The sequence below is a fragment of the Aeromonas sp. Y318-3 genome, assembly GCF_027706185.1.
Classification (GTDB): domain Bacteria; phylum Pseudomonadota; class Gammaproteobacteria; order Enterobacterales; family Aeromonadaceae; genus Aeromonas; species Aeromonas veronii.
In genome coordinates, this window is sequence record NZ_JAPDCN010000005.1 from 171,136 (window position 1) to 281,826 (window position 110,691).

At 60.5% G+C, this 110,691-nt stretch carries 123 protein-coding genes, 1 tRNA gene and 1 riboswitch (2 of these 125 cut by a window edge); of the genes, 76 read left to right on the forward strand and 48 right to left on the reverse strand.

The window, feature by feature from the left end:
* The 3 genes in view from dapF to lptM are tightly spaced (at most 49 nt apart) and all read right to left on the reverse strand, a layout consistent with a single transcriptional unit that may run on beyond the window.
* Positions 1-789: the 5' portion of a diaminopimelate epimerase gene (dapF, locus tag OKB77_RS08975; RefSeq protein WP_322874430.1), read on the reverse strand. The gene continues 42 nt to the left of window position 1, outside the view; 789 of the gene's 831 nt are visible here — the first part of the coding sequence; the start codon lies at positions 787-789; its stop codon lies off the left edge, out of view.
* A gap of 49 nt (positions 790-838) precedes the next feature.
* Positions 839-2,089 (reverse strand): diaminopimelate decarboxylase, encoded by a 1,251-nt coding sequence (gene lysA / locus OKB77_RS08980; protein ID WP_270817421.1) that lies wholly within the window; start codon positions 2,087-2,089, stop codon positions 839-841.
* A gap of 32 nt (positions 2,090-2,121) precedes the next feature.
* Entirely contained in the window at positions 2,122-2,298 is a 177-nt protein-coding gene (gene lptM, locus OKB77_RS08985; RefSeq protein ID WP_199415638.1) for an LPS translocon maturation chaperone LptM, read from the reverse strand.
* 73 nt (positions 2,299-2,371) lie between these two features.
* On the opposite strand from lptM, the gene cyaY reads away from it, so the two are divergent.
* Entirely contained in the window at positions 2,372-2,686 is a 315-nt protein-coding gene (cyaY, locus tag OKB77_RS08990) for an iron donor protein CyaY (protein ID WP_019444859.1), read from the forward strand.
* Positions 2,683-3,336 (forward strand): alpha/beta hydrolase, encoded by a 654-nt coding sequence (locus OKB77_RS08995; RefSeq protein ID WP_199415637.1) that lies wholly within the window; start codon positions 2,683-2,685, stop codon positions 3,334-3,336. Before cyaY ends, OKB77_RS08995 begins: the two co-directional genes overlap by 4 nt.
* 64 nt (positions 3,337-3,400) lie before the next feature.
* On the opposite strand, the gene OKB77_RS09000 is transcribed toward OKB77_RS08995, so the two are convergent.
* A complete protein-coding gene (locus OKB77_RS09000; RefSeq protein ID WP_199415636.1) occupies positions 3,401-5,920 on the reverse strand; it encodes a class I adenylate cyclase in 2,520 nt (839 codons plus the stop codon).
* 323 nt (positions 5,921-6,243) lie between these two features.
* Here OKB77_RS09000 and hemC point away from each other — a divergent pair, with 323 nt between their 5' ends.
* From hemC to OKB77_RS09020, 4 genes are read left to right on the forward strand one after another with little or no spacing between them, the layout of a single operon-like run.
* Complete coding sequence (gene hemC, locus OKB77_RS09005) at positions 6,244-7,173, forward strand: hydroxymethylbilane synthase (RefSeq protein ID WP_150390568.1); 930 nt, start codon at positions 6,244-6,246, stop codon at positions 7,171-7,173.
* Positions 7,170-7,904 (forward strand): uroporphyrinogen-III synthase, encoded by a 735-nt coding sequence (locus OKB77_RS09010; RefSeq protein WP_150389864.1) that lies wholly within the window; start codon positions 7,170-7,172, stop codon positions 7,902-7,904. The genes hemC and OKB77_RS09010 overlap by 4 nt, the downstream gene beginning before the upstream one ends.
* On the forward strand, positions 7,901-8,950 hold the full coding sequence (locus OKB77_RS09015; protein ID WP_150389866.1) for a uroporphyrinogen-III C-methyltransferase: 1,050 nt from the start codon (positions 7,901-7,903) through the stop codon (positions 8,948-8,950). Before OKB77_RS09010 ends, OKB77_RS09015 begins: the two co-directional genes overlap by 4 nt.
* 10 nt (positions 8,951-8,960) lie before the next feature.
* A complete protein-coding gene (locus tag OKB77_RS09020; RefSeq protein ID WP_199427815.1) occupies positions 8,961-10,124 on the forward strand; it encodes a heme biosynthesis HemY N-terminal domain-containing protein in 1,164 nt (387 codons plus the stop codon).
* Positions 10,125-10,194: 70 nt separating this feature from the next.
* Here the strand turns inward: OKB77_RS09020 and OKB77_RS09025 are convergent, their stop codons facing one another.
* A complete protein-coding gene (locus tag OKB77_RS09025; protein ID WP_005336384.1) occupies positions 10,195-10,446 on the reverse strand; it encodes a YkgJ family cysteine cluster protein in 252 nt (83 codons plus the stop codon).
* A gap of 131 nt (positions 10,447-10,577) precedes the next feature.
* A complete protein-coding gene (gene glpX / locus OKB77_RS09030; RefSeq protein ID WP_005336386.1) occupies positions 10,578-11,588 on the reverse strand; it encodes a class II fructose-bisphosphatase in 1,011 nt (336 codons plus the stop codon).
* A 221-nt stretch (positions 11,589-11,809) separates the two neighbouring features.
* Here glpX and OKB77_RS09035 point away from each other — a divergent pair, with 221 nt between their 5' ends.
* The 8 genes from OKB77_RS09035 (at position 11,810) to OKB77_RS09070 (ending at position 22,179) form a co-directional block, all read left to right on the forward strand.
* Positions 11,810-12,865: a porin gene (locus OKB77_RS09035; protein ID WP_019444867.1), complete on the forward strand. Its 1,056-nt coding sequence runs from the start codon at positions 11,810-11,812 to the stop codon at positions 12,863-12,865.
* A 120-nt stretch (positions 12,866-12,985) separates the two neighbouring features.
* Positions 12,986-13,906: an ABC transporter substrate-binding protein gene (locus tag OKB77_RS09040; protein ID WP_081253328.1), complete on the forward strand. Its 921-nt coding sequence runs from the start codon at positions 12,986-12,988 to the stop codon at positions 13,904-13,906.
* Between the two features lie 33 nt (positions 13,907-13,939).
* Entirely contained in the window at positions 13,940-14,818 is an 879-nt protein-coding gene (locus tag OKB77_RS09045; RefSeq protein WP_322874429.1) for a DMT family transporter, read from the forward strand.
* 435 nt (positions 14,819-15,253) lie between these two features.
* Positions 15,254-16,720 (forward strand): glutamate/gamma-aminobutyrate family transporter YjeM, encoded by a 1,467-nt coding sequence (gene yjeM, locus OKB77_RS09050; RefSeq protein WP_265776146.1) that lies wholly within the window; start codon positions 15,254-15,256, stop codon positions 16,718-16,720.
* A 261-nt stretch (positions 16,721-16,981) separates the two neighbouring features.
* Positions 16,982-17,893: a D-alanyl-D-alanine endopeptidase gene (gene pbpG, locus OKB77_RS09055; protein WP_005336410.1), complete on the forward strand. Its 912-nt coding sequence runs from the start codon at positions 16,982-16,984 to the stop codon at positions 17,891-17,893.
* Positions 17,894-18,116: 223 nt separating this feature from the next.
* Entirely contained in the window at positions 18,117-19,154 is a 1,038-nt protein-coding gene (locus OKB77_RS09060; protein ID WP_204480741.1) for an acyltransferase, read from the forward strand.
* Positions 19,155-19,449: 295 nt separating this feature from the next.
* Positions 19,450-21,492, forward strand: coding sequence for a TonB-dependent receptor (locus OKB77_RS09065; RefSeq protein ID WP_042053461.1), 2,043 nt, complete (start codon positions 19,450-19,452; stop codon positions 21,490-21,492).
* 21 nt (positions 21,493-21,513) lie between these two features.
* Positions 21,514-22,179: a PepSY-associated TM helix domain-containing protein gene (locus OKB77_RS09070; protein WP_323670580.1), complete on the forward strand. Its 666-nt coding sequence runs from the start codon at positions 21,514-21,516 to the stop codon at positions 22,177-22,179.
* Positions 22,180-22,566: 387 nt separating this feature from the next.
* On the opposite strand, the gene OKB77_RS09075 is transcribed toward OKB77_RS09070, so the two are convergent.
* From OKB77_RS09075 to OKB77_RS09145, 15 genes are all read right to left on the reverse strand, one after another.
* Positions 22,567-22,797 (reverse strand): hypothetical protein, encoded by a 231-nt coding sequence (locus OKB77_RS09075; RefSeq protein ID WP_270817427.1) that lies wholly within the window; start codon positions 22,795-22,797, stop codon positions 22,567-22,569.
* A 214-nt stretch (positions 22,798-23,011) separates the two neighbouring features.
* Positions 23,012-23,176: a hypothetical protein gene (locus OKB77_RS09080; protein WP_160171051.1), complete on the reverse strand. Its 165-nt coding sequence runs from the start codon at positions 23,174-23,176 to the stop codon at positions 23,012-23,014.
* 102 nt (positions 23,177-23,278) lie between these two features.
* Entirely contained in the window at positions 23,279-23,449 is a 171-nt protein-coding gene (locus tag OKB77_RS09085; protein ID WP_270817428.1) for a hypothetical protein, read from the reverse strand.
* A gap of 332 nt (positions 23,450-23,781) precedes the next feature.
* A complete protein-coding gene (locus OKB77_RS09090; protein WP_270817429.1) occupies positions 23,782-24,708 on the reverse strand; it encodes a hypothetical protein in 927 nt (308 codons plus the stop codon).
* Between the two features lie 939 nt (positions 24,709-25,647).
* Positions 25,648-27,612, reverse strand: a complete 1,965-nt coding sequence (locus tag OKB77_RS09095; protein WP_270817430.1) for a DNA primase family protein — start codon at positions 27,610-27,612, stop codon at positions 25,648-25,650.
* Positions 27,605-27,862: a hypothetical protein gene (locus tag OKB77_RS09100; protein ID WP_270817431.1), complete on the reverse strand. Its 258-nt coding sequence runs from the start codon at positions 27,860-27,862 to the stop codon at positions 27,605-27,607. The genes OKB77_RS09095 and OKB77_RS09100 overlap by 8 nt, the downstream gene beginning before the upstream one ends.
* Positions 27,859-28,023 (reverse strand): hypothetical protein, encoded by a 165-nt coding sequence (locus tag OKB77_RS09105; protein ID WP_201955369.1) that lies wholly within the window; start codon positions 28,021-28,023, stop codon positions 27,859-27,861. The genes OKB77_RS09100 and OKB77_RS09105 overlap by 4 nt, the downstream gene beginning before the upstream one ends.
* Positions 28,020-28,526: a hypothetical protein gene (locus OKB77_RS09110; RefSeq protein ID WP_270817432.1), complete on the reverse strand. Its 507-nt coding sequence runs from the start codon at positions 28,524-28,526 to the stop codon at positions 28,020-28,022. Before OKB77_RS09110 ends, OKB77_RS09105 begins: the two co-directional genes overlap by 4 nt.
* Before the next feature lie 3 nt (positions 28,527-28,529).
* Positions 28,530-28,982 carry a hypothetical protein gene (locus OKB77_RS09115; RefSeq protein ID WP_270817433.1) on the reverse strand — a complete coding sequence of 151 codons (453 nt, stop codon included), beginning with the start codon at positions 28,980-28,982 and terminating at the stop codon, positions 28,530-28,532.
* A gap of 9 nt (positions 28,983-28,991) precedes the next feature.
* Entirely contained in the window at positions 28,992-29,207 is a 216-nt protein-coding gene (locus OKB77_RS09120) for a helix-turn-helix transcriptional regulator (protein ID WP_270817434.1), read from the reverse strand.
* Positions 29,208-29,268: 61 nt separating this feature from the next.
* Complete coding sequence (locus OKB77_RS09125; RefSeq protein WP_270817435.1) at positions 29,269-29,685, reverse strand: Mor transcription activator family protein; 417 nt, start codon at positions 29,683-29,685, stop codon at positions 29,269-29,271.
* Positions 29,686-29,697: 12 nt separating this feature from the next.
* Positions 29,698-30,894, reverse strand: a complete 1,197-nt coding sequence (locus tag OKB77_RS09130; protein WP_270817436.1) for a tyrosine-type recombinase/integrase — start codon at positions 30,892-30,894, stop codon at positions 29,698-29,700.
* A 386-nt stretch (positions 30,895-31,280) separates the two neighbouring features.
* Entirely contained in the window at positions 31,281-32,333 is a 1,053-nt protein-coding gene (locus OKB77_RS09135; RefSeq protein ID WP_223924829.1) for a site-specific integrase, read from the reverse strand.
* Positions 32,333-32,875, reverse strand: a complete 543-nt coding sequence (locus OKB77_RS09140; protein WP_161646732.1) for a hypothetical protein — start codon at positions 32,873-32,875, stop codon at positions 32,333-32,335. Before OKB77_RS09140 ends, OKB77_RS09135 begins: the two co-directional genes overlap by 1 nt.
* Before the next feature lie 455 nt (positions 32,876-33,330).
* The gene (locus OKB77_RS09145; protein ID WP_270817437.1) at positions 33,331-34,014 is read right to left on the reverse strand and encodes a LexA family protein; all 684 of its coding nucleotides are present in this window, start codon (positions 34,012-34,014) and stop codon (positions 33,331-33,333) included.
* A 122-nt stretch (positions 34,015-34,136) separates the two neighbouring features.
* Between OKB77_RS09145 and OKB77_RS24070 the strand changes: the two genes are divergently transcribed.
* From OKB77_RS24070 to OKB77_RS09230, 17 genes are all read left to right on the forward strand, one after another.
* A complete protein-coding gene (locus tag OKB77_RS24070) occupies positions 34,137-34,433 on the forward strand; it encodes a Cro/CI family transcriptional regulator (RefSeq protein ID WP_443111793.1) in 297 nt (98 codons plus the stop codon).
* 5 nt (positions 34,434-34,438) lie between these two features.
* Complete coding sequence (locus OKB77_RS09155) at positions 34,439-34,723, forward strand: hypothetical protein (protein WP_103858628.1); 285 nt, start codon at positions 34,439-34,441, stop codon at positions 34,721-34,723.
* A gap of 28 nt (positions 34,724-34,751) precedes the next feature.
* Entirely contained in the window at positions 34,752-35,267 is a 516-nt protein-coding gene (locus OKB77_RS09160; protein ID WP_258040000.1) for a phage regulatory CII family protein, read from the forward strand.
* Between the two features lie 11 nt (positions 35,268-35,278).
* Positions 35,279-35,578 (forward strand): ogr/Delta-like zinc finger family protein, encoded by a 300-nt coding sequence (locus OKB77_RS09165; protein WP_223956158.1) that lies wholly within the window; start codon positions 35,279-35,281, stop codon positions 35,576-35,578.
* A 24-nt stretch (positions 35,579-35,602) separates the two neighbouring features.
* A complete protein-coding gene (locus tag OKB77_RS09170) occupies positions 35,603-36,061 on the forward strand; it encodes a hypothetical protein (RefSeq protein WP_103858626.1) in 459 nt (152 codons plus the stop codon).
* Between the two features lie 61 nt (positions 36,062-36,122).
* The gene (locus OKB77_RS09175) at positions 36,123-36,299 is read left to right on the forward strand and encodes a hypothetical protein (RefSeq protein WP_162852055.1); all 177 of its coding nucleotides are present in this window, start codon (positions 36,123-36,125) and stop codon (positions 36,297-36,299) included.
* Between the two features lie 2 nt (positions 36,300-36,301).
* On the forward strand, positions 36,302-36,475 hold the full coding sequence (locus OKB77_RS09180; protein ID WP_270817438.1) for a hypothetical protein: 174 nt from the start codon (positions 36,302-36,304) through the stop codon (positions 36,473-36,475).
* The gene (locus tag OKB77_RS09185; protein ID WP_103858625.1) at positions 36,472-36,669 is read left to right on the forward strand and encodes a hypothetical protein; all 198 of its coding nucleotides are present in this window, start codon (positions 36,472-36,474) and stop codon (positions 36,667-36,669) included. The genes OKB77_RS09180 and OKB77_RS09185 overlap by 4 nt, the downstream gene beginning before the upstream one ends.
* On the forward strand, positions 36,666-36,875 hold the full coding sequence (locus tag OKB77_RS09190) for a hypothetical protein (RefSeq protein ID WP_039040893.1): 210 nt from the start codon (positions 36,666-36,668) through the stop codon (positions 36,873-36,875). The genes OKB77_RS09185 and OKB77_RS09190 overlap by 4 nt, the downstream gene beginning before the upstream one ends.
* Positions 36,872-37,300 carry a hypothetical protein gene (locus OKB77_RS09195; protein ID WP_270817439.1) on the forward strand — a complete coding sequence of 143 codons (429 nt, stop codon included), beginning with the start codon at positions 36,872-36,874 and terminating at the stop codon, positions 37,298-37,300. Before OKB77_RS09190 ends, OKB77_RS09195 begins: the two co-directional genes overlap by 4 nt.
* A complete protein-coding gene (locus OKB77_RS09200) occupies positions 37,297-37,611 on the forward strand; it encodes a hypothetical protein (RefSeq protein WP_103858623.1) in 315 nt (104 codons plus the stop codon). Before OKB77_RS09195 ends, OKB77_RS09200 begins: the two co-directional genes overlap by 4 nt.
* On the forward strand, positions 37,608-37,865 hold the full coding sequence (locus OKB77_RS09205; protein WP_270817440.1) for a hypothetical protein: 258 nt from the start codon (positions 37,608-37,610) through the stop codon (positions 37,863-37,865). The genes OKB77_RS09200 and OKB77_RS09205 overlap by 4 nt, the downstream gene beginning before the upstream one ends.
* On the forward strand, positions 37,862-40,195 hold the full coding sequence (locus OKB77_RS09210) for a replication endonuclease (protein ID WP_443111794.1): 2,334 nt from the start codon (positions 37,862-37,864) through the stop codon (positions 40,193-40,195). Before OKB77_RS09205 ends, OKB77_RS09210 begins: the two co-directional genes overlap by 4 nt.
* The gene (locus tag OKB77_RS09215; RefSeq protein ID WP_223924819.1) at positions 40,192-40,683 is read left to right on the forward strand and encodes a hypothetical protein; all 492 of its coding nucleotides are present in this window, start codon (positions 40,192-40,194) and stop codon (positions 40,681-40,683) included. The genes OKB77_RS09210 and OKB77_RS09215 overlap by 4 nt, the downstream gene beginning before the upstream one ends.
* A 2-nt stretch (positions 40,684-40,685) precedes the next feature.
* Entirely contained in the window at positions 40,686-41,288 is a 603-nt protein-coding gene (locus tag OKB77_RS09220) for a 3'-5' exonuclease (protein WP_270817441.1), read from the forward strand.
* A 77-nt stretch (positions 41,289-41,365) separates the two neighbouring features.
* Entirely contained in the window at positions 41,366-41,503 is a 138-nt protein-coding gene (locus OKB77_RS09225; RefSeq protein ID WP_270817443.1) for a hypothetical protein, read from the forward strand.
* A gap of 123 nt (positions 41,504-41,626) precedes the next feature.
* Positions 41,627-41,959, forward strand: a complete 333-nt coding sequence (locus OKB77_RS09230) for a hypothetical protein (RefSeq protein ID WP_225159664.1) — start codon at positions 41,627-41,629, stop codon at positions 41,957-41,959.
* A gap of 484 nt (positions 41,960-42,443) precedes the next feature.
* Here the strand turns inward: OKB77_RS09230 and OKB77_RS09235 are convergent, their stop codons facing one another.
* Together OKB77_RS09235 and OKB77_RS09240 are read right to left on the reverse strand one after the other, a co-directional pair.
* Entirely contained in the window at positions 42,444-43,487 is a 1,044-nt protein-coding gene (locus OKB77_RS09235) for a phage portal protein (protein WP_182926959.1), read from the reverse strand.
* Complete coding sequence (locus OKB77_RS09240) at positions 43,484-45,250, reverse strand: terminase ATPase subunit family protein (protein ID WP_270817444.1); 1,767 nt, start codon at positions 45,248-45,250, stop codon at positions 43,484-43,486. Before OKB77_RS09240 ends, OKB77_RS09235 begins: the two co-directional genes overlap by 4 nt.
* A gap of 147 nt (positions 45,251-45,397) precedes the next feature.
* On the opposite strand from OKB77_RS09240, the gene OKB77_RS09245 reads away from it, so the two are divergent.
* The 28 genes from OKB77_RS09245 (at position 45,398) to OKB77_RS09380 (ending at position 65,202) form a co-directional block, all read left to right on the forward strand.
* Positions 45,398-46,219: a GPO family capsid scaffolding protein gene (locus tag OKB77_RS09245; RefSeq protein WP_270817445.1), complete on the forward strand. Its 822-nt coding sequence runs from the start codon at positions 45,398-45,400 to the stop codon at positions 46,217-46,219.
* A 12-nt stretch (positions 46,220-46,231) separates the two neighbouring features.
* Positions 46,232-47,251 (forward strand): phage major capsid protein, P2 family, encoded by a 1,020-nt coding sequence (locus OKB77_RS09250; RefSeq protein ID WP_270817446.1) that lies wholly within the window; start codon positions 46,232-46,234, stop codon positions 47,249-47,251.
* Positions 47,252-47,260: 9 nt separating this feature from the next.
* A complete protein-coding gene (gpM, locus tag OKB77_RS09255) occupies positions 47,261-48,034 on the forward strand; it encodes a phage terminase small subunit (RefSeq protein ID WP_270817447.1) in 774 nt (257 codons plus the stop codon).
* Positions 48,035-48,133: 99 nt separating this feature from the next.
* The gene (locus OKB77_RS09260; RefSeq protein WP_270817448.1) at positions 48,134-48,604 is read left to right on the forward strand and encodes a head completion/stabilization protein; all 471 of its coding nucleotides are present in this window, start codon (positions 48,134-48,136) and stop codon (positions 48,602-48,604) included.
* Positions 48,604-48,807 carry a tail protein X gene (locus tag OKB77_RS09265; protein WP_010672984.1) on the forward strand — a complete coding sequence of 68 codons (204 nt, stop codon included), beginning with the start codon at positions 48,604-48,606 and terminating at the stop codon, positions 48,805-48,807. The genes OKB77_RS09260 and OKB77_RS09265 overlap by 1 nt, the downstream gene beginning before the upstream one ends.
* A gap of 17 nt (positions 48,808-48,824) precedes the next feature.
* Positions 48,825-49,055, forward strand: coding sequence for a TraR/DksA C4-type zinc finger protein (locus OKB77_RS09270; protein WP_319861639.1), 231 nt, complete (start codon positions 48,825-48,827; stop codon positions 49,053-49,055).
* Positions 49,056-49,070: 15 nt separating this feature from the next.
* A complete protein-coding gene (locus OKB77_RS09275) occupies positions 49,071-49,433 on the forward strand; it encodes a putative holin (protein ID WP_010672982.1) in 363 nt (120 codons plus the stop codon).
* A gap of 1 nt (position 49,434) precedes the next feature.
* Positions 49,435-49,743, forward strand: a complete 309-nt coding sequence (locus OKB77_RS09280) for a phage holin family protein (protein ID WP_010672981.1) — start codon at positions 49,435-49,437, stop codon at positions 49,741-49,743.
* Entirely contained in the window at positions 49,740-50,564 is an 825-nt protein-coding gene (locus OKB77_RS09285; RefSeq protein WP_270817450.1) for an N-acetylmuramidase family protein, read from the forward strand. The genes OKB77_RS09280 and OKB77_RS09285 overlap by 4 nt, the downstream gene beginning before the upstream one ends.
* A gap of 144 nt (positions 50,565-50,708) precedes the next feature.
* Entirely contained in the window at positions 50,709-51,176 is a 468-nt protein-coding gene (lysB, locus tag OKB77_RS09290; protein ID WP_270817451.1) for an Rz-like lysis system protein LysB, read from the forward strand.
* Positions 51,070-51,297 carry an Rz1-like lysis system protein LysC gene (gene lysC, locus OKB77_RS09295; RefSeq protein ID WP_270817452.1) on the forward strand — a complete coding sequence of 76 codons (228 nt, stop codon included), beginning with the start codon at positions 51,070-51,072 and terminating at the stop codon, positions 51,295-51,297. The genes lysB and lysC overlap by 107 nt, the downstream gene beginning before the upstream one ends.
* Complete coding sequence (locus OKB77_RS09300; protein ID WP_103858609.1) at positions 51,272-51,751, forward strand: phage tail protein; 480 nt, start codon at positions 51,272-51,274, stop codon at positions 51,749-51,751. Before lysC ends, OKB77_RS09300 begins: the two co-directional genes overlap by 26 nt.
* Positions 51,724-52,182, forward strand: a complete 459-nt coding sequence (locus OKB77_RS09305; protein WP_270817453.1) for a phage virion morphogenesis protein — start codon at positions 51,724-51,726, stop codon at positions 52,180-52,182. Before OKB77_RS09300 ends, OKB77_RS09305 begins: the two co-directional genes overlap by 28 nt.
* Before the next feature lie 62 nt (positions 52,183-52,244).
* On the forward strand, positions 52,245-52,817 hold the full coding sequence (locus OKB77_RS09310) for a phage baseplate assembly protein V (RefSeq protein ID WP_270817454.1): 573 nt from the start codon (positions 52,245-52,247) through the stop codon (positions 52,815-52,817).
* 11 nt (positions 52,818-52,828) lie between these two features.
* Positions 52,829-53,173 (forward strand): GPW/gp25 family protein, encoded by a 345-nt coding sequence (locus OKB77_RS09315; protein ID WP_373870742.1) that lies wholly within the window; start codon positions 52,829-52,831, stop codon positions 53,171-53,173.
* Positions 53,170-54,012, forward strand: coding sequence for a baseplate assembly protein (locus tag OKB77_RS09320; RefSeq protein WP_128296155.1), 843 nt, complete (start codon positions 53,170-53,172; stop codon positions 54,010-54,012). The genes OKB77_RS09315 and OKB77_RS09320 overlap by 4 nt, the downstream gene beginning before the upstream one ends.
* Positions 54,005-55,009 (forward strand): phage tail protein I, encoded by a 1,005-nt coding sequence (locus tag OKB77_RS09325; RefSeq protein WP_270817455.1) that lies wholly within the window; start codon positions 54,005-54,007, stop codon positions 55,007-55,009. The genes OKB77_RS09320 and OKB77_RS09325 overlap by 8 nt, the downstream gene beginning before the upstream one ends.
* A complete protein-coding gene (locus tag OKB77_RS09330; protein ID WP_270817456.1) occupies positions 55,006-55,443 on the forward strand; it encodes a hypothetical protein in 438 nt (145 codons plus the stop codon). Before OKB77_RS09325 ends, OKB77_RS09330 begins: the two co-directional genes overlap by 4 nt.
* A gap of 9 nt (positions 55,444-55,452) precedes the next feature.
* Positions 55,453-56,346, forward strand: a complete 894-nt coding sequence (locus tag OKB77_RS09335) for a hypothetical protein (protein ID WP_266110074.1) — start codon at positions 55,453-55,455, stop codon at positions 56,344-56,346.
* 2 nt (positions 56,347-56,348) lie between these two features.
* Complete coding sequence (locus OKB77_RS09340; RefSeq protein ID WP_270817458.1) at positions 56,349-56,654, forward strand: hypothetical protein; 306 nt, start codon at positions 56,349-56,351, stop codon at positions 56,652-56,654.
* 10 nt (positions 56,655-56,664) lie between these two features.
* Positions 56,665-57,768 carry a hypothetical protein gene (locus OKB77_RS09345; protein ID WP_270817459.1) on the forward strand — a complete coding sequence of 368 codons (1,104 nt, stop codon included), beginning with the start codon at positions 56,665-56,667 and terminating at the stop codon, positions 57,766-57,768.
* 186 nt (positions 57,769-57,954) lie between these two features.
* Positions 57,955-59,130, forward strand: a complete 1,176-nt coding sequence (locus OKB77_RS09350) for a phage tail sheath protein (RefSeq protein WP_161646705.1) — start codon at positions 57,955-57,957, stop codon at positions 59,128-59,130.
* A 12-nt stretch (positions 59,131-59,142) separates the two neighbouring features.
* The gene (locus tag OKB77_RS09355; protein WP_270817463.1) at positions 59,143-59,658 is read left to right on the forward strand and encodes a phage major tail tube protein; all 516 of its coding nucleotides are present in this window, start codon (positions 59,143-59,145) and stop codon (positions 59,656-59,658) included.
* A gap of 63 nt (positions 59,659-59,721) precedes the next feature.
* Complete coding sequence (locus OKB77_RS09360) at positions 59,722-60,006, forward strand: phage tail assembly protein (protein ID WP_270817464.1); 285 nt, start codon at positions 59,722-59,724, stop codon at positions 60,004-60,006.
* Positions 60,007-60,014: 8 nt separating this feature from the next.
* Entirely contained in the window at positions 60,015-60,146 is a 132-nt protein-coding gene (locus tag OKB77_RS09365) for a GpE family phage tail protein (RefSeq protein WP_270817465.1), read from the forward strand.
* On the forward strand, positions 60,143-63,529 hold the full coding sequence (locus OKB77_RS09370) for a phage tail tape measure protein (RefSeq protein WP_270817466.1): 3,387 nt from the start codon (positions 60,143-60,145) through the stop codon (positions 63,527-63,529). The genes OKB77_RS09365 and OKB77_RS09370 overlap by 4 nt, the downstream gene beginning before the upstream one ends.
* Before the next feature lie 12 nt (positions 63,530-63,541).
* Positions 63,542-64,033: a phage tail protein gene (locus OKB77_RS09375; RefSeq protein WP_103858596.1), complete on the forward strand. Its 492-nt coding sequence runs from the start codon at positions 63,542-63,544 to the stop codon at positions 64,031-64,033.
* Positions 64,030-65,202, forward strand: coding sequence for a phage late control D family protein (locus OKB77_RS09380; RefSeq protein ID WP_161646703.1), 1,173 nt, complete (start codon positions 64,030-64,032; stop codon positions 65,200-65,202). The genes OKB77_RS09375 and OKB77_RS09380 overlap by 4 nt, the downstream gene beginning before the upstream one ends.
* A 145-nt stretch (positions 65,203-65,347) precedes the next feature.
* On the opposite strand, the gene OKB77_RS09385 is transcribed toward OKB77_RS09380, so the two are convergent.
* Positions 65,348-65,432 (reverse strand) — tRNA-Leu (locus tag OKB77_RS09385).
* Between the two features lie 143 nt (positions 65,433-65,575).
* Here OKB77_RS09385 and OKB77_RS09390 point away from each other — a divergent pair.
* Positions 65,576-66,109 (forward strand): RDD family protein, encoded by a 534-nt coding sequence (locus OKB77_RS09390; RefSeq protein WP_005336420.1) that lies wholly within the window; start codon positions 65,576-65,578, stop codon positions 66,107-66,109.
* A gap of 74 nt (positions 66,110-66,183) precedes the next feature.
* Here OKB77_RS09390 and lptG read toward each other — a convergent pair whose 3' ends face one another.
* On the reverse strand, positions 66,184-67,254 hold the full coding sequence (gene lptG / locus OKB77_RS09395) for an LPS export ABC transporter permease LptG (protein WP_139460873.1): 1,071 nt from the start codon (positions 67,252-67,254) through the stop codon (positions 66,184-66,186).
* 25 nt (positions 67,255-67,279) lie between these two features.
* The gene (lptF, locus tag OKB77_RS09400; protein WP_043821844.1) at positions 67,280-68,392 is read right to left on the reverse strand and encodes an LPS export ABC transporter permease LptF; all 1,113 of its coding nucleotides are present in this window, start codon (positions 68,390-68,392) and stop codon (positions 67,280-67,282) included.
* Between the two features lie 172 nt (positions 68,393-68,564).
* Here lptF and pepA point away from each other — a divergent pair, with 172 nt between their 5' ends.
* The 3 genes from pepA (at position 68,565) to OKB77_RS09415 (ending at position 73,620) form a co-directional block, all read left to right on the forward strand.
* On the forward strand, positions 68,565-70,073 hold the full coding sequence (gene pepA, locus OKB77_RS09405) for a leucyl aminopeptidase (RefSeq protein WP_005336423.1): 1,509 nt from the start codon (positions 68,565-68,567) through the stop codon (positions 70,071-70,073).
* 174 nt (positions 70,074-70,247) lie between these two features.
* Positions 70,248-70,703, forward strand: coding sequence for a DNA polymerase III subunit chi (locus OKB77_RS09410; RefSeq protein ID WP_040068777.1), 456 nt, complete (start codon positions 70,248-70,250; stop codon positions 70,701-70,703).
* A gap of 64 nt (positions 70,704-70,767) precedes the next feature.
* The gene (locus OKB77_RS09415; RefSeq protein ID WP_270817468.1) at positions 70,768-73,620 is read left to right on the forward strand and encodes a valine--tRNA ligase; all 2,853 of its coding nucleotides are present in this window, start codon (positions 70,768-70,770) and stop codon (positions 73,618-73,620) included.
* A gap of 67 nt (positions 73,621-73,687) precedes the next feature.
* On the opposite strand, the gene OKB77_RS09420 is transcribed toward OKB77_RS09415, so the two are convergent.
* Positions 73,688-74,674 carry a sodium:calcium antiporter gene (locus OKB77_RS09420; RefSeq protein WP_265776442.1) on the reverse strand — a complete coding sequence of 329 codons (987 nt, stop codon included), beginning with the start codon at positions 74,672-74,674 and terminating at the stop codon, positions 73,688-73,690.
* Between the two features lie 87 nt (positions 74,675-74,761).
* Positions 74,762-74,869, reverse strand: a riboswitch (yybP-ykoY riboswitch).
* A 172-nt stretch (positions 74,870-75,041) separates the two neighbouring features.
* Between OKB77_RS09420 and OKB77_RS09425 the strand changes: the two genes are divergently transcribed.
* The gene (locus tag OKB77_RS09425; protein WP_005336432.1) at positions 75,042-75,629 is read left to right on the forward strand and encodes a superinfection exclusion B family protein; all 588 of its coding nucleotides are present in this window, start codon (positions 75,042-75,044) and stop codon (positions 75,627-75,629) included.
* Between the two features lie 97 nt (positions 75,630-75,726).
* On the opposite strand, the gene OKB77_RS09430 is transcribed toward OKB77_RS09425, so the two are convergent.
* Together OKB77_RS09430 and OKB77_RS09435 are read right to left on the reverse strand one after the other, a co-directional pair.
* Positions 75,727-76,587 (reverse strand): AraC family transcriptional regulator, encoded by an 861-nt coding sequence (locus OKB77_RS09430; protein ID WP_270817503.1) that lies wholly within the window; start codon positions 76,585-76,587, stop codon positions 75,727-75,729.
* Positions 76,588-76,591: 4 nt separating this feature from the next.
* Complete coding sequence (locus tag OKB77_RS09435) at positions 76,592-77,089, reverse strand: GNAT family N-acetyltransferase (protein ID WP_270817470.1); 498 nt, start codon at positions 77,087-77,089, stop codon at positions 76,592-76,594.
* Positions 77,090-77,250: 161 nt separating this feature from the next.
* On the opposite strand from OKB77_RS09435, the gene OKB77_RS09440 reads away from it, so the two are divergent.
* Entirely contained in the window at positions 77,251-78,699 is a 1,449-nt protein-coding gene (locus tag OKB77_RS09440) for a catalase (protein WP_270817472.1), read from the forward strand.
* A gap of 310 nt (positions 78,700-79,009) precedes the next feature.
* Here the strand turns inward: OKB77_RS09440 and OKB77_RS09445 are convergent, their stop codons facing one another.
* A complete protein-coding gene (locus tag OKB77_RS09445; RefSeq protein ID WP_270817473.1) occupies positions 79,010-79,327 on the reverse strand; it encodes a YnjH family protein in 318 nt (105 codons plus the stop codon).
* Positions 79,328-79,550: 223 nt separating this feature from the next.
* Between OKB77_RS09445 and OKB77_RS09450 the strand changes: the two genes are divergently transcribed.
* Together OKB77_RS09450 and OKB77_RS09455 are read left to right on the forward strand one after the other, a co-directional pair.
* Positions 79,551-80,783: a hypothetical protein gene (locus OKB77_RS09450; RefSeq protein ID WP_270817474.1), complete on the forward strand. Its 1,233-nt coding sequence runs from the start codon at positions 79,551-79,553 to the stop codon at positions 80,781-80,783.
* Between the two features lie 109 nt (positions 80,784-80,892).
* Positions 80,893-81,669 carry a substrate-binding periplasmic protein gene (locus OKB77_RS09455; RefSeq protein ID WP_270817475.1) on the forward strand — a complete coding sequence of 259 codons (777 nt, stop codon included), beginning with the start codon at positions 80,893-80,895 and terminating at the stop codon, positions 81,667-81,669.
* Between the two features lie 12 nt (positions 81,670-81,681).
* On the opposite strand, the gene OKB77_RS09460 is transcribed toward OKB77_RS09455, so the two are convergent.
* Positions 81,682-82,530 carry a helix-turn-helix transcriptional regulator gene (locus tag OKB77_RS09460; RefSeq protein ID WP_265776437.1) on the reverse strand — a complete coding sequence of 283 codons (849 nt, stop codon included), beginning with the start codon at positions 82,528-82,530 and terminating at the stop codon, positions 81,682-81,684.
* 146 nt (positions 82,531-82,676) lie between these two features.
* On the opposite strand from OKB77_RS09460, the gene tyrS reads away from it, so the two are divergent.
* From tyrS to OKB77_RS09475, 3 genes are all read left to right on the forward strand, one after another.
* Entirely contained in the window at positions 82,677-83,942 is a 1,266-nt protein-coding gene (gene tyrS / locus OKB77_RS09465; protein WP_265776436.1) for a tyrosine--tRNA ligase, read from the forward strand.
* Positions 83,943-84,110: 168 nt separating this feature from the next.
* Complete coding sequence (locus OKB77_RS09470) at positions 84,111-85,022, forward strand: lipase family alpha/beta hydrolase (protein WP_136501650.1); 912 nt, start codon at positions 84,111-84,113, stop codon at positions 85,020-85,022.
* Positions 85,019-85,768 carry a lipase secretion chaperone gene (locus OKB77_RS09475; protein WP_265776435.1) on the forward strand — a complete coding sequence of 250 codons (750 nt, stop codon included), beginning with the start codon at positions 85,019-85,021 and terminating at the stop codon, positions 85,766-85,768. Before OKB77_RS09470 ends, OKB77_RS09475 begins: the two co-directional genes overlap by 4 nt.
* A gap of 36 nt (positions 85,769-85,804) precedes the next feature.
* Here OKB77_RS09475 and OKB77_RS09480 read toward each other — a convergent pair whose 3' ends face one another.
* The 4 genes from OKB77_RS09480 to sgrR all read right to left on the reverse strand — a co-directional run bounded on the left by OKB77_RS09480 (position 85,805) and on the right by sgrR (position 91,237).
* Positions 85,805-86,506 (reverse strand): hypothetical protein, encoded by a 702-nt coding sequence (locus tag OKB77_RS09480; protein ID WP_150390572.1) that lies wholly within the window; start codon positions 86,504-86,506, stop codon positions 85,805-85,807.
* A 44-nt stretch (positions 86,507-86,550) separates the two neighbouring features.
* Positions 86,551-86,946, reverse strand: a complete 396-nt coding sequence (locus OKB77_RS09485; protein WP_005336457.1) for an acyl-CoA thioesterase — start codon at positions 86,944-86,946, stop codon at positions 86,551-86,553.
* 264 nt (positions 86,947-87,210) lie between these two features.
* A complete protein-coding gene (gene katG, locus OKB77_RS09490; protein WP_150389885.1) occupies positions 87,211-89,388 on the reverse strand; it encodes a catalase/peroxidase HPI in 2,178 nt (725 codons plus the stop codon).
* A 145-nt stretch (positions 89,389-89,533) separates the two neighbouring features.
* Positions 89,534-91,237, reverse strand: coding sequence for an HTH-type transcriptional regulator SgrR (gene sgrR / locus OKB77_RS09495; protein ID WP_190973189.1), 1,704 nt, complete (start codon positions 91,235-91,237; stop codon positions 89,534-89,536).
* Positions 91,238-91,337: 100 nt separating this feature from the next.
* On the opposite strand from sgrR, the gene OKB77_RS09500 reads away from it, so the two are divergent.
* From OKB77_RS09500 to OKB77_RS09510, 3 genes are all read left to right on the forward strand, one after another.
* On the forward strand, positions 91,338-91,514 hold the full coding sequence (locus OKB77_RS09500; protein WP_005336463.1) for a hypothetical protein: 177 nt from the start codon (positions 91,338-91,340) through the stop codon (positions 91,512-91,514).
* Positions 91,515-91,664: 150 nt separating this feature from the next.
* Positions 91,665-92,933, forward strand: a complete 1,269-nt coding sequence (locus tag OKB77_RS09505) for an O-acetylhomoserine aminocarboxypropyltransferase/cysteine synthase family protein (RefSeq protein ID WP_150389888.1) — start codon at positions 91,665-91,667, stop codon at positions 92,931-92,933.
* A gap of 106 nt (positions 92,934-93,039) precedes the next feature.
* Positions 93,040-93,666, forward strand: coding sequence for a glutathione S-transferase family protein (locus OKB77_RS09510; RefSeq protein ID WP_190973190.1), 627 nt, complete (start codon positions 93,040-93,042; stop codon positions 93,664-93,666).
* A 66-nt stretch (positions 93,667-93,732) separates the two neighbouring features.
* Here the strand turns inward: OKB77_RS09510 and OKB77_RS09515 are convergent, their stop codons facing one another.
* Together OKB77_RS09515 and OKB77_RS09520 are read right to left on the reverse strand one after the other, a co-directional pair.
* On the reverse strand, positions 93,733-94,632 hold the full coding sequence (locus OKB77_RS09515; RefSeq protein WP_136501654.1) for a DMT family transporter: 900 nt from the start codon (positions 94,630-94,632) through the stop codon (positions 93,733-93,735).
* A 131-nt stretch (positions 94,633-94,763) separates the two neighbouring features.
* The gene (locus OKB77_RS09520) at positions 94,764-95,204 is read right to left on the reverse strand and encodes a DUF2214 family protein (protein WP_265776434.1); all 441 of its coding nucleotides are present in this window, start codon (positions 95,202-95,204) and stop codon (positions 94,764-94,766) included.
* A gap of 83 nt (positions 95,205-95,287) precedes the next feature.
* Here OKB77_RS09520 and OKB77_RS09525 point away from each other — a divergent pair, with 83 nt between their 5' ends.
* On the forward strand, positions 95,288-96,922 hold the full coding sequence (locus OKB77_RS09525) for a sensor domain-containing diguanylate cyclase (RefSeq protein WP_150389891.1): 1,635 nt from the start codon (positions 95,288-95,290) through the stop codon (positions 96,920-96,922).
* 115 nt (positions 96,923-97,037) lie between these two features.
* Here the strand turns inward: OKB77_RS09525 and OKB77_RS09530 are convergent, their stop codons facing one another.
* From OKB77_RS09530 to OKB77_RS09555, 6 genes are read right to left on the reverse strand one after another with little or no spacing between them, the layout of a single operon-like run.
* Entirely contained in the window at positions 97,038-97,691 is a 654-nt protein-coding gene (locus tag OKB77_RS09530; protein ID WP_265776433.1) for an HAD family hydrolase, read from the reverse strand.
* Between the two features lie 39 nt (positions 97,692-97,730).
* Entirely contained in the window at positions 97,731-98,738 is a 1,008-nt protein-coding gene (locus OKB77_RS09535) for an ABC transporter ATP-binding protein (protein ID WP_265776432.1), read from the reverse strand.
* 6 nt (positions 98,739-98,744) lie between these two features.
* Positions 98,745-99,521 (reverse strand): ABC transporter permease, encoded by a 777-nt coding sequence (locus OKB77_RS09540; protein ID WP_265776431.1) that lies wholly within the window; start codon positions 99,519-99,521, stop codon positions 98,745-98,747.
* Positions 99,514-100,413: an ABC transporter permease gene (locus tag OKB77_RS09545; RefSeq protein WP_265776430.1), complete on the reverse strand. Its 900-nt coding sequence runs from the start codon at positions 100,411-100,413 to the stop codon at positions 99,514-99,516. Before OKB77_RS09545 ends, OKB77_RS09540 begins: the two co-directional genes overlap by 8 nt.
* Positions 100,413-101,246 carry an alkaline phosphatase family protein gene (locus OKB77_RS09550; RefSeq protein ID WP_111901586.1) on the reverse strand — a complete coding sequence of 278 codons (834 nt, stop codon included), beginning with the start codon at positions 101,244-101,246 and terminating at the stop codon, positions 100,413-100,415. Before OKB77_RS09550 ends, OKB77_RS09545 begins: the two co-directional genes overlap by 1 nt.
* 9 nt (positions 101,247-101,255) lie before the next feature.
* Complete coding sequence (locus OKB77_RS09555; RefSeq protein WP_005355254.1) at positions 101,256-102,317, reverse strand: ABC transporter substrate-binding protein; 1,062 nt, start codon at positions 102,315-102,317, stop codon at positions 101,256-101,258.
* 249 nt (positions 102,318-102,566) lie between these two features.
* On the opposite strand from OKB77_RS09555, the gene OKB77_RS09560 reads away from it, so the two are divergent.
* The gene (locus OKB77_RS09560; RefSeq protein WP_139740583.1) at positions 102,567-103,331 is read left to right on the forward strand and encodes a UTRA domain-containing protein; all 765 of its coding nucleotides are present in this window, start codon (positions 102,567-102,569) and stop codon (positions 103,329-103,331) included.
* 49 nt (positions 103,332-103,380) lie between these two features.
* Here OKB77_RS09560 and OKB77_RS09565 read toward each other — a convergent pair whose 3' ends face one another.
* Positions 103,381-104,145, reverse strand: a complete 765-nt coding sequence (locus OKB77_RS09565) for a helix-turn-helix domain-containing protein (protein WP_005336490.1) — start codon at positions 104,143-104,145, stop codon at positions 103,381-103,383.
* 1,296 nt (positions 104,146-105,441) lie between these two features.
* Between OKB77_RS09565 and OKB77_RS09570 the strand changes: the two genes are divergently transcribed.
* On the forward strand, positions 105,442-106,068 hold the full coding sequence (locus OKB77_RS09570; protein ID WP_167573286.1) for a porin family protein: 627 nt from the start codon (positions 105,442-105,444) through the stop codon (positions 106,066-106,068).
* An 84-nt stretch (positions 106,069-106,152) separates the two neighbouring features.
* Here OKB77_RS09570 and OKB77_RS09575 read toward each other — a convergent pair whose 3' ends face one another.
* The 4 genes from OKB77_RS09575 to recD form a co-directional block, all read right to left on the reverse strand.
* On the reverse strand, positions 106,153-107,151 hold the full coding sequence (locus tag OKB77_RS09575) for a sensor domain-containing diguanylate cyclase (protein WP_058057085.1): 999 nt from the start codon (positions 107,149-107,151) through the stop codon (positions 106,153-106,155).
* A 386-nt stretch (positions 107,152-107,537) separates the two neighbouring features.
* Positions 107,538-108,164 (reverse strand): hypothetical protein, encoded by a 627-nt coding sequence (locus tag OKB77_RS09580; RefSeq protein ID WP_199416925.1) that lies wholly within the window; start codon positions 108,162-108,164, stop codon positions 107,538-107,540.
* Between the two features lie 393 nt (positions 108,165-108,557).
* Positions 108,558-109,337: a hypothetical protein gene (locus tag OKB77_RS09585; RefSeq protein WP_270817481.1), complete on the reverse strand. Its 780-nt coding sequence runs from the start codon at positions 109,335-109,337 to the stop codon at positions 108,558-108,560.
* A gap of 76 nt (positions 109,338-109,413) precedes the next feature.
* Positions 109,414-110,691: the 3' portion of an exodeoxyribonuclease V subunit alpha gene (recD, locus tag OKB77_RS09590; RefSeq protein WP_270817483.1), read on the reverse strand. It continues 786 nt past the right edge of the window; 1,278 of the gene's 2,064 nt are visible here — the last part of the coding sequence; its start codon lies off the right edge, out of view; it ends in the stop codon at positions 109,414-109,416.

The following is a 110,691-nucleotide window of genomic DNA, read 5'->3' on the forward strand; positions in this document are numbered from 1 at the left end:
TGTCATATAGACCGGCTGGCCCGGCCCCTTCCAGGCGATGGTCAGCTTGCCGCCCGGCAGACTGACGGTGACCCGCTCCTTGAGCTTGCCCTGACTGATGCCAATTACTGCCGCCGCACAGGCACCGGTGCCGCAGGCCAGGGTCTCGCCACAGCCCCGCTCGAACACCCGCAGCTTGATCTCGGTAGCATTGACCATCTCCATGAATCCAACGTTGACCCGCTCGGGAAAACGCTCGTGACGCTCCATGATGGGCCCCAGAGTAGCCACCGGCGCCTCGGCCACCGACGGCACCTCGATGACGCAGTGGGGGTTGCCCATGGAGACGGCACCGCACATCACGGTATGTTCCTGCGCCCGCAGCAGATAGGTCCTCTCTGCCTTCTGGGCCCGAAACGGGATCTTGCCCGGCTCGAACTGGGGCACTCCCATGTTGACCGTGACCTGATTCTCCCCCTCCAGCTGCAACACGATGCGACCGCGCGCCGTGCTGACCGCGATGCGATCGCGGTTGATCAACCCCTTGAGACGCACGAAACGGGCGAAACAGCGGGCGCCATTGCCGCACTGCTCCACCTCGCTGCCATCGGCATTGAAGATACGGTAATGAAAATCGAGCTCGGGGTCATAGGGGGGCTCCACCAGCAGCAGCTGGTCAAAACCGACCCCGAAGTGGCGATCCGCCAGCTTCTTGATGACGTCGTTGCTGAAAAAGATCTTCTGGGTGACACCGTCCACCACCATGAAGTCGTTTCCCAGCCCGTGCATCTTGGAAAAATCTATCAACATCGTGCGTTCCTGTTTTTGGGCGCGCGCTCAAGGCACTTTTAAAGGCAGCTTAAGGCAGCAAGTGCTCACCGCGCCAGAGATCGGTCAACTGCTCGCGCTCTCTGATGAGGAACGATTGCGTACCGTCCACCAGCACTTCGGCGGCACGGGGACGGGTGTTGTAGTTGGATGACATGGTAAAGCCGTAGGCACCGGCCGAGCGCACCGCCAGCAGCGAACCCTCGGCGATGACCAGGGTGCGCTCCTTGCCGAGGAAGTCCCCGGTCTCGCACACCGGACCCACCACGTCATAGAGCGCTGGGGTATGGCCGGCACGGCTATCCACTTCGATGATGTTCATCCAGGCGCCATAGAGCGAGGGGCGCAGCATGTCGTTCATGCCGGCATCGATCAGCGCAAAGTTGCGGGTTTCGCCCGGTTTCAGGTACTCGACCCGGGTCAGCAGCACGCCGGCATTGGCGACGATGGCGCGGCCCGGCTCGAACAGCAGGGTCAGATCCCGGCCCGCCAGCTTCTGCTTGAGCGCTTCGGCATACTCGGTCGGATGGGGTGGCTGCTCGGAACCATAGTTGACCCCAAGGCCGCCACCCACATCCAGATGATGGATATGAATGCCTTCCGCCGCCAGACCGTCGATCAGCCGCAGCAACTTGTCAGCCGCTTCCATAAAGGGATTCAATTCAGTGAGTTGCGAGCCGATATGGCAATCCACCCCGACGATCTCGATGTTCGCCATCGCGGCTGCCTTGCGATAGATGGCTGGCGCCAGCTCGATGGGAATGCCGAACTTGTTCTGCTTGAGGCCAGTGGAGATATAGGGGTGAGTACCGGCATCGATATCCGGATTGACCCGCACCGAAACGCGAGCCTTCTTGCCCATGCTGCCCGCCACCCGATTGAGGCGCTCCAGCTCTGCTTCCGACTCCAGATTGAAGCAGAGGATCTCTTTATCCAGCGCGAGGCGCATCTCCGCTTCGCTCTTGGCCACGCCGGAGAAGACTACTTTGCCCGGATCACCGCCCGCCGCCAGCACCCGCGACAATTCGCCACCGGAGACAATGTCAAACCCCGAACCCAGACGGGCCAGCAGGTTGAGCAACGCCAGATTGGAGTTGGCCTTCACCGCATAGCAGATCAGATGGGGAATATCGCCAGCGGCCTTGTCGAAGGCGTGCCAGTGGCGCTCGAGGGTCGCACGGGAGTAGACGTAAAGCGGGGTACCGTACTGCTCGGCAAGCTGTTGCAGCGAGGTTTGCTCGGCCTGAAGCTGGCCGTCGGCGTCGTAGTTAAAGTGATCCAAGGGGGCGGTTCCTTCCTAGAATGGGTGCGGCATTAGTGCGGCGCGGCCTCGGTGGCAGCCTCAGTGGTCGCAGGCGTTGCTGCTTGCGGTGTACTCTGGCTCTGTGGCTGCTCGGGGGGTGGCATATAGAGCGGCCCCTTCAGACCGCACGCGGCCAACCCGAGGGACAGAAGAGTAGCAAGCAGACACTTGGTGAACTGGGTGATCATAATGGTTCGCTGCGAAAAAATTTTTGGCCCTCTATAATCGCACTCACATTGTTAAAAGCAACAGGATAAACCGATGAAGGATCACGAGTATCACGCCCTGACCGACGCCTTTTTCCAATATGTGGAAGACACGCTCGACGAGGGGTATCCGGATATCGACTGCGAACGCAGCGGCGGCGTATTGACCCTCTCTTTCGAGAACAAGACCAAGGTCATCATCAACAAGCAGGAGCCACTGCACCAGATTTGGGTCGCCACCCGCGAGAACGGCTTCCACTTCGAACTGCAGGGTGACACCTGGATCGACAACCGCTTCGGCCACGAGCTCAAGGCGCTGCTGAGCCAATCCTGCACCGCTCAGGCGGGCGAAGAGGTGGTGTTCCCATGATCGACCTGCACCCGCAGGGCGCCCGTCACGCGGTGATCTGGTTGCATGGGCTGGGTGATTCCGGCGCCGGTCTCGCCCCGCTGGTGGACGCGCTGGAGCTGCCCGCCGAGCTACCGGTGCGTCACCTGCTGCCGGATGCCCCCGAGCGCCCCATCACCATCAACATGGGCTACAAGATGCGCGGCTGGTACGACATAAAGAACTTCGAGGATCCCGCCGAGCGGGCCGTGGAGTCCCATGTCCGTGAATCAGCCGACCAGATTGCCGCATTGCTCGACCAGCTGGTGGCCGACGGGTTTGCCCCCGAGCATATCGTGCTGGCAGGTTTCTCTCAGGGCGGGGTGATTGCCTCCTTCACCGCGCTGCGCTATCAGGCAACGCTGGCGGGCTTGCTCTGCATGTCCACCTATCTGGCCGCCCCCGACAAGCTGCTCGGCGAGATGAGCGAGGCTGCTCGCACCCTGCTCATCTGCTACATGCACGGCATCTACGACGATGTGGTGAGCCTGTCGCTCGGTTGGGATGCCAAGAACCGGCTTGAAGCTGCCGGACTCGCCCCCGAGTGGCACGAGTACCCGATGCGTCACGAGATCTGCCGCCCGCAGCTGGGCGACATTCGCAGCTGGCTGCTGGCTCGCCTCGGCGCCTGAGCAACCGCAATAGCAAACGGCCTGCATCTGCAGGCCGTTTTTTATGGCGATTCCAACTGACGGGTCAGCCCACTTCTCGAGCGGGCGGCACCTGTTCGCGCAGAGTGCCCTGACTGCGATAGGGGATCACATCCAGCTCGCCATTCACTTGTACTATCTCGTAGTACTGCGGCAGGTTGAAGTTGATGAACTGCCCATCATCGCTGAACCGCTCGTGATTGGAGGTGTAGAAGCGGTTCACCCCCGCCACCAGCTCATCCTTGTTGCCGGCAAAGTGCTGGTAGATCTCCACCCGGTTCGCCTCATCGAGGATATAGATGTTGGTACCCGCATCACGGGTATCGAAGAAGAACTGCACCAACCCTTCGCTGGCGTAGGCATCGACGATGCTCGGCAGATGCTGGCTGTGGGTCTTGTCGAGCCGCAGCGGCAGGTGATCCAGCTTGTTGTGGGAGATGTGACGGTAAAAATCGATGGCGTTTTCCAGCTTCTTCACCGATACCCCGCGCCGCTCGAAGAAGATGCCGTACTTCTCGCGGCCAAGGGCCATGGTCTTGACCAGCTGCTGTTTGTCGCGGGCCAGGCGCAGGTCGATACACTCCGCCACCAGGGTCTGGAAGCGGGAGCGCACCAGAGAACGGAAGTGCTGGCTGTAGCAGAACACCTCGATCATCTCGGGGGCGGCGGCATCCTGATGCATCTTGCCGAGGATGGTGGTGAGGGCATCGACCACGGCTTCATCCCCCTGGAAATGCAGGGTGCGGATCTCGCTCCAGGAGTTGCGGTAGACCAGATCCACAGATCCCACCAGACACTCCTGATTACGACCGAACGAGAAGACATCCACGGTGTTAGCGTCAAATTCGATCACCTGACCGACCCAGTGACTGGTCGGATCCATCTCCAGATTGAGGAAGATGGAGAGCTGACGGATCTCGCACGGCCGACTGAGGGCCAGGTTGGTGGCCAGCGGGTACTTCTCGGGGAAGCAGCCGGAGAGATCGCGGCAGAACTGGTGCAGATTGTCGATGTGCAGATCCGAGCCCTGATTGAACAGGTGCACCCGCGACTGGGGGGTCAGCAGATCGTTGAAGTAGGCCCAGGAGACCAGCTTGCTGATGTAGCCGTTGAACTCCAGCGGCGCGCGACCAATGATGTCCACCGGCTCCAGCGAATGTTTGTAGAGATACCAGCCGGCGCGGTTGAGGCGACCGTGGGGCACCTGCACAAAGCTGAGATCCGGCTCGCTGAGATCCGGCGCGATCTTGAGGTTGATGCGCTGCACCTTGCCCGGCAGGCTCTCGAACGCGGCGTAGAGCTTGCGCGACAGAATGCCGATATCTTCCGGGTTGATCGACTCGCTGATGTTGTTGCGGCGAGCGAACTGAATCAGGTTGCGGTAGCTCTGCATCAGGGCTTCCAGCAGCTCGGCATGAGCGATCTTCACCTCTTCGATCTTCCACTCGTGGCGATGATCGAGCTGATAGAGCTTGTCCTGACTCCAGCCCCAGTAGGAGACCAGTTGGCTCATCTGCTCGCGGCGCCACTCGGGGGAGTGATCATCCTTGGGATGGCTGAGACCGTCGCACACCTTGAGGTAGAAGCAGCGGCGCACCAGATCGAGCCGCGCCATGTCGCCGATGGACTTGAGGTAGTTGGTCACCTTGTCCAGCATCAGACAGTAGTTGTCGAGCCGGTAGTGCATCCCCTCGTTGTGCTGGAACCAGTCGCGACCAATCATCGACAGCAGGCGGGTGTTGGGATACTCGTGGGAGTAGGCTTCCATCAGCACCGACTTGAGCACCGCCTTGTAGGGGGAGTCGATCCCCTTGTAGAGCTGCCACAGGGCGGAGCCGAAATACTCTTCGGCCGGAATACGGTCAAAACTGCCGAGATCGAGCCAGTCGTCCTGCTTGAGCTTGCCGCTCTCGAACAGCTCGTTCACATACGCATCGTAGTGATCATCACATTCGGTGGGTACCAGATACCAGATCAAGCGTTTGCCCGCGATACGCATGGCACTGCGGTAGAACTCGTCGAGCAACAGCAGGTGCTGGGCACTGCCGCAGCTCTCCCCCTGCATCTGGGCATCGTTGGTCTGGCGGAACTTGTCTTCCGGGATCAGGAAGAAGTTGAGATCGACCCCGCGCTGTTCGGCCCACTTGGAGAGTTGCTGGCACTTCAGCTCCAGCAGATCGAGCCGCTCCTGCGACAAACCGGCCACGTGGCAGACCCAGATATCGAGATCGGAGTGACAGCACTGACCGATGGAGGAGGTGCTGCCCATGGAGTAGAGCCCCTGAATAGCCCGATCATGGGTGGCAAGACCGCTCTGGCAGTTGGCGTTGCGGCAGAGGTCATCGATGAAGGCTTGCTGCTCGACGGTGGCGCTGAAGCTCCAGATGCCATGAGGGACATCACCGGAGACATAACCGGGCAGCAGGGGATGATTGAAGTGCAGCATGACAGGCAGCAGTTGGAATACCTGCTGCCCATAGCGACTCATGAGGCCTAACGCCCGTTGCGTCTTGAGACGGGTAATATCGTCATAACGCGCAACCAGCGTATCGATGTGTTCCTGCAATGCCCTGCCTATCACCTAAGTGAAAATGACGCACCAAAAGGGGGATACGTCAAAAAAGTGTGATCATGTTAACAATGCAAACAGCGGTGGTAAACAAGCCTTCAGCTAAACGCCAGATTATTTCTGGTATGACCACATCAAGTATCAGGGGAAATCATTAAATTCCAATACATTCAATGAATTAATCAACACCTCTTGCTTAATGAAAATCATTTTCAGCATGCATTTTTGAGCTTGGCCCCGCTTTTGCCGGCTCCGCCATGAAAGCCCGGGCAAAGGGTGGTAATATCGATTTCCTTCTAAAAATGAAACAACTGATTGATATGGCAGCCCGAACCCTGAAAATTGCCACTCGCAAGAGCCCGCTGGCCCTGTGGCAGGCCAACTTTGTCAAAGACCGGCTCGAAGCCCTGCACCCGCAGTTGCAGGTCGAACTGGTGCCCATGAGCACTCAGGGTGACAAGATCCTCGATACCCCGCTGGCCAAGGTTGGTGGCAAGGGGTTGTTCGTCAAGGAGCTGGAGACCGCCATGCTGGAAGGGCGGGCCGATATCGCCGTTCACTCCATGAAAGACGTTCCGGTGGAGTTCCCCGAGGGGCTCGGCCTGCACACCATCTGCGAGCGGGAAGATCCCCGCGATGCTTTCGTCTCCAACCGTTTCAAGGCCATTGCCGAACTGCCGCAAGGGGCCGTGGTCGGCACCTCCAGCCTGCGCCGCCAGTGCCAGCTGCGCGCCGCCCGCCCGGATCTGGTGATCCGCGACCTGCGTGGCAACGTCAACACTCGCCTCGCTAAGCTGGATGCGGGTGAGTACGATGCCATCATCCTCGCCGCCGCCGGTCTGAAACGACTGGAGATGGCGCACCGCATCACCGCCTTTATCGAGCCGGAGCAGAGCCTGCCGGCCAACGGTCAGGGCGCCGTCGGTATCGAATGCCGCCTCAACGATGTTGAACTGCACGCCCTGCTGGCGCCGCTGGAACACGCCGAGACCCGCGCCCGGGTACTGACCGAGCGCGCCATGAATCGCGCCCTGCAAGGGGGATGTCAGGTCCCCATCGGTGCCTACGCACTGGTCGAAGGCGAGCAGATCTGGCTGCGTGGTCTGGTGGGTAGCCCGGATGGCAGCCAGGTGATCCGCGACGAGATCCGTGGCCCGCTGGCCGATGGTGAGGCCCTCGGCGAGCAGCTGGCCCAGCGCCTGCTGGCCGCCGGTGCCGACGAGATCCTGGCCGAGGTCTACCGCACATGACACCGCTGGTGGTGCGTCCGGCCGCCCAGGCCGCCGAGCTGGTGCAGTTGCTGCGCCAGCACGGCCATGCACCACTCTGCTGCCCGCTGCTGGAAACCGTGGCGGGCAGTGAACTCCCTCTCCTGCCCGACCTGCTGCGCAGTGCCGACGCGGTTATCGCCGTCAGCATCCATGCCGTTCATTTTGCACACGATTTTCTGTTGCAAACTGGTCAGACCTGGCCACATATTGAGTACTTTGCAGTGGGTCAGGCCAGCGCAGATGCGTTTGCCACCATCGGCATCACGGCAAGCTGCCCGGATGACCCGCGCAGCGAAGGGCTGCTGGCCCTGCCCGCCCTGCAGCAGGTAGCAGGCAAACGGGTACTGATCCTGCGCGGCAATGGCGGGCGGGATCTCATCGCCAGCACGCTGGCCTCACGCGGTGCTCTGGTGCACTATTGTGCGGCCTATGAGCGCCACTACCCCGAGCTAGACGGGGACAGATTGACCCACCACTGGCAGGCAGCGGGGCTGGACAGCCTGCTCATTACCAGTGGTGAACTGCTGCAACGGCTGCTGGAGCTGGTTCCCGACCACCAGCGGCCCTGGCTTTTTGACCGCCTGCTGGTGGTCCCCAGCCCACGCGTGGCCGAGATGGCCAGCGTAGCGGGCTTTATCCATATCACGATTGCCCAAGGTGCATCCAACCAGGCCCTGACGGCCGCACTGGAACTGAGGAAGATGGAATGACAGAACAACAAGAATCCCAGGTAAAACCCCAGCCGACCGCTGCGGTCAATGGCAGCAAGAGCCGCTCCGGTGCCGTACTGGGAGGGGTCGCCATCCTGCTGGCCCTTGGCCTGACCGGCGGTCTCTATCTGCACGGTCACAAGAATGCCGTTGCCCAGCAGGCCGAACTGGCCCAGCTCAAGCAACAGCTGGCGAGCGCCCTGAGCAAGATCGACCAGACCAGCAGCAAGGATGCCGAGCAGCTGGCCGCGCTGGATCAAACCCAGCAGCGGCTGCAGGGGGAGATGCAGGGTCTGCAGAACCGGGTACTGGACCTGAATGACAAGCGCCCCAACGACTGGATGCTGGCCGAATCCGAGTATCTGGTACGGATGGCGGGCCGCAAACTGTGGCTGGAGCATGACCTCGTCTCCGCCATCACCCTGCTCGGCAATGCCGACGAGCGGATCGCCGCCCTCAACGACCCCAGCCTAATGCCGATCCGCAAGGCACTGGCCGAGGATATCGCCAAGCTCAAGGGGATGCCGCGCATCGACCGCGAGGGGCTGACCCTCAAGCTGGCCGCGCTCTCAGACCAGATCGAGCTGCTGCCCCTCTCCACCGTCAGCATGCCGGAAGCCAAGGCCGAGCCGGATCAAGCGGTCAGCACCAATCCAGACGAGTGGAAGAGCAACCTGAAGAAGAACTGGGTCAAGTTCACCGAGAACTTCGTCACCATCCGCCGCCGCGATGGTGCAGTAGAGGCGCTGCTCTCGCCGCAGCAGGAGATCTTCCTGCGTGAAAACCTCAAGACCAAGCTGTTGCAGGCCCAGCTCTCCGTCTATCGCGAGCAGCAGGCGCTCTACGAAGACAGCCTGGACAAGGCCCAGCGCTGGCTGACCCAGTATTTCGACACCGACAACAGCGCCACCCGCTACATGCAGGGCGAGATCGACAAGCTCAAGGGTGAGCAGATCCAGATCGACTATCCGGCCCAGTTCAAGACCCAGGCGATACTGGAGCAGGTGCTGACCGAACGCCTGCAACGCATTCTGGCCAGCAGCTGAGGAGGGCGCCATGATCCGTATAATCATTCTGGTTGCCGTGATGGTCGCAGGGCTGATCTTTGGCCCGCAAGCCTCCGGTAACAAGGGCTATGTGCTGATTGCCCTCGGCAATTACACCATCGAATCCTCCGTCACCAGCGCGGTGATCCTGGCCGTGCTGTTCTACGGCGCCCTGCTGATCGTCGAATGGCTGCTGGGTCGGATATTCGGCCTGCGCCGCAAGACCCTCGGCTGGTACGGCTCGCGCCGCCGCCGCAAGGCCAATCAACAGACCGTCGCCGCCACCCTGGCAATGGCCGAAGGGCACTACAGTCAGGCTGAAAAGCTGATGATCAAGGGGGCCAGCAACAGCGATACCCCGCTGCTCAACTATCTGAGCGCCGCCAAGGCGGCACAGGCCCGTGGTGACGACGCCCGCCGGGATCAATATCTGCAAAAAGCGCAGGAGGAGAACCCCAAAGCCGAGCTGGCGCTCACCCTGACCCAGACCCAGCTGCAGATCGAGCAGGGCCAGTACGATACCGCACTGGCGATGCTGGAGTCGGTCTACGCCCTCAACCCGCGCCACCCCATGGTGCTGGATCAGCTGCGTCAGGTACATCTGGCCCGTCAGGACTGGAGCGCCCTGTGCGACCTGATCCCGACACTGCACAAGGTGGGCAAGCTGACCCCGAAACAGGAAGAAGATCTGCTGCAACAGGCTTGGTCTGGTCGTCTGCAACAGGCTGCCGGCAGCCTCGAGACCCTCAAGGCGGTATGGCAGGATCTGCCGCGCAAGCTGCGCCTCGAGCCGGAACTGCTGGCCTGCTACGGCGATCTGCTGCGCCAGCTGGGCGCCGATGGCGAAGCCGCCACCCTGTGGCAGGAGGCACTGCGAAAACAGCCGATGCCACAGCTGCTGGCTCGTCTGCCCAAGCTGAAACTCGACAGCTACCAGCCGCTGTTGGCACTGCTGCAAAAACAGCAGGGGCAACCGGAGGTGGACACCGCACTGGCCCAGCTCTATCTGCTGGCCGGTCAGCTGGACGATGCCCAGAAGCTGCTGGAACAGGAGGTGGAGCGGGCGCCGAGCGCCGCCGCCTATCACGCTCTCGGCCAGCTGATGGACAAACGCCGCCTCACCAACAAGGCCAACGAGTACTATCGTCAGGCACTGGAACTGGCGGGAGTCTGATCCCCGGCAAACAGAAACGCGAGAGGCCGCATGATGCGGCCTCTTTTTTTATCTCTTCGCCCTGCCCTCGTCAGGTGGTGAGCCGCTCCAGCTCGCCGATCAGCCAGATAGCCTCGGCACGGTGGCTGCCGCACACATCCATCATGGGGCGAAAACCGCCGCACACCGCCGGCCGCTCCGGTTGACCGAAGATCTTGCAGCCAAGGGCGCTATCGAGCTGGATACAGGGGACACCTGCCGGTTTACCATCTGGCATACCGGGAATGGCACTGCTGATACTGGGGGCGATACAACAGGCAGCGCAGCCGCTACGACACTCCATAGACTCCACTCCTTTGGGACGGTCTGAGCCACCATAGCCGAAGCGGCGGCACAAACGTAGCTGGCGCACAACAAAAAGCCCGACCGCACGGGCGATCGGGCTTCAGACACAGCCGGTTCAGCGAGCCATCATCACAGGATGATATCGCGAACCACGCTGTCTTTACGCTCAAGATAATGGATCGACTTGATACGACGAATGGTGCGGGATTTACCACGGATCAACAGAGTCTCGGTGGTCGCCATCACGCCATCGCTGGTGATGCCATCCAGCAGATCACCCTTGGTGATGCCGGTGGCGGAGAAGATGACGTTGTCATTCTTCGCCATGTCTTCCAGCTTGAGCACCTTGTTCACATCGATACCCAGCGCTTCGCAGCGGGCAATTTCCTGCTCGCCCAGCGCACGCACTTCCGGGCTGTCGCCCTTGACGCGGTGACGCGGCACCAGACGGGCCTGCATGTCACCATCCAGCGCGCGGATCACCGCCGCGGAGATCACCCCTTCCGGTGCGCCGCCGATGCCATACAGCATGTCGACTTCGCTGTCCGGCAGACAGGTGAGGATGGAGGCGGCAACGTCACCATCAGGAATGGCGAACACCCGCACGCCTAGACCCTGCATCTCCTTGATTGCCTTGTCATGACGCGGCTTGGCCAGGGTAATGACTGTCAGGCGGGAGAGCGGCTTGCCCAGCGCCTTGGCCACGGACTTCAGGTTCAGCTCGAGAGCCTGATCCAGGTCGATGGCGCCTTTGGCCTTGGGCCCGACGATCAGCTTTTCCATGTACATGTCAGGCGCTTTCAGGAAAGAACCCTTGTCGCCCACCGCCAGCACGGCCAGCGCGTTGGCCTGCCCCATGGCAGTCATGCGGGTACCCTCGATGGGATCGACAGCGATATCCACCGCGTCGCCGTGTCCGGTACCAACCTTCTCGCCGATATAGAGCATCGGCGCTTCATCAATTTCACCTTCGCCGATCACAATCTCACCATCGATCTCGATCTGGTTGAGAATGTGGCGCATGGCCGCAACGGCCGCCCCATCAGCGATATTCTTGTCACCACGTCCGAGCCACTTGTAGCCAGCCAGTGCAGCCGCTTCCGTCACTCGGGAAAACTCGATTGCCAGTTCACGTCTCATCGCATATCCAACCTATGGAGCTCGAAAACGGGCGGCATTCTACCACAAGGGCAAACCTTTGCGCACAAAAGTAGCCGCTGCGAGCAAGAATGTAGCCAATTCATCCAATTGCAACCCAATTGCCATCGACTCTTCATCCAACTGTCACCCCGCTGTCATCCCCGCTGCCTAGCATGACCCCGTTTTCAAAACAAAAGCTTGCAACACCACAAGGGATTAAGATGAAAAAGCTGACTGTAGTGGCACTGGCTCTCACCGCAGCCTTCCAGGCTCAAGCCGTTGAAGTGTACAAAAATGACACCTCCATGCTGGATCTCTATGGCCGTATCTACGCTGGCCACTTCTTTGGTGATAAGAAGGAACTGGATGCCAGCGGCAAACCGAAAAGCGAATACAGCGACAAACAGGGTGCCAACCAGTTTGTCCGTTTCGGCGCCAAGGCCGAGACCCAGATCCAGAGCGGCCTGAAGGCTCTGGCTCAGTACGAAGTACAGATGTATATCAATGACAGCGAGAAGACCATCAGCGAGAACTCCGACAACCTGCGCACCCGTCTGGCGTTCGCCGGTGTCGGCGCTGACTGGGGCACCGTGACCTTCGGTCGCCAGAAAGGGGCCCCGGGTTTCCTGGCCGACTGGACTGATGTCTCCCTCTCCGACGGCTACGGCAACGAAGCGCTGGGCGCCAAGACCGACACCTTCGCCACTAACCGCGCCGGTTCCGTGCTGAAATACTCCGGTCTGTTCAATGGCTTCCAGCTCGACACCAGCTACAAGTTCGACGGTGGTGACACCGAAGAGACCACCAGCAAGGATAGCGACGCCGCCTACGGTGCTGCCGTGGCCTATACCTTCCCGTTCAACCTGTCACTGGGTACCGCCTACAACGTCGGTATCCGCGACAAGAGCGGTGAAGAAGATGCCAAGTTGTGGCTGATCTCCGCCAAGTTCGACAACAAGGCCGCCTACGCCGCCCTGAGCTATGCGGATGGCAGCGACTTCCTGGCGACCGGCACCGATCACACCGGTTGGGAAGCCGCGCTGGGCTACAACTTCGAGAACGGCTTCGGTCTGATGGCCCTGTGGAACAAACAGGAGCAGGACAAGGCTGGCATCAAGAAAGACAACGTGGATTACTACACCTTGGGTGCCCAGTACAAATTCAACAAGAACCTGCGGGTGATTGGCGAGTACCGTATCAACAATCTGGACAGCAAGGAGAGCGGCAAGCTCAACGTCAAGGATGACTTCCAGCTGGCTGCCCGCTACGACTTCTAATCGAGGTTTTGCGGATCCCCAAAGCGCGATGGCTTGCCATCGCGCTTTTTGCTGAGCGTCGCTCACGACCGGAGAAAGTGGCCTAGGCTCAACAGTAGATGTATCGCCGGAGAGATGATCATGGTCAGGCTGCCTTTCGTCCTGCTGTTGCTGCTGGCTCTTCCCGCTCACGCCCTCTCTATCGCCATGGTGCTGTGGCGCGGTGAAACCGCAGCCGAAGCGGGCTTTCGGGCAGAGCTGACCCGTCTTGGCTATCAGGCCACCATCACCACCTATAACGCCGATCAGGATCGTACGGCGCTGGCAACCATGCTGCGCCAGCAGATGCTGCCGAAACTGGCCGAATACGACTACATCTACACCTTTGGCACCACCGCCACCACCATGACCAAGAGTCTGGTGGCCAACCGCAAGCCACTGATCTTCAACGTGGTATCCGATCCGGTCGGGGCAGACATCCTCTCGGAAGACAAAGCCCAGAACAGCATGGTGGCCGGGGTAAGCAACATGGTGCCGATGGCACTGCAACTGGCCAACGCCAGCGAGCATCTGGCCACCGGAAAACGGCTGCTGCTACCCTTCAACCCCCGTGAGCAGAACACCCTGCTGGTGGCTGATATGCTGCTCAATGAAGCGAAACGCTATCAGTGGCAGATGGTCACCTGGCGAATGGCCCCTGACCCACGGCGGCTGGACAAAGAACTGAAGCGGCTGCAACAGGATGCCAAAAACGACATCGTCTTTCTGGCCGCAGACAGCTATCTGCTCTCCATCGCCCCCCGCCTGCTGAATGCGCTCAACGAAGCTGCCATCCCTACCATCTGCAGTGCCGAGCTGTTCGTCGAACACGGCTGCAGCGTTGGCACCATCAGCAGCTACGAGGCGCTGGGCAAGATGGCCGCCGGGATCATCCATCGCCATCAGCAGGGAACAGAGTTGCAGGATATTCCGCTGCAGACCGACCCCCATCCCAAACTGGTGCTGGGGCAGCTGGGTAACGCCACCACGCAGGAGGCGAGCCCCGCAAAGCCGAAGCCTTGATAAAGATCTCGGCCAATCAGGCTCCGGGCGGGTATGCTGTTGACCCCCATCGCCCGAGAGCCCTTTCCCATGAGCACCACCGTCTTTTTTGCCGTTCTTCTGGCAGCCCTGCTTCACGCCAGCTGGAATGCGCTGGTCAAAATTGGCGAAGAGCGGCTGGTGGGCGTGTCACTGGTGGCGATCTTCTCAGGGCTTATCGCCGCCGTGGCGCTGCTGCCCATGGGGCTTCCCTCTGCTGCCGAGCTGCCCTGGCTCGGCCTCTCAGTCCTACTCCATATCGGTTACTGCCTGTTTCTCAGCCATGCCTACAATCAGGGCGATTTTGGCCAGATCTATCCGCTGGCCCGTGGCAGTGCCCCGCTGCTCGCCATGGTGTTAAGTGCCCTGCTGCTGGGGGACTACCCCGGTTACGGCGGCATCATCGGCGCCTGCGTGCTGATCATGGGGGTCTTGCTGATGGCCTGGCGAGGCGGGCAGCAGCGCCTTGACAGCAAAGCAGTTCGGGCGGCACTGATCACGGCCATGTTCACGGCGACCTATACCCTCTCGGATGGGGCCGGCGCCCGCGCAGGGGGTGAACCGGTACGCTACACCCTCTGGCTCTTTGCCTGTACCGGGCTGGCGATGCTGCTGGTGCTGCTCGTCCACCAGAAACACAACGCATGGCGCCAGATCCGTCAATATGCGCTGGTTGGCGCCACCGGGGGTGCCATGTCACTGCTCGCCTACGGGATTGTTATCTGGGCCATGACCCAAGCCCCCATTGGCGTGGTCGCGGCTCTGCGCGAAAGCAGTGTGCTGTTTGCCATGCTGCTCTCGGTCTGGCTGCTGAAAGAGCCGCTCGGGCGCATGCGGCTGACGGCGGCGGCCATTATCACTGGCGGCGTGCTGCTGACCCGGCTGGGAGGATAAGCGCTGTCGCCATTGGGGCGCATTTATCAGGCAGGATGGCGTAATTCACTCCGCCAAATATGCCGAATACCAATAATGGAAATAAGTGTCGGCCCGGGCGTAAATGTTTACATCCGCAACGTATCAATTAACTGGCAGGTCTGTTCATTTCAACCACAGCTTCATTCGGGAAACTTACCTGCCCATCAGCATTAATGATAAAATCGTTCACAGTTAATTTTCGGCAACGCTGACCAATACCGCGCATGGCACAGACCATGCCGCTCCGCCCATACATTCATTGACCGCCTGACGGGTAAGCCAGCCCGGTCAGAGATGACCTGATCGCGCCCTCCACAGCAGGATGGCATGGCGCTACCGCGTTATTAATGGGGCCAGTTTCGTCTGTTTAATTTTTGATTATTTTAAATCCAGCACCATCAGGGAGTTTTTAATATGTCAGCAAAAAAGCTGAAGTTGGGCGCCTTTATATTGATGATATTAACATCGGTATTTGGCGTCACCAATATCGGGATCGGTTTTTACCGAATGGGATATGCCGCCATTCCGATGTTCGTGATCGGCGGACTGTTCTTCTTCATCCCGTTCATTTTGATGATGATCGAATTCGGCACCGGCTTTCGCAAAGAGGCGGGCGGCATCTTTACCTGGATGCGCCACTCGGTCTCGACCCGTTACGCCTTTATCGGGCTGACCATGTGGTTCGCCTCCTACGTCATCTGGATGTTTGGCAAGGCGCTCTCTATGTGGGTGCCCCTCTCCTTCATGCTGTTTGGCCGCGACATCACCGTCATCCCGGTCACCCTGGGTACCGGCATCGACTTTGGCCCCTTTATTCTGGGTGTGGTCGCCATCGCGCTGGTTGCCACCGTCACCAAGCTCATCACCCTGGGTAGCGCCCGCTTCGCCAAGGTGGCGGCCATCGGCGGCCTCTCCGTAGTGGCGCTCAACGTGTTGCTGCTGGTCGGCGGCGTCTTCACCTTCGCAGTGAGCGGCATGACTCTGCAGGAGCCCTTCACCCAGGCATCGCTGACGGCTTCTCCCAATGCCGCTTTCAACGACATCATCCCCTTCCTCGGCTTTATGGTGTTCGCCATCTTCGCCTACGGCGGGGTCGAGGCGATGGCCGGGGTGGCTGACGAGCTGGAAGATCCGGAGCGTGACCTCAAGCGCGGCATCTTCCTCTCCGGCGCCTTCATCGTGCTCTGCTACATCATCGGCTTTCTGGCGGTCGGCGCCATCATGCGCTGGAGCGACTTCCCGGCCGAGGGGATCACCTCTCTCTCCGCCCTCTTCATCATCATGCTGGAGCTGGGGCGACATCTTGGTGGCGAGTGGCTGGGACAGGTGTTCATGCGCTTTGCCGGATTGGGCATGTTCCTGAGCTATCTGGGTGCCTTTATCGCCCTCTCCTACGCGCCGCTGCGCCAGTTCATCACCGGCACCCCGAGCTACTTCTGGCCGGAGCGTTTCCAGCGCGAGAACGAGAATGGCGTGCGGATTGAAGCCCTCAAGGTGCAAGCCTGGGTGGTCTGTCTGTTCATTGCCGCCAAGTCCATCTTTACCCTGATCAACCCGGAAGGGGCCGCCGCCCTCTATGAGCTGATCATCACCATGACCAACGTCGGCATGACCCTGCCCTACATGTTCCTCATCTACGCCTGGTATCGCTATCGCAACAACCCGGCGCTGGGCAAGGACCTGATCTTCTTCAAGAGCGCGGGCTCGGTACTGCTTGCCACCATCATCAGCCTGATCCTGGTCGCCTTCGGCAACGTCTTTACCGTGGTCGCCCCCTTTATCTCCGGCGATATCTCCACCGGCGTCTGGACCATCATTGGCCCACTGCTGTTCGTGGTGATCGCCATGCGCTTCAAGATCAAGCAGGAAGATGCCCACTAAACGGTAGGCAATGCTCCATGCCAATCGGGGCCGTTCTGGTCCCGATTTTTTTTAGCGCCGGCTTCCGCTCGCCATCACGGCCAGCCCATAGTTTCAATGCAAAAAAAAGACTCCATAGAGACCTCTTTTACGAACTCCTCGCCGTCAGAGCACGCTCAACGCCGTAAATTATCAATATCAAGGTGAGAATGATTGTGAAGCGCCAGTTCACGACATATAACTTAGCGAGATATCCCTGTATTTCGTCCGGTAGAGCTGATCATGATGATGCGTTCCCTCCTTCCCCTGTTGCTTGGCGCAGTAATGCTGCCGGCCACTATGGACAGTGCCCATGCCAACCCCTTTTCCGCCAGCAGCAAGAGCAGCAGCGGCTTTCTCGAGCGACGGGATGTGCCCAACCTCAGCTCGGCTGCCTTCGTGGTGGCCAACCACAGAACCGGCGAGGTGATCTCCGAGCGCAACGGCAACCGGGTAATGCCCATCGCCTCACTCACCAAGCTGATGACGGCGCTGGTGGTGCTGGATGCCAACCTGCGCCTTAACGAAATGCTCACGGTGACCAATGCCGACATCGACCGCATCAAGGGAACCGGCTCGCGCCTGGCCATCGGCTCCAGGCTCAGTCGCGCCGAAATGCTCCATATCGCCCTGATGTCCTCTGAAAACCGTGCCGCCTCGGCGCTGGCCCGCCACTATCCCGGCGGCCAGCGTGCCTTCGTCGAGGCGATGAATGCCAAAGCCCGCATGCTGGGGATGTGGAATACCCGCTACGCCGACAGCACCGGGCTTAACCCACGCAATGTCTCCACCGCGCAGGATCTCGCCAAACTCGCCGCCGCAGCGGCCTCCTATCCGCTGATCCGCCAATATTCCACCGACGAGCAGAGCTATGTGCGCACCAACAAGCGTCAGCTGCACTACCTCAACTCCAACCGGCTGATCCGCGAAGGGCAATGGGAGTTCACCCTCTCCAAGACCGGCTATATCCGCGAAGCGGGCCGCTGTCTGGTGCTGGGTACCAAGGTCAATCGTGAGCCGGTGATCATGGTGTTGCTCAATGCCGAGACCACCAACGATCGGGTCGCCGACGCCAAGCGGATCAAAACCTGGCTGGAGAGCTCGGGCAGAACCACCCTGGCAGCCAACCAGAGCAGCATGCTGACTCACCAGTAAGCTCGAGATCCCCAACCAAGCGAGGCACCTGCCTCGCTTTTTTTATCTGCATGAGCGCGCCCAAAAAATGGGATCCAGTTCCCGCTACAGGTAACACCTTCCGCCATCCCGTTACAAAACGTAACTACTCAACAGCGTGATTCACACTAATAGAATCAATTGGTTGTAACCTGGCAGCAAGAATTTTAGCGTGCCATCACAACCCCTGTAACGACGAGCCACCATGCGTATTTCCAGTATCGAGTGCGGGCGGGTACTGGCCATTCTGGCCGTGATGACCATTCACGTATCCCCCTTCGCCAATCCGTTCAATCCCGCCCTGTGGGGAAGTGGATCCTGGCTCTGGCTGAGCGGCACCATCAACCAGTTATGCCGCTTTGCCGTGCCGCTGTTTTTCCTCTGTGCCGGTTACTTTCTGCAGCCGAGACTGAGCCGCGAAGCGCCGCTGACCGTGGCCTGGCGCTACTGCCACCCCTTGCTGCTGCTCTGGCTGGTATGGAGTCTGGTCTACCTGCTGGTGCCGTTCAATCCGCTGGATGCCGTGCAGCAAGGCTATCTGGCCTCCCTGCGCGGGCAGTGGCAATTCCAGCTCGGCGACCCCCTCAATGGCTGGCTGGTGGGCGGCATGATCCACCTCTGGTTCCTGCCAGCCCTGATCATGGCGGTGACCCTGCTGGCACTCTGCTACCGGCTTGGCAGACCAGAGCTCGCCCTCTGGCTGGGTCTTGGCCTCTACCTGCTGGCGCTGCTGGGGGGCTCCTATGCCAAGCCGCTGCTGGGCGCCGAGTGGCCACTGCTCACCCGTAACGGCCCCTTCTTCTCCCTGCTGTTTGTGGCGCTCGGGGCCCTGTTGCGCCAGCGTCAGTGGCAGCCCGATGCCCGCACCGGCTGGCAACTGCTGCTGGCGGGCGTGGCGCTCTATGGCTGTGAAGCCTGGGCGCTGCAGCACTTCGCCGCAGTGCCGCTCACCCGCCACGACTTCCTGCTCGGCTCCCTTCCCTGGTCTCTCGGTCTGTTTGGCCTGCTGCTGGCCAACCCCGACTGGGGCAAGGGCAGCTGGCTTGAACGCCAGGCCCCCAAAGTGCTAGGGATCTACTGCCTGCACATGATGCTGGTGGTCTGGCTCTTCGTGTTCGGCCCGCAGGGCGCATCCATCCAGTGGGAGATCGCCAAGGTGCCGCTGCTGCTGGGAGCGTCTCTGCTGGCCTATCGCCTGCTGGCGGCCCAGCCCCTCACCCGCCTACTGCTGCGTACTCGCTGAGTCCGGTATCCGGCCCGTCCTATCGGGCCGGATACCTCTTCACGTTTAGCCCCTTTCTCTTCCGCTACGCCCTTTTTGCTCTCGCTTCATTACCGCAGTTTGCTGCAATGGTTCTACTTTTCAGCCGCGCTTCCCCAACCGTAAAACCTGCCCCCACAGCCCCCCCTCTATTTTCACCTTGCCAGGCAAATGAAAATCAATATCATTGGCATCCCGCTTAAGCGGGCCAGGCTAATTATAATTAAATCAATATGTTCGAGCCGTCAGGTCGACATCCAAAGAGTCAATATTGAATATGCAGCACCCTCACTTTCGCAGAACGCTGGTCTCGCTGGCACTGCTGGGCACCGGCTTCACTGCCCAGGCCACCGATGAAACCATGACTGTGGTTGGCAAACGCTCCCAGCATCAGGAAGTTGCCACCGCAACCCGTACCAATACGCCAGCCAAGCTGGTTCCCCAGACCATCGACAGCGTCAAGGTCAGCGAGCTGACCGCCTTCGGCCAACCAACGCTGAGTGAGGCCCTGAGCGGCATTCCCGGGGTCAACGCCAGCGGTGACACCCGCTTCGACGGGGTCAATATCCGCGGCTTCAGCGCCAGCAACGACTTCTATCTCGACGGGTTCCGCGACGACATGCAGTACACCCGGGATCTCGGCAACATCGAGCGGGTGGAAGTGCTCAAGGGCCCGGCTGCCGTGCTCTACGGCCGCGGCAGCACGGGGGGCATCGTCAACCGGGTCAGCAAGAAGCCGCAAAAAGGGCAGGAGTCCAGCGTCACCGCCCGGGTCGGCAGCTTTGACAGCCAGCGTCTGGCCGCCGACCTCAATGGCGAGGCGAGTGAGCAGGTGCAACTGCGCCTCAACATGGCGCAAGAGGACAAAGATAGCTTCCGCAACGGCGTGAAGAGCAAGCGCACTCTGCTGGCCCCTTCCGCCAACTGGGAGATCAGCGACAACCTCAACTGGCTGGTGCAGTACGAGCGCAACGAACATGACCGCACCCCGGATCGCGGCATTCCCGGGGTCAATGGCCGTCCGGCCGATGTGCCGCGAGAGTATGTCTACAGCGATACCAGCCGCGACTTCATCGATGACGTGGCACAATCCACCCGCTCACGCCTCTCCTGGGATATCAACGATCAGTGGCAGTTGCGCCAGCAGCTCGGTTACTCCACCCTCGACAGCCAGTTTGACAACACCTATGTCACCAGCGTCAAAGGGGATCAGGTGACCCGCTCCCGCTGGCAGCAGGATCTGAAAGCGAAGAACCTGATCAGCAACACCGAGGCCGAAGGTCTGTTCCAGACCGGCCCGGTGGAACATCGCCTGCTGGTTGGCTTCGAGCAGAACTGGCAGGAGCGCACACCCAAGCTCTACCAGAACGCCACCGCCATTCCGTCTGGCAATCTCTACGATCCGGGCTCACTGCCTACCTACAATGGCGCCATGAAGCTCTCCAGCGACGCCAAACACAAGGTGCGCGGCAATGGCCTCTATCTGCAGGATCAGCTCAGCCTGGGTGACTGGCATCTGGTTGGCGGGCTGCGCCGTGACGACTTCACCGTCACCAGTCGCCGCTACGACCTCAACAAGGAGGAGAGCGTCTCGGTCAACAGCCTGAGCCCGCGCCTCGGTCTGGTGTGGAATCCCCTAGAGGATCACGCCTTCTACACCTCCTACAGCAAGACCTTCACTCCGGTGGGCGGCGAGCTGATCGGCATCACCCCGGGCGACAAGAATAACGGGCTGGAACCCCAGCACACCCGCCTCTACGAAGGTGGCGTGAAGAGTGACTGGCTGAACGGCAAGCTGGCGACCACCCTCTCCCTCTATCGACTGGAGATGTACAACAAGCGCACCAAGGATCCGCTTGATCCCACCAAGGTGATCCTCACCGGCCTGCAGCGTACCGAGGGTGTCGAGCTGAGCGCCCGTGCCGAGCTGACCGACGAGATCTATCTGCGTGGCGGCTTCGCCATTCAGGATGCGGAGCAGGTCAAGGCGGATGCGGATCTGCAGGGCAAGCGCCCGATGAACGTCTCCCGTCAGAATGGCCAGCTCTATCTCGGCTACAAGAGTGGCGAGCAGGGCTGGTTCGGCGAAACCGGAGTAACGGCGGTGGGCGATCGCTTTGCCGACAACGCCAACACCACCACACTGCCCGGTTACGCCCGCTTCGATGCGCGCGCCGGTTATCGCTGGCAGCAGTGGGAAGCCGAGCTGAGCGCCGAAAACCTGACCGACCACGAGTACTTCGTCAGCGCCACCAGTGCCAACCAGATCATGCCGGGTACACCCCGTCAGCTGAGCCTGACCGGTACCTACCGTTTCTGAACTCTGTGACAACCACCCCGACTGGCCAGCCCTTGCTGGCCAGTTTTTTATGAAGCAACCACGATGAAACGCAGAAGAGTTCCCCTTCACAACAACAAATGGGTACGCCGCCTCCATGCCTGGGCCGGTTTTTTTACCCTCGCCCTGATGCTGATGTACGGCATCACCGGTCTCTGGCTGCAACACCGTGCCGTGTTGCCCATCCCCGGCCCCCACACCGACAAATCGAGTGAAGAGATAGTGCTCAAGGCGCCACTCGCCAGCCCGGAGCAGCTGAAAATCCTGCTGCAACAGCGCTATCCCGATACCTTTGCCGACGGGCGAACCATGATCACCCCGGCCCAGACCCTGCCCACCCCGAACGGCCTGCTCATCCTGCCCGCCAAGTGGGAAATGCGCGGCGTCACCCTCAGCCAGAGCGTGGCTGCCAGCTATGTTGAGGGTACCCTGCTGGTACGTACCGACCTGCAACTGGCCAACTTTGCCGCCAGCCTCAACCGGCTGCACCGCGGCATGGGCACCGGCCTCGGCTGGCAGCTGTTTGGCGATATCGCCGCCCTGGCCCTGCTGCTGCTCGCCCTCACCAGCCTGTTTATGTGGACCAAGCTGCACGGCACACCCAGAGCCATCATCGCGCTGACGCTCGCAGGCACCCTCGGTACCCTGCTGTTTGCCCTGCTGGGATAGTGCGGCAACCATGTTCTGATGCAGCAAGGTTTGGAAAAAACCGCAATAGAAACAGGCCGCTGGCGGTGATGCCGGCGGCCACATCAAGAAAAGGAAATAACGGAGAGCGGCAAAAGAGAAGGGATACCAAGAGGTAACGGGAAGTACTGCCTGCTCAGCAGCAACGCTCCAACACGCAGGAACGCCAAAAAACAAAAGGCCATCATTGCTGATGGCCTTTTGTCATGAATTTGATGGTCGGGGTCTCTATCGAACTTGAAATATAACACATTGTTTAATAACAGATAATTTCAATGAGACTTTCTTTTATACCCCCAAAAATACCCCCAAACTAAATGCATTGTCATGATATGGCATGATACAACGACAGGCTACGCGTGAGTGGCATCAAGGCGACTCAGGCAACATTAATCCTCTCGCCACCAAAAAGGCGATCACTTCATGACGGCGCCACAGGGTACCTCCCTTGGCCATCCAGTTGAGGGGCTCTGGGAACGGGGTACCCTGAGCAGCCCACTCCTGGCGGCGCCGATAGAATGTGGTTCTACCGATCCCCCCAAGCAATAGCTCGATGTCACAGCGGCGGATCAATGCAGGAACTTGCGTGTGGTTTTTCATAGCGCGTCAGAATTCCTCAGTACACCATTGCCAATAGAGGAACAGTTTACAATTCCTCAAGTGCGCAACGCATGTAAAGTCTCAGGATTTGCCGCCAGATATAAACATAAATTCCACTTCCAGCCGCCTCGCAGATATCAAATGCCGCGGCGTCCATGCCCCCGCAGGGGATCCCCCCGGAGGAAGGACCCACCACAAAAACACTGGGGCGAGCTCACAAACCAAACCACTTGGCATCCCAGCTACCGACGATTGCTCCCCGCTTTGCCAGCTTGCGCAAAGCCGAACGCTTGGCAGAATGCGCCCCATTGGCCTTGTACTTTCTGCGGGGTTTTGTCTCTGGTTGCGGCTCTTGAGTCTCTGATAATTCTTCTGACATAACTCGTTCTCCTTAAAGTAAGTGCCCCACTTTTACTGAACTGGCTGGGGCCACCAGCGCACGACCGCGCCCCAACTAGAGGCGCTCAGAACATCATTAGGTCTACAGACCTTTTTCCATGGCTTTGGCAGCGAATGGGCTCATGCCTATTTCAAAGCCGGTTGTTTGCTGAAAGATGGCTCTGGCTTCCTCCAGCTTTTTAAATTGATCATTTGTCAGCAAAACAGTGAGACGGCGCCACTCGTTATGCTTGTGCTCACTCTTCTTACTCATCGCGAACCCTCACCATTCATGGACCCAGTTTTTCCGAGGTGAATTACCACCTGTTTGCATCAGATTTATGTGTCGCCTTACCACTGTTGCCAAATAGCGGCAGGCTCTGGCAATTTGGGCATCTGTCAGCTCCGGAAATGCATTTGCCAAGTATTTGGCATCATCAGCACCGTGTATCCACCCTCGGAGGTGGCATAGCTGAACCACGGTACGAGGTGCGCCATCATCGCCATCTGGGCGCTGATGAAAGGTTGCGCCCTCGATTGCTGCCACAACCTCATTAGGTAGGGCTGTGGCCTCGTCAACACTCCCTCCCTTCCGGTTGTTCATCTCTATACTCCCCCAACTGTCCAGAACGCCGCAGGGTTCGGCAGCATCGCTTGGGCATGACACCAACAGGTGATGGCCATCTTTCCCGATACATCAAGGCGCTCAACTACCAGAGTGATCTCTTCATGAACAGCCACAGCGGAACGAGACCAGGAGCCGACCAGGGTGGTCGATATATCAGGCGTCAGCTCAGCCAGCACACCAGCAGCCCGCAACACACCATCATGACCAACAACGGCACCGGGAGCGGAAGTCCCAACGAGAGCCCGGAGCTCACCGAATTCATAACCAAGAGCGGCAACCCCACCCAGAGAAAACGGCGAGGGATTCTTAGCCTCAATCGCTTTCAGCAGCACCATATCGGCAACTCTGGCCACCCCCATTGCAATAGCGGCAAGGGTGATATCAGCCAATTTCCCGTCTTCATATGATTTTTGCTCGGCACGGCTCAGCTCTACGCGAAAGCCAAATCCCGGCATGGTGTCCATATCAACCTCTGAACGAAACACCGGCAGAGCGGATTTAGTCAGCTCTTTATCGTCATCCACTTGAGAAAATTTCGCAGATTCAACCAAAGTGAAACCATTGGTACGGCGAGTCATCACCACTTCGCCGTTACCTATCGGAATCGCTTCCCCTGACTGCTCAACAACAATGATCTTGGCGCCAGCTTTGGCTACACGGCTTGCCTTCATGATTGCGGTAGAGAGCTTGGTTTTTTTCCCAGCTTCTGTACCCAACGGGGTATAGATACTGTTGTCAGCATCCGCGGCCAGGAATGGCGGTAAGGTAAGATCGCGAAGTAGCAAAGTAGATACGGATGCCGGCGCCTTCGGAATTATGTGACGAACTGAATCATCCTTGTTGTAAATGACACTGGCACCAAGTTGGCTTTTGGCATCGTTGAGTAATGTTTGCAGTTGGTTCATGCCTCTGTTCACCCTAATCGCTCTGACTGGATAACAGCTTGCCCCACGCAGCATGATTGCTTCCTCTTGGGGGATTTCCGCCCCTGGTACGAAGTAATCAGAAGCGCTCTGCAGGTCAGCCTTTGGCTGCTGCTTATTAACCCAGCCATTGGCTGAGTTACCCCATTCGCGGCGCCCTACTGGCAATCAGCGCACGCCCCCAGCAACACTGATCTAAATCTCCCGACTTTTCGGGAGACATAGTCGTAGTGATCGATTTGAAAGCCCATGCAGATATCAAAGATCGCGGCGTCCATGCCCCCGCAGGGGATCCCCCGGGAGGAAGGACCCAAGGCAAAATTAGGCGCCAATCAGTGGGGGGTCGGCTAAGAAATCAGCCAACCAAGGAAGGTATCCGCTTCGGCCAGATTAAGCGCGGAGTTTCAGCCCTTGGCGGACACCGGTTCGGATGGGTGACTGACGAGTTTTGCGCGGGATTTTGCCCGCGATCATTTGTTGGTCATTTTGAGCGAATAGCGTGGGGGAAACTTTTATGCCGAAATATACCCTACAAACCCTACCCAAGATGAAAGCCTTGATACGACTGGCTTTGCGCGGGGAGGGTTTAAAATTTACACCCTACCCAATCCCTACTTTTAGACCCTACCAGCAACACTGAACCAACTACTTTCCAGTGTGACGATCTCTGATCCAAAAAAGCCATCCTTCCCTATTTTGGGGAATGTTTACCTGTTTCGGGTAATGGTAGGGTTAAGGCTAAAAAGGTAGGGTTTAGGTAGGGTTAAAAAATAATATCCCTACCTCTTTAAATCCCTTATGCAGCATGGCTTTCAGTGATTCGGGTAGGGTTTGTAGGGTTCATTTGCAAAAGTCCTACGTATATGGCGGCGATAAGCATAAGGGCCACACTCGGCAGCCCTCATTTACTTCTGGATGGCGTCATTCATTCCCAACATCGGCAGCCTGGGGCATGAACTGTTCTGCCGCCTCGGTCGGTGTAACGTTCGTTTGGGCCTTGCCCTTGATCGTCCTGCTGCTGTACTGGGTGCCGTACTCCTTGGCCGCCGCTTTGACCGCTCGGGTAAATCCCTGAACGGATAGCGGACGACCCAGTCCGTGATAATCCATGAATGCAAGGTAGAGGTGATAGAGATAGCGTCTTGGCTCTCGCTTGATCTCCGGATTACCTCCCATCATCAGGCCCTTGGGCTCATCGAGAAAAGCCACCAGCCCGCAAAGATCGATCACCGGATCCGTGGCCCGCTTGATGGTAAGAGCGTCTCCTGAATTGCGTTGCTCCAGCAATAGCAGGCGCGCGCGTTCCGGATCTGTGAATAGGGTAAGTAGGTGGCGGATCACCACCGGCAGCTCTGCCGCTATCTTCTCTCCCAATAGCGGGTCTTTGTCGGTCTCTCCCACGACCCGGTTAAAGGTAAAAATCACCCTTCGGCGGGATACTCCCCCATTACGCTCGGTAATGATCATCGGCTCGTTGTTGGTCACCAGTACCACCGCCTTAATGACCGCGCCGTACTGCTTCTCATACTTGCCATCGATCTCAACCATATCCCCGCCAGTGATGGCCTTGATGCCGCTGCCATCGCCAATGTATTTGGATTGGTCCGGTAAGGCGATCAGCCGCTTGTCTACGAACTGGGCTCGCCCTCTGGCAGTATCCAGGGAGGCCATATTGCCGGACCCAGTATTGCGCGGGCCACCAGCAAGCAGGGTCGCAATCCGTGCAAAGATGCTCTTACCGCTGCCACCCTCCCCGGTCACCTCAAGGAATAGCTGCCAGTCATAGCGGTTGGCCAGCACCATAAACAGAGCGGCCTTGATGCGATCCATTTTGGCAGCATCATCCTCTGCAGCGTGTCTCAACCACTTGGTGAAGCTGGGCGCGTGGTGCTCGATACATTCATCAGGTAGCGGAGCTGCGTACTCAATACCATTGTGGTTCAACAGGCCATCAGCTGGAGAGTGAGGACGGAACCCCCGAGCCTCCATGTCATAGACCCCATTGGCAAACCCGATCAGATCTTGGCTTGGTTGCCCCATTACCGGGATCATCAACTTCATGGTCGATACTGCAGCCCCAATCCCCTTGTCACTGAACGGAGCTCCATGCTCAGTGAAAATAGCGGCCATCTCCCGGCGCAGTTCGGTATCTGACAACGGCCCCCACAAACTGCCGTCATAACGATACACACGCTCAGCCTCGATATTTATCGCAACCTCCCCCAAGCGCTCCACCAGCAGAGCCGCCCGTTGGCTGGCGCTCATTTTGTCGATCATGACCTCCTTGGTTGCGGTCAGCCCGTTGGCTTGATGCTGGTCACTCCAATCTCCTGAAATCTCAGGAACAGCTGCCTGCCCCGCGATAGCGGCGGCGGATTGCTTGGCCTTGGTATTGCCCTGGTTGCCGCTCACCAGATCCAGCGTCTGCTCGAAGTCCACCACATCCACCAGTTGCCAAGGCTGGGCATTCTGGCCATAGTTGCCGCGGTAAAGCTCGGCCTTAGGCGCTTGCTTGCGCAATGCCAAGATCAGCCGCTTGGCTTTCTCTGGTGCCAAGTTGCCGAACTGGTGAACGATGACGCGCTCTGTGGCATCCCGATCGGCCATTTTGTAGAGCTCGCCCCCTTCATCCAGTTGGACCGGACGAACATATAACGCCTGCTCTGGCTCAAACTCTGGATCTATCGGGTTATCTGCCGCGATGGCGTCATTATGGGCTCGCTGCAGCGTGGCTCTGATCTCCGCATCTCGGTTGGCTTGTTCACCGGTGTGGATGACGATCACCTGCATCTTGTCCAGGCCTTTGAAGTTGAGGAAGGCACCTGCCCTGGATGGAAGGCTGTTTTGATGGTCGACCGCCTCCACCAGCGTGTTGATCTCACTCATTGCAACCCCCTGTCAGCACGGCCACCAGCTCCTTGAAAGCCCGTTCATCCAATCCGGCTTTCAGTTCCCGGGCTTGCTTGGCTGTCACCGCTACCGCGGCGCCGTTGGTCTGTGCAATAAACCGATCTCGATCTGTTCGCCAGTTGAATGCGCTCAGGCTGCCAACTTGTGAACGTTTGCCGGTGCGTGGGTTGATAGGGCCGGTGAAGGTTGGCTGTTCACTACCGTTTGCCCATGCGAAGTAGATCATGCCTTGCCCCCCTTATTGGTTGGCTTATGGGGGTACTCATCAGGCAGGTTGATCAGTGTCACCATAACCGGCTTGCCATCCACTATGCGGCGCACGCGGCGCATGGAGAGGTCTGCCAGTTCGGCCAAAAACTCGGGGCTCTTCTGCTTGGTAGTTCTCATGCCTTGGCCCTCCCAGTCGGAGTGCGGGACATGAATACCAAAGGCAGGCCAGCCAGAGCGATACGGGCTTGCGCTTCGGTGTCAGCAACGGCGGTAATGGTGCGGATACGGCGCAGGTCTGCCAGTCTGCAGGCGCTCGAGGCGATCAGGAAGGTGAAGATCATGGTATGAATCCTTGGTTTTGATAGACCAAGGCGGATCGGGTAGCCGCAAAGCAGTGCCAAACCAAGGAAGGCACAGTGGGGGCGTTTTCTTTGGCTCCCGACCCATGCCCCCAAAACTGGATAGATCGCCGGCAAGGTGCCGGAAATGGGGGAAGAGGTGCGAATTGTCCTTGGTTTAGTCACAGCTTGCGGGTGCTTAATCCGCCAGCCACGCCGCCACTTGCTTAAGGTGACGACAGGTAAGATCGTACCGTGTTGCACGTTATCAGGCAAGTCCATCAGGTTGAATTTGGGCAAGACCTCGCCCTGGGCGGTGCGCCCATTGGTTCTCATGTTCATGGCTTACCCCTCGTTTGGCTGGCTGGTGGAGATGCCAGGGGAATGAATGGGGAAGCGAGCTAAGTAGCTGGCAACCTGACCTTGTGACATAGACACGGCGCCGCGCTGCTTACGTTTCAGGTTGATCAGTTCCACCAGCTTCCGAGCTTGGTCGCGGTCTGCAACCCAATACCGTTTGAGGTGAGTTACTCCATCACCACTGTGATGATGACTAAAAAGCTCATCAATAATGGCGATCCCGTGATCGCGACGCAGATCGCTGATTGAGTTGCGAGCGTTGAGATCATGCAAACGAGCGAGAGCTGATAGTGAACTGATACCCTGGGGACCATTCTCTACCAAGTGAAGGGCCACCAGCTCGAGCTTGGTAGCGCCTTTGGCTGGCTTGATGTTATGATCCCTTTGCTTACTAAGGGTCGTGCCGTTCTGCGGTGCGGCCTTTTCTTTTTTGCTCATCTCCGCCCCCTACGCAGCTTTGCCTTGTGCGCCAATCCAGGCGTGTACTTCTTCAGCGCGCCAAGCGGTGATCCGTTCTGACAATTTGACTGGTTGAGGGAATGATCCATCTTTTACCTTTCGCCAAAGCGTGGCAGATGAAAAACCCAGATGAGGAAGCATGGCCGCAGAGCGGACAAATCCTGTTGAAGGGATAGCTGGGATTTGGTGTTGCGTGGATTTCATATTGTGAGCCTCATTGAATAGCCGTGATTCGGCTTGATTCGTAAGGTCACATGTAGAGGCGTTATGGTTCCTCTTGGGGGATTTCCGGATCTCGTTCACTGGTGGCTTTTTTGAGGATGTTGCGCACCTGCCGGTCTGACATGTCAAACGACCAGGCCACGGCCTTTTGTGAGGCCCCCCTCTTAACCATGTCTATGACTGCCTTATTCCTGAACGTCAAATAGTGATCATGGCAGATCGGCGGGTAGAGAATTTCACCCCCAAAAGCCTCAACTAGCTTAGTGGCTAGCTCAACACCAATAATCTTGGCGAGAGCATGATCGGATTTGATTTTTTTGGGCACGTACAGAATTACGTGGGTTTGCTTTTTTGTTTTACACCTTGGTAGCTGCCCGATTAGCTGAAAAGTTTTCTCGGTGCCGATAATATCGGCAATTTCACGAAAACTGTCAGGAGCCCTTGATAAATCAAATGTCATGCTACCGCCTCTCTAACGATTCACTAGATGTACGGTACCACCCTGTTGAGATTCATAGAAATCAGCCAGCCACTGCAACAGCTTGCGGCGGTCATCCAAGTACTCGGCCCGGTGATAGGCAGCCCGCACCTTATTGCGTTCAGCGTGGGCCAGCTGGCGCTCGATAACGTCCGGATCAAAGCCCTCTTCGTTCAAGGTGGTGGATGCCAGAGCCCGGAACCCATGAGGAGTAGCAACGCCCGCATATCCCATCCGGCCCATCGCATAGCTCAGGGTGTTCTCACTCATGGGCTTGGTCAGGTTGCGCTCACTGGGAAACAACAGCTCACAATGACCGGTGAGCTGGTGGAGCTCATCAAGGACAGCCAGCGCCTGCCGGGATAGTGGGACGATATGCTCTGAACGCATCTTCATCCGCTCAGCAGGGATCCTCCACTCGGCCCGCTCTAGGTCGAATTCATCCCAGCGGGCAAAGCGCACCTCGCCCGGGCGGGTCATGGTCAGCATCAGCAGATGGAAGGCAAGGCGAGTTGCAGGGTTCAGGGGCTCAACAGCAAGACGGCGGTAAAACTCTGGCAGTTCAGCCCGGGGCAATGCTGGCCGGTGTTCTTTCTTGGCGGCTTTGAGTGCCCCTTTCAGGTCTTGGGCTGGGTTGTAGCTGGCTCGGCCTGTCTGGATGGCGTAACGCATAATGGCACTGATCCGCTGCAGTACTCGCCCAGCTGTTTCGGTTGCCCCGCGCTTCTCAACTTTCCGCAGAGCCTCCAGCATCATGGGGGCGGTCAGTTCAGCAACAGGAACAAGCCCCAGATCAGGGAAGGCATCAACCTCCAAGGATTCGATTACCCGAGTGGCGTGGCCTTGGCTCCAACGGGCAAGCTGGCTTTGGTGCCACTCCCGCGCCAATGCTTCGAAACTGCTTTCGCTGGCCAGCCGACTAGCAACCTTGCTTTGCTTGCGGACCAAGCCGGGATCAACGCCATCGGCGATCAGGCGGCGGGCATCATCCCGCTTAGCTCTCGCCTCTTTCAGTGACACCTCTGGATAGACACCCAGGGCAAGCGCCTTCTCTTTGCCACCATGGCGATACTTGAGCCGCCAGTACTTACCAGACTGATTGACCAGCAGGAACAGTCCCTTCTCATCGGAAAGCTTCTGAGGCTTGCCGCTGAACTTGGCTTGCCTGGCTGCGGTATCGGATAACGGCATGGGGGTATCTCCCGTCTCTGCTTGGGGGTACTTATCGCATGCTGGGGGACAAAAAGTGGACACTCTGCGGGCCTGTAACGGCGCGGGCTGGTGGCCTGAGGGGGTACTTTTTACCCCCATCTGGACTGATACCCCCAGATGTACCCCCGGCAATGGGGGTATGTCATGAGGCTATATGATACGACAGGAAATAACAAAAAACCCGCAGAGCCTTAAGCTATGCGGGTTTCAGGTCTGCCGTGATACGGCATGAAACTGTAATATGGTGCCCGGGGTCGGACTCGAACCGACACGGTTATTCACCGGCGGATTTTGAAACCATCGCAAGCCGCTGTGAATCAATGAGTTGCCGTGTTTTCGCGGGTTTGCTTGGGGATGGGTGGGGGTTATTGGGTGTCGCTGGTGAGCGCTGCCGCCACTTTGCCGCCATTTTTCATCGCGGTGATCGGGTTGAGTTTGACCGCATCTTCGAGGTGGTCCGGGGCGAAGTGGGCATAGCGCATGGTCATCTTGATGTCGGTGTGGCCGAGGATGCGCTGCAGCACCAGGATGTTGCCACCGCCCATCATGAAGTGGCTGGCAAAGCTGTGGCGCAGCACATGGGTGCGTTGGCCAGCCGGCAGGGTGATCCCCGCACGGCGCAGCGCCTTCTCGAACTCGGCGTAGCAGTCACCGAACAGGCGACCGGTTCGCTTGGGCAGCAAGGCCAACAGCCACCCGGCCACCGGCACGGTGCGGTTCTTCTTGCCCTTGGTGCGGGTGAAGGTCAACCGACCGATGCCGACCTGTGAGCGGGTCAGCTTTTCAATCTCGGACCAACGCGCCCCGGTCGAAAGGCACAGCATCACAATCAGCCACAAGTCGTTCAGCCCTACGCACGCTGCCAGCAGCTGTTCGATTTCATCCTGGTTGAGGAACGCCAGCTCGGATTCTTGCACCTTGTACTGGCGCAGCACCTCGAGCGGGTTGCCGTGGGCCCACTCCCCCAGGCGGCCGAGCTCGTTGAACACGGCCTGCAGGTAGAGCAGTTCGCGGTTGATGGTGGTCGGGGAGACCTGTTTGCGCTGACCGGGCACATAAAGTTCACCCGCCAGCCTCCGTTCGCGGTAGGCCGCAAACTGCTGGGCGGTGAACTCGGTCGCCAGCGGGTTGCCCAGCGCCTCAGCCAACCAGATCAGCTTGTCACGACGGCGGTCGCCATCGGTCAGGGTCTGGCCGTGGCGACCATACCAGAGTGCCACCAGGTCGCTCAGCCGCCGTTCATCCACATTGCTCGCCTCTGGCTGTTGCCAGGGCTGGGCCAGCATGTGTTTTTCCCATGCCAACGCTTCGCCCTTGGTGGCAAAGCGACGACGCTTGCGGGGGCCATCACGACCTTGAGGGTAGACCTCGGCAAGCCAGAGCTTGGGCTTGCCGTCATCGAGTTTCCGTACTGTCATTAGTTTTTCAGGATAACTGATACAAGATTGTTCAACCCTGCCGCATTGTAATAAACAGAATTTTTAAATCTGTCATTCCATTGGTTGTCACTTTTAAAAAGCTCATCAAGGCTTTTTACTTTCATTACCTTGTTGATGTCTGATAGAGCTTGTTTTCTATCTTTGGTAACAGTGACCTCCCAATCATTTAAAAACTTAGGCTTTCCGGAGTTTTTTCCAAAATCAATTTCAATCGGAACGGCGGTGACAGTTATTGATTGTGCTTCAGTTAAGGCCAGTGAGCGGTAAATACCATAGACAAGCGCTCGCTGATTCTGCTCACGAATAACATCGACATGATCCCCGTCAACCACAGGAGCTGAAAGCCTGATATGGACAGGGTCTTTCGACACTAGTTCATAGCTATTGTTTTCAGCATAGAAATCGCTGAATTCGGTAATCATTTCATCAGGGTTACTGAATTTAGCTGCATACGCAGAGGATGCGGATACAGCCAAGCAAGCGGAAATAAACAGCGTTGGAAAAATTTTCATACGTTTCATATTCACCATCACTCACAAATGTTTCACCAAGGATGCTATCACCCGACCACTTGAAGATGCGGAAGAGTTAAACCACCACGTCGAATTGCAGCCTGTCGCAGAGCATGGTGGATTATCCCTTGCTTCTGCGGGTGCTGGTGTAACTGCGCTTCCGCGTCGTGGAGGAATATTTTCGGGAACCAGAAGAGCTGCTTATCCCTGAGGCACTCGACCCGCCCGCGCTGCATATCTTCTTGCTGGCGCTGTATGAGCCATCGTTACAGACAAACCGCTCCCCATCACAATGAGAGATCCCACCCTTGCTGCCTGAGCAGGGCTTTCGTCCTTTGGCGAAGGTGGGAGAAGCGCTGAACATCGCTAAGGTGCAGGCCATCGCGATGATGATTTTTATAGGTTTGCGCATGTCGCTATCCATTCCATCGGTAAGCAAAAGCAAGGGCGCATAGGCGCCCTTGTTATCGTTTTCTAAAAATACGGTGTTCTACCATCACGCCGATGATCTCGATGTGCTGCCGGTCGGAGTGCATGGGCGGGTAATCGTCGTTGAGGGGGACCAGTTCAAACACCTCTTGCCCACTCTCATCAATGCCACGGGGCCGGTACTTTTTGAAGGTGGCCTCTTCGCTGCCGTTCTTGGCGACCACGAAATCCCCCGGGCGTGGCTGTTCGTCAGGGTCCACGATCACCAAGTCACCCTCATTGAATTGCGGGGTCATCGAGTTGCCGCGCAGCCAGAGGCCAAAGCCGCGGGGCCCGATGTCCACACTGGCCGTCACATACTCCACGTTGCCATCAAAGCCCGTGGCCTGTTCGCACATTTCGCGCCAGTTGCCGGCCTGCACATAGCTAAGGATCGGCACGCGGCCACCCTGTGGGATGACCGCTGGTTCTACGTTGCGGTAACCCGGGAAAGGAGACTCCGCCACGCCAGTGGTGCCTTCTTCTTTCCCCGTCAGCAGCCAATCGACAGACACGCCAAGCGCAGCCGCTAAGTCGTTGAGGTAGCGGCCTTTTGGCTGGTTCAGCCCTGATTCCCATTTCCCCACCGAAACACCGCTTATGCCAATCGCCTTGGCTAGTGCGGTTTTGGAAAGGCCGAGAGCAGTTCTTCTGCTGAGTATTCGATCCGATATGTGCATTAACCTAGCTTAACTTTCAAAGGAAAACCTTAAGGTTAAATAAACCAAAACTTAAGCTTGTTTATGGTTGAACCCTAAGTTAGGATCGCCCATATCAAAACTTAAGGTTTGGGTGAGTGAGTGTGAAAAAAGCAGATGTCATTAACTACTTCGGCTCAGCGGCTGAGCTGGCGAGGAAGCTGAACATTTCAGAGGCGGCCGTTTCCCAGTGGGGCGACACCATCCCCCAGGGCCGCGCCTACCAGATCGAGGTGTTGACCGGCGGTGCGCTGAAAGCCGACCCCGCAGCCCCGTCTGGCCAACAGCGCCCCTATCAGCGCGTCGCGCCGGGCACCACGCTGGAGGCGATCCCCAGCGTCCAGCGGGCGACGGCCGCCGCCAAGGCTGACCCCACCAACGCACAACCAGGGAAGGCGTAACCACCATGCCACCCCGTCATATCAATCCAGCCGCCAGGCCGACCCAGGCTCCCGCCGTCAGCGCGATCAATCTGGTGATCTCGGCAGACATTCCGCCGCTGATGCCCATCGCCAGGTTTGCCGAGTGGATCGGGGTGTCTGTCGATACCGCCCGCCACTGGGTCAAAACGGGCCGCCTCGATGTCATGGAAAAAACGCGCGCCAATGAGCTGGTGATGGTCAAGGTGCATGTGTTTATCGCCAAACAGATGGCGGGACACTCGTCATCCCTGTTCACACTCGCCAGCTAACCATAGCGACCTTTGGAGGGAAATCAGAGTGTCAAACCAGTCCTGTTTTTCACACAACCACTTTGCGGCCGCCTGCGACATCTTCAAGGGGCGTTACAACCTCAGCGAGCTGGGGCGCGAGCTCGGCATGCCGCGAGGAGTACTGAACAACAAGTTCGACCCGGCCAATGAAAAGCACAAGCTCACCGCCCTCGACCTGATCGCCCTTTATCGCACCACCGGCGACGACACCCTGTTTGACGGCCTGCTGTTTGACTGCGGTCTGACCGCCACCAAGCTGCCCGCCGCCGCAGCGCCAACCCCGGAGGCCCGCGCCCAGCAGGCGCTGAATGCAGGGGCTCAGATCCTCGGCGTCACCGCCCAGGCGACCACCATCCTCGCCGGTGACCGCGTCACCAAGTCACACCGAAACACCGTCGTCGGCGGCTTGTGGGCAGGCATCGAGCACCTGGTGCTGCTGGCCACCGAGGTCGAAGACAGATTTCACGCCATCCCCAGCTTGGCATGCGCTGCGGATATGGCCCGCGCCGCCCTCGGCGCCTAGGAGACCAGACCATGAGATTACGTTGCCCCCACTGCAAGAGCCGTATGACCAGCCGCACGACTCGCCCAATGAGCCTGCTGTCTTTCGAGTCATATCAGCGATGCTCCAATGTTGAGTGCAATTTCCGCTGCAAGGTGTTGGCCGAAATTGTGGCAGAGCTGAAACCGGCAGAACTGAGAAACCCGGCGGTGGTACTGCCGGTCGTGCATACCGCCCAGCCCATCCCAACCCACCCTCGCCCGTTCCCCGCCATTGAGGCGCTCAAGCAGGCCGGGGTCGCAGAAACCGCCGCAGAACAGGAAGGGGCCTAGGCCCCATACCGCAAGGAGAACCCCATGCAAACGCAACGCATCGACCATGAACAGCGCAACCTGGCGGGGCTGACCCCCGACGAGCAGGTGGCCATGAACACCGCCGGCTGCCAGATCCTGCGGGAGTTGTTCGGCAAAACGCGATCCAGTCTGGACACCGACTGGCTGGCCCTGAGCCAAGCCAAGAAGGCGGCCATCTGTACCATCGCCCGCCAGCCACGGGGCGAGCTGATGACCGCCACCTTGTCAGCCCTACCCCATGCACAGCGCGAGGCGGTCAGGCTGGCGGTGATCGCACTGGAGTACCAGGGGGAGTTTCGCGGCGGCTGTGACACCCAGGTGTGGCACCCGGCGCCAGTGACCAGGCCTATCGGGGATATCGAGAGAGAGAAGAGAGAAAGGGCCGCCAAGCTGCGCATGAAACGCGCCGTGCTGGCGGGCAGTGAGATGTGCCAGTCAGGCCCCAGGGCCATCGGGCAATAAAAAACCCGCTATCGGTGCGACAACACCAGCGGGCTTTCCATCGTCAACCAGGAGAATTGACATGCCAACTTTAGCCATTCGTGACCAATTGCGCAACCTGCGCCTGCAAAACCGCAAGCTGGCCTGCCGTGGTCAGCGTTACCGCGCCAGCCCAGACCTGATCCATGCAGTAGAACGCCCAGCCGCCATGGCCTGGCGTGCGGTCTGGTCATGCGTCAACCGCCGTGGGGGGATCTGATCATGGCCGCCGTTATCACGCGTCACACCGAACCGACTATCAAGGCGGCATCCGCCTATCTGGTCCGCCGCGGTTACATCAACTGCGGTACCACCTGGCTGCGCGGCCGGAACGGCTACGCCCGCATGGAGCGCCTGACCTCTGGCGCTATCCGCATCATCGAGGGGGTGGCATGAACACGCTGTTGCAGCCGGTCAACCGGCAAACCGCCATTGCCGCCGTGCACGAATTGACGGCGCGGCTTCGCGCCAGCACCGATTACTCCTACCTCTACCGTGGGTCGGAGGGTAAGTCCCTGATGGCCCAGGCCAAACAGAACCAGCGCTGGCATCAGCTATTCCACACCATGAACCGGAGGGCCCATTCATGAGCATCGACGCCATTCACATCGCCAAGCGGGCAGAGCGGGCCGTGTTGCCGCTGCTGACCGAGCTGCTGGCCACCGGCGAGCAGGAAAACCGCATCGCACTGGGCGAGCTCTACTCCGGTGATGAGTACATCCAGGTGCAACTGGTCGTGACCAGCCGCCCTGCCGATCTGCTCGATGACGACTCCGTGATGGGGGATGAGGCATGAGCGAAGTCTATGTAAACCCAATGGCAATGCGGGCCCGTCTGGCCGCAGAGCTGGCTGTGCTGGATTTGTATGGGGTGGTCAAAACCACCGCCGCCAGCCTGAGCGACTGGGTCGGCGTTAACGGCGATTCGCTACCAGAGCCGCTTGTCGGTGAGGTAAACACCAGCCTGGTCGCCATGTCAGCCGCCGCTCATTGCATTGGCTATAGGTCAGCCGACGAGCTGAGCAAGCGGCTGGCTGCCTTCGAGGACACCGGCGAGCTGGTCGTGCAATTGCTGGCAGAGCTGAACCAGGGTGATGGCCTGCGGCGTGAGGATCTGGTTGTCACTCGCTCAGCAGTGCTGCTGCTGGCGATGTATGGGCTGCTGGCACTGGCCAGCCGCGAGGCCAATGCAGACCGCGACGACGAGGAGACGCTGGCATGACAGACCTGTTTGAACTGGAGGCCCCGCAGGATGACCAGGGCACCACAGAGGAAGGCCCCACCCATATGCAGCCGCCGGCGCCGGTCAGCCCGCTGACCAAGCACTGGGAGGCGGCACAGGAGGAATTCAACACCTCGGGCTGCGACGCCAAGCGCAACCGCAATATCGCCCAGGAGCTGCTGGCCCTTGGCGCCATCCGCGCCGTGTACTGGTTGGCGCTGGGTGGCGGTGAGGTGGTGCTGGCCAGAGAGATCGCCGAGTGGTGGGCAGACTGCGAGCCACTCCACGGACTGGGGGAGACCATCAAATGAGCCACCGCCTGATCTCCGACCTGCAAACCCGTGTGGATAGATGGTTCGACACCATGATGGGCGACGAGGCCCGCCTGCGCAGCTACCAGCGCGACCTGCTGGCAATGCGTCAGCTATCCCCTCGCCCGCGCTGCACGGTCTCCCTGACCCTGCGCCAGTGTGTCGCCGCCAGAAAGATGGCGAGACATGCCCGCCATACGCTGGCCTCCTGCCGGAACAACATCAAAGCGCTGTCGGGGACCCATCACCAATGACCAACCAACAGAAAACAGGGCCAGCCGCCGAGGCTGGCCATCTTGGGTTTGCCATCAGCCGCCTGCCGACGCCAAAACGCAACCAGCTACCGCTATCCAAGAAGACCCTCAAGGCCCGTATCGATGCCCTCGCCAATGCCATGCCAGGCACCAAGCTGGAGGCCGCCTTTGTCGGTGCCCCTGGTGAATCCGATCTGGTCTGGGCGGTGCAGCTGCTCGATGGCCTCTCAATGCAGTTCACCCAGGTGCTGTTCAAGCAGTACGTGCGCCGCCGCAAAGATGGGACCGCCCGCCACTGCCGTAGCGCAAACATCTGGCTGCGGGAGCGGGTGAAGTGGGTCCGCTCCCTGGTGATGGCGCTGCCGGTCGATGCCCAGCAGCTACGCGACGACGACGGGCGCAAGCGGGTGGCCCACCAGTTCGCCAACCAGACTGCCGCCATCTGGAAGAACATCGAGCAGAACGCCGCCGCTGGTGAACTGGATCTGATGGAGACATGGGAATCCATCAAGCAGCCTGCCGACCAGTGGGGGTTCATCGGCAGGATGCCGGACTTCAAAACCAAAGAGGCGCGGGATAACTGGATCCTGAGCGTGATGGTGCGCCTGCTCTCCGCCAAATGGTGGGAGAAACGCATCAACCGCTGCTGGGATCGGCTGCAAGAGCACATCGCCATCCTGCTGGGCAAGGTGCGCAAGGGGGTCTCCGCCTACGTCTCGAACGGCACCATGAAAGTGGTACGCGAGCGCAAGCGGGCTATGATGCGCTGGCTGGCCGAGTCGGAGGTGATGAACGAGCAGCACGACCTGGTTGTCTCGATGAAGGACTGCTGGGAAGCGAGCAATGCCAACCCGGTCAACCGCCGCGCCGAGATGATGACCCGCATGCGCGGGTTTGAAGACTACGCCGAGGAGCAGGGCCATGTGGGGGTCTTCTTCACCTGGACGGCGCCGAGCCGATTTCACACCTGGAAGACCGGCCGCAACGGTAAGACCGTCGAAAACGACAAGTACCAGGGCGCCACCCCGCGCGACACCTGCGCCTATCTGGCCAAGCTGTGGAGCCTGACCCGCGCCTCACTCAAGCGCAATGAGTTACCTGTCTACGGCTTTCGGGTATGCGAGCCTCACCACGATGGAACCCCGCACTGGCACATGCTGCTGTTTATGCGCCCGTCAGACCGCAATGCGGTGATCAGCACCCTGCAGCACTACGCCCTGACCGACGACAAGAGCGAGCTGGTGCGGGTCCCCATGGCCGCCCCCACCTTTACCGATATCACGCCCCGGTTCGACTGGAAGATGATCGACCCGGCCAAGGGTGATGCGACCGGCTATCTCGCCAAGTACATCGCCAAGAACATCGACGGCGCCTATGTCGGTGACGACGAAGAGGCAAACACTCCAGCCGACCAAGGCGCGCTGCATGCGTGCGCATGGGCCAGTTGGTGGGGGATCCGCACCTTCCAGCAGATCGGCGGCGCACCGGTCGGGGTATGGCGCGAGCTGCGCCGCATCAGCAACGCCAAGAAGAACGGCGATCTGGTGGGGCCACCCAAGCCAGTGCTGCAAGACCCGCGCTTTGAGGCGGCCCGCTATGCCGCCGATAACGCCATCTTTCGCTGCTACCTCGAAGCCATGGGCGGCGCACTGGCCACCCGTGCCGAGCACCCAATCAAGCTGGCCCACCTCATCGAAGAGCAGGCCAACAGCTACGGCGAAGACATCAAGCGCCTGATGGGGTTGCACACCGCTCGCCTGGGTATCAAGACCCGCCTGCAAGGGTGGGAAGTGGTGCCAGCAGGCACCTATGAGGCCGCCAAGGCCGCCAGAGTTTCGGCTGGGGGTGTTGGGGTTAAGACGGGCGACAGCCCGGCACCTTGGAGCTCTGACAATAACTGTACGCAGCCGGATCCTGAGGCGTTCGCGGATCAGTTGATGGCAGAGCAATGGGGTTTATCTCCCTTCTCCATCGGGCGTTTGCGGGCAGGTGCCAGCGTGACTGCGGACGGCTACACCCTCCGGCTGGAAAACGGCCAGGTGCAGTCGAGCCGAGCGCTCCCGAGCGAGCCGGACTGGCAGCCAGAAGGCCAGGTGCCAGACGAACAGGGCCAGCCGGATGAGTACGCGGTACCGGAAGGCGATGAGGACTGGCCGACGCTGGTTGAGCTCTGCGGCAAGGTCTACCAGGCACAGGGCCACGCCGGGGCGCACCGCTGGATCGAGATGCTGCCTGAGCCCTATCAGTCCGAGATGTGGCGCGTGCTGGAAGGGCTGGATGCGCCGGAGTGGATACAGGAACAGGACGACTACAGCGAGGAGTGGGCATGAACAGCAATCAGACCGTCAACCGCGAAGAGTACCGCCGCCTGGATAACCGGGTGACCTGCATTCTCCAGCAGCGCTGGCCTGCCAACGAGATCAGCCAGTGGGTGGGGATGCTCAAGGGCAAACAGCAGGCCGTGGCCTGTGCCATCCTACGCCGCCGCCACCCTCGCCCATCGCTGCTGGCCCTGCCGGCCCTCGCCGCCGAGGTGCCGAACCCGTTTCAGGCCAAGTCCAGCCGCCCCACCGTGCCAGTGCTGACCGCTGATGGCCGCTCGGTTGGCCGCCGCCATATCGTGGACGGGCTCACCCCAGTGGCCATCGACCAGAGCGGCACCATCCGGTGCGCCGTTACTGGCCGCACCCTCTTCATCGCACCGGGCAGCGCCATCGACCGCGCCAACCCGGGCGCAGCCGAACAGCTCAACCCAACATACCAGCCAAACCTGCACCAGGTAGTGGCTGACCACCGTCAAATCGAAGCAGGAGAGTAACCATGCATAACGTCATGCTGGATCTGGAAACCATGGGAAAAGGCCCCCGCGCGGCCATCGTCACCATCGGGGCCGTGTTCTTTGACCAGATGACCGGTGAACTGGGCGCCGAGTTCGAGGCGCATATCGACCTGAACGATAGTGCCCGCTTCGGAGAGATGGACCCTGACACCGTGCTGTGGTGGCTGGGGCAGAGTGATGAAGCACGCGCGGCCATTGCCTATAACGTAGATTGCGAAAAGCGGATGGCGCTTCTCCAGGCACTGCAAAAGTTTCAGGCGTGGCTGATGCAAGAAGGCAAGCGCCCCTGTGTATGGGGTAACGGTGCTGGGTTTGACTGCACCATCATGGCCAGCGCCTATGAAGCGGTAAGAAAAGTGCGCTTTATTGGCTTCTGGAACGGCTTCCAGGATCGGGACGTGCGCACCGTTGTAGATATGGGGCGTGACCTGCTGGGCTTTGACCCGAAAAAGGACATGCCATTCGAGGGGGTGGCCCATCGCGCGCTGGATGATGCCAAGCATCAGGCCCGCTACGTCAGCGCCATCTATCAGCGGATGCAGGCAGCGATGAACGGCTACGGCGTGGCGGGGGGTGAGGCGTGAGAGACCCCCGCAAATATCCGAAACCGGGTGATGTGATCACCCGCCTCGGTACCACCAGGTTAGTGACGGCCACAAAGATGAATAGGCGCGGCACTGTCACCCATGTGGTGTACAGCCATCCGGCGGTTGCCTTACCAGAGACCGAAATCGCCATCGCCAGCTGGCTGGCGTGGGCCAAGCAGGATGCCATGGTGGTAAGGGAGGGCGCGGTATGAGCCAGCAAAACATAAGAGAAGTACCGATGAGCAAGATCGGGCATGTGACGCACTCCCGCCTGACTATCAGGGAGGCTGTGCGGAACATACTGGCAGCTAGAAGAAAGTCACAAGGGGCAAGAGATGAGTGACGCCACCAAGCGCAAGCAGGCCCAGCGGGCCAGACGGGCGGCCCTCGGTATCAAGCGGGTGGAGGTGGCGCTATCAGAACGGGAGCGCCAACAGCTGGAAACCCTGCGCATCGCTCGGGCTGGCAGCGGTGAGCCCTACTCCGCCGACGAGTACATCAGCACCCTGATCCGGCGAGACTGGGAACGCTGGCTGGAGCAGAAAGCAGAGCTGGAACAGCAGACCTGCCCGAACTGCGACTGCGCATTGCCAGAAGGGTGCGGCGGAACATTCAAGGGAGAGGCAGAGTGCTGGATCAACCAAGGCGACAAGACGATAGCCTTGTAATGTCAGAGATAAGAAATTGTGTCCGGTCACGCCAGAATCGTGACCGGACACATTTATGTCGGGTGCAATATTGTGACAGAGAGGGTCAAGCAATGCTGGCGGGCACAAGATTGAAAGGATCTGGCAGAAAGTGAAGGATCGCAAAAAGGATCCGAAAAGCCGCGCGCGGCCAGTGCTGGCGTGGGGAGCCGCTCCCCTCCCCCCGTCGTTCACCTGCATGATTTTCAACACATAAAGCGGGCAGGCGTGGCGGGGTAACGATTGCGCGCGCTGGGTGCTGGCAGGGGTCGGCAGGCTGCGCCTGCCGCTCTGGGGTGATGCTTGAGGATCAGGGAGTGCGTCGGGAGCGGTGAACGGGTCGCTGCCGTGGCGGAGCGCTCAGGCCGCTAGATGAGGGGCAAAACAAAGCCCCCTCGGTGAGGGGGCTTTTGTGACACCGTGAACATACACAAACACCAGATGTTCGATGTAACTATAACCTCGCCTATTCGGCCTGCCCTGTCAGATCTGACAGTCGATAGGGATTGAACCGGATTATCTCCTCCCCCGCCCAGTCATTGAGCGCCAGCAGGCTGGCCTTGATGCTGTCGATCTCGTTGATGTCAAACACCTGGGCGGCCTTGGTCACATCGCCAAAGCCGCCGGTGCTGTTGGGCATCACCCCCATCAGTTGGGGCGGTACACGGTGGCTGGCGAGCTGGTCATCCCGGCTCACGTTCTTGATGCTAAGGAAGTCATCCTTGGCGGCCACCTCGGCCACCGGGATCAGCTTCACCCCGTCCTTGCTGCCGCCCGGGGTGTAGAGCAGCAGGTTGCGGAAGTTGCCGGGCCCCTTGCTCTGGCGCAGGGCTTCTTTGAGCTTGGCGATGTCCCCTTCGTTCTGCACCGCGTCGGTGATGTGCATGATGAAGCCAGCGTGGCTACCGTTCTCGTAGTAGCGGCGGCGGAACAGGGTGGCCGACTCGTTAAGCAGGGTCGAGTTGAGCCCGCCCACGTAGTCGGGGATGCCGTAGATTTCCTGGTTGATGTCGCTCTCCATCACATGGCCCACCCGTCCGGTCGGAATCGCCTGCTCTTGCCCGGGCTGGGCAATCCACCAATAGGTGTCCAAGTCCAGAGCACGCCGGGTGTACTTGGCGCGCAGGTGGTCATAGCGCAGCACCCCGCCGAGTCGGTTCTGCACCGCCTGCAGATAGCCGTTGCCGAAGATCAGATAGTCCAGCGCCAGTCCGGTGAAGGCGGCCAGGCTCAGTTTCGAGTGCGGGATGAAGCAGGAGCGCAGGATGTTGCGCTTCACCTGGATGGCCGAGGCGTGATGCACCCCGGCCCGATAGACCCGCGACAAGCCATTGAGGGAAAGGGGCGGCTCGTACCAGCGGCCATTGTGCATGGCCTCCAGGTAATCGAACACCTCCCGCTGACTGAGCACTGGCACCGGCTCCCCAAAGCTGAACGCCTCGATGGCCGGGTCGGGTTGCTGGGTCGCCGTCACCGGCGAGGTATGGCGCGGCTGGCGGCGCTTTCTCATGCGAAAATCTCCATCATGCTGGTATTGGTACCGGTGGCACCTGCCAGCGGTTCGTGTAACAGGGCCTGCATCGTGGCCCAGGCAATGTCGGCGTGGCTGGTCTCATCAGAGCGGCTGGCCTCGAAGGTCGGCAGCTTGCCGCCCGCGGTCACGGCGCGGCGGATGCTCATAAACGCCTGGGCCAGGTCAGTCCAACCACTGTCGAATTCCAAGCGCCCCTTGTTCATCACGTCCTGGGCCTTCATCACCATCTGGATTTTCACGCTCGGGTTGTATTGGATGGGGGTCGCCGCCGGGTAGAACTGCTTCACCAGCTGGTAAACCCCCTCCCCGATCCCGGTCGTGTCGATGCCGATGTAGCCCACGTTGTAGCGCTCGCACATGGCTTTGATGGCCCGCGCCTGGGCGTCGAAGTCCATCCCGCTCCAGCGGTGACGCTCCAGCACCCGGAACTTGCCGCCCGGTACCGCCGGCGGGGCCAGCACTGCGCAACCCGCGCTATCCCCCTGCCCGCCCTTGGCCGGGTCATAGCCGATCCACACCGGCCGGTTACCCATTGGTCGCATGGCAAAATGCTTATAGTCCTCCCATACCTCCCAGCTATCGACCATGCACCGCTGCAACATCGCCAACGGGAAAACGCTCGAGGTGTCATCCATGAAGATGCACATCAACAGGTTGAGGTATTCATCATCGGAATACTCGCTGCGCAGCTGATCCAGGTCGAACAGGTCACAGCCACCGCGCACCGCATCCTCGACCGTGACAATCTGCCGCCACTGACCATCGGCGCACAGCTTGCCGCCTGACAGATTGGCGTGGCTCAGATCTATCTCGACCCGGTCGGCCTTGGGCTTGCCACGGTTGAAGTTGGCCCCAGACCAGAACGCATAGGCGGGATGGGATAGGCTGGACGGGGTGGAGATGTAGGTCTGACGCCACTTCTTGTGCATCGCCATGCCGGAGGCCACCTTGCGGAACTCAAGGAAGCCATGGATCCAGAAATACTCATCCATGTAGATATTGCCATGGTAGCTCTGGGCGGTGCGGGCGTTGGTACCGAGGAAGTAGAGGTGCGCCCCGTTCGGCAGCACCATGGGGTCGCCCTTGAGCTCCACCCCCTCCTCCTTGGCAAACTGGATGATGTACTGCTTGAACACATGGGCTTGCGCCTTGCTGGCAGACAGAAAAATTTGGTTTCGCCCCGTGACCAAGGCATCGATGAAGGCTTCAAAGGCAAAGAAGTAGGTCGCCCCAATCTGGCGCGACTTGAGCAGATTGCGGATCCGGTACTGATTGCCGGCCTCGTACCAGGTGCGCTGGTAGCCAAACATGGTCGACTCGAAGCGCTCGATCAGCCGCTCCTGCTGTTCGGGCTCAACCACGTTGCGCTCGGGGGCCTTCTTCGGCCCCCTGTTGCGGTTCGCCACCTTGGGATTGAGGTCAGCCTCGTTGCCGCCGTTGCTGTATTTGTGAACCCGGGCGATGCGCTCCAACTGCCTGCCCAGCAGGTCAATCTCCTTGAAATCGCCGCCGGTTTTCACCTCCTTGGCGATCAGCTGGCACATCCGCGCCTCGATGGCGAAATCGACCCGGTCGATGGGTTTGATGTCATCCCAGCCGTCGCGGGATTTCCATGTGCCGACCGTCCCCTCCGGGGTCGCCAGCAGCTCCGCAATGGCTCGGATCTTGTACCCCTGAAAGTACAGGTGCATCGCCTGCCTACGGGGTTCGATATGGGGGAAGAGTAAGGGTACTGTCATGGCGCCAGTCTACCCAGCACGCCAAACACAAAGCGCGCGCCCCCGTTGTATACAGCGGTTTTACAACAGCCACAGATTGAAGGATCTGGCGCACAAACCAGACCATGAGCCCGACCAGAAACCCAATCACCAAAGGGATCCCAGCTCATGGCTAAGTCCAAGTTTTTCCGCGTTGCCGTCGAAGGGGGCACGACCGACGGGCGTGCCATCACCCGCGAATGGATTGAACAGATGGCCCAGCGCTACAACCAATCCACCTACGGCGCCCGGGTCAATATGGAACACATCCGGGGCTATGACCCCAACGGACAGTTCAAGATGTACGGCGACATCACCGCCGCCAAGACCGAAGAGGTCGACATGGAAGGTGAAAAACGCCTGGCCCTGTTAGTGCAGATCGACCCGACCCCGGAGCTGGTCGAACTGAACAAGAAGCGCCAGAAGGTCTACACCTCGGTCGAGATCCACCCCAACCTGAATGAAAAGGGCGCCTACCTGATGGGCCTGGCCGTCACCGACAGCCCGGCGAGTCTTGGCACCGAAATGCTCCAGTTCTGCAGCAAGGCATCGGTCAACCCGCTGGCCGAGCGCAAGCAGTACAAGGAGTGCCTGTTCACCGAAGCGCTGGAAACCGTCATCGAGTTTGAAAGCGAAAGTGACAAAGGCCCCGGCCTGCTGGAACGGGTCACCGCGCTGTTCTCCACCCACAAGAAGAAGGCCACCGCCGATTTCAGCGACGTGCACCAGGCCGTCGAAGCCGTGGCGAAAGAAGTCACCAGCCTTGATGCCGACCTGCAGAAGAAGTTCACCGAGCAGGCCCAGACCCTCACTGAGCTGACCAGCAAGCTGGATGCCACCGCCAAGGCGCTGGCCGACCTCACCGCCAACCTGGAAGGCCAGGAAGAGCTCAGCCACAAACGCCAGCCGGCCACCGGTAGCGATGGCACCACCATTCAAACCGACTGCTAAGGACCATGCCCAATGCGTAACGAAACCCGCCAGAAGTTCAACGAGTTCACCGGCCAGGTGGCCAAACTCAACGCCATCACCAGCGCCATGGTGAAGTTCAACGTGCAGCCCAGCGTCCAGCAGACCCTGGAAACCAAGATGCAGGAGTCCGTCGCCTTCCTCTCCATGATCAACATGGTGCCGGTGGATGAACTCAAAGGGCAGAAGGTCGGCATCGGTATCAGCAGCACCATCGCCGGCCGCACCGACACCGCCACCAAAGACCGCCAGCCCAACGATCCGACCTCGTTGTACGCCCACGACTACGAGTGCGCCCAGACCAACTACGACACCCTGATCGGGTATGCCAAGCTCGACGCCTGGGCCAAGTTCCCCGATTTCCAGACCCGTGTCCGTGACGCCATCATCACTCGCCAGGGGCTGGATCGCATCATGATCGGCTGGAACGGTACCAGCGCCGCCAAAGACACAGACCGCAACGCCAATCCGCTGTTGCAAGATGTGAACGTCGGCTGGCTGGAGCACATCCGCCAGGATGCACCGGCGCAGGTCATGCAAGAGGGCGTGCAGGGCAGCGGCAAGATCTACATCGACCCCGCCGCCGGCGACTATAAGGATCTCGACGCACTGGTGTTCGACGCCGTGAGCGAGCTGATCCAGCCGTGGCATCAGGACGACACCGAACTGGTGGTCATCTGCGGCCGCAAAATGCTCTCCGACAAATACTTCCCCATCATCAACGATGCGGGTGACAACCAGAACAAACTGGCCGCCCAAGTGCTGGTCAGCCAGAAGCAGATCGGCGGCCTCAAGGCCGTGCGTGTCCCCTTCTTCCCCGAAGACAAGCTGCTCATCACCAAACTCAGCAACCTCTCCATCTATTGGCAAGACGGCGCCCGCCGCCGCCATATCGAGGAAGAGCCCAAGCGCAACCGCATCGTCAACTACGAAAGCTCCAACGATGCCTACGTCGTGGAAGACTACGACTGCGCCGGCCTGGTCGAAAACATCGTCATCGGGCCTCGGCCGTAAGGGGATAGCATGACACCCGCCCGTCGCCACCGCGAAAGAGTACTGGCCGCCCTGCAAGGGGCGGCCAATCCCCAGTTCGACCAGGTCCGCGCCAACGCCTACGAACTCCAGCTTATGCAGTTGGCCGAACACCGCCGCACCCTCAAGGGCATCCAGAGCATCGAGCGCAAGATCGACGTCAAGCGCACCATGCTGCCTGTCTACAAGCCGTGGATTGATGGCCTGCTGGCCGCCGACCGGGGCGGACAAGATGACGTCCTGGTCACCGTCATGCTCTGGACCCTCGACACCGGCGATCTGGAAGGGGCCTTCAACATGGCCGACTACGTGATCCGCCACAGCCTGAGCACCCCGGATCAATACGACCGTACCGCCGCCACCCTGATCGCCGAAGAAGTGGCCGACACCAGCATCAAGCTGCAAGAGGCAGGCGCAGGCCCTAGCCTCGGCCTGTTGTGTGCTTACCTCGAGCTGCTGACCCACTGCGACATCTTCGACCAGGTGCGCGCCAAGTTGCACAAGGCCGTGGGCCGCGCCGCACTGGCCGAAGGGTTCAAGGAACAGGCCGCCGAGCACTACCGCCGCGCCCTCGAACTGCACGACAAGGTGGGCATCAAGAAAGAGCTCGAAGTGCTGGAGCGGGAAATCAAGAAGCAAAAAGCCGCAGAGCTGCCAGTCGCCAGCGACGTAAGCGCCGCCTCTGTTACGGCACCGGCCAATGCCGAGGCCTGCCAAGAGCACGCCACCGAACAGCAAGGCCCCGCCCCCGGCGAGGCCAGCTAACCGAGCGAACCCCGCACCCTGGGCGGCTCGGGCCTGACGAATGCCAACGGCATACCAGACGGCCCGACCACCGCCCAACCACCGGGGGAAGGAGCAGCCATGACCTCAGGATTCATCCCCACCAATCCGGCCAGCAAAGACGAAGGCGAGATCAGCAGCGCCCCGTTCTGGCCGGTCATCAAACTGGCCGACCTGCGCGCTATCATGCGTACCGATGGCACCATCACCACCGAGCGGCTGCGCCATGCCGTGATCGACGCCATCGCCGCCGTCAACAGCGACCTGAGCGGCTGGGCCATCAACCGTCAGGGCGACGGTTACACCGCACTGGCCGACGTGCCATCAGAGAGCATCGCCACCGAATCCGTGCTGGTGCACTGGTATCGCCGCGCCGTCTACAGCATGGCCCGCGCCAACCTATACGAGCGCTACCTCGACAGCACAGCCACTGCTGACGCGGTCAAAGACGCCGAGCCGCGCAACCTCACCGCCGACGACCTCTATCGCGACGCCCGCTTTGCCATTCGCGACATCATCGGCACTACCCACACCACGGTCGAGCTCATCTGATGCAGTTGCGCGCCCAACAGGGGGAAACCCTCGACCTCATCATCAACCGGCACTACGGCTACACCGCGGGCATCACCGAACAGGTGCTGACGCTCAACCCTCGGCTGGCAGAACTGGGGCCCATCCTGCCGATGGGGACCCTCATCACCCTGCCAGATGCCCCCACCCAGGCCGAAGCGCCCCTGATCCAGCTATGGGACTGACCCATGAGAGCACTGACATGAGCCGCCTCGACGACGAACTTGAACGACAGGCCGAGATCAGCGAGCTGCAACTCGCAGCCCGCATCCATGCCGCCCGCATTGCGGGCACCGGCCCCCACGACTGCATCGACTGCGACGACCCGATCCCGCAGGAGCGCAGAGAAGCCATCCGGGGCTGCGAACGTTGCACCGACTGCCAGACCCTTCACGAATTCCAAACCGCCCGCCACTACGGCGGCCAGCGATAACAACAGGAGAGCACGATGCCCGAACCCATCTCATCCAGTGCAGCAACCAGCACCCTCACCGGGCTGGCTCTGCTGTCACTCTTCCCCGGCGTAGATCCCGGCGTGCTCCTTGGCGCATTTGCCGGGGCGCTGGTCTTTATTGCCACCACCGCCGAACTCGGCAACCTGCGTAAGGCGGGCCTGTTCATCGCCGCCTTCGTTACCGGTGCACTGGCGGCCCCGCTGGTTGCCACCGTACTGGCCAGCGTCCTGCCGCAAAGCGTCGAAGTGCCCAAAGCCGTCGGCGCCCTGCTCGCCTCGGCGTTGGCCGTCCACCTGCTGCAGTGGGCCTTGCGCAAAGCGCCGGAAGACCTGCTCAAACTCCGCAAAGGGGGCTGACATGCTGACCATCCTCTACGCCATGATCTGCGCCGCCATCGCCATCCGACTGGCCACCTTCAACCGTAACGGGGGCGACTATCGCCCCATTCCGGCACTGTTGGCGTGGCTGCTCACCGTCGCCGCCGGGTCCGTGCCGCTGCGAGCCCTGCTCGGCGTGCTGCCTGTACCTGACCCCGCCGCCGTGTTGTTGGCAGCCATGGTGCTCACCGCCCTGATCGGTTCCCGCGGATCCGTCATGCGCCTGCTGCCAAGGCGCCGTCAACACCCCACCACAGCCAGCCACCTGAACGGGAGGTTTCAACCATGACCCTCAAAAAAGGAGCCATCGGCGCACCGGTGGCAGAACTGCAGCAACTGCTCACCAGGGCAGGCTACAAGGTGGCAGACGATGGCTGGTTTGGCGGTGCCACCGAGCAGGCCGTGCTCGCCTTCCAACGCGACCACCTGATTGTCGCCATCGGGCAGGCAGGGCCCCGCACCCTGGCCGCCCTGCGCGGGGCCGCCATCGGCAATCAGCTCACCATCACCGATCTGCAGCACGCCGCCGAACGGCTTGGCGTCGAGCTGGCCAAACTCGCCGCCTTCGCCCAGGTCGAGGCCGCCGGCGAAGGGTTCGACGACTGCCAGCGCCCGCGCCTGCTGTTTGAACGACATGTGTTCTTCAAGCAACTGGCCAAACACCAAGGGGAAGCCGAAGCCAACCGCCTCGCGGGCCTGTATCCGGCCCTGTGCAACACCAAGCGCGGCGGCTACCAGGGTGGCCCGGCCGAATGGGCCCGCCTGCAAACCGCCATGACCTTGCACCGCGCCGCCGCCATCGAGGCCGCCAGCTGGGGCATGTTCCAGGTGATGGGTTATCACTGGCGGGCGCTGGGCTACGCCTCGGCAGACGACTGGCTGGCCGCCATGCAGCGCAGTGAAACGGAACACCTACGCGCAGTGGTCGGCTTTATCGAGCTGGACCCGGTGCTGCACAAGGCGCTCAAGGCGGGTAAGTGGACCGATGTGGCGCGCCGCTACAACGGCCCCGCCTACAAAGAAAACCGCTACGACACCAAGCTGGCCGAGGCATACGACCACTTTACCAAGGTCTATCCGGTGAAGGAGGTGGCAGATGCATCGGCCTAAGTGCGGTCACTTGGTAGGGAAAACCTGCACCAAGCTGGATGCGAAGTGTCTGGAATTGCGCTGGCTTGGTGGCTGCATGGTCTGCCCGTTCAGAGGATGTAACCAGAATAAGCCACAGCCCACCCCACAACCGAGGAAACCGTAATGGCATTACTACGCTCCCCCCTCACCTGGTTGCTGCTGGCCCTGACCGTCGCCCTGGGCGGTTGGGGCTGGTCTGCCACCTCAGCCGCCACGGCCAAAGGCCAGGTCACCACCCTGCAAAGCGACCTCAAGGCCGCCAGCGACAGGGCCAAAGAAGCAGAGCGGCGGGAACAGCTCAAAGATACCGCCATCACCACCCTCACCACCGAACTGACGGCCCAAGCGGAGGCCGCCCAGCAGTTGCAGGGCCAGCTCGACCAGCTGGCTCTGACCGCCGCCACCCGCGCCGATACCATCAAGAGGCTCAAACATGAAAATGCTGAACTCAAGGCGTGGGCTGATCGCCCTCTGCCTGCTGCTGTTGTCGGGCTGCTCCAGCGCCCCGCCCTCACCGGCGCGGCAGATTATCAGTCTCACCTGTCCCGCCCCGACACCCTGCCAGCTGCCGCCGGCGGGTCCGGCCAATAACGGCGACCTGCTCGACATGCTGACCGCCACCGAATCCGCCTGGGCCACCTGCGCCGCCCGGGTCGATGCCGTGATCCTATGCACCAGGAGGCTCCATGCTCAAACCAGCCGCCATCCGTGACGTGATTGCCCGCTGCGTCCCGCAACTGGCGCAGAATCCCGAAGGGCTGATCCTCACCGTGGGCGATGGCCGCATCGTCGCCACCGGCGCCCGTTCCCTCTCGTTCGAGTGGCAATACCCGCTTTCCATCGGTGTCATCGACTTTGCTGGCCACCCGGATCAGCTGGTCGTGCCGCTCCTGGCCTGGCTGCGCCAACACCAGCCAGAGCTGTTCACCAACGCGGAGAAGCGTGAGGATGCCATCAAGGTCGAGTCGGAGCTGCTGGCCGGGGATCTCTACGACCTGCTGATCACCGTCCAGCTCACCGAACGGGTTATCGTCACCAAAACGGAAGAGGGGATCGGCTGGGAGCACGTACCGGAGCCGCCAGAAGACCCCTACGACGGCATCACCTGGGAACTCTTTATCAACGGGGAGCATCAGCCATGGCCGCCGACGCCCTCCAGCAACTAGGCCAGCAAGCCGCCGCCCTGCTGGGCCAGCTTTCCGCCAGCGAACGGCGCAAGCTGGCCGCCGACCTTGCCCGCACCATGCGGGCCACCCAATCAGAACGGATCCGCGCCAACAAACAGCCGGATGGCACCGCCATGACCCCGCGCAAGCCACAGCCCAAGCTGCGCGGCCGCAAAGGCGCCCCCCGCCGCAAGATGTTCACCAAGCTGGTCAAGCCGGCATGGCTCAAGGCGACCGCCACCGCCAGCGAGGCCACCGTGGCATTCACCGGCAGCGCCAACCGGCTCGCCACGGTTCACCACTTCGGCCTGCGCGACAAAATCAGGGGCAAAACCGTGCAATACCCGGAACGCCAGCTGATCGGCATCACCGACGCCAACATCGACCGCATTGAAGACGCCCTGCTCAAACACCTCACCGCCTCGTTGTAAAACCGCCGTTTACAACGCCAGCCGATAGCAAAGGGGGGCTGTGCCAAAACACACTCCCCCACATGAGCGCAAACCTGATCGACCTACTCCGCAAAATCGACGACCTGATCCGCATCGGCACCGTGACCGAGGTGCGATCCGGTGAATGCCGCGTCGACACCAAGGGCAACCACACCGACTGGCGGCCCTATCTGGTGCTGCGCGCCGGTCGCACCCGCCGCCGCATGCGCCCGAGTGTCGGTGAACAGGTGATCCTGCTGAGCCTGAGCGGGGACCTGCGCAACGCTTTTGTGTTGGCAGGCATTTACCAGGACGCGCACCCCGAGCCACTGGCCGACGATGACAACGGCGACCTCGACCGCATCGAATACCCGGATGGCGCGGTCATCGAATACAACCCAGCCACCGGTGCCCTCACCGCCACTGGCATCAAAACCGCCAGCCTCACCGCAAGCGTTACCGTCAAACTGATCACCCCCCTGGTGGAATGCACCCAGGCACTCAAGGTCGGTTCGACCATCGAGGCGGGCGGCAAGATCACCGCCTCCAGCGCCAAGATTGGCGGCATCGAGGTGACCACCCACAAGCACGGCAACGTCAGCACCGGCAGCGGCACCTCCGGGGGCCCGCAATGAACTGGCTCGGCATGAATGCAGCCTCTGGCCACGCCATCAGCGAGACCGCTCACATTCTGCAATCGGTGCGTGACATCCTCACCACCCCCATCGGCACCCGCGTCATGCGACGCACTTACGGCAGTGAGATATTCAGCCTCATCGATCAGCCGCAGCACGGAGCCACCCGTCTGCGGCTGATGGCCGCCACCGTGCACGCCCTCACCCTCTGGGAGCCGCGCATCCGCATCACCAAAGTCGAGCTCGGCGCACCTGAGCTGGGCGGCGGCTGCGCCGTCACCCTCACCTGGCGACGCGCCGACAACGGCCTGCTCGAATCCGGCACCGTCCAGCTACCGACCGGAGCAACCTCATGACCATCAATCTGTCGACGCTGCCTGCCCCGAAAGCGGTCGAAGAACTCGACTTCGAAACCATCCTGGCCGAGCAAAAAGCCTGGGTGATTAACCAGTGGCCCCACCTCGCGCCGGTGCTCGAACTCGAATCCGAACCGCTGACAGTACTGCTGCAATCGTGGTCCTATCGCGAGCTCATCTGGCGCGCCCGTCTCAACGACGCCCTGAAAGCCAGCATGCTGGCATGGGCGCAAGGGGATGACTTGCTCAACCTCGCCGCCTTCTTCGACCTCGAAAAAGCAGAAGGGGAGACCGATGACCAACTGCGCGCCAGGTGCACTTTATCCCTGCGCGCCATGTCAACGGCGGGGCCTGAGGATTCATACCGCTATCACGCCATCGCCACCGATCCGGCTGCCATCAAAGATGCCGACGCCCACAACGGTGGGGCGGGTGTCGTGAATGTCGCCGTGCTGGCCCGTGCCGGTAATGGCACCCCATCGGCAGCGCTGTTGGCCAAAGTGCGGACCAGACTCAACCACAAAACAATCCGCCCGCTAACCGACACCGTCAGCGTTATCCCGGCGCACATTGTGCCAGTGGTTATCGACTATCAAATCATCCTGCCGGGTCTACCTGACGACGAACACAGCCTGAACGTCGCCCGCCAGCGGCTGGCAGACTACTGCGCAACCACCAATGTCATTGGCGGCACCATCACCATCGCAGACATCTACGCCAGCCTGAAAAACGCCGGGATCAGCAACGTCATCCTGCGCAGCCCGACCGCCGACATCACCACCGACCGCGAATCGGCCCCCTATGTCAGCAGCATCCGCGAAGAGGTGACCTATGCCTAACCTGCTGCCACCCTCTGCGACCGAGCTATCGCGCACCCTCGACCAACTGGCAGAACAGCGGCTGGATCAACCGCTGCCGCACCGCCATAGCTGGAACCCGTGGCACTGCCGTGCCGATCTGCTCGGCTCGCTGGCATGGGGATTGGGAGTCGATAACTGGGATAACCTGATGACCGAGCAGGCGCGCCGCCAAGCCTGCGCCGATGCGATCCATGTCCATCGCCTGCGCGGCACCGTTGACAGCGTCGAGCGCGCCATTCGCGCCGCTGGCTATGAAGACATCGAGTTAGAAGAGGGGCTGCCACCTGTCACACACAATGGCCTGCAACTGCGCAACGGTCATGAGCACTATGGGTCTGGCGGCAGCTGGGCCATGTACCGTGCCAACGTCAACGTCGGCGACCACGGCGCCATCAGCGCCGAAGGAAACCGCAGGCTACGCCGAATCCTGGAAAAAACGGCGCCTGCACGCTGCCAACTGGTCGGTCTGCGTTTTAGTGATAATACCAGCGACCACCTCACCATCGGCGAGAGAGTCGCCGAGCAGGCCGCTATCACTGGAGGCGAGGTGCTGCCATGGGGGCGCCGCAGAGACGGCGGCATCCGTCGTAACCAGGCCATTGTCTTGCGTCACCAGGGGGTCATCGCGCGCAGCGGAGCACAGCGCCGAAACGGGGGCCTCATCACCGGTGAAACCCGCGCCAACCAGTGGGATGCCCTCAGCCTGACCATGGGCGTCAGCCATCAAGACACTTGCCGGGTCTCCCCACTGCGCACCGGCACCCATCACCGCTACGGCCTGCACCGTGGCGCAGGGAGCCAAGTGGCTGATGATGGCCTGCTGGCACTCACCTTTACCCGCACCCTGCGCCGTAATGGCAGGGCGCACCACCGCTGCACTACCCACAGTGGCCAACTGCTGCGCGCTGGCGCTCATCGCCATCACCCGGGCATCACCCGCAGCGGTCCATCCATCACCACCGAGGTCACACCATGAATATCGCCGAACAGATCGCCCTGCGTGGTGAACTGTCCATCACCTTGCACCGTGCCGGGCAGCCGCTGCAAACCATCACCGATCACAACATGATCATGACTGCCGCCAAAAGCGCGCTGGCGCGCCTGATTGCGGGCCAGGGCAGCGGCAAAAACATCAACCGCATTGCCTTTGGCACCAATGGCGTGGGCCCAACGCCCAACGACCAAACCATCAGCGGTGCATACACCAAAGCAGTCACCGCCATCACCTTTCCTGCAGAGGGGCAAGTGCGCTTCGCCTTCACCCTGGGCGAGAGCGAAGCCAACGGCCTCAATATCCGTGAGCTAGGGCTGCTCTGCGCGGACGAAACCCTATTCGCCCGCAAAGTCCGCGGGCTGATTGAAAAAACCAGTGATCTATCCATCACCGGGTCCTGGACCATCATTTTTTAAGGAGCCACCATGGCAAATCTGCAAGAGAGCGAAGTGTGGGTAGAGGGCATCTACCAACTCGAAACCACCGACCCCGTGATGGGCGGCCCTGACGGCGTCGACAACGTCCAGGCCAAACAGCTGGGCAGCCGCACCAAGTTTCTGAAAAAGCGCCAGGATTCTCTGATCCAGCGCGTCGATGATCTGGAAGAGACCACCGATCAAGAGCTGATGGCCGCCATGGGGCAAGAGATTGTGCGCGGCATGGAACAAGCTGCACTTGCCTTCTCGGAAATTGAGAAAACCAAGAAGTTTCGCAACCAGACCGGTCAGGTTCGCTTCGTCAACCGTGGCACCCGCCGTGGCTGCACCGTCACCAAATCGACCACCGCCACCCGCAACCTCACCTTTGAAGAAGGTGAACTGTTCGCCAAAGGTCGGGTTTACTTTCTGCCGCAGCGCATCAACGGCGCCGCTGTGCCCAGCAACAACACCGCAGCGCCAGCCACCTGCGTCGCCTTTGCTCGCATCACCGCCAACGGCATCGAGCTGGATGTGTCCAACCTCGGCGCCGATGCCCCGGCAGACGCCATCCCGCTCTATCGCATCAGCGTACCAGCGGGCAACAACTCGGGCAGCGATCAGTACCTCGCCAACGTCACCCTCACCGACGTGCGCCGTATCGAACCAGATTACCCGCTGATGCTGGCAAGCCCACCCGCAGCCTTGGTGCTCTGGCCATTCCCGTTCCCGGTCGGGGATCTGGGCTGGCAGCTCGCCATCGACATGGTCAGCAGCTCAGGCGATGCCGCCGCGCACCATGTGCTGGTCAGCGAACGGGCCAGCAATGGCGCCCGCCTGACGCTGGCCCACTACGCCGACGATGTCATCGTCAAATACAGCCTCACCAATAACGGAGTATGACCATGCAAATTCTTCTGCTGGGCGCTGGCCCGCACCACGACTTCGCCGTCAGCGGCAACCTCATTACCATCCGCGGGCTGACGGTCGACTGTCAGGCGCAGCAACGCCAGGAACAGACCACCATCAGCCTCTATCAGACCGACAGCGGCATCAGCACATCCGGCCCGGGCGCATTCGTGGCAACCGTGGTGATCCCACCGCAGCAGTGGCCTGCCGCCAATGAACAACCGAACGAAGACCAGCCAGCCGCCAGCCAGCCGCTCCCTCTCAACCCTGACACCGTCACCCTGACCCTCTGGCCAAAATAAGGAGCCAACCATGATTTTTGTAAAAGACAGCCTGCGCGCCGCAGTAGAAGCCGCCAGCGGCGGCACCGTCACCGTGCTCTACACCGCCAAGGGCCAGCCGACCTACATGCACATCATCCCGCGCTTTAACTTGCAGGATATCGATCCCAGCTTGGGCACAGGCACCCACCCCGCCTTTATCGTCAACGGCGTTGAAAAATCCGAACTGTTTATCGGCCAGCATGCCGGCTGCCTACGCGATGGCGAATTGCTGTCACTGCCGGGGGTAGACTGCGCGACCAGCATCGACTTCGATCAGTCGCTGAACTATGCCGCCGCATGCGGCCAGGGCCACCATCTGATGACCCACGCGGAACAGGCCGCCGTCAGTCTCTGGTGCTGGAAGAACGGCTTTATGCCGCGCGGCAATACCGCCACCGGCCGCAGCTCTGATGCCACCTTCGAAACGGGTCGGCGCGCAGATAAGAAAAGCCCTGGCGATGCATCAGGATCGGCCCGGACCCTTACAGGCTCGGGTCCGGTCAGTTGGCGTCATAACAACAACCCCAACGGTATCGCCGACCTGTGCGGCAACGTGTGGGAATGGCGCGGTGGCCTACGCTTGATGGACGGCGAAATCCAGGTGCTGGCTAACAACAACGCAGCAGATAGCAAGAACAGCCAGGCAAAAGCATCATCCGCGTGGCGAGCCATCTCTGCCGCCACCGGTGAACTGGTGGCGCCGGGTACTGCGGGAACCCTGAAATACGACGCCAGCGCAGCAGGCACCACCGGAGCCCACGGCTCCCCGGTCATCTCTGATGCAGTCAGTAACCGCAACGGCGAAGCCGGCAGTGATGAGAACGCCCCAGGCAACACCTCAGGACGGCTTGAGGCAATCACCAGCAAAGCAGGCTTGGTGGCGCCCTCTATCGCAAAAGCGCTTTCTCTTTTCCCGCTGGACGCCAACCTGGGGGGCGACCTGCTCTACCTGCGCAACTACGGTGAGCGCCTCGCCCTCTCCGGCGGCGACTGGTACGGCACCGCCACTGCTGGCGTGTTCGCGCTCGGCCTGGGCAACGCTCGGTCGTCTCGGAGCACGAGCCTTGGGGCTCGCCCCGCCTTTGTGCTGTAACCCATCAGCTAACCACCACCCCGCCCTGTGCGGGGTGCTTCACATCGCACCGCTGTATCTCGTCACCATGCCGCTGTTGTAAAACCGCCCTATACAACGCCCCCCACTCGCCAGCCGTTCGCCCCGCCTGCATCCTGACCCTGCTCACAATGATCACCTCCGTCCGGACACAGGAGAACCGCCACCATGGCACTCGACAGTTATCATCACGGCGTGCGCGTCGTCGAAGTCAGTGAAGGCACCCGCACCATCCGCACTATCGCCACCGCCGTGATCGGCCTGGTCGCCCATGCGGATGATGCCGATGCGGCCGCCTTCCCGCTCGATAAAGCGGTCGTCATCACCGACGTACAAAAAGCCGTTGGCAAAGCCGGCACCCAGGGCACCCTGGCCAAAGCCCTGCAGGCCATCGCCGACACCGTCAACACCATCACCATCGTGGTGCGCGTGGCAAAAGGGGCCACCGATGCCGCCACCAACACCAACGTCATCGGAGCAGCCAAGCCAGACGGCACCTTCACAGGCCTCAAGGCCCTGCAACGGGCCAGCTCTGCCACTGGCATCACCCCGCGCATCATCGGCGCGCCGGGGCTCGACGCCCTACCGGTCGCCACCGAACTGGCCGCTATAGCCCGCAAGCTGCGCGCCTTCACCTATATCGCCTGCGTTGGCAACACCCCGACCGAAGCCAAAGCCTACCGCGCCAACTTCGGCCAGCGTGAAGTCATGCCCATCTTCGGCGACTTCACCAAGTGGGATACCGCCACCAACGCCAGCGGCACCATCTGGGCAACCGCCAAAGCAATGGCCATGCGGGCACTCATCGACAAAGAAATCGGCTGGCATAAAACCCTCTCCAACGTCGCCGTCACTGGCGTAGAAGGTCTGACCAAACAAGTGTTCTGGAGCCTGCAAGACCCCGACACCGATGCGGGCCTGCTCAACGCCGACGACATCACCTGCCTGATCCAAGCTGATGGGTTCCGCTTCTGGGGCTCCCGCACCTGCTCCGACGACCCTCTGTTCCAGTTCGAGAACTACACCCGCACCGCTCAGATCTTGGCCGACACCATCGCCGAAGCCCACATGTGGGCGGTCGATAAGCCCATGACACCCACCCTGGTCAAAGACATCATCGAGGGCATCAAGGCCAAGGGCCGCGAGCTGGTCAGCCTCGGTTACCTCATCGGGTTCGACTGCTGGTACAACGAGGAGGTCAACGACAAAGACACCCTTAAGGCGGGCAAGCTCTACATCGACTACGACTACACCCCCGTGCCGCCGCTTGAAAACCTCATGTTCCAGCAGCGCATCACCGACCGCTATCTGGTCGACTTCGCCGCCCGCGTGGCCGCAGCATAAGGAGCATCAACCATGGCACTGCCTCGCAAACTCAAATACCTCAACATGTTCCTCGACGGCGACAACTGGATCGGCGTTGGCGAAGATTACACCCCGGCCAAACAGGCGCTGAAACTCGAAGCCTACCGAGCCGGCGGTATGCCAGGGGCGGCCCATATCAACATGGGCCTCGAAGATGACGCCCTAGATACCGAGTTCACCTTCGGCGGATACGAAGCGGCCCTGTTCAAAAAGCAGCATCAGGCCAAGATTAACGGCGTCCAGCTCCGCTTTGCGGGCTCCTTCCAGCGCGACGACACCGGCCAGGTATCGGCGGTCGAGATCGTCCAGCATGGCCGCATCCAGCAGCTCGATGGCGGCACCCTCAAGACCGGCGACAACTCCCAGCAAAAAGTCACCATGAAAAACACCTACTACAAGGTGACCATCGACGGCGAAGAGCTGGTCGAGATCGACACCATCAACATGATCTGGAAAGTCGGCGGCGTCGACATGATGGACGAACACCGCAAGGCCATGGGCCTCTAATCCACCCAACCACATCCGGGCGGCATGGCCGCCCGTTACTACATACCGAATAAGGAACACACCATGACTCAGAAAACCGTCACCCTCGACTGCCCAATCCAGCGCGGTGAAACCACCATCAGCGACGTGACCGTTCGCAAACCCATGGCAGGACAGCTGCGCGGCCTCAACATGACCGATCTGCTGCAGATGGATGTCAACGCCCTATCCAAATTGCTGCCGCGCATCACCAGCCCCGCACTGACCGAAGTGGACATCAGCGGCATGGATCCGGCTGACCTGATGCAGCTGGGGCAGGAGGTGGCCGCTTTTTTGGTACCCAAGAAAATGGCCTACCTCACTGCGTAGACGACCTGATGGCCGACTTGGCCATCATCGCCCACTGGCCGCCGTCTGAAATGGCGGCCATGGAGCTCGACGAGCTGATGGGCTGGCACCAACGCCTTGTTGAGCGATACAACCACATCAACGAGGCAGACGAATCATGAGCACCCTCAAGTTACAAATCCTGCTCGGGGCGGTGGACAAACTCACCGCCCCCCTCAAGGCCGTCACCGGCCAAAGCCGCATCACCGCCAAAGACCTCGCCGACACCAAAGCCAAAGTTCGCGATCTGGAAAAACAGAGCGGCCAGGTTGACGGCTATCGCACTCTCGGCAAGCAGATAGGCGCCACCCGGGCAGAGCTGACCCAAGCGCAGCAAACCGCCCAGCGCATGGCCAAAGAACTGGCTGCCACCGCCAACCCCACCAAAGCCATGACCCGTGAACTGGAAAGGGCCAAAGGGGCCGTGCGTGACCTGACCAACAAAGAGCGTGAGATGGTCAGCCGTCACGGCGCCATGAAAGCCGCGATGCAGCAGGCGGGCATCAACACCCGACAGCTGAGCCAGCACCAGCGCCAGCTCAAATCCGATTTGACCGCCACCACCGCCCAGCTCGAACAACAGCGCAGCAAGCTGACCCAGGTCGCCGCTCAGCAAAAACGCATCGCCCAGGTGAAGGCCAACTACGACAAGACGATGGCGATGCGCGGCACCATGGCAGGCTATGGCGCCGCCGGCATGGCCACCGGCGCGGCGGGCCTCTACAAGATCAACTCCATCGCCTCGGTCGGCCTCGACTTCGACGCCCAGATGTCAAAGGTGCAGGCTCTCACCCGCCTGCAGAAGGACAGCGCAGAGCTGGCCATGCTCCGCCAACAAGCGCGGGATCTCGGCGCCTCGACCAGCTTCACCGCCATGGGTGCGGCGCAGGCTCAGGGATTCTTGGCAATGTCGGGCTTCAACCCGAAACAGATTAAGGCGGCGATGCCGGACATGCTCGACCTTGCCAAAGCCTCTGGCGTGGGGCTGGACCAGACCGCCGACATCGCCTCTAACATCCTCAGCGCCTTCAAGATGGAAGCGGCCCAGATGGGCAGGGTCAGCGATACGTTGGCGCTCACCATGACCACCTCAAACGTAGACCTCAACATGTTGGCGGAAACCATGAAATACATGGGCCCCATCGCCAACAAGGCAGGCATGAGCCTTGAAGAAGCGGCCGCCGCCGCTGGCTTGCTGGGGAACATCGGTATTCAAGGGTCAAACTCGGGTACCGCCCTACGCGCCATGCTGAACCGGCTGGCTGGGCCGACCAGCAAAGCCGACAAGTTGATGAAAAGTCTGGGAGTGACCACCAAAGACGCCAGCGGCAACATGCTCAACATCGTGGACATCATGGCCCAGGTCGCCAAGCAAACAGAAAAGATGGGCAACGCTGACCAGTTGGCCGCGTACAAAGAGATCTTTGGCGAAGAGGCGGCATCAGGGATGGCCGAGCTCATCGGCCAAGCCGGGGCCGGCGGCTTCGCCAAATATGCCGCCATGATCCGGCAGCAGAGCAAAGGGGTCGCCAAAGAGATGGCAGCCGTGATGGGCGACAACGCCCGCGGCGATCTGGACAACATGACCTCGGCATGGGAAGACCTCAACATCCAGATGCTGGAAACCCAGAACGGGCCACTGCGCGGCCTGATCCAACAGGTGACCAGCATGACCCAGGCCGCTGGCGCCTGGATGCGAGCCAACCCTGAACTCACCGCCACCCTCACCAAAGTGGCCGCCATCACCGCCGTGGCCGCTGCAGCCGGTGGCTCGCTGCTGCTGATAGTCGCTGGCCTGCTGGGGCCGCTGGCCATGTTGAAATTTGCGCTTGGCGGCACACTGGTCAGGCTCGGTGGATTATTTCTCTCGACCAACAAGACAGCCGAAAGCATGTCGATGTTCTCCCGAATAATGGCACTCAACAGCCGCATGGCCGCCCCGCTGCTGGCTAAATGGGCTGCCTTGGGCAATGCCATCAAGGGGCTATCCTTCGCCAAGGTCGGGGCGGGCATGAACGCCATGCTGACTACCATCACCAACCTACCAACCAAGATCGGCGCCATGACAGCCGCCACCTGGCGCTATATCACGGCGCAATGGGCGGCATCAAAAGCGACCGCTGCCACCAAGTTCACATCAATGATAAGCGGGATCAGGGCGGCCACCGCGGCCACCTCTGCCTATGTCGCCGCCAATGGCGTCATGGGCACCTCCATGAACCTGCTCAAGGGCGCAGCCAGCGGCACGATCTCCCTGCTCAAGGGCGGCCTGGTGGGTGCCCTGAGGCTGGTAGGTCAGACCATCGCCGTTGTCGGCAGGCTGCTGCTGATGAACCCCATCGGCCTGCTGGTCACTGCCATCGGTCTCGCCGCCCTGACCATCTACCGCTACTGGGAACCAATAAAGGCCTTCTTCTCGGGCTTCTTCCAGGGGCTCAAAGAGGGGCTTGGGCCGGTCGCAGCCGTGTTCACGCCCGCGTTTGAGGCGATGGCCGGCGCCCTCAGCCCACTCAAGCCGATATGGGATGGGATCAGCAGCGCCCTTGGCTCGGCGTGGGAATGGGTGACCAACCTGCTAACCCCCATCAAAACGACCCAACAAGAGCTGGACGGCGCAACCAACGCCGGTAAACGCTTTGGGCTGTGGCTGGGCGGCCTGGGCAAATCATTCATCGATGTGATTGCCGACTTCACCAAATTTGGCGCTGACTTGATAGATGGCCTGATCAAGGGGATATCTGATAAGTGGGCAGAGCTGAAAACCAAGATCGCCGCCATGACAGACCTGCTGCCTGATTGGTGGAACGGCGGTTCGGAGGTGAAAGCGTCGGTAGAGAACGCATCAACAGCACCCGCAGTGCAGGCGGGAAAAGAGGGCGGGTTTGCCGGTTTTTACGATAAGGGCGGTCTGATCCCGGCTGGGAAATGGGGGATCGCTGGGGAAAATGGGCCAGAAGTGGTAAAAGGCCCCGCCAGCATAATCAGCCGCCGTCACACTGCAGCCATGGCATCAGCGGCCATGCTGGCCAGTATGCCACTGGCTGCCATGCAACCGCATCAGGATGCCACCCGCACCATCCGCGAACAGGTAGTGCCTGCAGCGCTACGCCAGCCTGCAGATACCGTCCGCACCATCCGTGAACAGGTCATGCCTGCCGAGCTACGCCATCCAGCAGATACGGCCCGCACCATCCGCGAACAGGTCATGCCTGCTGAACTGCGCCAACCTGTTGAGGCTGCCCAAACCATCCGCGAGCAAGTAGTGCCTGCCGAGCTGAACCGGCCAGCCAATTCATACAGCAGGCCAGGCCCGCGCATCGTCGAAACGCCAAAGTTGGCGCCAGCAAGGGGCGACACCAATATCCACATCAGCGCCCCAATTCACATCGCCCAGCAACCTGGGCAATCAAGCGTCGATGTAGCGCAAGAGGTGCGCCGTGAGCTGGACCGCCGCGAACGGCAGGCATCAGCGCGCACCCGCGCCAGCCTGCGCGACAACAGCTAAGGAGGCAGCATCATGATGATGACCCTGGGATGGTTCGTGTTCCAGCGCTCCACCTTCGCCCCCCAGTCACAACAGGATGAGCGATCATGGCGTCACCCGGGTAACCCCCGGGTCGGCGCCCGTCCAGCCTACCAGTTCACAGGGCCAGATGACGAAACCACCGTGTTCTCCGGCACCCTCTACCCTGAGCTGACAGGCGGGCCCGTCTCCCTCGACCTGCTCCACGAAATGGCCGACACCGGCCAGGCCTTCCCCCTGATCCAGGGGGATGGCGTGATGCGGGGCTATTTCGTCATCGAGCGCACCAGCGTCACCCGCTCAGAATTCTTCTCTGATGGCACCGCCCGCAAGATTGAATTCACCATGAACCTCAAGCGCGTGGACGACGACGAGACGAGCCTGGGCAACAAACTGCTAGGTCGTGCCATCGGCGGCATCGCCAGTCGGCTGGGAATCAGCAACATCGTTGGCACCGTTGGCAACAAGATCGGGGGCCTGCTGTGAGCCTGATAGATAACGCGCTCTCTGCTGTCAGCAGCAACCTGACCAGCCAGCTGGGGCAATTCAGCGTCACTGGCGCCGACCACAAGGCCCCGGCTTACCAACTGCTGATCGACGGCAAGGACGTATCCGCCACCATCCGCCCCCGCCTTGGTGGCATGACCATCACCGACAATCGCGGGTTTGATGCCGACACCATCGACATCGAACTCGACGACAGCGACGGTCAGCTGGCCATGCCGCGCCGGGGCGCCAGAATGCGCGCCCTGATCGGCTGGCAGGGGCAGCCGCTGGTTGATAAAGGGGAGTTCACCATCGACGAGGTGGAGCACTCAGGCACCCCGGACAAGCTCACCATCCGGGGCAAGTCAGCTGACCTGCGCGGCAGCCTCAACAAACTGCGCCAGACCAGCTATCACCAGCAGACTGTCGGCAGCATTGTCGACACCATCGCCCAGCGCCACGGCCTCACCCCCGCCTGCGCCGAGCGCTTCAAGGGCATGCTGATCGACCACATCGACCAGCAGAACGAAAGCGATCCCGCCTTCCTCACCCGCCTGGCCGGCCAATGCGGCGCCCTGACCACCATCAAATCGGGTCGGCTGCTATTCATCGGCCAGGGCAAGGGGCTCACCGCCAGCGGCAAACCGCTTCCATCCGTCACCATCACCCGCCAGGATGGCGATCAGCACCGCTTCGCAGTCGCTGACCGCGACGCTTACACCGGCGTATCAGCCAACTGGCACGACCCGAAGAAGGCTGCCACCAAAGGCTCAACCCTCAAGCGCAAACGCAAAACCAAGCCAAAGCCGGAGCAGGCACTACCCAGCGACACCACCGTCGACAAAGAGGGCCGCGAACTACTGATCGGCGACAGCGAGAACGTCAAGGTGCTGCGCCACATCTATGCCAACCAGACCAACGCCCTGCGCGCCGCCCGCGCCGAGTGGGAACGCCTGCAGCGTGGCGTCGCCGAGTTCGAGATCACCTTGGCCACCGGCCGCCCCGAGCTCTACCCGGAACAACCCACCACCGTCAGGGGATTCAAGCCGCAGATCGACGAGGCAGGCTGGGTACTGACCCGGGTCGTGCACAGCCTGACCAACAGCGGCTACACCAACAACATCAACCTCGAAGTTGCCATCGACGACCTGCCGGAAGTGACCGAGTAACAGCAGCAAAAACAAAAGGCGGCAGAGCCAACGCTCTGCCGCCTTTCTCGATCATCAAATTTCTCTGCCGCCACTTTGCCGCCACTAGGTAGCATAAAAACTTAAGGCGACCCGCTTGGGTGGCCTTAAGTCATTGAATTCTAAATGGTGCCCGGGGTCGGACTCGAACCGACACGTTTTGCAACGGCGGATTTTGAATCCGCTGCGTCTACCGATTTCGCCACCCGGGCAACTGCGAGGGATTATACGAATGGCGCGATGCCATGCAAGGTGTTTTTCGATTGAACACTCCCGTTTGTTCATTTATTCAACGCCTTGCCGATGCGGGGCCAGTTACATAGAATGCCGCCATCATCTTAATGGAATAAAAACGATGGCCAAGCCTAAAAAAGTCCAACAAAAATCCCCCTCTCCCGCCACTCAGCCATACCCGTCAGCGGGTCTGCTGCGTCGCCTCGGCGCTCTGATTTATGATGCGCTGGTGGTGACTTCACTGCTGATCATCGCCGGCTTTATCGGCATGGGTGTCGCCAAGCTGCTGCTGGTTACCGGCATGGCAAGCGTACCGGCGGGTGAAGATACCGTCTGGTTGCTGACCCGCCACCACCTGAGCCTGATCTACACCCTGTGGCTCGCCTTCGTCATCTGTGGTTTCTACACCTGGTTCTGGACCCGTGCTGGCCAGACCGTCGGCATGCGCGCCTGGCGGCTGCGCATTCAGAACGAGGATGGCAGCCACATCCGCGTTACCCAGGCGCTGATCCGTCTCGCCACCGCCGCCTTTGGTCTGGGCAACCTGATGTGCCTGTTCAACCGCCAGCGCCCACGGGCGTTTCAGGATATCTGGGCCGAGTGCGAAGTGATCGTGCTGAGCAAGCAGGAAAATCTGGAATTGCTTAACAAGTAATACCGGAGCAATGCAGCAACGAAAGAGGGCACCAACAGGTGCCCTCTTTGCATTTCCTCATAACCTCGTGCGGATTACTGCTTGCGGCTGAGGATGTAGAAGGAGATGCCGCCAAACAGCAAGCTGGGCGCGATAGCCGCCAGAATCGGCGGTACCGCATAGACCAGACTGATGGGGCCAAACACCCGATCGCTCACATAGACGGCGAAGCCGGTCATGATCCCCATCAGCATCCGCGCCCCCATGCTCACCGAGCGTAGCGGGCCGAAGATGAAGGAGGATGCCAGCAGGATCATCGCCACCACCGAGAGCGGTGACAGTAATTTGCGCCACATCTCCAACTTGTATCGACCGGCATCCTGCTTGTTGGCATCGAGATAGCCGATGTAGTCGAGCAGACCGGAGACCGAGAGGTTCTCGGGGTCGATACTTACCACCCCCAGCTGCTTGGGCGTCAACTCCGAGCTCCACTCCATCTTGTCATGCTGCTCGCTGCGGATCTGCGCGGGATCGTCGAAGCGGGTAACCTGGGTCTGCTTGAGCAGCCAGTGGTGACGCTCGAACACCCCCTCCTGCGCCTGCACCACGTCGATCAGCTTGCGCGCGGGGGTGAAGCGATAGAGGGTTATACCGGTCAGCGCGCCATCGTTACGCACCCCGTTGATATTGACGAAGTTGTTGCCATCGCGAGCCCACACCCCGTAGGCGGAAACCGTCAGACGACCTTCGGACAGCGCCCCCGCTTTGATGTCATCGGCCATCCGCTTGGCGATAGGGGCCACATATTCCCCCATCAACCCCACCATGATCATCAGCGGGATCGCCGTCTTGAGCGCCGCCATTACAATACTGATCTTGGAGCGACCCGCCGCCTGCATCACCACCAGCTCGGAGCTGGTCGCCAGCTGACCCAGACCAATCAGGCCACCCAGCAGCGCGGCCAGCGGGAAGAAGAGCACCGCCTCCTTGGGCATGGAGAGCAGCACATAGTAGAGGGCGTTGATCATGTCGTAGTTGCCGTCACCGACCGACTTGAGCTGCTCCACATATTTGATGAGCCCCGCCAGACCAACCAGCGTGATTTCACACAGCAGGATCGACATGAAAATGACCCGACCGATATATCTATCGAGAATGCCAAACATCAGCAGAAGTTCCTATGTTGCAGCATCATGCTGATTTTCTGTTGAAATAGCGCCCTTTCACCCCGTTCCACCAGCTGGTGCCCTGCAGATTGAGGGGCAGGCCGATAAACAGCAGGTAACCGAGCGGCACCAGGAACATCCCCGGCCAGTAGGGCAGCCGACCGCTGTCGATGGCCGAACGGGCGGCACTGAGCAGCAGGAAGTAGGAGAGATAGAGCATGATGGCCGGCAACAGCTTGGCGTAGCGCCCCTGACGGGGATTGACCCGCGCCAGCGGTACCACCAGCAGGGTGAGCACCGGAATGGAGAGAGGCAGCGAGATACGCCACTGCAATTCCGCCATCATGGCGTTGTCCTGGGTACCGAACAGTTCCATGGTCGGCTTGGCCGCCGCCTTGCGGTTGGAACGCTCCATCTCTTGCTGGCGGATCACCAGACCATATTCGCGAAAATCGGAGATCTGGAACTGCTTGCCGGAGAAGTTCCCCTCGTAGCGGGAGCCATCCATCAGGGTCAGCCACTGCAGACCGTTCTCATCGACCGTCACCACCCCTTCGGTCGCCACCACCACCGAGGGAGGATTGTTCCCCTCCGCCCGCTGCAGCACGAAGATCTTTTGCAGTTTTGAGCCGTTGTCGTTCAAATCCTGGATATAGGCAACCAGACGCCCCTTGTCGAGCTCCATAAAGCGGCCCGCCTGCAGGAAGGAGATACCCGGGTCCGCCTTGAACTCGTCGATCACCTGATACTCGCGCTCCTTGGCCTGCGGGGCGATCCAGCCGGTGTTGAACGCCGCAACCACCGCCGTCAGCAAGGCCAGCAACATGGCGCTGCGCATCACAAAACGGTGGCTGAAGCCGACCGCATGCATCACCGTCATCTCGCTTTCGGCGTAGAGGCGACCATGGGCAAACAAAATGGCTAAAAAGAGACTGATAGGCAGCATCAACAACGCCATATTGGGCAAGTTGAGCAGCAGCAGGGTGGAGACCAGACGTGTCGGCACCTCGCCATCGGCGGCGTCACCGATGATCTTTATAAATTGTTGGCTGACAAAGATAAGCAGCAATACGAATAACACTGCCAGCTGGGTTTTCAGGGTTTCCCTGAACAAATATCGGAAAACGATCACAGTCATTCCCAAGTAAACTTGTGTTTTTAGTCGAATGCCTGAAAAATAGGGCCGTATATTGGATTTTTACCAGTTTGAACTGCGGAGCCTGTGGCTGTTCGCTCCGCCTCTGATACCCCAACAAGCACCGCATTATTCAATAAAAGGTGCCTTTTGTCTTTAGGATGTAGGAGATTCCATGGAGTTCAGTGTAAAGAGTGGCAGTCCAGAGAAGCAACGGAGCGCCTGCGTCGTAGTCGGCGTATTTGAGCCTCGTCGCCTCTCTCCGGTTGCCGAACAACTGGACAAGATCAGCGATGGCTATATCAGTTCGCTGCTGCGCCGTGGCGACCTGGAAGGGAAACCAGGCCAGATGCTGCTGCTGCATCAAGTACCGGGCGTGCTCAGCGAGCGCGTACTGCTGGTCGGATGCGGCAAGGAGCGGGAACTCGACGAACGCCAGTACAAGCAGATCATCAACAAGACCATCACCACCCTGAACGAAACCGGCTCCATGGAAGCGGTCTGCTTCCTCACCGAGCTGCACGTCAAGGGTCGGGATACCTATTGGAAGGTGCGCCAGGCGGTAGAAACCACCAAGGCGGGCCTCTACAGCTTCGATCAGTTCAAGACCAACAAGGCCGAGCCACGTCGCCCGCTGCGCAAGCTGGTATTCAACGTGCCGACGCGTCGGGAACTGACCATTGGTGAAAAAGCCATCGCTCACGGTCTGGCCGTGGCCAAGGGTGTGCGGGTCTGCCGCGACGTGGCGAACATGCCGCCCAACGTCTGCAACCCGGCCTATCTGGCCTCCCAGGCCCGTCGTCTGGCCGATGCCTACGACAACATCACCACCAAGGTGGTGGGCGAGCAGGAGATGGCCGAGCTCGGCATGAACTCCTACCTAGCGGTGGCCCGCGGCTCCGACAACGAAGCCATGATGGCCATCATCGAATACAAGGGTCATCCGGATGCCAAGCCCATCGTGCTGGTCGGCAAGGGTCTGACCTTTGACTCCGGCGGCATCTCCATCAAACCGGCCGACGGCATGGACGAGATGAAGTACGACATGGGTGGCGCCGCCTCCGTGCTCGGTACCATGCATGCGCTGGCCCAGCTGCAACTGCCGATCAACGTCATCGGCGTGCTGGCAGGCTGCGAGAACATGCCGGGTGGCAACGCCTATCGCCCGGGTGACATCCTCACCTCCATGTCAGGCCAGACCATCGAAGTGCTCAACACCGATGCGGAAGGTCGTCTGGTGCTGTGTGATGCACTGACCTATGTGGACCGCTTCGATCCGGAAACCGTGATCGACGTGGCGACCCTGACCGGTGCCTGCGTCATCGCGCTGGGTCACCACACCTCGGGTCTGCTGGCCAACCACAACCCGCTGGCCCACGAGCTGCTCAACGCCTCCGAACAGGCGGGTGATCGCGCCTGGCGTCTGCCGCTGTTTGACGAGTATCAGGAGCAGATCGACAGCCCGTTTGCCGACATGGCCAACATCGGCGGTCGTCCGGCCGGTACCATCACCGCGGCCGCCTTCCTGTCACGCTTCACCAAGAAGTACAACTGGGCCCACCTGGATATCGCCGGGACTGCCTGGAAGAGTGGCAAGGATAAAGGCTCCACCGGTCGTCCAGTGCCCCTGCTGACCCAGTTCCTGCTGAACCGGGCTGGCGTGGATATCGAAGAGAAAGAGTAACTCTCCGGCCCCTGCCGATGGCTGCATCGGAAGGGTTGGCGTTACCCTGAACCACAAGGAAGAGGCCCGCCTCTTCCTTGTTTCATTCTTGAATCAGTGAGCTGCGGACGGGAAACGCCCCGTCAGCCTCATGAGGCGGTCAACAGTCCGTCACCGCAAAACGGGATCAACCTGATGAGCCAAGTGACCTTTTACCTGATGAGCGAACAGGATGACGCGCAGGCCTCTGCGGTCGAGCGACTGGCCTGCACTCTTGCGGCCGAGTCGTGGGGGGCGGGCCATATCTACCTGTTCTGCAACGATGAGGCCCAGGCCCTGCGTCTGGACGAGCTGTTGTGGCAACTGCCACCGGAGCGCTTCGTGCCGCACCAGCTGCAAGGCGAAAGCGGCATGGCCCCGGTGGAGATCGGCTATCAGCCGCCGAAACGGCGCTACGCCCGCCTCATCAATCTGGCCACTGCGACACCTTTGTTTGCAGGACACTTCGCTCAAGTGGTAGATTTTGTCCCCACTGACGAAACACAAAAGCAGCAAGCCCGCGAGCGCTACAAGCACTATCGCCAGGCAGGCCATACCCTCGAAATGAGGGATCAGCCCGTCCTTGCCGCACCGGATCCGGCGCAGCCCTGACTGCAACCAATTGATCCATAAAGAATCAACACCAGACTCCATCCATCCAGATTACGGCGAGACCATGGAAAAGACTTTTAATCACAACGCCATCGAACAGGCGCTCTATCAGCACTGGGAAGCCCAGGGTTACTTCAAGCCCCACGGCGACACCAGCAAAGACTCCTTCTGCATCATGATCCCGCCGCCGAACGTCACCGGCAGCCTGCACATGGGTCACGCCTTCCAGCAAACCCTGATGGACACCCTGATCCGCTACAACCGCATGCAGGGCAAGAACACCCTGTGGCAGGCAGGTACCGACCACGCCGGTATCGCCACCCAGATGGTGGTTGAGCGCAAGATCGCCGCAGAAGAGGGCAAAACTCGCCACGATTACGGCCGTGATGCCTTCATCGACAAGATTTGGCAGTGGAAGGAAGAGTCCGGTGGCACCATCACCCGCCAGATGCGCCGTCTGGGCGACTCCGTGGATTGGGAGCGCGAGCGCTTCACCATGGATGAGGGTCTCTCTGCCGCCGTGCAGGAAGTGTTTGTTCGTCTCTACGAAGATGGCCTGATGTACCGTGGCAAGCGTCTGGTGAACTGGGATCCGAAACTCAACACTGCCATCTCCGATCTGGAAGTGGAGAACCGCGAGATCAAGGGCCACATGTGGCACCTGCGCTATCCGCTGGCCAACGGCGCCAAGACCGCCGAAGGCAAGGATTACCTGATCGTCGCCACCACCCGTCCGGAGACCATGCTGGGCGATACCGCCGTGGCCGTGAACCCGGAAGACCCGCGCTACAAGGCACTGATCGGCCAGCACATCCTGCTGCCGCTGGTGAACCGTCGGATCCCCATCGTTGCCGACGAGCACGCCGACATGGAGAAGGGCACCGGTTGCGTGAAGATCACCCCGGCCCACGACTTCAACGATAACGAAGTGGGCAAGCGCCACAGCCTGCCGATGATCAACATCTTCACGCTGGACGCCCACGTGCGTGCCGAGGCCGAAGTGGTCGATACCAACGGCAACCCGAGCACCGCCTATGACGCAGCCCTGCCGGCCGAGTTCGCCGGTCTGGAGCGCTTCGCTGCCCGTAAAGCGATTCTGGCCAAGCTGGAAGAGCTGGGTCTGCTGGACGAGATCAAGGATCACGTACTGCAACAGCCGTACGGCGATCGCGGTGGCGTGCCCATCGAGCCAATGCTGACCGACCAGTGGTACGTGCGCGTGGCACCGATGGCCAAGACCGCCATCGAGGCGGTGGAAGATGGCCGCATCCAGTTCGTGCCGAAACAGTACGAAAACATGTACTTCTCCTGGATGCGCGACATTCAGGACTGGTGCGTCTCCCGTCAGCTGTGGTGGGGTCACCGCATCCCGGCATGGTATGACGACGCCGGCAACGTCTACGTGGGCCGCAGCGAAGACGAAGTGCGCGCCAAGCACAGCATCCCGGCCGTAACCGTACTGCGTCAGGACGAAGACGTGCTCGACACCTGGTTCAGCTCCGCCCTGTGGACTTTCTCCACTCTGGGCTGGCCGAACAACACCGAGGCACTCAAGACCTTCCACCCGACCGACGTGCTGATGAGCGGCTTCGACATCATCTTCTTCTGGATTGCCCGGATGATCATGATGACCATGCACTTCATCAAGGACGAAAACGGCCAGCCGCAAGTCCCGTTCAAGACCGTCTACATCACCGGCCTTATCCGTGACGAAGAGGGCCAGAAGATGTCCAAGTCCAAGGGCAACGTGCTGGACCCCCTCGACATGATCGATGGCATCTCGCTGGAAGATCTGCTGGAGAAGCGCACCGGCAACATGATGCAGCCGCAGATGGCCGAGAAGATCGCCAAGCGTACCGCCAAGCAGTTCCCGGAAGGGATCGATGCCCACGGTACCGACGCCCTGCGCTTCACTCTGGCCGCGCTGGCCTCTACCGGTCGTGACATCAACTGGGACATGAAGCGCCTGGACGGCTACAACAACTTCTGCAACAAGCTGTGGAACGCCTCCCGCTATGTGCTGATGAACACCGAAGATCAGGATTGCGGCTTCAACGGCGGCGAGATGCAGTTCAGTCTGGCGGATCGCTGGATCCAGTCTCAGCTGCAAGTGGCCATCCGTGACTTCCGTACCGCCCTCGATACCTACCGCTTCGACATCGCGGCTGGCGTGCTGTACGAATTTATCTGGAACCAGTTCTGTGACTGGTATCTGGAGCTGACCAAGCCGGTACTGACCAAGGGTTCCGAGGCCGAGCAGCGCGCTGCCCGCCACACCCTCGTGACTGTGCTCGAAACCCTGCTGCGTCTGGCGCACCCGATCATCCCGTTCATCACCGAGACCATCTGGAAATCGGTCGCCCCGCTGGCTGGCGTACACGCCGACACCATCATGATTCAGGCCTTCCCGGAGTTCGATGCCGCCAAGGTGGACGAAGCCGCGATGGCGGATCAGGAGTGGGTGAAGGAGTTCATCGTCAGCATCCGCAACATCCGCGCCGAGATGAACGTGGCCCCGAGCGTGCCCCTGAACGTGCTGCTTCAGTGCGATGCCAAGGATGCCCAGCGTGCCGCCGACAACGAAGCCTTCCTCAAGTCGCTGGCCCGTCTGGAGTCCATCCGCGTACTTAGCGAAGGTGAAACCGCACCGCTGTCAGTGAAGAAGCTGATCGGTGCCACCGAGCTGATGATCCCGATGGCCGGTCTCATCGACAAGGATGCCGAACTGGCCCGTCTGGCCAAAGAGGTTGCCCGTCTGGTGGGCGAGTGCGGCCGTATCGAAGGCAAACTCGGCAACGAAGCCTTCGTCGCCAAAGCACCGGAAGCGGTCATCGCCAAAGAACGCGAGAAGCTGGAAGATTACCGTCTCCAGCTGACCAAGCTGGAAGCCCAGCAGGCCGAGATCGCCGCGCTGTAAGCACCGCCTCAACCGATACAACAAAGCCCCCTGCCAAGGGGGCTTTTTCATATCCGCGCTTCCCGCTTCAGCTCACCAGCAGCCAGCCGCAGAAACCGAGATAGAGCAGACCAACCAGCGCCAACCGCCCGGCGGTCATGGCTCCCTTTCTGAACCCCCACCAGAGCAACCCCACCGCCAGCAGCGTCACCAGCGAGGAGGCCATCATGGCGCCATCCAGCAACCAGGGGGTAAAAAGCAGGCAGAACGCCTTGGGGATAGTGCCCTGGATCATCATGGCCCCGGAGATATTGGCCAGCGCCAGCCGGTTCTTGCCCTGTCGCACCCAGATCAGCACGTTCATCAGCTCCGGCATCTCGGTCGCCACTGGGCTCAGCAGCAGGGCAGCCAGCACTGGCGAGAGGCCAAACAGCTCGCCCACGCTCTCCAGCTGATGGACAAACAGCTGGGCCGCCAGCGCTACCACCACCAGCGCTGCCAACGTCTGCAGCAACACCTTGCCAAGGGGCGGGATCTCGGCATTTGGGGCCAGCTTGAGGGGCTCCGGCAATTCGACTTCGTGGCTGTCGCTTTGTTTCAACTCGCGCCTTACATAGACGAGGTAGACCAGCAGGAAGAGCGGGGCCAGCCAGCTCTTGCCGGTGAAGGCGACCAGCCCCAGCGCGGTCGCCACCAGAAAGATCCCCATAAACCAGCGCTGATCCCGGCCAATCTCCCGTTGCACCCCGCCGTCGATGGCGCGCTCGGTACGCCCCATGCAAAGCAGCAGGGTGAGGCCGACCGCTGCATAGCCGATGGTAGCCAGCACCAGCGGCCCGCCAAGGGCAGCACCGATGCCGATCTCCTGCTGGGCGACGGAGTTGCCCATCAGCAGGGCGGTCAGGGTGACGATGCACTCTGGCAGTGCCGTGCCTAGCGCTGCCAACAGCGAGCCAGTGGCACTTTGGGAGAGTTTGAAGTGGTGGCCGATCCACTCGATGCCGTTGACGAAGTATTCGCAGGCAAGGTAGATGGTGACCGCAGAGACGAGAAATAACAGTAGGGTAATCAACATAATAGATACCGCCAGGCGAGCAGAATAACCGATGGACCCGACATGGCTCGCCCGGCTGGCGTGCATATCGAGGCCAAAGGTCTTGCAGAGCGATAGTACCTATCGCCGCCCATACCATGGATACGAGGATCCAAGAGTGTTGACATGGGCCCGGCCCGGAATGCGGGCAGGTAGCTACTCCCCAATGACTGAGGGGACGTTTTAGCAACTCGACCGCCGCCTCACAAGGCAAATTAATGACAACTCATTCAATAAGTTGTAAGGGAATGTAACCTCACCTGCGCACCCTCCCCGCCGCCATTGCGCTGTTGGCACACCGATTGCTGTAGGTAGTTCACTATCCACAACAGTTTGGGAAGGATGAACAATGAAACGGTGGATCCAACATTTCTATCAACTGAACCGCCTCAATTGGCTGATGGTCTGGTTGTTGCTCTGCTGCAGCATCATTCTGCTGTTTCCGGCCGGGCTGATGAAAGGGGCCGTCAGCCAGTGGGCTGCGGATCATGCGGCCTGGCTGGGGGTCGGCATGCTGATCGCCATCTCCTACTTCTGCAGTCAGGGCTTCCTGATCGCCTGGGAGTGGGCATGCGAAGAGTGGCAGGCGCGCCGTCAGCAGGACCAGCTGGCCCAGATGATCGGCTTCCTCGACTTCAACGAGAAGGCGGTGCTGCGCGAGTTCGTGCTGCAGCGTAAAAGCGTCATAAACTTGCCGATCACCGAGCCCGCCGTCAAAAACCTGATGGATGCCGGCGTCCTCACCTACGCCTACGGCAAGCCGACCCGGGAGAAGGATGACGAGAACCAGATCCGCGCCCTGATGATCGCCCTGCCCGCCCGACCGCTGCTCACCTACAAGGTGCTGGGGCTGTCGCGCGGCAAGATGAGCGACGAGCAGGTGGAACAGATCATGAACGCCCGTCCCAAGTTCGCCCAGAAGGGGTTCCAGCGCTAACCGCCGCCCTATCCGCCAGATGCAAAAGAGCCGGACATTGTCCGGCTCTCTCGTTTCTGCGCGACGTTCTGTACCATCCCTTCCGTCTTGCTTCGCCCTACCCCTTGAGGCAGGAGCAAAAGCTGACATCGTCCTGCACCGGGTCATCGTTCATGCTGTGATAGAGCTCGAAGCAGGGACCATTGCCAAACTCCAGCCCGGCTGCAACGATGTCGCCGATATGTTCCTGCCAACGCGGGCCATACTGACTGCGGTCAGTAATAAGATAACGGGACTGGGCGTAACGACCGGCGGGAATAAGCTGGATCTCGACCGCTCCCATCCCCACCGTCCCCGCAGGCACCGTCACCCCGATGTCAGTGCGACACTGGGCTGGCGGAGTCACCTCGGGGTTATCGTGATAGATGAAGATCCACTCCCCACCTTCCAGACCGCGGGCGCTGGCCCACTGATGCAGCTGACTACAAACGGGACCATACCCCTCGCCATAGGGGCCGGTGACACGCATATAAGCCAGAGTGCGGGCGTCCATCTCGATGGTTTTCATGGTATTGCTCCTTGCTGATGAGTGACCCTCAGCATAAGGATTAGGCAGCACAAGTGCGTGTCCATCCTTGCTCATCAAGTGTCCATTCTTGCTCTTGTCGCGGCGAAACTCTCCCGGCGTGCAACCATAGTAACGGCGAAATACCTTGGCAAACGCCTGGGAGCTGGCGAGCCCCGCCCCCAACGCAATAGCCGTGACACTGGCATCGGTATAGCAGAGCTGCCAAGCAGCCCGCTGGATGCGCAGACGACGACACATCTCCCCGGGCGTCTCCCCCGCCACAGCCGTAAACACCCGGTGAAAATGGTAGAAAGACAAGCAGGCACTGCTTGCCAGCATTTCGATGGAGAGATCGGGATTCTGCTCCAGCGCCCGGATCACCGGGCGCAATCTGGCCTGATAATCGACCATGCCGTTAGCGACTGGCGCCCCCCGCAACTCTGGCCATATAGAGCGCATCCACATAACGCCCCTGGCGGAAGGCATAGTCACAGGCTCGCCCCTCCTCGGTAAAACCGAACTTGCGATAAAGCGCCTGTGCGGCCTCATTGTCGGTATAGACGGTCAGCTCAATCCGGTGCAGGTTGAGCCAGTTATCGGCCAGATCCAGCGCCGCGGCCATCAGGGCAGAGCCCACCCCTTTGCCGGCCCAGTCATCCCGTACCCCCATACCGATACAGGCCACATGCTTGCGTCTCGGATTGGACTCAACCAGCAGCGAGAGCTGGCCTACCAGCAGGCCGTCGACCTCGGCGACCAGCGCCACCACACCACTCTGTTCCAACCGCTGTTGCCACAGCCCCAAGGTCGGAAAAGGCAGTTGCAAGGTGCCCGCCTGGGCATTGGGCATGGCGTAAAGATCCCGCAAGGCAGGGGCATCGGCGGGTTCGGCATGACGGATAGTAATCTGCATATGAGGCTCCTTCTCGAAGCCACCATCATGCAATATCTGGCGCGGTTACACATCCCCTACCCGCACCCATTTGTCTTGCCTATCAAAGGGCGAGGAAAGGCCCATTGGCCGAGCACGGCGCAGATCCGTAGGCTGACCCCATATCAACAAGGAGAGAAGCCATGACTGACAAGACCCTGCACAGCGCCAACGGCGCCCCCGTCGTCGACAACAACAACAGCCTCACCGCCGGTCCGCGCGGCCCCATCCTGATGCAAGATATCTGGTTGATGGAGAAACTCGCCCACTTCGACCGCGAGCGCATTCCCGAGCGGGTGGTTCACGCTAAGGGCTCGGGCGCCTACGGCACCTTTACCGTGACCCACGACATCAGCCAGTTCAGCAAGGCCGATCTGTTCAGCGCCATCGGTAAGCAGACCCCGGTCTTCCTGCGCTTCTCCACCGTGGCCGGTGAGAAGGGCGCAGCCGATGCCGAACGCGATGTACGCGGCTTCGCCCTCAAGTTCTATACCGAGCAGGGCAACTGGGATCTGGTAGGTAACAACACCCCGGTCTTTTTCATCCGCGATCCGCTGAAATTCCCTGACTTCATCCACACCCAGAAGCGGGATCCGCGCACCAACCTGCGCAGCGCTACCGCCGCCTGGGACTTCTGGTCACGCCATCCGGAATCCCTGCATCAGGTCACCATACTGTTCAGCGATCGCGGCATCCCCAAGAGCCTGCGGGAGATGAACGGCTACGGCAGCCACACCTTCAGCTTTATCAACGATGCCAATGAGCGCTTCTGGGTCAAGTTCCACTTCAAGACCGAGCAGGGCCACAGCTTCTACACCGATGAAGAGGCCGCCACCGCCGTCGGGCAGGATCGGGAGACCAGTCAGGCCGATCTGTTCAACGCCATCGAACGGGGCGACTTCCCGCGCTGGAAGGTCTATGTGCAGGTGATGCCGGAGGCCGAAGCCCAGACCTACAAGATCCACCCGTTCGACCTGACCAAGGTGTGGCCGCACAGCGACTACCCGCTGATCCCGGTGGGCGTACTGGAGCTCAACCAGAACCCGGACAACTACTTCGCCCATGTGGAGCAGGCCGCCTTTACCCCGGCCAACGTGGTGCCCGGTATCGGCTTCTCGCCGGATCGCATGTTGCAAGGGCGACTCTTCTCCTACGGTGACACCCAGCGCTATCGCCTCGGCGTCAACCATGGTCTGCTGCCGGTCAACGCCCCGCGCTGCCCGTTCCACCACGGTGCCCATCGTGATGGCGCCATGCGCAGCGACAGCAATGGCGGCGCCAGCCCCAACTATCAGCCGAACCGCTTTGGCACCCAGCAGCCGAGCGAGGAGCACGAACCGGCGCTGAGTCTGGAAGGGGCCGCCCTGCACTACGACTTCCGTGACTACGACAGCGACTACTACAGCCAGCCGGGCAACCTGTTCCGCATCATGGACGAGGGGCAGCGTTCACGGCTCGCCGCCAACCTGGCCCGCTCCCTTATCAATGTGGAGGATGACGCCATCGTAGCGGCCCAGCTCAAGCACTTCGAGCAGGCCGACCCCGAATACGCCAAACGGGTCGAACTGGCACTGGCCGCCTTGCAGCGCTAAGCCGCAAGCAGGCAAGATCTGCAAAAACAAAACGGGGGCCTGATGGCCCCCGTTGTTATTCTGCTAAGAGTAATAAACGCAAAAACGGAGCCCGAGGCTCCGTTTTTCAATGCTGTATCAATCCCGGACGGAACGCGCTTCGCGCTCTTCCCGCTCCCTTGCCAACAAGCGTTTGTACCACCAGCTACTGCGACGACGTTGTGCATTGGAAGAGCGACGAGCCATTTCTTAGGTTCCAGCCAAGAGAAGAAAGGAGCTGCATTATGCGACAGGGATCACGTCCATGTCTTTAGCTGGATCAAGAAAAGCCTCACTGACCCACGGAAATCGTCTTCTGATCTTTCGCACCAAGGGTGGCAGGCAACACCACCACAGGAGAGCGCCAGGCCAGCGGGCCATTGCTCTCGAGGTCGTTCTGCGGGCCGCACTCCAGCCAGATATCTCCCTGCAGAATGCGTGCCCCTTCGGAATATTTCTGATCCGCAAACCAGCAGACCCGCTCGGGCAATGAGCCCAGCGGCAATACCAGCTCGGGACTGGCAGACTCGCCCACCACAGTGGTTTTGGACGCGGCCAGAGCGGGGGCGAGCCAGAGGGAGGCCAGCAGGCAGAGCAGTACATTTTTCATGAGGGGGATCCTGTTGCGATGGGAGGCATTCTCGAAGAGTCGACCAGCCCCGGGGTTTACTTGACTGACAATCATACTGCCTGCTGGCATTGTGGAACCAATATGGTAGCCTGCCAGCGCCTGCGGGCAGTCTCTCGCTGCCACGCGCAAACTTCCGGTGAATTTGTCACATCCTGACAAAATATAACCTTATTTATCAAATCGTTATTTGGATATTATCCCAATGCGTATCATGCCGTTGCTTCAGGCGGCCTGCCTGAGCCTGATGTTGTCCGCCTGCGTTGCCCCATTGCTGATGATGAGCCCCACCAGTCAGCTGATGTGGGCCCTGCTCAAGCCGCTGGTCGGCTTTGACCCGAACGAGGTCAATCTGTTCGAACAACCCCTGATCAAGGACCGGATGACCACCATCCTTGGCCCCAACTACGACAGCACCATGCAGTTGCTCAAGACTGCCGACAAGTTACAGCAGGAGGGGCCGCTTTTCTATGTGGTCTCCGAATATGCGCCCGTGCCGGATATCGCCAAGCAGGCGGGGATGGTGTGGAACTCGCAAACCAACCAGATGTCGGTATTGCTGCAAAAAGGGGATGGCACCACCCTGACCTTCGGCGAAAATCTGGCGGGCACGGCACCGACCTGGCCAACCGCCATGCAGGGCTGGCAGACCCCCACCAGCCAGCTCACCCCGGCGGCCAATGCCCTGACCGGCGCGGCGACCAGTCAGAGTGGCGCCTCCCCCTTCTCCCTTGGCAGCGCGCTGGGCACAGTGACCCGCGGCGTCACCGGCTCGCTGACCAACAGCACCAGCCAGGCTATCAGCGGCGCAGCCGCCAACGCCACAGGGCAGGCTACCCAAGCTGTGAGCCAAAGCGCGACCGATCTGACCCGTAGTGCAACCACCGCAGTCACTGCGCCAGCCAAGCAGGCGGTGAGCAGCGCCGCAGCGGCCGTAACCCAAGAAGCCACCAAGGCCGTTGCCGCTCCTGCCAAACAGGCTGTCAGCAGCGCCGCTGCGACCGCGCCCCAAGAAGCCACCAAGGCCGTTACCGCTCCGGCCAAACAGGCCGTCAGCAGCGCTGCTGCGACCGCAACGCAAGAAGCGACCAAGGCCGTAGCCGCTCCAGCCAAGCAAGCCGTCAGCAGCGCCGCTGCGGCCGCGATCCAAGAAGCGACCAAGGCCGTTGCCGCTCCGGCCAAACAGGCAGTCAGCAGCGCCGCTACGGCCGCGACCCAAGAAGCCACCAAGGCCGTTGCCACTCCTGCCAAACAGGCCGTCAGCAGTGCCACAGCTACCCTGACACAAGAAGCGACCAAAGCCGTTGCCGCTCCGGCCAAACAGGCCGTTAGCGCTGCCTCTCATACGACCGGAGAGAGCGTCGCCGATGCCGCCAGAGCGGCGGAAGCCAAGGCTCGCGCCAAGGCAGAGGCGGAGATGGAAGCCCTGCTCAAATAAACCGACAGGCCACCGCAAGGTGGCCTGTTTTTTATCCCGCTACCGGATCATGACGTTATGGAAAAGGCCACATAGACTGTTAGGTAACTACCCACACAAGGAGTGCATCATGCGTCGTTTGCTCCCTGCTCTCGCTTCTCTCGCCCTGTTTATCGCGCTCCCGGCTCCGGCACTTATCTACTATTCGGAACAGAACATGCCGCTCAATGGCCAGGATAAAAATGGTCAGCCTGTGGGGTTGGCAGTCGAGTTGCTGCGCCTGATGTGGCGCGAAATGGGAGAGCCGGAGCAACCCATCCACTTTCTGCCCTGGGCCCGCGGCTGGTATCTGCTGACCCAGCAGCAAGAGGCCGTGCTCTTTACCACGGCACATACCAAGGAGCGGGATCCCCACTTCCTCTGGGTCTGCCCCATCAGCCACTCCAGGGTCGCGCTGGTCGGCCGCAAGCAGGATGCCCCCAAAGTGGCCAGCAAAGCGGATCTCGCCAAGCTGCAGATCGGTGTGATGCAGGCGGATGTCGGGGAGCAGTTGCTACTCAACCGCGGGATCAGCCCGGGAAATATGATGTCGGTGGAGCGCATGGAGCAGGTGGTGCGCCAGCTCATCATGGCACGCACCGATCTGGTGGCGGGCAACGAGGTGATGCTGCGCCATCAGGCCAAGGAGCTGGGTTTTCCCAGCGAGGATTTTGTCACCGTCGCGATCATTGAAGAGCAGGATAACTGCTTCGCCTTCAACCTGAGGGCAGACAAGCAACAGGTTGCCCGCCTGCAACAGGCGCTGGACAAGGTCAAACAGGGGGATGAATACAAGCAGCTGATGAAGCGCTACCAGTTGCTCAGTATCCTGCCCGAAACAACTCCCACCATCCCGAGCATCGAGTAACTCCGGCCCACCCTATGGCGGGCTCTCTCTATCTCCCGCCGATGACGCCTGCGATGCCGCCACCGGAGCAGTAATGAGGTGGTTCAGAAAGAGATTGAACAGCTCGGCCCGCGAGCCGAGCCGCAGCTTGCCATAGAGATGCTTGCGGTGATTCTTCACCGTACCGCTGCCAATGCCGAGCTCGGCGGCGATCGCCTCGGTATCCAGCCCCTGCAGCAGCAACTCCGCCACCTGCCGCTCGCGCCGGGTGAGCAAATCCCCCCCGACACTCGACATAGCCTGCTCCACCGCACTCCGGAGGCTGGCGCAGTCTGGCAGCGCAGTGCTCTGGGCCAACAGCGGCTGGCTCTGCCGCCACTGCTGACGACAGAGCGAATGCACCAGCGGGAACAGCTGCTCCAGCCTCGCCAGCTCGTCACGACTGAGGGTACTGCGCTTGTCGAGCCGCCCCAGAAACAGCATCAGCGTCAGTCCATCCCGCACCGGCAGGATCAGCCCCACCTCCTCCTGCCAGCCGGTGGCCTGATAGAAGTGGTGGCGATATTCGGGATCGAGCCGCCCTTGGGAGACCTGCGCCAGCGTCCAGACGCCGGCAGGCAAGCCCTGCTCCAGCGCCTGCATAAAGGGATCCTGACTGAAGTGGCTGGTGAGGTAGCGATCAAACAGCAGAGCCCGCTGATGGTTGAGGTTGTCGTAGAGGTAGACGGGCCGCTGCCCCACCCCGAGCAGCAGGGCGCAATCAAACGCCACCTGCTGCTGGATCAGCCGCACCAGCGCCGCCGCAAAGGCGCTGCTGTGCAGGGCATCGACTACCTCGGTCATGCTGCGGGTCAAGGCATCTGTGGTGAATGGCTGGGTCATGGTGGCACGTTTCCGGTGACGGGGAGCGATTCCCCGCTATGGCTGAATGCTAGCACGAGAGTGGCAAAACTGTCCCTCAGGGGACATATCCGCCACCAGCCAGAACGGCGAGGATGACGACTTTTCCCCCTGCTGTTGGAGAACCCATGATCAACCCCCACCTGCTCGATGAACTGAGCCAGCGCGGCCTTGTGGCCCAGAATTCCGACCCGGCGGCCCTGGCCGATCATCTTGCCACCCCGCGCACCGTCTATTGCGGGTTCGATCCCACCGCCGGCAGCCTGCATATCGGTCATCTGGTGCCGCTCTTGATGCTGCGCCGCTTCCAGCTGGCGGGCCACACCCCGGTGGCACTGGTGGGCGGGGCGACCGGTCTTATCGGCGATCCCAGCTTCAAGGCGACCGAGCGCAGCCTCAACAGTGCCGATACCGTGCAGGGTTGGGTCGCCAGCCTGTCGGCCCAAATCAGGGCGCTGCTGCCCGCCGATGATGGCCTGTCGGCCCCGCAACTGGTCAACAATGGCGACTGGATGGGGCAGATGTCCGCCCTCGATTTTCTGCGGGATATCGGCAAGCACTTCTCGGTCAACGCCATGCTGGCGCGGGAGTCGGTGCGTCAGCGGCTGGCTCGCCCGGATCAGGGCATCTCGTTCACCGAGTTCTCCTACGCTCTGCTGCAATCCTACGACTTTGCGGTGCTGCACCAGCGGCTCGGTTGCACCCTGCAGATTGGCGGCAACGACCAGTGGGGCAATATCACCAGCGGCATGGATCTCACCCGTCGCCTCCATCAGGCGCAGGTGCACGGCATGACCCTGCCCCTCATCACCAAGGCAGACGGCACCAAGTTCGGCAAGACCGAGGGGGGCGCGGTCTGGCTCGATCCGGCACTCACCTCCCCTTACGCCTTCTACCAGTTCTGGCTCGGCACCGCGGATGAGGATGTCTACCGCTTCCTGCGCTACTACAGCTTTATGTCGCTGAGCGAGATTGATGCACTGGAGGCGGAAGACGCGAAGCGGCAGGGGCGCAAGCAGGCCCAGCAGGTGCTGGCCGATGAGCTGACCGAGCTGGTACACGGCAAGGCGGCGCTGGCAGCGGTGCAGCGCATCAGCGAACTGCTGTTTAGCGGCGATGTGGCCCGCCTCGGCGAGAGCGATCTGGCCCAGCTGGCGCAGGATGGCATGCCGAGCAGCACCGTCAGCGGCGAGACGGATCTGGTCAGCCTGCTGGTCAGCTGCGGTCTGGCTAACTCCAGGCGCATCGCCCGCGAACTGCTGGCGGCGGGCGCCATCAGTCTCAATGGTGTGCTCAAGCAGGATGATCAGCTGAGCGCCACTGATCGGCTGTTTGGTCGCTACCTGCTGCTGCGCCGGGGCAAGAAGCAGTATCACCTGGTGGAGTGGCAATAAGCCGCAGGGCGGGGAGCTCAGCCTCCCCGCCCGCACCCAGAATCCCTTTTGAATCCCGAGTTGCGATCCCCCTCACAGCCTCTCCCGTCAGCAGCCACCATACTGGCACCGGCGAACATGGAGTACGCCACACAATCTGTTCCTCACGAATCAACAAGGATGCTGATGATGAAGAGATGGCTTCTGGTGCTGCTCTGCACCCTGCCCATGCTGGCACACGCCAGCGGATACACCCAGACCCGCTACCCCATAGTGCTGGTGCACGGCCTGTTCGGCTTCGACAAGCTACTCGGGGTCGATTACTTCTACGGCATTCCCCAGGCCCTGAGCCGGGATGGTGCCAAAGTCTACGTGGCGCAGGTGTCAGCCACCGCCAGTTCAGAACAACGGGGGGAGCAGCTGCTCGCCCAGGTCGAGCTGCTGCTGGCGGCCACCGGCGCCGAGAAGGTCAACCTCATCGGCCACTCCCACGGCGGCCCTACCATCCGCTATGTCGCCTCGGTCGCCCCTGAGCTGGTCGCCTCCGCCACCAGCGTCGGCGGGGTCAACTACGGCTCAGAGATTGCCGATCTGGTGCGGGCCAATGCCGCCCCCGGCAGCGCCGCCGAGAAACTGGCTGCCGCCGCGGCCCACGCCCTCTCCGGCATGATTTCACTGCTCTCGGGCGGGAGCCAGCTGCCGCAAGATCCGGTCGCCGCCCTCGATGCCCTCACCAGCAAGGGTGCCAGCCAGTTCAACCAGCGCTACCCGGAGGGGCTGCCCAGCCGCTATTGCGGCGAGGGGCCGATGCAGGCCAGCAACGGCGTCTACTACTTCTCCTGGAGCGGACGCGGCAACCTGACCAATCTGCTGGATCCGGTGGATCCTGCGCTGGCGCTGACCGGCGCCTTCTTCAAGGAGCCCAATGACGGACTGGTCGGGGTCTGCAGCAGTCACCTCGGCAAGGTGATCGGCACCGGCTACCGGATGAACCATCTGGACGAAGTGAACCAGTCCTTCGGCATCCACCATCTGTTCGAGACCGATCCGGTCACCCTCTATCGCCAGCATGCCAACCGTCTCAAGGAGCTGGGACTATGAAGATCGCCACCCTGCTCGTCGTGCCCTGCGCCATCACCCTGCTGCTTGGCGGGGTGTTGCTCTGGCCCACGGCACCGACGGCAGACTCATCCCCCGCTCAAGCCAGCCAGCATGCACAGAGCCACCCGCACGATCCCGAGCAGGAGGCCGCCGATGCCCTGCAGGCGCGCTATCGCACCTTTGTCTCCGCCCAGAGCAGCCTGACGGTGCCCACCGAGATCTCCCTCGCCAGCTTGCAGATCCTGTTTGACGAGCGGGAGCAGCTGCGCCAGCAGAGCTTTACCCCGGCGGAGCAGGCCCAGCTGTTTGCCGAGGATCGGCTGATGGAGCAGCTGACCCTGCGCCGCAGGGCGCTGGCGGAGGCGAGAGACAGCGACAAGTCGCAGCTGGCCAGCGAGCTGGATCTCTGGCTGGCGGAGCAACCGGACTGGTTTCGCGAGGCGGAGGCCAACAGCCGTCTGCTTGAGGAGTTGCAAGAGCTGGCGCAGATGGACCCGGCCAAACGGGAGGCTCTGCTGCTGGAGACGGGGGGGGCGGAAGCGGTGGATCGGATGCGCCAGCTGGAGCAGAACCGGCAAGGGTTCGAGGAGCAGCTCAGCGGCTTTCTGGCCGAGTTCAGACAACTGCCGAACGAGGCCCGGGCCGAACAGCAGCAGGAGCTGCTGGCCCGCTGGTTCGAGCCCGGACAGTGGCGCCGGGTCGAGGCACTCACCCGCCTCAAGCTGGGGGAGCCACACACCGAATGAGAAGGGGGCCCGTGATGGGCCCCCTTGCTATTGCGCTTATTGCGGCTTGTTGGCCCCCGGCAGCGGCTGCCAGGTGAGGCGGGTTACCTGAGTGCCCTGCACCTCGCACTTGAGGCTCAGCTCCTGCCACCCCTTATCCTGACGCAGGGAGACCTCCCCTTCCATCCCCTGCTCACCAATCTTCAGCTTATCCTGCTCGAAGATCACCTTGTCGCCGTGGGCGAGATCCATCAGTTTGCCGTTGCAGAGCCAGTGAGCGAGATCCGCCCCCTTCAGCTTGACGCCCCCATTGGCCGCCTTCTGCTCGGCCGCGCTCACCACAAACAGCTTGCTCAGCTCGGCGGCCCGCTTGGTGAGCCACTCCTGACGCTGCTGCATGCTCATCTTGCTGACGAACTCGGCGGGCTGCCCCTTCTCGTCCAGCCATTGGGTCAGCTTGCCGCTGTCATCAAAGGCAAACTGGGCGGCGGGCTCTTTGACCCCGAACAGCTTGCCGCCCTTGAAGTAGTAGCGGCTCTCCCCTTCCAGCTTGCCCAGCTCGTTCATAATGGGCACGGCGATGATGACCGGGGCGCCATCCATCCAGGCCTTGATATCGACGCCGTCATAGCTGAATTGACGGGTATCGAGAGCGCTCTCGGCCCCCTTCTCCATCAGGGTAAACTGCTCGGCGAGAGAAGCGGCCAGAGAAGGGAGGGAGCAGAATCCCAGGGTCAGCGCGATCGCTGTGTTGCGCATTGAGTTGTACATAACACTCCTGTGATGGGCCATCCGGCCCGTGGTTAACTCTCTGTCAGCCAGGCCCGCAGACCTTCCCGGTGAGCATCGCTCAGGGGCAGGGATTGGCGGGCCCGGTAGTCAAAATGGATCAGGGTCGTTTCGGCGGTGACGGCCAGTTCGCCGCCCTGCCAGGCCTCCTGCCAGACCGTAAAGGAACTGGTGCCGATGCGGCGCACGCCAGTCTTGATGGTGACCGGCTGGCCGTAGAACAGCTCCCGTTTGAACTGCACCGTATAGCCCGCGATGATCAGATGCCAGTTATGCACATCCAGATCGGGGGAGAAGATCCGGAACAGGGGATCCCGCGCCGATTCGAACCAGACCGCCGGCACCGTATTGTTGATATGACCGAGGGCATCCGTCTCCTGAAAGCGGGGTTGGATCTGCATTTCCAGCATGAGTTGACTCCTTGTCTCTTTGTTCTGTCCTTGTCCTGTTGATTGGACATCAGTGGCCAATGGGTGGCCGCCGGGCATCACCAGCGGATCAGCATGTTACATGATACTGCTGGCCCAAGCACAGGGATGCCCACGACCCTGCGCGACCGGCCAGCAGGTGTCGCAGTGCGGCGGATTGTAGGGCTGCACAGAAAAGCGGGCAGTAAAAAGCCCCGCACATCTTGGGTGTGCGGGGCTGGTGCAGATAACCAAACGGCTCGGGGACTAGCCCAACAGATCGAAGCGATCCGCATTCATCACCTTGTTCCAGGCGGTGATGAAGTCACAGACAAACTTCTCCTTGTTGTCATCCTGGGCATAGACCTCGGCATAGGCGCGCAACACCGAGTTGGAGCCGAACACCAGATCCACCCGGGTGGCCGTCCATTTCAGGGCGCCGCTGCGGCGATCTCGGATCTCGTAGAGATTGCTCGCTTTCGGCAGCCACTGGTAGCCCATGTCGGTCAGGTTGACGAAGAAGTCGTTGCTGAGCACCCCGACTCGGTCGGTAAAGACCCCGTGCCCGGTACCGCCGTGGTTGGTGCCGAGCACCCGCATCCCGCCGACCAGCGCCGTCATCTCGCAGGCGGTGAGTCCCATCAGCTGGGCGCGATCCAGCAGCAGCTCCTCCGCCGTCACCACATAGTCCTGCTTCAGCCAGTTGCGGAAGCCGTCGGCCAGCGGCTCCAGCACCTCGAACGAGGCCACATCGGTCTGGGCCTGAGTGGCGTCCCCCCGGCCCGGCGCAAACGGCACGCTCACCGTCACCCCGGCGGCCAGCGCAGCCTGCTCGATGGCGAGGTTGCCCCCCAGCACGATGAGATCCGCGACGCTGACGCCACACTCGGCCGCCAGCTTGTCATAGACCGCCAGCACCTTCGCCAACTTCGCCGGTTCGTTGCCCGGCCAATCCTTCTGGGGCGCCAGCCGGATGCGGGCGCCGTTGGCACCGCCCCGCTTGTCGGAGCCTCGGAAGGTACGGGCACTATCCCAGGCGGTACTCACCCGCTCGCTGATGGAGAGGCCGCTGGCGGCAATCCTGGTCTTCACCGCCGCCACGTCATAATCGGCGCGTCCGGCAGGCACCGGATCCTGCCAGATCAGATCTTCTGTCGGCACATAGGGGCCGACATAGCGGCTCTTCGGCCCCATATCCCTGTGGGTCAGCTTGAACCAGGCGCGGGCGAAGGCGTCGGAGAAGGCCGCCGGATCATCGCGGAAGCGCTCGGCAATCTTGCGATACTCGGGGTCGAATTTGAGCGCCATATCGGCATCCGTCATCATGGGTTTGCAGCGGATCGACGGGTCCTCCACATCCACCGGCATATCCTCTTCGGCGATATTGATCGGTTCCCACTGATGGGCCCCTGCCGGAGATTTTTGCAACCACCAGTCGTACTTGAACAGCAGATCGAAATAGCCGTTGTCCCATTGGGTCGGGTGGGTGGTCCAGGCCCCCTCTATGCCGCTGGTCACTGTGTTGCGGCCGATGCCGCGGCTGTGGTGATTGATCCAGCCGAGCCCCTGCTCCTCGAGGCTGGCCCCTTCCGGCTCGGGGCCAAGCTGTTTGGCATCGCCGTTGCCGTGAGCCTTGCCGACTGTGTGGCCACCGGCGGTCAACGCTACCGTCTCTTCATCATCCATCGCCATGCGGGCGAAGGTGACCCGCATATCCTGCGCAGTTTTCAGCGGATCGGGCTGGCCATCCACCCCTTCCGGGTTGACGTAGATAAGCCCCATCATCACCGCCGCCAGCGGATTTTCCAGATCCCGCTCGCCGGAGTAACGACCGCCCGGCTTGCCGCTGGGCGCCAGCCACTCCTTCTCCGATCCCCAGTAGATATCCTTCTCCGGATGCCAGATATCCTCGCGGCCAAAGGCGAAGCCGAAGGTCTTGAGCCCCATGGACTCATAAGCCACGGTGCCCGCCAGAATAATCAAATCGGCCCAGCTGATCTTGTTGCCGTACTTCTTCTTGATGGGCCACAGCAGGCGACGGGCCTTGTCGAGGTTGGCGTTATCCGGCCAGGAGTTGAGGGGGGCAAAGCGCTGGTTACCGCTGCCGCCACCACCACGGCCATCGGCGATGCGGTAAGTCCCGGCCGAGTGCCAAGCCATGCGGATCATCAGGCCGCCGTAGTGGCCCCAGTCGGCGGGCCACCACTCCTGACTGTCGGTCATCAGGGCGGTCACATCCTGCTTGAGGGCCGCCATATCGAGCCCCTTCAAGGCTTCCCGATAGTTGAAACCGGCCCCCAGCGGATTGGTCTTGGTATCGTGTTGGTGAAGAATGTCGAGGTTGAGGCTCTTCGGCCACCACTCCATTCTGGACGTCTCGACGGAGGTGGTTCCCCCGTGCATGACCGGGCATTTTCCTGCGGAACTGTCTGAATTGTTGCTCATCGTTTTCCTCATTTGCTCTGCTGTCCATAACCTGAAACAGCATGGCACAGAGGCGTGACACAAACTGTGCAGCAGCGGCCGATTTACGGATCTTTCACGCAAGCGGCCACGGAGCGCCCGTCAGCCGCGACAGAAATTGGACGAACTATGGCGCCTCTGCGGGCTGATGGGGCGGCTCTGGCCGCAGCCAGGCACTGCGAAAATCGAACCAGCCGAGCGCTGTCATCCGCACCCCGTGCACGCCGATCCGGCTCTCCAGCTCCAGCCAGTGGTGAAACAGCGGCACAAACCAGCTCTGCTGCTGCACCCTTGCCAGCAGGGCGCGGGGGCCTGGCTCCTCACCGCTGGCGCGCCACTGCATCAATCCTTGCCACAACTCATGCTGACTGCTCCACACCTTGCGCAGTAACGGGGTCCCCTGCAACCAGGCGTAGGGGGCAAAGGGGCCGGCATGTTCGAGGTTGAGGGTGCCGAGCCAGAGATCCACATCCTCATCCTCGCCACTCACCCAGCGACCGTAATCCAGGGTGCGCACCTCCAGCCTGATCCCCTGTTCGGTCAGCAGGCTACTCATGGCGTTGGCGCACTCGTTGAACTCCAGATGCTGGTTGAAACAGGCCAGCACCAAGGTCGTCGGCAACTGCGCAGGCGTAGGCAAGGGCGCGGGCAGCGCTTCGCGCCAGTGGGGCAGCAGGCCGAGGGCGCTGGTCCAGCCCCGTTGCAACTCGGGGGCGACCCGCCCCATCAGGGCCACCGGATTGAGCAGTTGGCCGAGCCACTGGCGCAGGGCGGGATCCTGCAAGGATCCGGAACGATCGTCCTGCAGCAGGAAGTAGCAGCCCGACTCCAGCTCCGATTCGCCGCGCATGGTACCGAGCTCAGGGCTGTCGCGCCCCAGCTGCAGGTGGGTCTCCAGCCGCTCCGCCAATTCCGGTAGCATCCAGATGTCGATCTCGTCGAGCAGGGCGCGCAGGCCGAAGTAGTCGTCAAACGCCGCAAGGCAAAGATGCAGGGGATCGTTCACAGCCACCCGGTAAGGGCCGGTGCCCACAGGTCGCAGGGCAAAGCCCGCCTCCCCCTTGAGCTCTCGCGGCAAAATGGTCGCCACCGGCTCCGCCAGCAGGTGGGGCAGCCAGGGATCCGGGCTGTCGAGATAGAGATCCAGGGTACGCGGCCAGGGGCTCTCCAGCCGATCCAGATGGGCGAACAGCGGGCGATCCCGCAGGGCCAGCAGACTCTCCATCACATCTTCCACCACCAGCTCGCGACCGTGGTGAAAACGCACCGCCGGGCGCAGATAGAAGCGCCAGTGACAGGGGCCTAGACACTCCCAGTGGTGGGCCAGATCCCCTTCGATTTCCCCATTTTCCTCATTTCGCCGGGTGAGGCCGTTGAAGATCTGGCGGCTCAGGTGAATTTCGGAGCGGCGCATCGGGCCGGTGGGCAGCAACTGCGGCAGCGGCCGGTAGTAGGGCACCCGCAGGATCTGGCGCCCCTCGCGGGTGGCCTGACCGAGCTGCTCTATCAGCAACGGAGTGAGCAGATCGAGGCGATCTTCGGCCAGCCGCACCGCCTGTGCCAGCTGGCCCTGACTGAGCAGCTCCCGCAAGCAGCGCCGGGTCAGGCTCTCCTGACTATCGAGCAGGGTGAGTCGGGAGCGCCGCCCCCGCCCCGCTTCTGCCGACCAGCTGAGCCAGCCCTGATCCTGCATCCGCCGCAGCAGCAGGCGAGCGTTGCGCGGGGTGCAGCAGAGCAGATCCGCCACCTCGGCGAGGCTGATCTCCCGCTCGTCGCTGCCAAGCAGCTGGGCGAGTCGTTGAAATTGCTGGTAGAGGCGACCGGTCGGCATAAAAGAGGAAATCCTGTTGCTATAAGTCATCAGTTTTTACTTCCGTATTTTAGCTCAATACTGCTGGCGAACGTGAGAACCACAGCAGAGGAACACCATCATGAGCCACGCCAACCCCCTCAAACCGAACCGGATCCAGCAGACCTTGCGCCGTTACTTCAAGCGGATCCTGCCGCGCCCCTTGCCACTTATCGAAGATCCCATGCAGCAGCTCAACCGCCTGATGCAGTGGGACATGAACCAGATCGATGACAAGGAGTATCGCCGTCGTCTCTGAGTGCAGGCCATACCAACCACTCGGGACACGCATCCCCTGTGGGCGACATTGCTTTGCCGGATCTTGCTGTTTACATCGGCCACGGGCCTGATAGATTGGACGTCTATCCATCTATAACTGCCATAAGCAACATCCAACAAGGAGTGTGTGATGAAAGATGCGACCCTGGCCTTGCACCACGGCTTTTCCAACGACCCCACCACCAAAGCGGTCGCCGTGCCCATCTACCAGACGGTGGCCTACGAGTTCGAGAGCGCCCAGCACGGGGCGGATCTGTTCAATCTGGCGGTGCCGGGCAACATCTACACCCGCATCATGAACCCCACCAACGATGTGCTGGAGCAGCGGATGGCCGCGCTGGAAGGGGGGATTGCCGCGCTCGTGGTCTCGGCAGGTTCCGCCGCCATCACCTACGCCATTCAGGCGCTGACCGCCGCCGGTGACAACATTGTCTCCACCCCTCAGCTCTATGGCGGCACCTATACCTTGTTCGCCCACATGCTGCCGAGTTTCGGGGTCGAGGTGCGCTTCGCCAGGGATGACAGCGCCGAGGCCATCGCCGCCCTTATCGACGACAAGACCAAGGCAGTCTACTGCGAGAGCATCGGCAACCCAGCAGGCAACATCGTCGATCTGGCCGCGCTGGCCAAGGCCGCCCACGCCCGTGGTGTGCCGCTCATCGTCGACAACACGGTCGCCACCCCGGTACTCTGCAAGCCCATCGAACACGGCGCTGACATAGTCGTACACAGCCTGACCAAATATGTCGGCGGCCACGGCAACTCGCTGGGTGGCGTGGTGGTCGACTCGGGCAAGTTCCCCTGGGCGGATCACGCCGAGCGCTTCCCCCAGCTGACCAAACCCGAACCCTCCTACCACGGGGTGGTCTATACCGAGGCCTTTGGCCCGGCCGCCTTTATCGGGCGGGTACGCACAGTGCCCCTGCGCAATACCGGCGCGGCGCTGGCGCCGATGAACGCCTTCCTGCTGCTGCAAGGGCTGGAGACCCTGAGCCTGCGCATGGAGCGCCACGTCGACAACGCCCTGCGGGTCGCCAACCACCTCAAGCATCACCCCAAGGTTGCCTGGGTCAGCTATGCCGGTCTGCCGGGTCACCCGCACTATCTGCTGGCGGAGAAGTACATGGCCGGTCGCCCCTCGGCCATTCTCTCGTTCGGCCTGAAAGAGGGTTACGAGGCGGGCGTGCGCTTCTACGATGCGCTGAAGATCTTCAAGCGGCTGGTCAATATCGGCGACGCCAAGTCGCTGGCCTGCCATCCCGCCTCCACCACCCATCGCCAGTTGAGCGAGGAGGAGCAGGCCAAGGCAGGCGTGAAACCGGAGATGATCCGGCTGTCGGTGGGGATCGAGGCGATCGAGGACATTCTGGCGGATCTGGATCAGGCGCTGGAGGCCTGAGTCAGTCAACGAGGGAGCGGGCATCAGCCCGCTCTTTTTTAGCCATCGGTGAACCGCCCCCCTCGCCTGCTCGTATACACCATCCTGCCACCGAATCGAGGTCGTTATGATAGTCCTGCACCACCTGAACAAATCCCGCTCCCAACGCATCATCTGGCTGCTCGAAGAGCTGGGCCAGCCCTATGAGATCAAGGCGTATCAGCGCGATGCCACCACCTTTCTGGCACCGCCCGAGCTCAAAGCCATCCACCCCCTCGGCAAGTCGCCGGTCATCGAGTTCGACGGCCGGGTGCTGGCGGAATCGGGCGCCATCACCGAGTACCTGATTGCCCGCTACGCCCCGGATCGGCTGGCGCCGGCCACAGACAGCCCGGAGTATGCCGAATATCTGCAGTGGCTCCACTTTGCCGAGAGCTCCGGCATTCTGCCGCTGCTGCTCGACATGTTCGTGCGCAAGGATGGCAGCCCGATGCGCTTCCTGCCGGACTACGCCAAGGCGGAGTGTGCCAAGGTGCTGGGCTACCTCAACGAGGTACTGGCGAATCGCCACTATCTGGTGGGGGATCGCCTATCCGGCGCCGACATCATGAACTCCTTCCTGGTGGATCTGCTGGCGCAAAGCGGCCAGCTTGCCCACTTCCCGCATCTGCAAGCCTATTGGGAACGCCTCAATACCCATCCGGCCCGTCAAAAGGCGGTAGAGCTGGAGCGCGAGCTGGATCAGCGCCCCTGATCCGAACAGCCACCATGCAAAACGCCCCGACTGTCGGGGCGTTTTTGTTATGCAGCGGGCCGCGGTTTACTTGGTAGCGGGCACCTTGTCCCGGCGCGACTTCCACCACCAGCGCAGCCGGATTTGAGAGATAAGCATCCCCGCCAGCATCAGGGCGCAACCGGCGATGGCGCGCTCATCCAGCGTCTCACCCAACAGCAACACGCCACCCACGGCGGCAAAGACGGTCTCCAGACTGAGGATGATGGCGGCATGGGCAGGATGAGCACCCCGCTGCCCCACCACCTGCAGGGTATAACCCACCCCGACCGATACCAGCCCGGCATAGAGCAGTGCCTGCCAACCGGCCACGGCACCAGCCACAGTCGGGGTTTCGATGACAAAGGCGGTGGCGAGGCTGAGCAGGCCGCAGACTACGAACTGCACCCCGGCGAGCTTGATGGGAGCAACCCGGTTGGAGTAGTGATCCACCAGCAGCAGATGCACAGCCCAGAACAGGGCACCAACTACCTGCAACAGATCGCCAAAGCCGATGGTGAACTCGTCGGTGACGCTCAACACATAGAGACCGGCCAGCGCGATGATGGCGCCGATCCAGGTATTGAGGCCGCTCTTGTGGCGCAGCAGTAGCCCCAGTACCGGCACCAGAATGATGTAGAGCCCGGTGATGAAACCGGCCTTGGCGGCAGTGGTATAGAGCAGCCCCACTTGCTGCAGGGAGGCGGCACAGAACAGCACCAGCCCGGCCAGCACACCACCGATCAGCAGTTGGCGATGGTCGCTCGCGATGGCAACAGGTTGTCGGGATTTGAGCCACCAGAGCAGCGGCAGCAGGGAGAGGGCACCGAGCAGAAAGCGCAGGCCATTGAAGGTATAGGGCCCCATGTGATCCATCCCGAGGCGCTGGGCGACAAAGCCCATACCCCAGATGGTGGCAGCCATCAGCAACATCAGATTGGAGCGCATGGCGATTCTTCCTTAAATCGGCGCGTGACGGGTTATCCGATCTAAGATACCCGCCTCCCTATCCTCTTGTCTCCACTCTTTGTCTTCGCTCTCCACGCGCTGCATCGCACTGCTTTTGAGCACAGCGAGTGTTACAGCAGCGAGGGCTTGGTGAACACGGCAAACAGGGCAATCAGTAGCAGATTGCCCCGCAGGATCCACACCACCCGGAAGTGCTGCTGGATGGAGATCATCGGCGCCTTGCCCAGACGCAGGGCGCGACGCCAGCGATAGAAGAGGCGGCTGGGATAAACGAGGGAGCCAACAATCAGCAGAAACAGCCCCATCTTGAGGCCGTGAGCAGGATGGGCAAAGATCTCTGCCACCGAGCTGGCATGCTCGAGGGCCAGCAGACACCCGGTGGCAAAGATGGAGAAGAGCGCCAGCGCAGCCACCCCATCTGCCAGCAGCAGACGGCGCACTCGCAGCATGTTCAGGCCGCGCCGAAAGATCAGATACTCGACACAGAGGGCAAGGATTAGCACCGCTATGCTGCCATAATGAATCATTGAGAGCAGAGTGTGGTTCAGCATCGGAAACATCTCATTTTCTGCCTTTAGACGAGCCGCACAGCATCATATATGCTGGTGTCACCCGAGACGAAAAGGATCTGTTCATGTCCCCCGCCAAGCCCAAGAACACTTGGTCTTTGATCACCCGCATGCGGCTGGGCCTCCTCTTGCTCTTTATCCCTGTGTTGCTGCTCGGCAGCATCTACTACCTGCATATGGAGCGCACCCTGCGCCACGAGCAGCAACAATATCTGATTGCTCGCAACACCCAGTATTTCCATACCCTGATCGAACCCTATCTGGCGACCCTCAAACGCCAGTTTACGCTCATTTATCAGCAGGTAAATTATCGGGATTTCAGCGGCCCGGAGATCCGCAACGGCGAGCGCTACCTGCAACAGTGGCAGGCCTATCACAAGGTGATGGAGCTCGATTACGTCTACGTGGGCACCGAGCATCGCAAGATGCTGATCCACCCCTCCTGGCAGGCCGACGAGAAGTTCGATCCCAGAACCCGCCCCTGGTATCTGCTGGCCGCCAGCCATCCCGGACAGATTGTCTGGACCGCTCCTTATTACGACTACACCTTGGGCACCCTCACTATGGCGCTGGCCAGGGTGATTGAAGATCCTGACGGCAAGCGGGTTGGCGTACTCTCGCTGGATACCCAGCTCACCCCCCTCGCCAGCTGGCTAAACAGTCGGCATGATCAGAGTCACCATCTGGGCAATGGTTATCAGATCCTGCTCAACCATGACGGGCTGGTGCTGGCCCATCCGGATCGCGAACGGGTATTCAAACCCCTCGCCCACCCCGACTGGCTGGCCCGGATGCAACAGCCGCAGGGCTTTTTCCTCGATGATGCCAGCGGCATGATGGTCTCCTACTACCGCATCCCCGAGCAGCGCTGGATCCTGCTCAGCGTCGAGCCGACTGCCAGCATGCAGCAGGTGATCGACAGCGTCTCCATCAACGTCCAGCTGATGATTGCCGTCGCCTGCATTCTCTATCTGCTGCTGGCCCTGCTCTGGTCCCGCTACTTCCGCCGCATGCTGGGGGAGATCACCCTGCTGATCCGCGCCAGCCGCTCCGGCGGTATCGCCTACAACGGCCGCCGTATGCTGGAGCTGGCCAAGGTCTATGAAGAGATGGATGCCGCCAGCCAGGACTTTGCCCAGATCCGCCTGCAAGCCCATCAGGACAAACTCACCGGGCTCTACAACCGTCGCTTCTTCGACGAGTGCCTGCAGAAGCAGCTCAACAGTGGCGCTCCCTTCGGGGTGGTGATGTTCGATCTGGATGACTTCAAACGGGTCAACGATACCCACGGCCATCAGGCGGGGGATGTGGTGCTCAAGCGGGTGAGCAAGCTGGGCATGAATCTGTTCCACGAGTGGGGCTGGTTCTGCCGCTATGGCGGCGAGGAGCTGGTGCTGATCTTCCGTTACGGCGAAGAGCAGCCGATGCTCCCCTCCCTGCTGGAAGCGTTCCGGCTCGGGGTGGAGCAGCTGGAGTGGCGCGAACCCGATCTCACCATCACCATCAGCGGCGGGGTGGCCTTTAGTCGCTCCGGGCTCTCGGCCAAAGAGCTGGTGGAGCTGGCCGACAAGGGGGTCTATCAGGCCAAGCGGGAGGGGAAAAACCGTATCTGCTTCCCGCTGCGCCCCCCCCCTCACCAGAGTGCCGAGGAGGATATTCCCGCCTTTGGCGAGCCCCGGCAACAAACCAACGAAGGGTAGCCACAGCGGCCAGCATCAACCACAACGCCGTCAGTAAAAACAAAGAGAGAGGCTCCAGCCTCTCTCTTTGTTTATCGTGCTTCTTGCCGCACGTTAAGCCAGTGTGGCGCGCGACTCAGCGCTGCCACTCCCACACCGGCCAGCCCAGCTCCTCGGCTTGCTGGCGCAGCGCGGGGGCCGGATTGACCGCATGGGAATGGCTCACCGCACGCAGCATGGGCAGATCATTGTGGGAGTCACTGTAACCAAAGCTCCCCTGCCAGAGGTGGTCCCTGCCTGCAAACAGCTGGTTGATGCGGGCCACCTTGCCTTCGCGAAAGCTGAGGGTGCCACGGGTCTGACCGGTCAGCATCCCCTCCTCCTCATCGAGCAGGATGGCGACGCAGTGATCCATCCCCAGCATCTTCGCCATGGGCGCCACCAGATGCTCGCCGGAGGCGGAGATGAGCACCAGGTCGTCTCCCCGCTCCCGATGCCATTCGATGCGCGCCAACCCCTCGGGGTAGAGGCGCTCGCGCAGCACCTGCTCGGCAAAGCGGGTAGAGAGCGAGTCGAGCCACTGGCGCGTCTTGCCCACCAGCGGTTGCAGGGTGAAGGCCATGTACTGGTGCATGTCCATCTTGCCCTGATGGTAGAGGGACATCATGGCCTGCTCCTCGGCGATCATGCTGGCGGGCGCCAGCTCCTCGGCCACCATGTACTCCAGCCAGAGGCTGGCGGAATCCCCCGCAATCAGGGTCTCGTCCAGATCAAACAGTGCCAGTGCCATGGGCGCTCCTCGCAGTGAAAATGGAAATGAAATGCGGCCTCATGCTACCTCACAGAGTTGATCCCGGGCCACCGCCAGGGTCACGGCACTGCCAGTGGCCAGCAGATCGCCAACCGAACGGTTGAGGCAATCCACTGTCAACAGCCCCGCCTCGCACTCCACCTGATAGCGGACCACGTTGCCGAGCAGCTGTTGCTGGCGAACGATGCCGGGCAGGCTGGGTTCGCTGCTGGTCGCCCCGGCGGGCAGCAGGGTGATGGACTCCGGCCGCAGCGCCAGCTTGCCCTGAAAACGGGGGCCGAACAGCGACTTGCCCTGCTCTGCGCCAAGCAGGTTGTAGTTGCCGATAAAACCCGCCACAAACTCGCTGGCGGGACGGGTATAGATCTGCTCCGGCGTGCCGCTCTGCACGATGGATCCCTTGTTCATCAGGAAGATCCGATCCGACATGGTGAGCGCCTCCTCCTGATCGTGGGTCACGAAGATGGTGGTGAGCTCAAGGCGCTGCTGGATCTCGCGGATCTGCTGGCGCAGGCTGCGGCGGATGCGGGCGTCCAGCGCCGAGAGCGGCTCGTCCAGCAACAGGATCCTTGGCCGTACCACCAGGGCGCGCGCCAGTGCCACCCGCTGGCGCTGACCGCCGGAGAGCTCGGCCGGATAGCGGCGCTCGAAACCGGTCAGCTCCACCAGCGCCAGCACCTCCTGCACGCTGGCGGCGAGATCCCGTCCCGGCTGGGGTTTCATCTTGAGGCCGAAGGCAACGTTGTCCCACACCGTCATGTTGGGGAACAGCGCATAACTCTGGAACACCATGCCGATGCCGCGCTTCTGGGGCGCCTGCCAGGTGATCTCCTCACCGGCCACCCGCACCTGACCGCCATCCACCGGAGTGAGCCCGGCCAGCGCCCGCAGCAGGGTGGACTTGCCGCAGCCAGAGGGGCCGAGCAGGGTAACCAGCTCCCCCTTGCGAATGCCGAATTCGATCCCCTCGAACACCGGCGTATCGCCGTAGGATTTGTGCAACTGATTGACTTCTAAATGAAACATCTTGGATCACCGATGAAATCTGTTGGCCGCCCAGGTGAGCAGCAGGGTCAGCAGGAAGTAACTCATCACCAGCGCACTGGTGAAGTGGCCAGAAGTGGCGCGCATGTTGTAGAGGTAGACCTGCAGGGTCTCGTAACGGGTGCCCACCAGCATGTTGGCAAACACGAACTCGCCGAGCAGGAAGGAGAGGGAGAGAAACAGCGCTGCCAGCAGCCCCTTGCGCAGACAAGGGATCACCACCAGCAGAAAGGCGCGCCGACTACTGGCCCCCAGCAGATGGGCGGCATCCATCAAATCCCTGAGCGGTACCCCTTGCAGGCTGTTGGCCAGCGCCCGGTACATGAAGGGGAGCACCACGGTGAACCAGGTGCCGATCAGGACCCACGGCGTGCCGATAATGGGCAGGACACCATCGGCGTAGATCTGCAGCAGCCCCACCGACGAGACCACTGGCGGCACCGCAAAGGGGAGCAGGATCAGCAGGTTCATCCAGGGATCCAGCTTTGGGAAGTAGTAGGCCACCACCAGCACGGTCGGCACCAGCACCAGGGTCCCCAGCAGCAGGGTGGCGAAGCAGACCAGGAGGCTGCGGCCAAACGCCGCCAGAAAACGCGGGTCGCCCCACAGCTTGAGATACCAGTCGAGGGTGAAGCCGTCCGGCAGCAGGGTCGCCCCCCAGCGGGTGGAGATGGAGTAGAGAAAGGTAGCCAGCAGCGGCAGCAGCAGGGTGGCGACCAGCCCCCCCAGCACCCACTTGGACCAGCGCGGCGTCAAATCATGCATGGGATTGCCCCTTGTTCACATAGCTCTTTTTCAGCAGCCACTGGTTGGCAGCCGTCACAACGCCCAGCAGCACCATCAGGATCACCGCCAGCGCCGCCGCCATATTGGGCTCGAGGAAGATGTCGCCGGAGACCAGACTGGCCACCCGGATGGTCACCAGATTGAAGTTGCCGGTGGTAAGGGCGTAGGCGGAGGCATAGGCCCCCACCGCGTTGGCAAACAGGATGATCAGGGTGCCGAGCAGCGCAGGCGTCAGCACCGGCAGCGCCACATGCCACACATACTGCCCCTTGCTCGCCCCCAGCAGCGCGGCCGCTTGCGGCCACTCATCCTGCAGCGCATCGAAGGCCGGATAGAGCAGCAGCAGGGCGAGCGGGATCTGGAAGTAGGTGTAGATGAGGATAAGGCCGCTGCCCGAGTAGAGGTTGAAGCCGTCGATCAATCCCCAGGATTTCAGCAGCAGGGTCACCGCACCGTTGATGCCGAGAATGATGATGAAGGCGAATGCCAGCGGCACCCCGCTGAAGTTGCCGGTCATGGTGACGAAGGCCAGCAGCAGCCGCTTGACCCGCTCGCCGCTGTGACGTAGCGCTGCCGCCCCGAGGGTGCCGATGGCAAGCCCCGCCAGACTGGCGATACCGGCAATGCGCAACGAGTTGCCGAACGATTGCAGGTAGAAGGGGGAGCTCAAAATCTCCCGGTAGTAGTCGATGCCCCAGCCATCCGGGGTCTGGAAACTGCCCACCAGCACCCACACCATGGGGGCTAGCTGGAACAGGATCATCAAGAGAATAAACGGCAGCAGCACCAGCGCGGGCAGCCAGTGGCGGCGCACCTTGCGCATGGTGGCCACGGGTCGATCCGCGAGGATCTCGGTGGTGGCAGGCATCATCAGTGCACCTCGCGCATAAAGGCGGCCTTGAGCAGCGGTGGCGCTGCCGGTTTGTCGTGGGGGATGCCCAGCAGATCGGCCATCAGGGCGCAGAGCTGGGTCTGGGCGATCACTACCCCATCCGGCCAGCGCTCGATAAAGGCATCGCCAAACAGCCAGAGTGGCACTGTGCGCTCTTCCGGCAGGGTGCCGCCGTGGCTCAGGTCGTTGTTCATGCCATGATCCGAGGTGATCACCACCTGATACCCCTCAGCCAGCCACTGGGGCAGCAGATCGGCCAGCAAGCTGTCCATCCGGCGCGCCTGATTGCGGTACTGGCGGGAATCGAGGCCAAACTTGTGGCCCGCATCGTCCACTCCCATCGGGTGGATCAGCAGAAAATCGGGGTCATATTGGGTTCTGAGCCATTCCCCATCCATCAGCAGATGGCTGTCGGGATAGTTGTCATCCCAGTAGAAGCAGCCGTGCTGGATGGGCAACTGCTCGTCATGAGTAAAGCGATCACGGGCTGCCAGCCAAGGGCTGCGGTTGTAGAGTTCGCTCACCCAGTAATAGGCCGCCGCTGCGGTGCGTTTGCCCGCGGCGCGGGCCAGATGGAAGATTGAGTCATGCAGACTGAGGCGACTCACCCCGTTGTGGGTGATGCCGCTCACCACCGGCGGCACGCCGGTCAGGATGCACTCGTAGAGGGGTCGGGAGAGAGACGGCAGGGCAGCATTCAGGGTCGTATGCAGGCCCCGCCCCGCCTCCACCATGCCACCGAGGTAGCCCATGGTGTGGGCTACCTCGGCTGCCAGACCATCCACAAGTACCACTATCACCTTGTGTTGCACTGGGTTCCCTTACTGCATGTTGATCATGACGGTTTCTTGCCACTGGCGCGGCAGGGCTTTGGAGCTCTGCTCCCAGGCGGCGTGATCCTGCACCGGCTTGGCATTGGCGTACTGCTCGGCCGGCAGCAGCTTGGCCTTCACGTCATCCGGCAGAGTCACGTTGCTGCGGATCGGACGGGCGTAGCCGCGGGCCAGGTTGATTTGACCGGCATCGGAGAGGATGTATTCACGGGCCAGTTTGGCGGCGTTGGGGTTCTTGGCCCACTTGTTGATAATGGTGGTGTAACCGGCAATGACGGAGCCGTCACTCGGGATCACCACATCAAACTTCTTGGGGTCAATCTGGTCGCGGTAGTTGAGGGCGTTGAAGTCCCACAGCACACCCACTTCCACTTCGCCCTTCTCGATATTGGCGATGGTCGGGTCATTCAGCGACAGGCGACCCTGCTTGGCCAGCTGGCCGAACAGCTCCAGCGCGGGCTTGAGGTTCTTCTCGCTGCCGCCGGTGGCATAGGCCGCCGCCAGCACGCCGTTGTTGGCCTGGGAGGCGACACCCACATCACCCAGGGTCACCTTGTAGTCACCACCCAACAGGGATTGCCAGCTGGTGGGGGCGGCCTTGACCAGATCCTTGTTGATCAGGAAGGCGATGGTGCCGGTATAGGCCAGCATCCAGTGACCGTCGGCGTCCTTGGCCCAGTTGGGAATATCAGCCCAGGTGGAGGGTTTGTAGGGCTGGGTAACCCCCTGCTTGACCGCAACCGGACCGAAGGCGCCGCCCACGTCACCGATATCGGCGGTGGCATTGGCCTTCTCGGCGGCGAACTTGGCGATCTCCTGCGCCGAGCTCATGTCGGTATCCTGATGCTTGATGCCGTAGATGCTGCCCAGCTGCTGCCAGGTATCCTTCCAGTTGGCCCAGCTGTCGGGCATGCCGATGCTGTGGAGCTGGCCTTCGCCACGGGCGGCCTTTTCGAGATCCGCGATATTTTCGGCTGCATAGCTATTTGTGGCAAACAACGGTTGGCTGATGGCCACCATGGCCAGTGCACTTGCGATCACGCTTTTCATCATCCCATCCCTCTGGACTAGGTCAGTTAAGGTTCGAGAGGGATGCTAGAGGGGAATTGTGACGGTGGCGGGGCGCTTTAATGGCAGTTTGATGACAATCACCCTGTCATGGCGCTGTCATCCACAGCAGTTACAACTCTGAACCCGAGTGAGGCTGGACTACTCCAGTCATCCGCCTTCTGAATAAGCAACAGGGACAAGAGTGTGACCGAGCCGAGATTGAGCGAGCAGAGAGTGAACGAACAGAGCATGGCCGATGGCCGCGTCTCCTCCAAGTGTGAACAGATTTGCCAGACCCTGCGCCGCTATATCGGCAGCGGCCAATTGGGGGCCGGGCAGCAGCTGCCCGCCGAACGGGCCCTGAGCGAGCGCTTCGCTACCACCCGCATCACCATCAAGGAGGCACTCTCCAGCCTCGAAGCGGACGGCCTTATCTACCGGGCCGAGCGACGCGGCTGGTTCGTGGCGCCGCCTCGCCTCACCTATGATCCCGCCATCCACACTCACTTTCACCAGTGGATCGGCGAGCAGCAGCGCACCGCCGAAACCCGGGTGCTGGCCCACGGCAGCGAGCTTGCCAGCAGCGAGCTGTGCCGCTGGATGGGGCTGGAACCCTTCACTCCACTTTATGAGATCCGCCGCCAGCGGCTGATCGACGGCCGCCCGGTGCTGCATGTCAGCCACCACCTGCTGGCGAGCCGCTTTCCCGATATCGCCAGCGCGCCGCTGGCCAGCTCCCTCACCGAGCTCTATCAGCAGCGCTATGGCATAGGCCAGGGTGGGGCGAGTCTCGAGATCACCCCCTCGGCGGCGCGTGGCGCCATCGCCCGCGCCCTCAATCTGGCGGAGGGGAGCGCGGTGCTACGGCTGGTGCGGGTCAACTACGACGAGCGAGGCGGTCTGGTGGATTGCGATATCGAGCACTGGCGGCCGGATGCCATCCGCATTTGTCTGGATACCCGGGCGCTGCAACCCATCATCGCCAAAGCGCAGCCCATGCAACTGGCAGAGTAACCACTCTCAGACTCACGAGCAGACACGGATCCCACAGGATCAGCCGGGATCAGTTGTCGATATTGGGGATCATGTCGTCGAAGCTCTGGTAGCCGCAGTCAGCCAGTTGCAGCGACATGGTGTAGGTCTTGGCGTGCTCCTGCTGACCGATGGCGGGGCGGTTGAGCTTGATCTCCTGATGCCAGTACTCCTTCATCCGGTCGATCAGCGCCATCGCCTCTCCCTCGTTGAGGTGCAGCTGGCAGAGCGCCATATAGTTGTTCGACTTGTGCATGTTCTCCACCAGATACTCCCCCAGCACCGACATTGCCTGCCGCGCCTGCTGGCGGGCGAAACGGCTGTGCTGCTCGAAGCTGATCCGCTCGCTGATGAGGAAGTGGTAACTGTTGTCGATACCAAGCTGCAAAATGCCGAGCTTCTCCAGCTTGCGCAGATAGAGGTAGCAGGAGGCATCGGTCAGGCCGTACTCCCGCTTGAGATCGATCAGCGTCTTGTCGCGCCAGAAGATATTGGCGAGAAAGGCGTAAAGCCCCGGCTCGTTGTGAAACGCCTCGTCCTGCTCCTGAGTGAAGACGGCGCGGCGGCTCTGGGCGTCCTGAGTGCGATCCAGCAACTCCTCGAACGAGAGCCCCACCAGATGGCAGATCTCCAGCAGAGTATCGAACGGCAGGGAGGGCTTGTTCATCATCCGTTTCACGGTCGCGATGGAGACCCCCATGGCTTCTGCCAGGGTCTGATAGCGGATCCCCTTGTCGGTCAGGGTCTTCTTCAGGGTGTCGAGAATATTGTTGGCCAGGGTCTGGCTGTAGGTCATGCCACTCTTCCTTGTTATCGCACTTTCATTGCATGGTTATGCCGAGTCAGCTTCTGACCTGTTTTTACCTTCAAGGCTCAGATATTGACACCGAAAAAACAGCCTAGAGAAAAAATCGCCTGCAACGCCCATCAGGACAGACCAGTTGAACGATGAGGTCGCAAAATCTGACACCAGACAGTGCATATCTTTCAACCCGCAAACATTTTGCTAGTGCTGCATAGAACATCGCGCATAATCGAAACGTATCGAGTTCAAGACCCTTCCTGGTTGAGAAATCGATTGTTTGCTTCCAAATTTTTATCTTTTAAACCGTAAGGTTTTTTCTCTTTCCTGGCATTGGGCGGCGCTGATAGCACCGCCCTTTTCTTTTCCCTGAATTCGCAGGTCAGGTCAAGGGCCCCGGCAAGGGGAAGTGTCACCGGCCACATGCAACCCACTGATGAGCCGACTGTGAAGTCCTTTCTGACAAGGTATTCTAAACAGCCACCAATACCGTCTTATTGCCATTCAATATATTTAAATGGCTTGCTTGGACAGCTTCATCCAATATAAAAACGAATATAAGCAAGTAATTTAAAACATCAAAAACCTATCTTTTAAATGGCTTGTATATATAAGAAAACAAAATTAATCAGACCGCACACCCCATATCTGCTTATCACACCCCATATCTGCTTATCACACCCCATGCCCACCCCAACGAGTGCTGCCTAGGAAAGAAAAAAGCCACCCAAAAGAGCCCATTCGCGTATCTGGTGGGTAGCATAGCCCACGCAAAAACAGCCTCAAAAGACCACCAAAAGCCACATTGGGAACAATCCCAAACCTCAAAAAGAGCAAAAAACAGGCAAAAAGATAGATTTTTTTCTCACGGTTTCACCTTGTGATGGGTTCAAAAAATCATCGAAAAGAGCCTGACGCCTGTGAGTGACATCTGAGATGCCAATTTTTAGACAGCTCATCATGGCCACGCTCGAATGAAAATTTAATGCCGATAAAAATCAATCACATAGAATCAAATTCGAACTCGCAGCCTGTCATTTGCCTCACCAGTTAATTATTTAAACCTCAATAAAGCTAAAACTCTAATAACACCATTTATTAAACAAAATGCCCCTGCTTGCAGCCAGTCATATTTAGAAGAATGGGGAAATCACTCTCTTGTTATTCAGAAATGTGCTGACTATACTGCGGCCCCTCTGTGAAAGCAGAGCAATGACGGAAATATAAAAAGCTTCATGGATTGAGCAATATAAATCACACGCAGTTCACGCAACACAAGGTTATTTATCCATGAACAAGTTTAATAAAATTGCCGCTTTCTCACTGCTTGCTCTGGCCATGAATGGCGGCGCCCATGCCGAAGGCTGGTATGCAGGTCTGGATCTGACCACCTCCAAGATGGATCTCGATGGTGCTGCCAAAGACGCCTATGACGCCAAAGTGATCGACGACCAGCTCGACGGCGGCAGCCTGATCGTGGGTTACAGCTTCAAACCCTGGCTGGCGGTTGAAGGTGGCCTGCACGCCCAACAGATGGATCAGCTGACCTGGGTGACCTCCCCGATTGCAAGCGGCTTTGCCGACACCACCATCGAAACCCGCAGTATCAGCCTGGCCGCCAAGCTGAGCCAGCCGCTGGCCTGGGGCTTCAGCGCCTATGCCAAACCGGGTATCGCCTACACTCGCACCGAAGTGGAAGTTGTCGGCAACGCCACTCTCCTCGGTTTCAGCGGTCAGGGAAGCAAGAGCGCAACCAAGAGCAAGGTACACCCCAATCTGGAAGTAGGTCTGGACTACGCCTTCAACGACCACTTCTCTGCCGGTATCGGTTACGAGCGCCAGTTCGACGCCCTGAGCCTGGGTGACGAGCACTACTCTCTGGATACCTTCAAGCTGGGTCTGCGCTACCACTTCTAAGTCGCGCCGCGTCAGTAACAATGCAAAAGGGCCGCAGGTTTCAAACCTGCGGCCCTTTTTACTGCTCTTTTTCCGTACCCCGCGTTAGCAGATCTGGTCTTTACCCAGCTGCTTGGCCTGATAGAGCGCCCGATCTGCACGCACCATCAGACTCTCCTTCTGCTCATCCTGCTGATACTCCGCCAACCCGAAGCTCATGGTAGCGGGCGCATGGGGGCAGATGGGCTCGCTCGCCATCAATGCCTGAAACTTGCTCGCCACCACCAGCGCATCCTCGCGGCCGGTGTTGGGCAACAACACCATAAACTCGTCACCGCCCCAGCGGGCCAGCAGATCGATCTCGCGGATATGGCGGCGCACCAGCGCCACTATGTTGATCAGGGTCTGATCCCCGGCGTTGTGGCCATAGCTGTCGTTGATCTGCTTGAAGTTGTCCACATCCATGGCGATCACCGTAAACGGCTGATGGAAGCGGCGCGCCCGCTCGCACTCCAGCTGCAATGCCCGCTCCAGCCGATAGCGACTGGCGGCGCCAGTCAGGGCATCGGTCTCTGCCAGCAGACGGTTCTCCTCGGCTTTCTGTTGCAGCGCCTCGTTGAGTCGCACCAGCTCGGCGGTACGCTCGGCAACCTGCTGCTCCAGCGACTGATTGCGCCGCTCCAGCTGCTCCAGCAACAGCTTGCTGGCGTGGATATCGCGATGGGCGCCGATCATCCGCGCCACAGACCCGTCGGGATTTCGCTCAATGATCCGGCCGCAATCCTCAATCCAGAGATAACTGCCATCGCGGCAGCGGCAACGGTACTCGGCACGATACTCATGGGCGCTGCCGCTCAGACAGAGATCGAACTTCGCCATCACCGCCGCCAGATCGTCGGGGTGGATCACGTTCTCCCAGGTGAAGACGGTATTGCCGAGGGAGTGAGGCTCGTAACCCAGCATCCGGTACCAGCCGGGGTTGCGATAGACAAAACCGGTATTGGCATGCCAATCCCAGATGCCATCGCTGGTCACCTCCAGAATGCCATGCACCACGGCCTCGCTGACATCCGAGATCCTGATCGTGTCACTGTCCTGCACCATAGCAGTTATCCTTGTTCTTCCGCCCCGCGCCACCACGGGGAATCGCTCTGTTGTCGTGAGGCGCTACCTTGGCATATTGCAACAGAACTGTCAGCCAGAACCCCACCGCACCACCGTTTCCCCGGTTATCGGCCACTCACGGCGCAGGCTGAATCAGGGTGGCCATAAGTGTGGCTCAAGCGCGCCCCATTTACCGGATTTAACTCACGATTCAGTCATTTGGGGGATGGAATAATCGGGCGGCGCAAGAGGGGTGACCAAGTGCAGCATATTGTGCCAACCCGCTCCCCTCACCCAGAGGGAGAGGGGATAAAGCAGCACCGGAAATATGATCGCCAACCACACCGGTTCGATTGGAGAAACTTAATCTGGGCGCGGGAACGAGATTATCCCTTATTTACTTGCTGGAGAGCGGTTGGCGGTGAGGGGATAGAAAAATAAGATTTGTCTGGATATACCTTGTAGCTCTCCAGGTATGAACCCGCCTCGTTAACCCTAGTTTTCACCCATACCTCACCATAATTCCGAATCTGTGCCTTACCAAGCTCACTATCACTGTAACAAAGATCAAACCAATGCCCTGTATGCTTATCTTTTATTTTTAAGCCTGCCTCACAACGGCCGTATTTGCCTTTGGATGGTCCCGGATGAACCACTTTATATTCCGTATCATAACTGACCACTTCATCTGGATAATAATAGACGTACATATCATAGCCATACCATGACGTTATAAGCATCATAAAGAAGCAATTACCAAACGCTTTTGCAATATATTTTAAGGCATGACGTCTGGAACATCGCAAAGCAGTTACTATCGCACCAACCAATCCAAATAACGCACTGATAGTAATGTAGGTGAGCGATTCAGGAACCAAGTCAGCAATAAGTGTTTTATCTGATAATTTTGTCTTGTATAAGATACTTGCCAACCATAGAACAACCAGGCATATAAAGCCAACCCCAAGCAGCATGTTTTTGTGCTGTTCGCTTTTAAAACTATGAATTGTCATTTTACTGCCTGATTTTTTATTAAAAACGAAAAGTATCCCACCATTTTGCAAGATAAATATGGGCGGTGCAATTCACTTCGTTCATTGCACCCTACCCGATTTTACGAAATGGGCATTGTGTCAACCTGCTCCCCTCACCCTAGCCCTCTCCCAGAGGGAGAGGGGATAAAGCAGCATCGGGGATATGGTGTTGGCGATCGCGTGTAAATTCGAGATATAGCTACGGCGCCAAACCTCACTTCTCCCGTTTATTAAAAAAGAAGGAGAAGGGCTGGGGATGAGGGGAGGAGAAATGAGATTACGCGGTAAACGTTAGGCTTCGCTACACCCAGACACAACCTACACAATAGGTAGGTTGGTGCTGAGCCTGCTAAGACCAACATACAATATTATCTAAGAGGTACACCTAAGAAAGTTATATATAAAAAACTGTTTTTCGTAACATAGCCAAACAAGTAGAGCAAGGTTTAGTACAACTGGCGTCCAATAATCAAATGATCTCGGCTTACGAAAAAGACAAATAAAATTAGAAATAAAAGCCATTAGATAGATTAAAAATCTAATTTTAATTGACTTAATTCTATGGGATGAATATTGAACATAACCGGCTGAGACTTCATCTTGAGATAGATCATCTGAATTTTCATAAAAACCCCACATATCCTTTAAGGATTCTGTTATTGCCTTTGGTTGAGATATAGATGTTGGTCTTAATTCAATCCAACAGTTTTCCAATGCCAATCCATTTAGTTTAAAGCCGATTAAATATGCAATAAAACCTTGCTCCTCATACACTTTCATTCTCACAACATTATTTGATATATCAGCTTCCTCATCAATCACAAGATAGTTATCTTCGGTCAGTATTTTTGAAAACAACCATCGCGTAATAAAATTGTCTACCCCCCAAGAAAATGACAGACGACATACCTCCGAGAACTGTTTCCCTGAGTTCAGCAAATAGCGATATGTTGCATATAGGGCTAACAACATGTATGCAAACGTTAAATTGTTAGGGGTTGATGCAACTACTTCAGGCAAACCTGGTATTGATATTTTCGCATCAATTAAACTCACCCCCAACAAACTATGAAGGAAACCGATGGAGAATATTATCAAAAGGCCTCTTCTACTTTTAGTAAACTCATCATCAAATATTTCATTAATCGACATTACTCACCTTCTATTTATTAATTTCATCGGTTAACCAAATACTACAGATAGCTGTCATTGCATTCTCCCCCCACAATCACTCCCCCAACCTCTCCGCCAATCCGGAATACCGCTCGGTCTTTTTCCGCACCGCTTGTGCCAACAGGGCGCGATCGCCGTAGAGATCGAGGCGCGCCTTGGCGCGGGTGATGCCGGTATAGACCAGCTCGCGGGTCAGCAGCGGGCTGGGGCTGTCGGGCAGCACCAGCACGGTATGGGCAAACTCCGAGCCCTGGGATTTGTGGATGGTCATGGCGTAGACAGTCTCGTGGGGCGGCAAGCGGCTGGGCAACAGGGCGCGCAGGGTGCCGTCCGGCTGCTCAAACCATACCTTTAACCGGCCAGTTTCATCGGGCAGGCAGAGCCCCATATCGCCGTTGTAGAGGCCGACCCCGTGGTCGTTGCGCACCACCATTACCGGGCGACCGGCATACCAGTCGCCATCGCGGGCAATCAGGCCGGCCCGTGACAGGGCCAGTTCGAGCCGCTCGTTAAGACCCAGCACCCCGAACGGGCCATCGCGCAAGGCGCAGAGGATCTGGAAGCTGTTGAATGCCTTGAATACGGCGGCGGGCGCCTCCCCGGCGCGGGCCGCCTTCAGATAGGCACCGTAGCCGGCCACCCCCTGGGCAATCAGGGCGTCGTAGGCCTCCCCCGCCCAGGGGTGCAGGCTGATATCGGCGAATCCTGCGCCCCAGACTGATTCCACCGCCGTGGCATCGCCGCTGTTGCAGGCGCGCGCCAGCTGGCCGATACCAGAGTGCTGATCAAAGCGCCAGCTCTTGGCCAGCAAACAGAGGCTGTCGCGCACCGGAGCCCCTGCGGGCGAGCCCTGCAAACGGTAGCCGGTCTGGCGGGAGAGCCACTGCGCCTGAGCCGGGCTGATGCCCTGTTCGATAAAGCTGCAGATATCGCCGAGCACGGCCCCCGCCTCCACCGAGGCGAGCTGATCCTTATCGCCGAGCAGGATCAGGCGGGCATGGCTCGGCAGCGCATCGAGCAGCCGCGCCATCATCGGCAAATCGACCATGGAGGCCTCATCCACCACCAGCAAGTCGAGGTGCAGCGGGTTGCCTGCGTGGTGGCGGAACTGGCTGCGCCCCGGAATGACCCCGAGCAGCCGGTGCAAGGTGCCCGCTTCGGTGGGGATCGCTTCGACCCACTCGGGGGGCAGATCGAGGGCCTGCAGGGCAGAGCCGATACTCTCGGTGAGGCGCGCCGCCGCCTTGCCGGTGGGGGCCACCAGCCGGATCGCCGGCGCCTTGCCTGCTTGCAGGCCGGTCTCTACCAGAATGGCGAGCAGTTTGGCGACCGT

Coding starts and splice junctions, on each gene's coding strand:
- lptM (WP_199415638.1), bottom strand. CDS start 2,298: ATGATCACCCAGTTCACCAAGTGTCTGCTTGCTACTCTTCTGTCCCTC.
- cyaY (WP_019444859.1), top strand. CDS start 2,372: ATGAAGGATCACGAGTATCACGCCCTGACCGACGCCTTTTTCCAATAT.
- OKB77_RS08995 (WP_199415637.1), top strand. CDS start 2,683: ATGATCGACCTGCACCCGCAGGGCGCCCGTCACGCGGTGATCTGGTTG.
- hemC (WP_150390568.1), top strand. CDS start 6,244: ATGGCAGCCCGAACCCTGAAAATTGCCACTCGCAAGAGCCCGCTGGCC.
- OKB77_RS09010 (WP_150389864.1), top strand. CDS start 7,170: ATGACACCGCTGGTGGTGCGTCCGGCCGCCCAGGCCGCCGAGCTGGTG.
- OKB77_RS09015 (WP_150389866.1), top strand. CDS start 7,901: ATGACAGAACAACAAGAATCCCAGGTAAAACCCCAGCCGACCGCTGCG.
- OKB77_RS09020 (WP_199427815.1), top strand. CDS start 8,961: ATGATCCGTATAATCATTCTGGTTGCCGTGATGGTCGCAGGGCTGATC.
- OKB77_RS09025 (WP_005336384.1), bottom strand. CDS start 10,446: ATGGAGTGTCGTAGCGGCTGCGCTGCCTGTTGTATCGCCCCCAGTATC.
- glpX (WP_005336386.1), bottom strand. CDS start 11,588: ATGAGACGTGAACTGGCAATCGAGTTTTCCCGAGTGACGGAAGCGGCT.
- OKB77_RS09035 (WP_019444867.1), top strand. CDS start 11,810: ATGAAAAAGCTGACTGTAGTGGCACTGGCTCTCACCGCAGCCTTCCAG.
- OKB77_RS09040 (WP_081253328.1), top strand. CDS start 12,986: ATGGTCAGGCTGCCTTTCGTCCTGCTGTTGCTGCTGGCTCTTCCCGCT.
- OKB77_RS09045 (WP_322874429.1), top strand. CDS start 13,940: ATGCTGTTGACCCCCATCGCCCGAGAGCCCTTTCCCATGAGCACCACC.
- yjeM (WP_265776146.1), top strand. CDS start 15,254: ATGTCAGCAAAAAAGCTGAAGTTGGGCGCCTTTATATTGATGATATTA.
- pbpG (WP_005336410.1), top strand. CDS start 16,982: ATGATGATGCGTTCCCTCCTTCCCCTGTTGCTTGGCGCAGTAATGCTG.
- OKB77_RS09060 (WP_204480741.1), top strand. CDS start 18,117: ATGCGTATTTCCAGTATCGAGTGCGGGCGGGTACTGGCCATTCTGGCC.
- OKB77_RS09065 (WP_042053461.1), top strand. CDS start 19,450: ATGCAGCACCCTCACTTTCGCAGAACGCTGGTCTCGCTGGCACTGCTG.
- OKB77_RS09075 (WP_270817427.1), bottom strand. CDS start 22,797: ATGAAAAACCACACGCAAGTTCCTGCATTGATCCGCCGCTGTGACATC.
- OKB77_RS09080 (WP_160171051.1), bottom strand. CDS start 23,176: ATGTCAGAAGAATTATCAGAGACTCAAGAGCCGCAACCAGAGACAAAA.
- OKB77_RS09085 (WP_270817428.1), bottom strand. CDS start 23,449: ATGAGTAAGAAGAGTGAGCACAAGCATAACGAGTGGCGCCGTCTCACT.
- OKB77_RS09090 (WP_270817429.1), bottom strand. CDS start 24,708: ATGAACCAACTGCAAACATTACTCAACGATGCCAAAAGCCAACTTGGT.
- OKB77_RS09095 (WP_270817430.1), bottom strand. CDS start 27,612: ATGAGTGAGATCAACACGCTGGTGGAGGCGGTCGACCATCAAAACAGC.
- OKB77_RS09100 (WP_270817431.1), bottom strand. CDS start 27,862: ATGATCTACTTCGCATGGGCAAACGGTAGTGAACAGCCAACCTTCACC.
- OKB77_RS09105 (WP_201955369.1), bottom strand. CDS start 28,023: ATGAGAACTACCAAGCAGAAGAGCCCCGAGTTTTTGGCCGAACTGGCA.
- OKB77_RS09110 (WP_270817432.1), bottom strand. CDS start 28,526: ATGAACATGAGAACCAATGGGCGCACCGCCCAGGGCGAGGTCTTGCCC.
- OKB77_RS09115 (WP_270817433.1), bottom strand. CDS start 28,982: ATGAGCAAAAAAGAAAAGGCCGCACCGCAGAACGGCACGACCCTTAGT.
- OKB77_RS09120 (WP_270817434.1), bottom strand. CDS start 29,207: ATGAAATCCACGCAACACCAAATCCCAGCTATCCCTTCAACAGGATTT.
- OKB77_RS09125 (WP_270817435.1), bottom strand. CDS start 29,685: ATGACATTTGATTTATCAAGGGCTCCTGACAGTTTTCGTGAAATTGCC.
- OKB77_RS09130 (WP_270817436.1), bottom strand. CDS start 30,894: ATGCCGTTATCCGATACCGCAGCCAGGCAAGCCAAGTTCAGCGGCAAG.
- OKB77_RS09135 (WP_223924829.1), bottom strand. CDS start 32,333: ATGACAGTACGGAAACTCGATGACGGCAAGCCCAAGCTCTGGCTTGCC.
- OKB77_RS09140 (WP_161646732.1), bottom strand. CDS start 32,875: ATGAAACGTATGAAAATTTTTCCAACGCTGTTTATTTCCGCTTGCTTG.
- OKB77_RS09145 (WP_270817437.1), bottom strand. CDS start 34,014: ATGCACATATCGGATCGAATACTCAGCAGAAGAACTGCTCTCGGCCTT.
- OKB77_RS09155 (WP_103858628.1), top strand. CDS start 34,439: ATGCCACCCCGTCATATCAATCCAGCCGCCAGGCCGACCCAGGCTCCC.
- OKB77_RS09165 (WP_223956158.1), top strand. CDS start 35,279: ATGAGATTACGTTGCCCCCACTGCAAGAGCCGTATGACCAGCCGCACG.
- OKB77_RS09170 (WP_103858626.1), top strand. CDS start 35,603: ATGCAAACGCAACGCATCGACCATGAACAGCGCAACCTGGCGGGGCTG.
- OKB77_RS09175 (WP_162852055.1), top strand. CDS start 36,123: ATGCCAACTTTAGCCATTCGTGACCAATTGCGCAACCTGCGCCTGCAA.
- OKB77_RS09180 (WP_270817438.1), top strand. CDS start 36,302: ATGGCCGCCGTTATCACGCGTCACACCGAACCGACTATCAAGGCGGCA.
- OKB77_RS09185 (WP_103858625.1), top strand. CDS start 36,472: ATGAACACGCTGTTGCAGCCGGTCAACCGGCAAACCGCCATTGCCGCC.
- OKB77_RS09190 (WP_039040893.1), top strand. CDS start 36,666: ATGAGCATCGACGCCATTCACATCGCCAAGCGGGCAGAGCGGGCCGTG.
- OKB77_RS09195 (WP_270817439.1), top strand. CDS start 36,872: ATGAGCGAAGTCTATGTAAACCCAATGGCAATGCGGGCCCGTCTGGCC.
- OKB77_RS09200 (WP_103858623.1), top strand. CDS start 37,297: ATGACAGACCTGTTTGAACTGGAGGCCCCGCAGGATGACCAGGGCACC.
- OKB77_RS09205 (WP_270817440.1), top strand. CDS start 37,608: ATGAGCCACCGCCTGATCTCCGACCTGCAAACCCGTGTGGATAGATGG.
- OKB77_RS09210 (WP_443111794.1), top strand. CDS start 37,862: ATGACCAACCAACAGAAAACAGGGCCAGCCGCCGAGGCTGGCCATCTT.
- OKB77_RS09215 (WP_223924819.1), top strand. CDS start 40,192: ATGAACAGCAATCAGACCGTCAACCGCGAAGAGTACCGCCGCCTGGAT.
- OKB77_RS09220 (WP_270817441.1), top strand. CDS start 40,686: ATGCATAACGTCATGCTGGATCTGGAAACCATGGGAAAAGGCCCCCGC.
- OKB77_RS09225 (WP_270817443.1), top strand. CDS start 41,366: ATGAATAGGCGCGGCACTGTCACCCATGTGGTGTACAGCCATCCGGCG.
- OKB77_RS09230 (WP_225159664.1), top strand. CDS start 41,627: ATGAGTGACGCCACCAAGCGCAAGCAGGCCCAGCGGGCCAGACGGGCG.
- OKB77_RS09235 (WP_182926959.1), bottom strand. CDS start 43,487: ATGAGAAAGCGCCGCCAGCCGCGCCATACCTCGCCGGTGACGGCGACC.
- OKB77_RS09240 (WP_270817444.1), bottom strand. CDS start 45,250: ATGACAGTACCCTTACTCTTCCCCCATATCGAACCCCGTAGGCAGGCG.
- OKB77_RS09245 (WP_270817445.1), top strand. CDS start 45,398: ATGGCTAAGTCCAAGTTTTTCCGCGTTGCCGTCGAAGGGGGCACGACC.
- OKB77_RS09250 (WP_270817446.1), top strand. CDS start 46,232: ATGCGTAACGAAACCCGCCAGAAGTTCAACGAGTTCACCGGCCAGGTG.
- gpM (WP_270817447.1), top strand. CDS start 47,261: ATGACACCCGCCCGTCGCCACCGCGAAAGAGTACTGGCCGCCCTGCAA.
- OKB77_RS09260 (WP_270817448.1), top strand. CDS start 48,134: ATGACCTCAGGATTCATCCCCACCAATCCGGCCAGCAAAGACGAAGGC.
- OKB77_RS09265 (WP_010672984.1), top strand. CDS start 48,604: ATGCAGTTGCGCGCCCAACAGGGGGAAACCCTCGACCTCATCATCAAC.
- OKB77_RS09270 (WP_319861639.1), top strand. CDS start 48,825: ATGAGCCGCCTCGACGACGAACTTGAACGACAGGCCGAGATCAGCGAG.
- OKB77_RS09275 (WP_010672982.1), top strand. CDS start 49,071: ATGCCCGAACCCATCTCATCCAGTGCAGCAACCAGCACCCTCACCGGG.
- OKB77_RS09280 (WP_010672981.1), top strand. CDS start 49,435: ATGCTGACCATCCTCTACGCCATGATCTGCGCCGCCATCGCCATCCGA.
- OKB77_RS09285 (WP_270817450.1), top strand. CDS start 49,740: ATGACCCTCAAAAAAGGAGCCATCGGCGCACCGGTGGCAGAACTGCAG.
- lysB (WP_270817451.1), top strand. CDS start 50,709: ATGGCATTACTACGCTCCCCCCTCACCTGGTTGCTGCTGGCCCTGACC.
- OKB77_RS09300 (WP_103858609.1), top strand. CDS start 51,272: ATGCTCAAACCAGCCGCCATCCGTGACGTGATTGCCCGCTGCGTCCCG.
- OKB77_RS09305 (WP_270817453.1), top strand. CDS start 51,724: ATGGCCGCCGACGCCCTCCAGCAACTAGGCCAGCAAGCCGCCGCCCTG.
- OKB77_RS09310 (WP_270817454.1), top strand. CDS start 52,245: ATGAGCGCAAACCTGATCGACCTACTCCGCAAAATCGACGACCTGATC.
- OKB77_RS09315 (WP_373870742.1), top strand. CDS start 52,829: ATGAATGCAGCCTCTGGCCACGCCATCAGCGAGACCGCTCACATTCTG.
- OKB77_RS09320 (WP_128296155.1), top strand. CDS start 53,170: ATGACCATCAATCTGTCGACGCTGCCTGCCCCGAAAGCGGTCGAAGAA.
- OKB77_RS09325 (WP_270817455.1), top strand. CDS start 54,005: ATGCCTAACCTGCTGCCACCCTCTGCGACCGAGCTATCGCGCACCCTC.
- OKB77_RS09330 (WP_270817456.1), top strand. CDS start 55,006: ATGAATATCGCCGAACAGATCGCCCTGCGTGGTGAACTGTCCATCACC.
- OKB77_RS09335 (WP_266110074.1), top strand. CDS start 55,453: ATGGCAAATCTGCAAGAGAGCGAAGTGTGGGTAGAGGGCATCTACCAA.
- OKB77_RS09340 (WP_270817458.1), top strand. CDS start 56,349: ATGCAAATTCTTCTGCTGGGCGCTGGCCCGCACCACGACTTCGCCGTC.
- OKB77_RS09345 (WP_270817459.1), top strand. CDS start 56,665: ATGATTTTTGTAAAAGACAGCCTGCGCGCCGCAGTAGAAGCCGCCAGC.
- OKB77_RS09350 (WP_161646705.1), top strand. CDS start 57,955: ATGGCACTCGACAGTTATCATCACGGCGTGCGCGTCGTCGAAGTCAGT.
- OKB77_RS09355 (WP_270817463.1), top strand. CDS start 59,143: ATGGCACTGCCTCGCAAACTCAAATACCTCAACATGTTCCTCGACGGC.
- OKB77_RS09360 (WP_270817464.1), top strand. CDS start 59,722: ATGACTCAGAAAACCGTCACCCTCGACTGCCCAATCCAGCGCGGTGAA.
- OKB77_RS09365 (WP_270817465.1), top strand. CDS start 60,015: ATGGCCGACTTGGCCATCATCGCCCACTGGCCGCCGTCTGAAATGGCG.
- OKB77_RS09370 (WP_270817466.1), top strand. CDS start 60,143: ATGAGCACCCTCAAGTTACAAATCCTGCTCGGGGCGGTGGACAAACTC.
- OKB77_RS09375 (WP_103858596.1), top strand. CDS start 63,542: ATGATGATGACCCTGGGATGGTTCGTGTTCCAGCGCTCCACCTTCGCC.
- OKB77_RS09390 (WP_005336420.1), top strand. CDS start 65,576: ATGGCCAAGCCTAAAAAAGTCCAACAAAAATCCCCCTCTCCCGCCACT.
- lptG (WP_139460873.1), bottom strand. CDS start 67,254: ATGTTTGGCATTCTCGATAGATATATCGGTCGGGTCATTTTCATGTCG.
- lptF (WP_043821844.1), bottom strand. CDS start 68,392: ATGACTGTGATCGTTTTCCGATATTTGTTCAGGGAAACCCTGAAAACC.
- pepA (WP_005336423.1), top strand. CDS start 68,565: ATGGAGTTCAGTGTAAAGAGTGGCAGTCCAGAGAAGCAACGGAGCGCC.
- OKB77_RS09410 (WP_040068777.1), top strand. CDS start 70,248: ATGAGCCAAGTGACCTTTTACCTGATGAGCGAACAGGATGACGCGCAG.
- OKB77_RS09415 (WP_270817468.1), top strand. CDS start 70,768: ATGGAAAAGACTTTTAATCACAACGCCATCGAACAGGCGCTCTATCAG.
- OKB77_RS09420 (WP_265776442.1), bottom strand. CDS start 74,674: ATGTTGATTACCCTACTGTTATTTCTCGTCTCTGCGGTCACCATCTAC.
- OKB77_RS09425 (WP_005336432.1), top strand. CDS start 75,042: ATGAAACGGTGGATCCAACATTTCTATCAACTGAACCGCCTCAATTGG.
- OKB77_RS09430 (WP_270817503.1), bottom strand. CDS start 76,587: ATGGTCGATTATCAGGCCAGATTGCGCCCGGTGATCCGGGCGCTGGAG.
- OKB77_RS09435 (WP_270817470.1), bottom strand. CDS start 77,089: ATGCAGATTACTATCCGTCATGCCGAACCCGCCGATGCCCCTGCCTTG.
- OKB77_RS09440 (WP_270817472.1), top strand. CDS start 77,251: ATGACTGACAAGACCCTGCACAGCGCCAACGGCGCCCCCGTCGTCGAC.
- OKB77_RS09445 (WP_270817473.1), bottom strand. CDS start 79,327: ATGAAAAATGTACTGCTCTGCCTGCTGGCCTCCCTCTGGCTCGCCCCC.
- OKB77_RS09450 (WP_270817474.1), top strand. CDS start 79,551: ATGCGTATCATGCCGTTGCTTCAGGCGGCCTGCCTGAGCCTGATGTTG.
- OKB77_RS09455 (WP_270817475.1), top strand. CDS start 80,893: ATGCGTCGTTTGCTCCCTGCTCTCGCTTCTCTCGCCCTGTTTATCGCG.
- OKB77_RS09460 (WP_265776437.1), bottom strand. CDS start 82,530: ATGACCCAGCCATTCACCACAGATGCCTTGACCCGCAGCATGACCGAG.
- tyrS (WP_265776436.1), top strand. CDS start 82,677: ATGATCAACCCCCACCTGCTCGATGAACTGAGCCAGCGCGGCCTTGTG.
- OKB77_RS09470 (WP_136501650.1), top strand. CDS start 84,111: ATGAAGAGATGGCTTCTGGTGCTGCTCTGCACCCTGCCCATGCTGGCA.
- OKB77_RS09475 (WP_265776435.1), top strand. CDS start 85,019: ATGAAGATCGCCACCCTGCTCGTCGTGCCCTGCGCCATCACCCTGCTG.
- OKB77_RS09480 (WP_150390572.1), bottom strand. CDS start 86,506: ATGCGCAACACAGCGATCGCGCTGACCCTGGGATTCTGCTCCCTCCCT.
- OKB77_RS09485 (WP_005336457.1), bottom strand. CDS start 86,946: ATGCTGGAAATGCAGATCCAACCCCGCTTTCAGGAGACGGATGCCCTC.
- katG (WP_150389885.1), bottom strand. CDS start 89,388: ATGAGCAACAATTCAGACAGTTCCGCAGGAAAATGCCCGGTCATGCAC.
- sgrR (WP_190973189.1), bottom strand. CDS start 91,237: ATGCCGACCGGTCGCCTCTACCAGCAATTTCAACGACTCGCCCAGCTG.
- OKB77_RS09500 (WP_005336463.1), top strand. CDS start 91,338: ATGAGCCACGCCAACCCCCTCAAACCGAACCGGATCCAGCAGACCTTG.
- OKB77_RS09505 (WP_150389888.1), top strand. CDS start 91,665: ATGAAAGATGCGACCCTGGCCTTGCACCACGGCTTTTCCAACGACCCC.
- OKB77_RS09510 (WP_190973190.1), top strand. CDS start 93,040: ATGATAGTCCTGCACCACCTGAACAAATCCCGCTCCCAACGCATCATC.
- OKB77_RS09515 (WP_136501654.1), bottom strand. CDS start 94,632: ATGCGCTCCAATCTGATGTTGCTGATGGCTGCCACCATCTGGGGTATG.
- OKB77_RS09520 (WP_265776434.1), bottom strand. CDS start 95,204: ATGCTGAACCACACTCTGCTCTCAATGATTCATTATGGCAGCATAGCG.
- OKB77_RS09525 (WP_150389891.1), top strand. CDS start 95,288: ATGTCCCCCGCCAAGCCCAAGAACACTTGGTCTTTGATCACCCGCATG.
- OKB77_RS09530 (WP_265776433.1), bottom strand. CDS start 97,691: ATGGCACTGGCACTGTTTGATCTGGACGAGACCCTGATTGCGGGGGAT.
- OKB77_RS09535 (WP_265776432.1), bottom strand. CDS start 98,738: ATGTTTCATTTAGAAGTCAATCAGTTGCACAAATCCTACGGCGATACG.
- OKB77_RS09540 (WP_265776431.1), bottom strand. CDS start 99,521: ATGCATGATTTGACGCCGCGCTGGTCCAAGTGGGTGCTGGGGGGGCTG.
- OKB77_RS09545 (WP_265776430.1), bottom strand. CDS start 100,413: ATGATGCCTGCCACCACCGAGATCCTCGCGGATCGACCCGTGGCCACC.
- OKB77_RS09555 (WP_005355254.1), bottom strand. CDS start 102,317: ATGAAAAGCGTGATCGCAAGTGCACTGGCCATGGTGGCCATCAGCCAA.
- OKB77_RS09560 (WP_139740583.1), top strand. CDS start 102,567: ATGGCCGATGGCCGCGTCTCCTCCAAGTGTGAACAGATTTGCCAGACC.
- OKB77_RS09565 (WP_005336490.1), bottom strand. CDS start 104,145: ATGACCTACAGCCAGACCCTGGCCAACAATATTCTCGACACCCTGAAG.
- OKB77_RS09570 (WP_167573286.1), top strand. CDS start 105,442: ATGAACAAGTTTAATAAAATTGCCGCTTTCTCACTGCTTGCTCTGGCC.
- OKB77_RS09575 (WP_058057085.1), bottom strand. CDS start 107,151: ATGGTGCAGGACAGTGACACGATCAGGATCTCGGATGTCAGCGAGGCC.
- OKB77_RS09580 (WP_199416925.1), bottom strand. CDS start 108,164: ATGACAATTCATAGTTTTAAAAGCGAACAGCACAAAAACATGCTGCTT.
- OKB77_RS09585 (WP_270817481.1), bottom strand. CDS start 109,337: ATGTCGATTAATGAAATATTTGATGATGAGTTTACTAAAAGTAGAAGA.